Origin of the sequence: Pseudomonas sp. NBRC 111130 (assembly GCF_001320485.1) — a bacterium.
Taxonomy (GTDB): Bacteria; Pseudomonadota; Gammaproteobacteria; order Pseudomonadales; family Pseudomonadaceae; genus Aquipseudomonas; species Aquipseudomonas vlassakiae.
The window spans coordinates 1-112,679 of the sequence record NZ_BCBG01000012.1; the positions used below are offsets into that span (position 1 = coordinate 1).

The following is a 112,679-nucleotide window of genomic DNA, read 5'->3' on the forward strand; positions in this document are numbered from 1 at the left end:
CCCCCAACTTCATCTCAACCACCTAACTCGTTGAATTTCAAGGAGTTTGTCGTTCCGATGTCGCTGGAAGTGGGGCGCATTATAAGGGGATTCGAAAGCGCGTCAACCTTTAATTTCAGGAAACTTCAGGATCGCTGGAAAGCAATGCAGGGAGGCCTGACGGCCTCCCTGCATTTCAACTGCTCCATGTATAGCCTCAAAGCACGCCAGCACTACGCAACCGCCCTACAGCATCGGCATCCAACCCCAGCACATCGCCCAGCACCGCCTCGGTATGCTCACCCAACAGCGGCGGCGCCTGGCGATACTCTACCGGCGTCTCGGACAGCCGAATCGGGCTGGCTACTTGCGGTACGCTTCCCGCCAATACATGGGGCATGGATACTGCCAGTCCGCGCGCCAGTACCTGTGGGTCCTGGAACATCTGCGCGAGATCGTTGATTGGCCCGCACGGCACCCCGGCAGCCTCCAGCTGGCTCACCCATTCGGCAGTGGTCTTGAATACCGTCGCCTGGCGGATCAGAGGAATCAGTTCGGCCCGGTTCGCCACCCGCTGCTTATTGGTCGTGAAGCGCGGGTCATCCGCCCACTGCGGCTGCCCAGCCACTTCGGCAAACTTGCGAAACTGGCCATCGTTACCCACCGTGAGGATGAAGTCGCCATCCGCTGTCGGGAAGTCCTGGTAAGGAACGATGTTGGGGTGCGCATTACCCAACCGCCGCGGCGAATTACCTGTGGTCAGGTAGTTCATCGCCTGGTTGGCCAGGCACGCCACCTGTACATCCAGCAGTGCCATATCGATATGCTGCCCAACGCCATGCTGATCGCGGTAGGCGAGGGCGGCCAGAATCGCCACGGTCGAGTAGAGCCCGGTGAGAATGTCGGTCAGCGCAACACCTACCTTTACTGGCCCAGCACCCTCATCGCCATCCGGGCGCCCGGTAAGGCTCATCAGCCCTCCCAAGCCCTGGATCATGAAGTCATACCCGGCACGCTTGGCATATGGCCCCGTCTGGCCGAAGCCAGTGATCGAGCAATAGATGAGCTTGGGGTTCATCGCCTTCAGGCTAAGGTAGTCCAGCCCATAAGCTGCCAGCCCACCGACCTTGAAGTTCTCGATGACGATATCTGACTTGGCCGCCAGCTCGCGCACCAGGCGTTGACCTTCCGGCTGGGTGAAGTCGATGGTGACCGAGCGCTTGTTGCGGTTTGCCGCCAGGTAATAGGCTGCCTCGCTGGTGTTCTCGCCTTCAGCATCCTTAAGGAAGGGCGGCCCCCAGGAGCGAGTGTCATCGCCGCTGCCAGGGCGTTCGACCTTGATCACGTCTGCACCAAGGTCCGCCAGAATCTGGCCAGACCAAGGCCCCGCCAGCACACGGGAGAGGTCCAGCACCCGCAGATGAGATAGCGCGCCCATGGACTGGCTCCTTATCAGTAGAAAGCCTGAATGCCGGTCTGGGCACGCCCGAGGATAAGCGCATGCACGTCATGGGTACCCTCATAGGTGTTGACCACCTCAAGATTGACCAGATGGCGCGCGACGCCGAACTCGTCGGAGATGCCGTTGCCACCCAGCATGTCGCGGGCCGTGCGGGCAATGTCCAGGGCCTTGCCGCAGGAGTTGCGCTTCATGATCGAGGTGATTTCCACCGCCGCAGTACCTTCGTCCTTCATCCGCCCCAGGCGCAGGCAGCCTTGCAGGGCCAGGGTGATCTCGGTCTGCATATCGGCCAGCTTCTTCTGGATCAGCTGGTTGGCCGCCAGCGGGCGTCCAAACTGCTTACGATCGAGGGTGTACTGGCGAGCGGTGTGCCAGCAGGCTTCGGCCGCACCCAGCGCCCCCCAGGAAATGCCATAACGCGCCGAGTTCAAGCAGGTGAACGGCCCTTTGAGGCCGCGTACATCCGGGAAGATGTTCTCCTCGGGCACGAACACGTTGTCCATGACGATTTCACCGGTGATCGAAGCACGCAGGCCAACCTTACCGTGGATCGCCGGAGCACTGAGGCCTTGCCAGCCTTTTTCCAGGACAAAGCCACGGATATCGCCGGCATCATCCTTGGCCCAGACCACGAACACATCGGCGATCGGGCTGTTGGTGATCCACATCTTGCTGCCGCTCAGGCGATAGCCGCCATCGACCTTCCTGGCACGGGTAATCATCGAGCCTGGGTCGGAGCCATGGTTAGGCTCGGTCAGACCAAAGCAGCCAATCCATTCGCCTGTGGCCAGCTTGGGCAGGTATTTCTGCTTCTGCGCTTCGGTGCCGAACGCATTGATCGGCACCATCACCAGCGAAGACTGCACGCTCATCATGGAACGGTAACCGGAGTCGATGCGTTCCACTTCGCGGGCAATCAGGCCATAACACACATAGTTCAGGCCGCTGCCACCGTACTGCTCGGGGATGGTCGCACCGAGCAAGCCGACTTCACCCATCTCGCGAAAGATCGCCGGGTCGGTCTGCTCATGACGGAACGCCTCCAGTACACGCGGAGCCAGCTTGTCCTGGGCGAACTGATAAGCGCTGTCACGCACCATGCGCTCTTCTTCAGTGAGCTGCTGATCCAGCAGCAGCGGGTCGATCCAGTTGAAGCTTGCTTTACCGGCCATGAGCGAAATCCTCGAAATAGGGGAGCGGTGTCTTGTGCCATTGATCCTAGGCTTGATCCGGGAGCACGACAAACGAGGATTGCGCACGCATAAGTGATATTTTGTCACTCCGTGATACTGCATATCGCCATGTTCATGGCTCCATGAGTGAGGTTGACGTACATGCGCCGCAAGATCCCCAGCACCACCGCACTGGTCTGCTTCGAAGCGGCCGCACGCCACGAAAGCTTTACCAAGGCGGCCCAGGAACTGGCCCTGACCCAAGGCGCCGTCTGTCGCCAGATCGGTGGACTGGAGGCGTTTCTCAACGTCGAGCTGTTCAGGCGCTCACGTCGCGGCGTGAAGCTGACCGAGGCAGGGCTGTCCTATAGCCGGCAGGTCGCCGCACAGCTGGATGCGGTGGAGCGCGACACCTTGTCGGTGATGCGCCAGCAGGGCGCCAACGTGATCGAACTGGCCGTGGTGCCTACCTTCGGCACCCAATGGTTGTTGCCACGCCTAAAGGATTTCCAGCAACGCCACCCCGAGGTCACCGTCAACCTGACCAACCGCACCCGCCCGTTCCTGTTCGCCGACACCCCGTTCGATGCTGCCATCTACTTCGGCGATGCCGACTGGTCCGGCACTCAGTCTCATCGCCTGATGGGCGAGAACCCCGTGCCGGTGTGCAGCCCGTCATTGCTGGGCGGGCAAGGCACGCTGGACGCCCAGCGCATCGCCAGCCTGCCACTGCTGCAGCAGACCACCCGACCTTATGCCTGGCGCCAGTGGTTCAATGGCCTGGGCCTGAATATCGCGGGTGACATGACAGGCCCGCGCTATGAACTATTCTCCATGCTCGCCCAGGCTGCCATGCACGAGATGGGCATCGCACTGATCCCGCCGTTCCTGATCCAGCGCGAGCTGGAGGAGGGCAGGCTGGTGGTCGCGAACAGGTACGCACTGTCCAGCGACAAGGCCTACTATCTGATGATTCCCGACCGCAAGGTGGAATCCGCGTCGCTCCGGGCCTTCCGTGACTGGCTGGTGGGCCAGGCGCAACTCTATACCGCCTCGCACAATGACGAAAACGCCTGACCTACCTCTGTAGTCAATTATTTTAAACACCTACAGATGTACGTTTTTGTCGCATAGAAGAAAACTGTTCAGGTGAATCGAAAAACCCGGTCGAAGCCCCTAAACACGCGGCTTTCAGAGGGTTTTACGACATTCACAAGCCCATCTGCGAAATCATCGCAAAAAATTTCAAATTTTCCCCTAATCTGCCAATAGCCCATGTTGGACGGGCTGCAGCCTATTGCTTGCGACATACGGTCACAGGGTGACTTGTAGTTTTAACTTCGTTTCGCTTCAGAACCGGTTGAAGGCCCCTGGGTTCGTCTGCAAAATGCTTCGCCCGCCTTGGATTCGGCGGGCTCGGCGCTCAACAGCCGCCCCAGCGCACCATCCGTAGTGTGCTGGCTCTTACAAAGACAAAAAGGTCACCGCAGGAGAAATAGTCGTGCACATTGGTGTTCCTCTCGAGACGCAGACCGGTGAGACAAGGGTCGCTGCGACCCCGGAAACCCTCAAGAAACTGATTGGCCAGGGCCATCAGGTCACCGTCCAACGGGGGGCAGGGCTCAACGCCAGCATTCCGGACAGTGCCTATGAGGCCGCGGGGGCTTCCCTGGGAAGCGCAGCCGATGCCTACGGCGCCCAATTGATACTCAAAGTGGTCGCCCCCAACGACCAGGAACTGGCCCTGATCAACAGTGGCAGCCTCCTGGTAGGCATGCTCAACCCCTTCAACAGTGAGCTGATCGGCAAGATGGCTGAACGCGGTATCACCGCTTTCGCGCTGGAAGCCGCGCCACGTACATCACGGGCACAGAGCCTTGATGTGCTGTCTTCGCAGGCCAACATCGCCGGTTACAAGGCCGTGTTGCTGGCAGCCCACCACTATCCTCGCTTCATGCCCATGCTGATGACTGCCGCCGGCACCGTCAAAGCCGCGCGCGTACTGATTCTGGGGGCAGGTGTTGCTGGCCTGCAGGCCATCGCCACAGCCAAGCGCCTGGGCGCAGTGATCGAGGCGTCCGACGTACGCCCCGCGGTGAAGGAGCAGATCGAGTCGCTCGGCGCCAAGTTCATCGACGTGCCCTACGAGACCGACGAGGAGCGTGAATGCGCCGAAGGCGTCGGCGGTTATGCCCGACCGATGCCAGCCAGCTGGATGCAACGTCAGGCCCAGGCAGTACACGAACGTGCCAAGCAGGCAGACATCGTCATCACCACCGCTTTGATCCCCGGCCGCAAGGCACCGACCCTGCTCAGCGCCGAAACCGTGGCACAGATGAAACCCGGCTCGGTGGTCATCGACCTGGCCGCTGCCCAAGGCGGCAACTGCCCGCTGACCGTTGCGGACCAGGTGGTGCAGGCAAACGGTGTGACCATCGTCGGCCCGACCAACCTGCCAGCCCAGGTGGGCGCAGATGCCTCGGCGCTGTATGCCCGCAACCTGCTGGACTTCATGAAGCTGCTGTTCGACAAAGACGGCGCGCTGGTCATCAACCTCGAAGACGACATCGTCGCGGCCTGCCTGATGTGCCACGACGGCCAGGTCGTCCGCAAGAACGGCTAAGGAGCACGACAATGGAAGACATGCTGATTTCCCATGGCATCTACAACCTGATCATCTTCGTGCTGGCCATCTATGTGGGCTACCACGTGGTGTGGAATGTCACCCCGGCGCTGCACACACCGCTGATGGCAGTTACCAACGCCATTTCGGCGATCGTCATCGTCGGCGCCATGCTGGCGGCGGCGCTGACCGTGACCCCGGCCGGCAAGCTGATGGGCACCCTGGCGGTGGCCCTGGCTGCGGTCAACGTGTTCGGTGGCTTCCTGGTCACCCGTCGCATGCTTGAGATGTTCAAGAAGAAAACCAAGAACGAGGCGCAGAAGTAAGCATGAGCATGAATCTGGTAACGCTCCTCTACCTCGTCGCCTCGGTGTGCTTCATCCAGGCGCTCAAGGGCCTGTCGCACCCGACCACTTCGCGGCGCGGCAACCTGTTCGGCATGATCGGCATGGGGATCGCCATCCTCACCACGGTTGGCCTCATCTATAAGCTCGGGGCTGAGCTTGCAACCGCCGGCATCGGCTACGTGATCGTCGGCCTGCTGATCGGCGGTACCGCCGGTTCGATCATGGCCAAGCGCGTCGAGATGACCAAGATGCCGGAACTGGTCGCTTTCATGCACAGCATGATCGGCCTGGCCGCGGTATTCATCGCCATTGCTGCCGTGCTTGAGCCGCAGTCGATGGGCATCGTTGCCGCCATCAGCGACCCGATCCCCACCGGCAACCGCCTGGAGCTGTTCCTGGGTGCAGCCATCGGTGCCATCACCTTCTCCGGTTCGGTGATCGCCTTCGGCAAGCTGTCGGGCAAGTACAAGTTCCGCCTGTTCCAGGGCGCACCGGTACAGTTTGCCGGCCAGCACAAGCTGAACCTGATCCTCGGCCTGACCACCATCGCCCTGGGCCTGCTGTTCACCTTCACCGGCCACTACAGCGCCTTCACCCTGATGCTGGTCCTGGCCTTCATCATGGGCGTGCTGATCATTATTCCGATCGGGGGCGCCGACATGCCGGTGGTGGTGTCGATGCTCAACAGCTATTCGGGTTGGGCCGCGGCCGGTATCGGCTTCTCGCTGAACAACTCGATGCTGATCATCGCCGGCTCCCTGGTCGGTTCGTCCGGTGCCATCCTCTCGTACATCATGTGCAAGGCGATGAACCGTTCGTTCTTCAACGTCATCCTCGGCGGCTTTGGTGGCGATACCGATGCCGGCGCGGCGCAAGGCTCGAAGGAACAGCGCCCGGTGAAGTCCGGCTCTGCCGACGACGCCACCTTCCTGCTGAGCAACGCTGACAGCGTGATCATCGTCCCGGGCTACGGCCTGGCGGTGGCCCGTGCCCAGCACGCATTGAAGGAACTGACCGAGAAGCTGAGCCACAACGGGGTGACCGTGAAGTACGCGATCCACCCGGTGGCAGGGCGCATGCCTGGGCACATGAACGTACTGCTGGCCGAAGCCGAAGTGCCCTACGACCAGGTCTTCGAGATGGAAGACATCAACGCCGAGTTCGGCCAGGCCGACGTGGTGCTGGTGCTGGGCGCCAATGACGTGGTCAACCCCGCGGCGAAGAACGATCCGAAGTCGCCAATCGCCGGCATGCCGATCCTTGAGGCCTTCAAGGCCAAGACCATCATCGTCAACAAGCGCTCGATGGCCAGCGGCTATGCCGGCCTGGACAACGAACTGTTCTACCTGGACAAGACCATGATGGTGTTCGGTGACGCGAAGAAGGTCATCGAGGATATGGTCAAAGCGGTCGAGTAAGTCTTTTCGCTGAAAACCGTGCGTTATATAGAAGGCCCCGGTGAGATTTCTCCTGGGGCCTTTGCTTTTCAATGATCCAGATCAACGGCTCTATTTCAATGCTTCTCATACGACCATGGTCGTGGGACGGCAATGGGCGAAATCTCTAGACTGCGCTTCAGTAGTTTCAGTAGCCCGAGATAACAATCCATGTACCGTGATCGTATCCGCTTGTCCTCCCTGCACAGCAAGGTAATGAGTGCGGCTGATGCCGCTGGCCTGATCGAGGACGGCATGACCGTCGGCATGAGCGGTTTCACCCGCGCCGGCGAAGCCAAGGCTGTGCCGCATGCCCTGGCCGAACGCGCCAAGCAGTCGCCACTGAAAATCAGCCTGATGACCGGCGCCAGCCTGGGCAACGACCTCGACAAGCAGCTGACCGAAGCCGGCGTACTGGCTCGTCGCATGCCGTTCCAGGTCGACAGCACCCTGCGCAAGGCCATCAACGACGGCCAGGTGATGTTCATCGACCAGCACCTGTCGGAAACCGTCGAGCAGCTGCGCAACCAGCAGCTCAAGCTGCCGGATATCGCGGTCATCGAAGCCGTGGCCATCACCGAGCAGGGCCACATCGTGCCAACCACCTCGGTGGGCAACTCGGCCAGCTTCGCGATCTTCGCCAAACACGTGATCGTCGAGATCAACCTGTCGCACAACGCCAACCTCGAAGGCCTACACGACATCTATATCCCGACCTATCGCCCGACCCGCACGCCAATCCCGCTGGTCAAGGTCGACGACCGCATTGGCAGCACCGCAATCCCGATCGACCCGGCCAAGATCGTCGGCATCGTCATCAGCGACCAGCCGGATTCGCCATCCACCGTGCTGCCACCGGATGACGAAACCCAGGGCATCGCCGACCACCTGATCAACTTCCTTAAGCAGGAAGTGGAAGCTGGCCGCATGACCAACAAGCTCGGCCCGCTGCAGGCAGGTATCGGCAGCATCGCCAACGCGGTGATGTGTGGCCTGATTGAGTCGCCGTTCGAAGACCTGACCATGTACTCCGAAGTGCTGCAGGACTCGACTTTCGACCTGATCGACGCCGGCAAGCTGAGCTTTGCCTCGGGCAGCTCGATCACCCTGTCGACCCGTCGCAATGCTGACGTCTTCGGCAACCTGGAGCGCTACAAGGACAAGTTGGTCCTGCGCCCGCAGGAAATTTCCAACCACCCCGAAGTGGTCCGCCGCCTGGGCATCATCGGCATCAACACGGCGCTGGAGTTCGACATCTACGGCAACGTCAACTCGACCCACGTCTGTGGCACCAGGATGATGAACGGCATCGGCGGTTCGGGTGACTTCGCCCGCAACGCCCACCTGGCGGTGTTCGTCACCAAGTCGATCGCCAAGGGCGGTGCGATTTCCAGCGTGGTGCCAATGGTCAGCCACGTTGACCATACCGAGCACGACGTAGACATCCTGGTCACCGAGCAAGGTCTGGCCGACCTGCGTGGCCTGGCACCGCGTGAGCGGGCGCGGGCGATCATCGACAACTGTGTGCACCCTGACTACCGCGCAGCGCTGAACGATTACTTCGATCGCGCCTGCCAGCGTGGTGGCCACACCCCGCACATCCTGCGTGAAGCACTGAGCTGGCACGAAAACCTGGAAGAAACCGGGCGCATGCTCGCCAGCTGATCCAGCTGCCTCAACTGTTTTGGCCCTGTCGTCGCCACGCCGACGACAGGACCACAACAGTCAAACCACCCCGCCTGAACACTTCGCTCAATTTCCTGATTAAAACTGTACTACTGTACTGCTATTTTCACGCCTTCCTACGTTCTAAATCTCACAAGCCAAGAAATAATGCACCACATCAGTGCAGACCGATACAGTTGCGCCTATTTCGAGTGCAACAGTCGGCTTAAACAGTTAACTGGCCCATCGCATTACTGGTGAACTGTATCTACTGTTATGGACAGCAGAGGAGGATCATTGGCATCAGTTAAATCACTACCTAATCCCGCCATAAGCGGAAGGATGAAACATCATGGAACGTACCCTCAGTTCCGGTCTGGTTTTTGAAAGCAACGCCCAGCAGTCCCAGGCTTCCCTGCCACTGCGCGCTATCTCCACCCTGCTGCTGTGGCAGCGTCGCATGGCCAGCCGCCGTCAACTGGCTCGCCTGGATGCCCGCCTGCTGGCCGACGCCGGTATCAGCGAGTCGCAGCGTTACGAAGAGCTGAGCAAGCCATTCTGGCGCTAAGCTCCGGTCCGCCGGCTGCGGCCGGCACCGCGAATTACCCGACCCGTTGCAGGCGACTGCAGCGGGTTTTTTATTGTCCGCAAGGCTCTGCCCAGAGCCATTTCGTGCACGACCAGTACAGTTTTAATGTTTTAAGAATCGAGCGAAACAGTTATCCGCATTCGCTCGCATTAACATCCAGAAACAGCACCGCGTGATACGCTTCGCTCAGCAGTCTGTTAGAACCCGTTGTCGAACACGTAACGCGACCAGCAGTGCAAGCGTCCGATGAAGCAGAACCCTGTCCAGGAGTCCACGAACATGTCCCGTAAATACCTGATTGGTGCCGCCATGCTGCTCGGCCTGGCCAGCACCGCCCAAGCCAGTAGTTTCGTAGTCACCACCGATGCCGTGGTACGTGCTGTTGCCGCCTCGACTGACGCCACCTCCGACCTGACCTCATCGTTCCGCGATGACAAGATCGTGCAGGCCGCCCGTGATGACGCCGCCAGCTTCGTCGGTACTCAGGGCGCCATTCGTGGTTCGCGGCTGGAAAGTGCCTTGCTGCACATCCGTTCGAGCATGCCGCAGCTGCAAGCCAGTGATGCCCAGCTGGCTCAGGCCATCCTCGCGATCTGATCGGGGCTCTGCAAAGCAGGTGCGTTGGCTAGCGGCCGCGCACCTGAGGTAGCCTTCGTCTTTCAATTCCCCTGCCGTCAAGAAAGCTCATGCGTTATCTGTTGCCGTTGCTGTTCAGTGCCACTGCCATGGCCAGTGCCCACGCCATGGACACCACCACACAAGGCCTGGTCATTACGGGCTACGTTACCAGCCAGGTCACCACTGCCCCCTTCGACCGCAAACTGGTCAGGCAGGCTCGCGACGATGCCGCGGCATTCGTAGCCAGCGATGGCATGATCCGGGGTGCACGCCTGGAAGCGGCACTCGACTCACTGCGCCACAACTGCACCCGGCACTCCGTCGGCGACCTTGAACTGGCAGAAGCAATTCTCGTCCAATAACTACACCTGACTCCCTGTATTTTTTCGGAGATGCTCCATGCGTAAACCGCTGATTGCCGCTACCCTCGGCATGTTGCTGCTGGCCGACCTGGCCCATGCACAGACCCTGGTGGCCACCAGCAACATCATCGTGCGCGCCTTTGGCCGCTCGATCGATTTCACCTCTGACACCACCACTTCGATCCGCGACGCCAAAGTCGTGCGCGAAGCCCACGACGACGCCGCCAGCTTTGTCGCCAGTAATGGCGATATCCGCGGAGCCCAGCTTGAGGCCGCACTCAGCACCCTGCGCGAGCGCGTACCTGAAGCACGCGACGCCAGCGACCAAGTACTGGCCGAAGCCATCCTCGCGCTGTGAACCGCGTGCGTGCCTGGCTGCTCGGCTGCGCCCTGTCGCTGCTGGGCACGCCCGCCTTGGCTGACCTGCAGCTTGAGCTGCAGGCGACCAACCTCGACCCGCAACAGACCCAAGCCAGCCAGGCCCTGCTCGACGAAGCCATGGCCAAGCTGCCGCCCCTGTTCAAGCAACGGCTGGACCGGCGGGTATCGGTCAGCTGGAGCGACAACATGCCAGCCGATGCCTACGGCCAAGCTTCGCTGGTATCGACCCTCGAACTCAATCGCCGCCTGCTCCCCAGCCTGACTGACGGCAGTGCCGCCAGCGAGCGTACCAACCGCCCCCACGGCACGGTCCGGGAAGAGTTGCTGGCCACCGTCCTGCATGAGCTGACCCATATTTACGACCGTGCCCGCCTGTGGCCTGGCAGCGAGCGCTCGCTGATCGCCCGCTGCGCGCGCCAGCAAGCCGCGCTGGGCAAGATCGGTCAGCTGGCAGAGTGCCGTAGTCAGGCCGAACGCCGTTTTACCCTCAGCGACGACCCACGCTTTCTCGACCTGGCCGGCTGGCCGCAATACGTCGGCCGTCGTGGCGAACGTGAGCAGCACAACGCGCAGTTCATGCGCAGCCCCGACAGTTATGAGCTGAGCAGTCCCAAGGAATACATCGCGGTCAATATGGAGTATTTCCTCCTCGACCCGAGCTACGGCTGCCGTCGCCCGGCGCTCAACCAGTACCTGCGTGACCACTTCGGCTGGGCACCGCCACAGAACACTTGCGCCAAGGGTCTGCCGTTCATCAACGCTGGCAGCGACTTCGCCCGGCAGCCACTGGGCGAAATCGACCCAGAACGGGTTTACGAGGTCGACTTCCTGCTGGCTGAAGCCAACCAGAACCTGGTGAGCCGCTGGGGCCACAGCATGCTGCGCCTGGTGATCTGCAAACCCGGCCGCCCCCGCGGGCCGGATTGCCGCCTGGACCTCGACCAGAGCCTGGTGCTGTCTTACCGCGCTTTCGTCAACGATGTGCAACTGTCCAGCTGGGACGGGCTGGTAGGTGCCTATCCCTCACGGCTGTTCGTGTTGCCGCTGGGCCAGGTGATCGATGAATACACCAAGACCGAACTGCGCAGCCTGGCCTCGGTACCGCTGAAGCTCAACCGCGACGAAATCGAGAACCTGGTGCGCCAGGCGGCCGAGATGCACTGGAGCTACGACGGCAACTATTGGTTCCTGTCCAACAACTGCGCGGTGGAATCCTTGAAGCTGTTGCGCAGCGGCACCGCCAACTCACGCCTGAATGATCTCGACAGCATCATGCCCAATGGGTTGCTGGCCGTGCTCAAGGGCAGGGGGCTGGCCGATACCCGTGTGCTCGACGACCCGCGAGAAGCCCTGCGCCTGGGCTACCGCTTCGACTCCTACCGCGAGCGCTACCAGGCCATGTTCGATGTGCTGCGCAAGCAGTTGCCGATCAGGCAGACCGAAGTCGAGGACTGGCTGGCCCTGGATGCAGAGCAGAGGCGCCCGTGGTTCGACAAGGCCGACCTGCGCACCAGCGCGGCCTTGCTGTTGCTCGAACAGGCCAGCCTGCGCCGGCAGTTGCTGCTGGCTCAGGACGAAGTGAAACAGCGTTACCTGAACGCTGCAGCGCTGAAGGACGGCAGCATCAACAAAGCCGACGAGACCCTGAAGCAGATGCTCGCCAACAGCGGCTTCCTCAGCCGCCCGGCCGAGTTGCTGGATGCCAAAGGCTATGGCTTGCCGCAGCCGGACGAGCGCGCGCACCTGGAGCAGGTCAGTGCCGAGCGACAGGCCAAGCTGCTGCGCCTGAGTACCGACCTGGACAAAGAGGTGAGGGCACTGCTGGAGCCGTCGCGGGCGAAGGAAATTGCTGCGGTCGAGGCCAATGTGAAGCACATTGGCGAACATTTGCGCGCCCTGCACAAGGCGGCTGGTGGCCTGCAATTGCCTTGATGACCTGCACTGGCCTCTTCGCGGCTAAAGCCGCTCCCACAGGGATCGCCTGCTCCTGGGGGAGCGGCTTTAGCCGCGAAGGGGCCGGTAAAACCAGCACAAGGCTTAGAGTTTTTCCTCTAATTCTTCTGGCAGCCCTTCATCCAGGTGCATCCAGGGCAATCGGCTTGTCGTCCAGATATGCCGCCTGGCCGGCACCTGCTCCGGGTGGTCCAGCGTCGCCACGGTCACATCGATGGTTCCCGGGCTATGCTCGGTCACCAGTGCCACATGCGCCCCACATTCCCCACAGAAATACCGCTTGCAACTGGCCGGTGCCACATAGCACTGAGGCCTTCCTGCCATCCAGCGGAAACCCGAACGGGGCAGGGTGAGCCAGGTCACCACCAGCCCGCCGCTGACCCGCCGGCAGATCGAACAATGGCAATGGGCGACATCCGTCAGGTCACCCTGCAGCCGATAGCGCAAGGCGCCACAATGGCAGCCACCCTCGGTTACATCCTGCATCACCTACCTCCCGTCGCCGTTTTTCCGGCGAAAGCTGGCTGAAAGCTTCCCCCCCTAGGATAGCCGCCACTACCGGCATCAGACCGGTCAGCCAGGGCACCCGGAAATTTCCCGCCCGGCCCATCAACAACAACAATGGTGATTCTGATGTATTCCTGCGCCCGCCTTCATGTAGCCCCCCGACCCATGCTCCCCGTGCAGCGCCAAACGCGCTGATCCGCCCGAATAGCCATCCCTTTCGCCGCGCCACGCCTGGAGTATTGCCATGCTGACCTTCCTCGGCTTTGCCATGGTCATCACCTTCATGTACCTGATCATGACCAAGCGCCTGTCGGCCTTGATCGCGCTGATTCTGGTACCCATCCTGTTCGCCCTGTTCGGCGGCTTTTCCGCCAAGATCGGCCCGATGATGCTCGAGGGCATCAGTAAGCTTGCGCCCACCGGCGTGATGCTGATGTTCGCCATTCTCTACTTCGCCCTGATGATCGACTCCGGCCTGTTCGACCCGGCCGTGCGCAAGATCCTCAAGCTGGTCAAGGGTGACCCGCTGAAAGTCTCGGTCGGTACTGCAGTGCTGGCCCTGGTGGTGTCGCTCGATGGTGACGGCGCCACCACTTACATGATCTGCTGCGCCGCCATGCTGCCGCTGTACAGCCGCTTGGGCATGAGCCCACGGATCATGACCGGCCTGATCATCCTCGCCGGCGGGGTGATGAACATGACCCCCTGGGGCGGCCCGACCGCCCGCGCAGCAAGCGCCCTGCACGTAGACCCGTCGGACATCTTCGTGCCGATGATCCCGGCCATGGCCTTCGGCGTGCTGGCGATCCTTGCCATCGCCTACATGTACGGCAAACGCGAACGTGCCCGCCTGGGTGAACTGCACCTGCCGACCGATGACATCGATCACAGCGAAATCAGCGTGTCGCAGTTCCCTGAAGCGCGCCGCCCCAAACTGATCTACTTCAACGGTGCCCTGACCGCCGGCCTGATGGTCGCACTGATCGCAGGCGTGCTGCCGCTGCCGGTGCTGTTCATGATCGCCTTCAGCATTGCCATGATCGTCAACTACCCGTGCCTGCAGCAGCAGAAAGACCGCATCGCCGCCCACGCTGGCAGTGTGCTGGCCGTGACCGGGTTGATCTTCGCCGCAGGCATCTTCACCGGCATCCTGTCCGGTACCGGCATGGTCGAGGCAATGTCCAAGAGCCTGCTGGCAGTCATCCCTGAGGCCCTGGGCCCGTATTTGGCGGTGATCACCGCGATCGTGAGCATGCCGTTCACCTTCTTCATGTCCAATGACGCCTTCTACTACGGTGTGCTGCCAGTGCTGTCGGAAGCGGCCAGCCATTACGGCATCAGCCCGGTGGAAATGGCCCGCGCCTCGATCGTCGGGCAGCCGGTTCACCTGCTCAGCCCGCTGGTACCTTCGACCTACCTGCTGGTGGCCCTGGCCGGCATCGAGTTCGGCGATCACCAGCGTTTCACGCTGAAGTGGGCAGTGCTGGTATGCCTATGCATAATGCTCGCCGCGCTGCTGATGGGCATTTTCCCGCTGTTCAGTAGTCTTTAATTAACACGCATTACCCATGCGATGCGCCCTGAAAGGGTGCATCGCCTTTATCGTTTGAAGGAATACACATGGAATGGCTGACCAGCCCGGAAATCTGGGTTGCCTTTTTTACCCTCACGGCGCTTGAGATTGTCCTCGGAATCGACAACATCATCATGATCTCGATCCTGGTCAGCCGCATGCCCAAGCACATGCAGCCGCGCACCCGGATCTTCGGCCTGGCCCTGGCCATGGTCACCCGGATCATGCTGCTGCTGTCGATCACCTGGGTGATGCGCCTGACTGCCGACCTGTTCGAGGTGTTCGGCCAAGGCATTTCCGGTCGCGACCTGATCCTGTTCTGCGGCGGCCTGTTCCTGCTGTGGAAAAGCTCGCAGGAGATCTACCACGGCCTGGAAGGCGAGCAAGAGAGCGCCGACGAACCCAAGGGCGCTGGCGGCAAGTTCCTGTACACCATCATTCAGATCGCCATCATCGACATCGTGTTTTCCCTGGACTCGGTGATCACTGCCGTCGGCATGGTTTCGCACGTGCCGGTGATGATCGCCGCCATCGTTGTCGCCGTCCTGGTGATGATGGCCTGCGCCGGCGCCATCAGCGACTTCATCGACAAGCACCCGTCGCTGAAGATGCTTGCCCTTTCCTTCCTGATCGTCGTTGGTACCGTGCTGATCGCCGAATCTTTCGACGTGCACGTGCCGAAGGGTTATGTCTACTTCGCCATGGCCTTCTCGCTGGCCGTCGAGGCGATCAACATCCGCATGCGCACCGCCATGGCGCGCAAGCAGGGCAAGGAGCACGACCCGGTGAAACTGCGCAAGGACATTCCGGGTCAATAAGATCAGGACACGCAGCGTAAAGGGCCCTCCCGGGCCCTTTTTCATGTACAGCCTTTCATGACACAAATATTTCAAATGCTTGCAGAGCGTGCCAAGCTGGCGCGAGGTCCGCAAAACAACTAAAGCTTGAGTAAGCACTGGATCAAAACACCCACCCCCGGGCCAGGCTTACGGCTTCACACATTTTGGCTCCAGCGCCGGAGCCCGAGAACAAAAGGGGGGCTCGACCATGCTGACCCTGCTCAACCTGCTCTCTGCCGTAGCCTTGCTGGTATGGGGCACGCATATCGTTCGTACCGGCATCCTCAGGGTGTTCGGCTCCAACCTGCGCCGCGTGCTCGGCCAGAACATGAACCGGCGGCCACTGGCGTTCATCGCCGGCATCGTGGTCACTGCCGTGGTGCAGAGCAGCAATGCCACCGCCATGCTGGTTACCTCCTTCGTCGGTCAGGGCCTGATGGCCATGACCCCAGCGCTGGCGATCATGCTCGGTGCCGACGTGGGTACCGCGCTGATGGCACGGGTACTGACCCTGGACTTGTCGTGGCTATCGCCGCTGCTGGTGTTCCTCGGGGTGATCTTCTTCCTCTCGCGCAAACAGACCCGTGCAGGCCAGTTGGGCCGCGTGGGGATCGGCCTGGGCCTGATCATCCTGGCCCTGCAGCTGATCGTGCAGGCTGCGACGCCGATCACCCACGCACAAGGGGTGAAGGTGCTGTTCGCATCGTTGACCGGCGACATCATGCTCGACGCCCTGGTAGGTGCGCTGTTCGCCATGGTGTCGTATTCCAGCCTGGCTGCCGTGCTGCTTACCGCGACCCTGGCCGGGGCCGAAGTCATCAGCCTCCCGGTGGCCATCGGCCTGGTCGTTGGCGCCAACATCGGCAGCGGCCTGCTGGCCTTCATCAGCACCAGCATGCAGAACGCCGCAGGGCGCCGCGTGGCCTTGGGCAGCCTGTTGTACAAGCTGATCGGCCTGGTGCTGATCATCCCCGTGCTGCATCCGCTGGTGGAGTGGATGGACAGCCTGAGCTTCAGCCCACAGGAGTTGGTAATCGGCTTCCACCTGCTCTACAACACCCTGCGCTGCCTGATCATGCTGCCGACGGTCAAACCCATGGGCCGCCTGTGCAACGCACTGCTACCCGAACGCGAGGCTGGCAACGGCCAGATACGCCCGCGCCATCTCGATGCCTCGGCGCTGGCCACGCCTAGCCTGGCCTTGGCCAATGCCGCGCGTGAAACCCTGCGTCTGGGGGACATTGTCGACAGCCTGCTGGAGGCCATGCTCGGCGCCTTGCGCGGTACCCATACCGCCATGCCCCAGCAGGTGCGGGCCTTGAGCGAAGATGCCGAAGCGCTGTACAGCGCGATCAAGCTGTACCTGGCGCAGATGCCGCGGGAAGACCTCAGCGACCAGGACAACCGGCGCTGGGCCGAAATCATCGAGCTGGCGATTAACCTGAAGCTAGCCTGCGACCTGATCGAACGCATGCTGCGCAAGGTGCAACAGCAGAAAACCAGCCAGCGCCGGGAGTTCTCCCAGGTCGGCCTGGAGGAACTCACCGGGCTGCAGGAACAATTGCTGGCCAACCTGCGCCTGGGGCTGTCGGTGTTTCTCAGTGCCGACCCGGAAAGCGCACGCCTGCTGCTGCGCGAAAAGCGCCGTTTTCGCGCCCAGGAACGGCGCCTGGCGCATGCCCATGTCAGCCGCTTGCAACGTAAGGTGGTGCAAAGTATCGAGACGAGTTCGCTACACTTGGAGCTGATCGCCGACATGAAGCGGTTGAACTCTTTGTTCTGCAGCAGTGCCTATGTGGTACTGGGTGGCTCGGACACTGGCGGGCTGCTGCTCGACAGCGTTCCGGAAGATGCCCACCTGTCCTGATCTCGCACACCTGGAGACCGTCGCTCGCCCATGCGTTGCCTGATGTTCGTTTGCCTGCTGATCTGCAGCCTGCCCTCATTTGCCCTCGATCGCTCGCGGGTCGAGGGTTACCTGTTGCCCAACGGCCTGCAGGTGATCCTGAAGTCCGGTTACGAGCGCGACCATGTGGCGATCCGCCTGGTGGTAGGGGTTGGCCTGGATGACTTCGACTGCGAGCAGAAAGAGTTGCCGCACCTGCTCGAACACCTGCTGTTCACCGGCATCGACGCAACTGGTGAAGGCGGACTGGAAGAACGACTGCAAAGCCTGGGGGGCGAGTGGAACGCCTACACCAGCAGCGCCGACACGACGTTTGTCATCGAGGCGCCGGCACGCAACCAGCGCAAGGTGCTCGACCTGTTGCTGGCGATCATCCGCGACACGCGTATCGACGCCAAAGCCCTGGCCACGGCCAAGCGCATCATCGAGCGCGAGGATGGCGGCCACTATGGCCACCTGCAGCGCTGGCTCGACCGTCAGGACATCGGCCACCCGGCCAGCGATCAATTGGCCACCGAACTAGGCCTGAAATGCCCCGAGCGCTCCAACGTCGCGGACATGACCCTGGAGCAGGTGAAAACCCTGCGTGACCGCTGGTACGCCGCCAATAACATGACCTTGATCGTCGTCGGCGGCCTGGATCGGCTGCTGCCGGCCTATCTGGAGCGCACCTTCGGCGAACTGCCTGCCACCGAGCCGGAAGAGCGGCGCAACCTTGAAAGCATCAGCGAACAGGCCGAGCAGCGCCGCGACCTGACCCATGGCCTGTTGGGCGATAGCGTCAAGCTGCATTGGCTGTTCATCGAGCCGGTTCTGGACAATGACCATCAACAGACCCTTGACCTGCTGTCGCGCTACCTCGACTGGGCCTTGTACGACCAGCTGCGCCTGCGCAACGGCCTGTCGTATGGGCCGTCGGTACAACGTGAGAGCTTTGGCGACAGCGGTATGCTGAGCCTCAATGCCGACCTTGAGCGCGAGGATATCGACCACGCCGTGAAGGTCATGCAGCAACTGTTCGATCATTTGCGCAAGGAAGGCCTCGACCCGGACACCTTTGCCCGCATCAAGGATGCCGCCGTGGCCAAGGAAAGCTGGAGCACTCAGGGCAACAGTGCGCTGGCCGATTATTACTGGGGGGCGCTGAACGATTACAACAACGGCCGCTTTGCCGACCCGGCACGCAAGCTGCGCCAGGTGACGCTGGAAGAGGCCAATGCGGCCCTGAAGGAATTGCTCAAGGAGCAGGGCTACTTGCGGATCGAAAAGCCGTTCCTGGGGTACGACGAGCTTTATGGCCTGGTTGCCTTGCTGTTGGGGCTGATACTGGCGCTGGGGCTGCTGCGCTGGCGTCGGCACAAGCCGGAACGACCGAGTGGTGCTACACGGCAGCAGTGAATCAGCGGTATCCTTTTGCCAGTACCGGCCTCTTCGCGGGTAAACCCGCTCCCACAGGTAGTGCACAGCTGTTGAATGCCGTGCGACCCCTGTGGGAGCGGGTTTACCCGCGAAAGGGCCGGTACAGCCACTTCATATTCGTGTTGCAGACCCATGCCCCCAATACCCCACTTCGTCCAGCGCGTCATCGAGCTGCTCAAACGCTACCCCGGCGTCATCGCGCTCGGTGGCTTCCTTTCCGGTATCGGCAGCTTCATCCTGGTCGATCGCCAGGCCAGCCTGGCCAGCTGGATCGCCATCCTCATGCTGGTCAGCTGGGTCTGGTTGATGCTGGAAAACACCCTGACCGGCCTGTTCGCGCGCACCTTCAAGCGCGAGATCCCGCAGCCGTTGCTGCGCTACGCAACGCAGATGATTCACCAGGAAAGCCTGTTCTTCGTTCTGCCGTTCTTCTTCATCACCACCACCTGGAACAGCGGCCAGTTGGTGTTTACCGGCCTGCTTGGGGCCGCCGGGCTCATTTCGATCATCGACCCGCTCTACTACAAGTGGCTGGCACCCCGGCGCTGGCTGTTCCTTGCACTGCACACCCTGACCCTGTTCGCCGCACTGCTGACCGCGCTACCGATCATCCTTCACCTGACCACTGCACAGAGTTTCAAGCTGTCATTGATCGCCGCCATGGCGCTGTCGTTCCCAAGCCTGATCAGCAGCTTCCCGGTCAATACCTGGCGCCGCGGCGTGGCACTGGTACTGGTGACCCTGGCGGTGGGCGGCAGTGGCTGGTTGCTGCGTTCGTGGGTGCCGCCCGCAACACTGTGGATGACGGACGTGGCGGTCAGCACCGAAGTACTCAATCGTCAACCGGGCGAATCGCTGGAAGAGGTGGCCGCCAGCCGCATCCGCAGCAATGGCCTGTACGCCTATACCGCAATCAACGCGCCGCGCGGCCTGGACGAACGCATCTACCATGTGTGGCAGAAGGACGGCCAGGAAGTCGATCGCATTGCCCTGGATATCCACGGCGGGCGCAAGGAAGGCTACCGTGCCTGGACCCACAAGCAGAACTTCCCGCCCAACGCGGTGGGCAAGTGGCAGGTCCGAGTGCTGACCGAAGACGGCCAGATGATCGGCGTGCTGCGCTTCAAGGTGGTGGACGACGCGCCTGCGCCGTGACGCTGGGCGCACGACAGCACATTTTCAACAAACCGCTCCATGCCCGCTGCGCTATGATCAGCCTCTAGCCCAGCCGGATGCATGGAGCCTATGACCACCCCCAGCGCCACCCTGGACACCCGTTGCCAACCGGCCTGCCTGCGGATCGCCGGTGACTGGACCTTGGCTCACTACGCCAGCCTCAAGCGCGACAGCGAGCGCCTGCGCACGCAGTATGGTGCCGACACCATCGCCGACCTCAGCCAGCTGGGCCGCCTGGACACCGCCGGGGCCTCGCTGCTGGCCGAACTGCTTGGCTCCGAGCGCCTCTCGCAGTGCACCCACGGCCTGCCCGAAGCCAGTCGTGCCCTGCTCAAGAATGTGTACTGCTCGGTGCAGGACTACTGTATCCCGGTCAAGCAGCCCGAGCGCAACGTGGTGCTGGTGCTGCTGGAGCGTATCGGTTGCGCGGTCGGCACGCTGTGGCAGGACACCCTGCAGCTGCTCGGCTTCCTCGGCCTGATCATCGAAACCCTGCTGCGCCGCCTGCTGCAGCCACACCGCTGGCGTGTCACCCCGGTGATCGCGCACATCGAGCAGACCGGGCTGGATGCAGCCCCCATCGTGGCCTTGCTGACCTTTCTGGTCGGCGCCGTGGTGGCCTTTCTTGGCGCTACGGTGCTGGCCGACTTCGGTGCAACCGTGTTCACCGTCGACTTGGTGGCCTTCTCGTTTCTTCGCGAATTCGCCGTACTGCTGACCGCCATACTCATGGCCGGGCGCACCGCCAGTGCCTTCACCGCACAGATCGGCTCGATGAAGGCCAATGAAGAGATCGATGCCATCCGCACCCTGGGCCTTAACCCCATCGAACTGCTGGTGGTGCCGCGGGTACTGGCGCTGCTGATCTCGCTGCCCTTGCTGACCTTCGTCGCGATGATCTGCGGCATCGTCGGGGGAGCGGTGGTCTGTGCCCTGTCATTGGGGATATCGCCGGCCATGTTCCTGTCGCTGCTGCAATCCGACATCGGCGTGCAGCACTTCCTGGTCGGCCTGGCCAAGGCGCCGATTTTCGCCTTCCTGATCGCCGCCATCGGTTGCCTCGAGGGCTTCAAGGTCAGCGGCAGCGCCGAATCGGTCGGTGCCCACACCACTTCCAGCGTGGTGCAATCGATTTTCGTGGTCATCGTGCTGGATGCGGTGGCAGCGCTGTTCTGCATGGAGATGGGCTGGTGAGTGGCCGGGAAGCGGTGATCGAGGCACGGGGCATCTGCAATCGCTTCGGTAGCCAGGTGGTACACAAGGATCTCGACCTCGACCTGTACCGCGGCGAAATCCTCGCGGTGGTCGGTGGGTCGGGGAGCGGCAAGTCGGTGCTGCTGCGCAGCATCATCGGCCTGCGCCGCCCTGACGAAGGGCAGATCAAGGTATTCGGCGAAGACCTGGCCGGGTTGCGCGAGCAACAGCGTTCACTGGTCGAACGCCGCTTCGGTGTGCTGTTCCAGAAAGGTGCGCTGTTCTCGTCGTTGACCGTGACCGAAAACGTCGCCCTGCCGCTGATCGAGCACGCTGGCCTGTCGCGCGCCGATGCCGAACACCTGGCCGGGGTCAAGCTGGCCTTGGCTGGCCTGCCCATCTCCGCTGCCGACAAATACCCTGCGTCGCTCTCTGGCGGCATGATCAAGCGCGCCGCCCTGGCGCGCGCGCTGGCGCTGGACCCGGACATCCTGTTCCTCGACGAGCCCACCGCCGGCCTCGACCCGATCGGTGCTGCCGCCTTCGATCAGTTGATCCTGACCCTGCGCGATGCCTTGGGCCTGAGCGTATTCCTGATCACCCATGATCTCGACACCCTCTACACCATTACCGATCGGATCGCCGTGTTGTCACAGAAGAAGGTACTGATCGCCGGCCCCCTGGCCGAAGTCGAGCAGACCAACGACCCCTGGATCCACGAGTACTTTCACGGCCCACGCGGGCGCGCAGCGGAACACGCTGCCGCCAGCGCCAGGCAGGAGCACTGAAAAATGGAAACCCGAGCTCATCACGTCCTGATTGGCCTGGTCACGGTGCTGGTGGTAGCTGGCGCCATGCTGTTCGGCCTGTGGCTGACCAAGTCCAGCGTCGACGACGCCTTCAAGGACTACGAGGTGATCTTCAACGAAGCCGTCTCCGGGCTGTCCCGCGGCAGCCCGGTGCAGTACAACGGTATCAAGGTCGGCGATGTCACCAGCCTGCGCCTGGACCCGAAAGACCCACGCCGGGTGCTGGCCCGCGTGCGCCTGAGCGGTGACACCCCGGTCAAGGAAGACACCCAGGCCAAGCTGACCCTGGCCGGGGTCACCGGCAACTCGTTCATCCAGCTCAGCGGCGGCACGCCGCACAGCCCGGAACTCAAGGGCAAGGACGGCAAGCTGCCGGTGATCGTCGCCTCACCTTCGCCGATCTCACGCCTGCTCAATGACAGCAGTGACCTGGTGACCAACATCAACATGCTGCTGCACAACGCCACGCAGATGTTCTCGGACAGCAACATCGAGCACCTGAGCAACACCCTGGCCAACCTCGACCACACCACCGGTGCCTTCGCCAACCAGAACGGCGGTATCAGCGAGGCAATCGCCCAGCTGGCCCAGGTCGGCAAGCAGGCCAATGCCACCCTGGCCGAAACCCAGGCGCTGATGCGCAATGCCAACGGCCTGCTCGGCACCCAGGGCAAGCAAGCCATCGGCAGCGCCGAGCAGGCCATGCAGTCGCTGGCCGCCAGCGCCGCGACCCTCAACAGCCTGCTGCAAGACAATCGCCAGTCCATCGACGACGGCGCCCAGGGGCTCAACCAGCTGACCCCGGCCATCCGCGAGCTGCGCGAAACCCTCAATTCGCTCAAGGGTATTTCCCGGCGCCTGGAAGCTGACCCGAGCGGCTACCTGCTGGGCCGTGACAACAACAAGGAGTTCCAGCCATGACCCCATCGCTGCGCCTGCTGGCCCTGACAGCCGCCTTGAGCCTGGCCAGCGCCTGCTCGATCCTGCCGCAGAGCGAACCGGTGGATGTCTACCGCCTGCCGGTCAACCAGGCTAGCCACAGCAGCACCCCGGTGGCCTGGTCTCTGCGCCTGAACAAGCCACTGGCCAGCGAAGTGCTGGCCGGGCCACGCATCGCAGTGATCCCCCAAGGCGATGTGATCAGCAACTACAAGGGCGCCCGCTGGAGCGACCCGGTCCCGTTGCTGGTGCGCAACCGCTTGCTCGATGGCTTCCAGCGCGACGGCCGGGTGCAGCGGCTGAGCGCCGACGACAGCAACCTGCAGGCCGATTACGAGCTGAGCGGCGAACTGCAAGCGTTCCAGAGCGAGTACCAGCCGGGGGGCAAGGTGGACGTGGTGATCCGCTACGACGCACGCCTGGTGCAAGGCCGCAGCCAGCGTATCCTCAGCAGCAAACGCTTCGAAGTACGCCAGCCGCTGGCGGATACCCAGGTGTCAGCCGTGGTCGCCGGCTTTGGCGCAGCCAGCGATCAGCTGGCCAGGCTGGTGGTGAACTGGACCGTAGCGCAAAGCAGCCAGGCTCAGCATCAGGTTCAGGCAAAGAACCAGTAGCAGACGCAGATGGCTGCAATCACACCGGCCAGCTCGGCCAGCAGGGCACAACCCACGGCGTGGCGCACACGCTGGATGCCGACTGCGCCGAAATATACTGCCACCACGTAGAACGTGGTTTCGGTGCTGCCTTGAATCGTCGCTGCCACCAAGGCCGGGAAGCTGTCGACGCCGTGGGTCTGCATGGTCTCGATCAGCATGGCCCGCGCCGCGCTACCGGAAAACGGCTTGACCAGCGCCGTGGGCAGGCCCTCGACAAAGCGGGTATCCAGGCCCGCCCAGTTGACAGCCTGGCGGATGCCATCCAGGGCCAGCTCGAGTGCGCCCGATGCCCGCAGCACGCCCACCGCGACCAGCATGGCCACGAGGTAAGGCAGCAGGCTCTTTGCCACGTCGAAACCTTCCTTGGCGCCCTCGACGAAGGTTTCGTACACCTGCACCCGCTTCAGCGCGCCGATCAGCAGAAACAGAATGATCACGCCGAACAAGGTCAGGTTACCGAGGATCGACGACAGGCTGGCCAGCGCGGCCGCCGACAGGGTGCCCAGGAAAGCCATGAAGCCGCCCAGCAGCAGCGCACCGGGGATCAGGTAGGCGAGCACCACCGGATCCCACAGGCGCAAGCGCTGCATCACCGCCACCGACAGCAGGCCGACCAGGGTCGAGGCACTGGTGGCCAGCAGGATCGGCAGAAACACCAGGGTAGGGTCGGTGGCGCCTTGCTGGGCGCGATACATGAAGATGGTCACCGGCAGCAGGGTCAGCGACGAGGCGTTGAGTACCAGGAACAGAATCTGCGCGTTGCTCGCCGTCGTACTGCTGGGGTTGAGTTCCTGCAGTGCGCGCATGGCCTTGAGGCCGATCGGCGTGGCGGCGTTGTCCAGGCCCAGGCCGTTGGCAGCGAAGTTCATGGTGATCAGGCCCAGGGCCGGGTGGCCGGGCGGCACTTCCGGCATCAAGCGGGCAAACAGCGGCCCGAGCACCTTCGCCAGCCATTCGACGATGCCGGCCTTTTCAGCGATCTTGAGGAAGCCCAGCCACAGGGTCAGGGTGCCGAACAACAGGACCATGACCTCCACCGACAGCTTGGCCATGGCGAAGATGCTCTCGACCATCGCGGCGAAGATGCCGGCATTGCCACCGACCAGCCATTGGGCCAGGGCGGAGACGGCCGCCACCAGGAAAAAGCCGAGCCAAAGGCCGTTGAGCATCCGTGTGTTCCCCCTGAAAAATGCCCGAATGATAGCGTATCGGCGCCCCTGGCTGGAGCCCTCAGGCCTGATGGACAGCCTTGTGGGAGCGGGCGTCCCCGCGAAGCAGGCACCGCGGTGGATGGCACCGGCTTCGCCGGTGTTCGCGGGCACGCCCGCTCCCACAGTGGTTAGCAACCAGCCTGTACAAACCCACAGACAGCAAAAAGCCCCGACAAGTCGGGGCTTTCTGGTTCAGCAGGTCAGGCTCAGCGCTTGACGGCTTCGCCAACCACGGCAGCTTCCTGCTTGTCTGCCATCAGCGAGGCGTAGTACTGCTCGCCCTTGGCGGCGTCGTACATGCCTTCCCAGCGCGCAATTACCAGCGCTGCCAGGGCGTTGCCGATCACGTTCAGGGCGGTACGTGCCATGTCCATGATGCGGTCGACGCCGGCGATGAAGGCCAGGCCTTCCAACGGGATACCAACGCTGCCGAGTGTTGCCAGCAACACCACGAAGGAAACGCCCGGCACGCCGGCGATGCCTTTGGAGGTGACCATCAGCGTCAGCACCAGCAGCAGCTGCTGGCTCCAGGACAGGTCGATGCCGTACAGCTGGGCAATGAAGATGGCCGCGATGCTCTGATACAGGGTCGAACCGTCGAGGTTGAACGAGTAGCCGGTCGGCACCACGAACGAGCAGATCGACTTCGGCGCGCCGTACTTCTCCATTTTCTCGATCACACGCGGCAGCACGGTCTCGGAGCTGGAAGTGGAATAGGCGAGGATCAGTTCATCTTTCATGATGCGCATGATCTTGATCACCGAGAAGCCGAACAGGCGCGCTACCAGGCCCAGCACCATGAAGGCGAAGAAGGCGATGGCGAAGTACACCAGCAGTACCAGCTTGGCCAACGGCAGCAGCGAGCTGAAGCCAAAGTTGGCAACAGTCACGGCGATCAGGGCGAACACACCGATCGGGGCGTAGTTCATGATCATGTGGGTGACCTTGAACATGGTCTCCGACACAGCCTGGAAGGTGCGCACCAGCGGCTCACGCAGGTCGGCCTGCAGGCTCGACAGGCCGAGGCCGAACATCACCGAGAAGAAGATGATCGGCAGCATTTCGCCACGCATCAGCGCTGCGAAGATGTTCGACGGGATCAGGTTGAGCAGGGTCTCGATGAACGCGTGCTCATGCTGCACCTCGGCTGCAGTGGCCTGGTACTTGGAGATGTCGACGGTACCCAGGGTGCTCATGTCGATGCCGGCGCCCGGGTGGAACAGGTTGGCCAATACCAGGCCGACAACGATGGCGATGGTGGTCACCACCTCGAAGTAGAGGATGGTCTTCAGGCCGATGCTGCCCAGTTTCTTCGCATCGCCAACCCCGGCGATACCCACGATCAGCGACGAAATCACGATCGGGACGACGATCATCTTGATCAGGCGAATGAAGATGTCACCGGCGGGCTGGAGGACGTTGCTGATCCACCAGGCCTTTTCCGCGCTGAAGTGGTTCAGCAGCGCGCCGACTGCAACACCCAGGAGCAGACCGATGACGATCTGCCAGGCGAGGCTCAGTTTTGCCTTCTTCATGTCTTTACCCTTTGTTCTAGTGGTCACGGGTACCGACCGGAAAAGCGCGTAACAGAGCCGTTGGCAACGTCACGGGCAGCTTTGGGCTTCCGTCCGGGGACCTCGTGTAAGGACACCGCGAGCGAGCGACAGGGCGCTCGGGCCAGCGAAAAGGCGGCAACTATTGCGATGGGACAGGCTGAAATCTAATGCCGGAAACGCATACCCCATGCCGAAACAGCATATACCACCAAGTCAAAATGCGTCGCACGTAAGTCATTGATTTATAACGTTCGGGAATCCGAACAAGACCGAACCGCCATATTTAGGCAGTTTTGGCGGGATATGAGGGGAGATGAAAACGGCCTGTTCGACAATCCGAATGGCCGAAATGCCACTTGCGCGGCCCTTCGGCGAACGAAAAAAAGTTGATGTACGGTCAACACAAAATGTGTCCTGGAGCCAGCAACCTGAAAGGAATCCGCACAACGGGGCATGGCGCCTCGGAAGCCAGGCCAGGTTACGATGTTGTCAGACACCCCCGACCTGATGCTTCCGATTCTGCCTTTTCCTGACCCGGCCCAAAGCTGGAGGTACTCCCTGTACCCCTAGGCCACTCCGATCCTGCAACAATCAGAACAGCCCGGCCCCCTGGTCATGCGCGGCCCCTCCTCGGGGCGGCGCATCATAGAAGCAGGAAAGATAAAAAGGTTCCGCTTCTATTGCATGACAGCGCGCGACCGCTGGTCAGTACCAGTTCGGGTCACGCTTGAGTTGCTCTTGCAACAAGGCCTTCATGCCGTCGTCCGGCTTGCCCAGCCAACGATACTGCGCATGGCGGGTCGGCGACTTGTCACCAGGCAAGCCTTCGGGCACCTCGACAAGCATCCCGTAGGCGTCGTCCTTGTCCCAGCTGAACGCTACGATCAAGCGCTTGTAGGTGCAGTTCTGCGGCGACTCGCACAACGGCCCGACCAGGTACTTGTCCCCGTCTTCGGTCACCGCAGACATCTGCTCCTGGCCGCTGCCGCTCAGGTTGATCACCCAATCGGGCAGGCGTTCCTCGCCCTTGATCGTGTCTTGCCAGGTTTCCCGGTATTCAGGGTCCGAGCCGAGCAACTGCTCGACCCGGATCTGGCCATCATTGGCCGCCAGCACGGCTGTACTACCGCCTGTCATCAGGGCGGTGACAGCCAGGGCTGCGCATAGCTTCCTGCTCATCTTCAACCTCGACCACGTCCAAAGAAGAAGGAGGCGACGAACAGGACCAGGAAGACAATGAACAGGATCTTCGCAATACCCGTAGCGGCGCCAGCGATACCACCGAAGCCAAGCACTGCGGCGACAATGGCGATGATGAGGAAAGTGATAGCCCAACTCAGCATGATGCTTCTCCTTTCTTTTTTGAAAACGGTGTGGCCAGCGTTTCAGAACACCCAGCGCTGCTGGGGCACAATGTTGTCGACGGTGGCCGGTGAGGTGTTGGCGGCAGGCCGCTGCCCGACAGGTTCGGCGGCTTTTACCAAGGTGTTGGCGCGACTTGCCTGAATCTGCGTCAGCAGCGCGGTTTGCGCTGCCACCTGGTCGGCCAAGCGCGCGGTCTGCCAGCTGTAATAGAAGAGGCCGGCGGCCAAGGTCAGCAGCAATGCCATCCCAAGGAACAGGAACTGGCGCACGGGGAGTGCGGCATTCAGCGAGCGTTTGACGGATGGGCGGTTCATGCCAGCTTCTCCTACTGTAATTTTTCTGTTCAAACCTGAACAAGTAATTGCAGCCTGCATGCCAGTCCGCCCGATCAAATAAAATCCTTTAAAATCAATAACTTAAAATAGATGGGAAACCCCGCTTAGGACGTATCCTGCACGATGACCCTGCTGAGGTCGTGCGAATTGCACGATTCAACCCTCGACCTTGGTCGCCACCTTGAGCAGATCGGCGTCGACACCCCGCACACCGATGATCTGCCGGGCAATCTCCACGGCAATGGTCTTCTGCTCACTGCTGACCACCTCACCGGTCAGCCGCACTATGCCTTGCTCGCTGGCCACCTTGATATTCAAACCGTCCAGATTGCGGCTGAAACGCAAGCTGGTCTGAATCTTGTCGACCACCCAACTGTCGCTTGGCTGCGGCCCGTTCTGAGCCCCTGCCGGGTTCTCCCTTGCCTTGGCCATGGCCGCGCTATCAAGGCTTACCAGGTTGTTGACCAGGTGCACACCGTCAGTGGTACGCGCCACCACGCCCGCCAGATCCTTGGCCTCGGCACTGTCGACCTTGCCACGCAGGGTCACCACGCCATCGCTGCTTTGCACTTCGATAGGCGCTTTTTCCGTGATCCGGCTCCACAGCAAGCGCGCCCGGATCACCGCCGCCAAGGTCACATCTTCAAGCCGCTGGGCGTAGGCACGCAGCTCCAGCGGGCGCTCGACCAGTTCGGCGTTGACTCGCAACTGGTTGTCGACCTGCTCGATGCCCCGTGTGGCCAGGGCCACATGTTCGGCCAGCTCGCGCTCGACGCTGTTCTCGACTTCGCCAGAAAGGCGGGCCAGCTGGCCATCGACCTCGACCTTGATGCGGAACGGGTTGAGCACCCTGTTGAGGGCCAACGCGGTTTGCAGCGAACCCTCCAGGCGAGCGTCCTGGACAGGATCGGCCGACGCAGGTGTGCAAATGGACAGCATGGCGGCCGCCAGCACGGCCATTCGGATGCTAGGGGACACGGTTGGACCTCCTTTTAGTTGGCAAAAGCAGAAAATCATCGCAACCAATGTGCCAGCGTGCTGCTCTAAGAAAATTACCGGGATATCTGGCGTCACGGTAAGACTCGGCCATTGGCTAGCATGCAAAGGACAGATTCCTTCACAATTGACCGTGCAACTTGCCCGATTTTTCCCACACTAATTGAAGATATATCCGAAGGAGCGCAGTAAATGGAATCAGCCCAGGACAACCAAGGCCGCATTCTGCTGGTGGATGACGAGTCCGCGATCCTGCGCACCTTCCGCTACTGCCTGGAAGACGAAGGCTACAGCGTGGCCACGGCCAACAGCGCCGCACAGGCTGATGCGTTGCTGCAGCGCCAGGTGTTCGACCTGTGCTTCCTCGACCTGCGCCTTGGCGAGGACAACGGCCTCGATGTGCTGGCGCAGATGCGTATTCAGGCACCTTGGATGAGGGTGGTGATCGTCACCGCGCATTCAGCGATCGACACCGCAGTCGATGCCATCCAGGCCGGCGCCGCCGATTACCTGGTCAAACCCTGCAGCCCTGATCAGTTGCGCCTGGCTACCGCCAAGCAGCTGGAGGTCCGTCAACTCTCGGCCCGCCTGGAGGCCCTCGAAGGCGAAGTCCGCAAACCCAAGGACGGCCTCGACTCGCACAGCCCGGCAATGATGGCTGTGCTGGAGACCGCCCGCCAGGTGGCCACCACCGATGCCAATATCCTCATTCTCGGCGAGTCGGGCACCGGCAAGGGCGAGCTGGCTCGCGCCATTCACGGCTGGAGCAAGCGAGCACGCAAGGCTTGCGTGACCATCAACTGCCCATCGCTGAATGCCGAACTGATGGAAAGCGAACTGTTCGGCCATACCCGTGGTGCGTTTACCGGTGCCAGCGAGAGCACCCTGGGTCGGGTCAACCAGGCGGATGGCGGCACACTGTTCCTCGATGAAATCGGTGATTTCCCCCTGACCTTGCAGCCCAAGCTGTTGCGTTTCATCCAGGACAAGGAATATGAGCGCGTGGGCGACCCGGTCACCCGCCGCGCCGACGTGCGCATCCTTGCGGCGACCAACCTCAACCTTGACGACATGGTGCGCGAGAACCGCTTCCGCGAAGATCTGCTCTATCGCCTCAATGTCATCACCCTGCACCTGCCGCCGCTGCGCGAACGCAGCGAGGATGTCCTGACCCTGGCCGACCGCTTCCTGGCCCGCTTCGTCAAGGAATACTCCCGTCCGGCCCGTGGTTTCAGCGACGAAGCGCGAAGCGCGCTGCTCAACTACCGCTGGCCGGGCAACATCCGCGAACTGCGCAATGTGATCGAACGCGCCAGCATCATCTGTCCCCAGGAGCGGGTGGAAGTCATTCACTTGGGGATGGGCGAACAACCGGCAGGCAATGCGCCCCGGGTAGGTGCGGCCATGAGCCTGGATGAGCTGGAACGCGCGCACATCGGTGCCGTGCTGGCCGCCAGCGACACCCTCGACCAGGCCGCCAAGACCCTTGGCATCGACGCCTCCACGCTCTACCGCAAGCGCAAGCAGTACAACCTGTGAAGCTGCCAATGAAGCTGCGCACGCGGCTCTTCCTCAGCATTTCGGCCTTGGTGACCGTGGCGTTGCTGGGCCTGTTGCTAGGGTTGGTGAGCGTGCTGCAGATGGCCACGGTGCAGCAACAGTCGGTGCGCGAAACCACCCATGTGCTGGAAGTGGGCCTGAAGCTGCGGCAGAACCTCGGCGAGCAACTGATGCTGCTGCTGGACGAGGACACCGCACCGGACAGCCTTCGCCCCCTGCAGGACACCTTCCAGGAGCTGCTCAACCATGGCTTGGCCGAAGGGGGTGAACGCACCGGTTTCAGCAAGGCCAGCAGCAACTACCAGGCCTTCCTCCAGGCTTACCGCGACAGCCCGGCACCGGCGCGCAGCATGGGCGTGGATCAACCCTTGGGCGCAGCATTCAACCAGGTGCGTACCGACCTGATCGATTCGCACAAGCAGGTCCTCGACTACATCACCCGCAGCGAAGAGCGCACCCGTGACGGCGCCTTGCTGGTCTGCGGGATACTTGGCCTGATGGGGCTGGTGGTGCTGGTGCTAGGCTTCGTCACCGCGCACAACATCGCCCGACGCTTCGGCCAGCCGATCGAGGCGCTGGCCAAGGCCGCCGACCAGCTCGGTCAAGGGGATTTCGAAATCACCTTGCCGGTCACCCAGGCCGTCGAACTCAACCAGCTGACCCGCCGCTTCGGGCTGATGGCCGACGCCTTGCGCAAGCACCAGGCAACCAATGTCGATGAGCTGTTGGCGGGCCAGCAGCGCCTGCAGGCCGTGCTCGACAGCATCGATGATGGTTTGCTGATCATCGATCGTCAGGGGCATCTGGAGCACCTCAACCCCGTCGCTCAGCGGCAGCTGGGCTGGAACAGCAGCCGGGTCGGCAGTGGCCTGGCCGACGCCCTGCAGCGCCCGGAACTGGAGCAACAGCTGCGCCAGGTCCTGCGCGGCGGCAGCCTGGATCGGCCACCGGAGGACCTGAGCATCGAGGTCGATGAAGAATCACGCCTGCTGACCTACAGCCTGACCCCGGTCAGCCATCCGCAAGGGCCGATCCTGGGTGCAGTGATGGTCTTGCACGATGTCACCGAGCAACGCGCCTTCGAACGTGTGCGCAGCGAGTTCGTGCTGCGTGCCTCGCATGAACTGCGCACCCCGGTCACGGGCATGCACATGGCATTCGGCCTTTTGCGTGAGCGCTTGAAGTTCCCGCCCGAGGCGCGCGAGAGCGATCTGCTGGAGACCATTGGCGAAGAGATGCAGCGCCTGACCCAGTTGATCAACGACCTGCTCAACTTCTCGCGCTACCAGAGCGGCTTGCAGAAGCTCGAACTTGCCCCATGCGCCATCGACGACCTGCTCGACAGGGCGCAGGCACGCTTCAGTGAACAGGCCGCCGCCAAGCAGATCGAGCTGATCAAAGCCCTGGAGCCACCGCTGCCACGCATCCAGGCAGACGTGGCGCAACTCGACCGGGTGCTGGATAACCTCCTGCACAATGCCATCCGCCATACCGCCAGCGGTGGGCGCATCCGCCTGCATGCACGGCGGCACGCAGAGCGCATGATCATCAGCGTCGAGGACAATGGCGAGGGCATCGCCTATGGCCAGCAGGGGCGCATCTTCGAACCGTTCGTACAGGTTGGGCGCAAGAAAGGTGGCGCCGGGTTGGGACTGGCGCTGTGCAAGGAGATCGTGCAACTGCACGGCGGGCGCATGGGTGTGTTTTCCCGGCCCGGGCAGGGCACCCAGTTCTATATGGCCTTGCCAGTCTGACCTGGCACACGTTCAGGGCTCATCATCGATCCGCGCCCGCCTTGGTTGCCGGCCACGGGTCACCAGTTCGGCGAATTGCCGGGCATTGAGCGGATGGGCAAACAACCAGCCCTGCCCGTAATTCACCCCCTCGCTGTTGAGCAGCACGGCCTGCGCCTCGCATTCGATGCCCTCGGCAATCACCCGCAGGTGCAGGTCATGGGCCATGCGAATGATGTGCGGCGCCACGCCGCTGCTGGCAGCATCGTGCCCCAAGGCATCGATGAACGCCTTGTCGATCTTGAGGCAGTCCACCGGCAAGGTCTGCAGGTAGGCCAGGCTGCAATAACCCGTGCCAAAGTCGTCGATCAACACTTGATGCCCGACCGCACGCAGGGCCTGGAGGTTATCACGCGCCACCACCACGTCGATCAGCCCGCGCTCGGTGACTTCAAAGGCAATCTGGCTGGCCGCGACGCGATGCAACGCCAGCAGCCGCGCCGCCACCCGGCCTATGCGAGGCACCATCACATCGCAGGCTGCCAGGTTCACCGAAATATAAAGATTGCGATGCGAGCGCAGCAACTGGCCCAACTGCTCCAGCACACGCTGCAGCACGAAATCGGTGATCTGCCGTATCTGCCCGGTGTTTTCCGCCAGCGGAATGAACAAATCCGGGCTGGTCAGCGAGCCGTCCGGGCGGCGCCAGCGCACCAGGGCCTCGGCACCGACACAGCGACGGCTGTCGAGCTCGATGATGGGTTGATACAGCACCTGCAACTCGCCCCGGCGCAGGGCATTCTGCAGTTCGGAACTCATCGAACGCCGCTGCAGAATCAACTGCAGCACCAGCCAGCCGATACAGCAGGCCGCCAGCACACTGCCAGGGAACAGCAGCCAGAGCATGCCGTTCATGCGTAAAGGCAGGCTGGCCCGCGGCGCGATCAGCACCAGCTGGTAGTCCGGCGACTTGGTCGGCATGCGATAGACCAGCCGATCGCGCAGTTCGAACAAAGACTTCTGGCTGGGGGGTGGCCAGCCACTGGTGGGCGGCCACGCCTGGGGCGGGCCCAGCACCGGGATTGCACGGGTGCCGTTATCCAGCACCACCAGCAGGCTGCCGCCCGGTGGCAGGTCAACCACGTCGGTCAGGTGCCCACGCGAGGTGGAAACCAGGAAATTACCCCGCGCCAGCATCAAGGCAGCGAGGTTTTCGTTGGGCTCAGTGGTGGTGTTGAGCCAGTAGCTGTAGGTCGGCCCCTGGATATCCGGCGCACGCGTTGGCACGAAGGCCCTGGCCCCGCCCCGGTTTGAGCAAGCGACATTGGCATCCACATAAGCGGCTTCATAAATGAAGCGCGAACCCAGACCTACTTGCTGCAACACCGAAACCATCGCCGGGCTACAGCCGCGCAGCGACTGCGCCTGCAGTTCGTCAACGCCCTCGCGCAGTTGGCCGAACACCTGCTCCAGGCGGTCAAGAAAGCGCTCGCCCTGGGCGTTCATCTGCGCGCTCTCGCTTTCCTTCATCTGCTGCAGCGCAATACCGATGCTGGCGGTCAGCAATACGGCGGCGCTGGCCAACGCTGCCAGGGAGGCCAGCATCCAGGGGCGGTAAAAAAATTGGCGCAACACAGAAATCAGGGCAGACATGGGCAGCATCCAGTTGATTAACAAGGTATAGCAACTGGAATGAGAATCGGCTCTGCCGTTTGGCGCCCGAATACGATTCGCCTTAGCGCATGCGATTCAGTACCGAAAGCATGGCAGCGGTCTGAGCGTCCGGCATGCCGTCGAAACGCTGCGGGCGGAAATGCATCTGGAAGGCGGCGATCACATGCCGCGTAGCGACATCCAGCTGCCCGGTCTGCTCGATGGCATAGCCGAAGCGCGCCAGTTCCTGCTGGTACCAGCCGATGGTTGGAGGATTGACGTTGAAGTACGCCTGCTGGCGGGCCACGGCATTGGGCTCGGGCCAGACGCCAAGGCCCGCATCCGCCAGGCGCTTCCAAGGGAACAACGGGCCAGGGTCGAGCTTACGCGATGGCGCAATGTCGCTGTGGCCGATGATGTGCCGCGGCTCGATGTTGTTGCGCTTGACGATATCCTTGAGCAAAGCGATCAGCGACTGGATCTGCGCCTCGCTGTAGGGGTACCAGACGCGGCCATTGGCAGTATCGTCGAACCCGGGGTTGACGATCTCGATGCCGATGGAGCTTGAATTCAACCAGGTGCGCCCTTGCCACTGGCTGTCACCGGCATGCCAGGCGCGACGGTTCTCGTCGACCAGCTGGTAGACCGTCCCTGGGCCGTCGCCGATCAGGTAATGCGCGCTGACTTCGCCATGGGTCAGCAATGCCAGCGAACGCTCCAGCGAGGCGTTGGTGTAGTGCAGGACAACGAACTGGATACGGTTGTCCTGGTTGGCGGAAGGGTGGCTGCGGTCGATGCGCAAGCCGGTCGAGCAACCGGCCAGTACCAGCATCAGTAACGCACAAATCAATGCTTTCATGTGGGAAGCCAAGCTAATCGGGCAGTAACGCAATAGGATAACGTAAGCGCGCACAGGCTACCCGTTCAGCTTTGTTCCACGCGATTACGTCCTTGATCCTTGGCCCGATACAACGCAGCGTCGGCGCGCTTGAGCACCTGGTCGCCACGTTCGCCAGAACGGAAAGCGCTCAAACCGATGGATGTGGTGATGACCACGCGTTCGCCCTTGAAATGGAACGGGCAGGCCTCGATCGCCGCGCGCAGCGTTTCGGCAACATGGGCTGCGGCTGCCGGGGAAGTCTGCGGCAACAACAGCACGAACTCTTCACCGCCGAAGCGGGCAATGAAATCGCGGACGCGCAGGCGCTTGCGCAACTGATCGGCGACGATCTTAAGTACCTTGTCGCCGGCGAGGTGGCCGTAACTGTCATTGATACGCTTGAAGTGGTCCAGATCTAGGATCGCCATGGCCAAGTGACCACCACTTTCCTGCCAGTCGAGCATTTCGCGCTCGACCTGTTCGCTCCAGGCCGCCCGATTGGGGAGCCCTGTCAGCGGGTCGATCAATGCCTTCTGCCGCTGTTCTTCCAGGTGTTCGCGATAGCCAAGGGCTTCCTGTTCCATGCTGGCGACCCGCTCTGCCAGGCCCTGCAGGCGCCCGGCAAGTTCCTGCTCGCGGCGATCGCGCTCGTGCTGGTGCTCGTCCATGGTGCCAAGCAATGTTTCCAGGCGGTTTTCCAGGATGTGCTTGAGGCTGTCCACATCCACCGCGCCCTGAACGCTGCTTTGCAGGCCGCCGACCTGTTCGCGCAGCTGGTTGTCCAGCTCGCGCGCAGCAGAACTGTTGTCGGCATGCCCGGCGCTGGCTTCGTGCAGGTGGCTCTGGAAGCTGTCGAGGCGCTCGTTGAGCTGCTGCAGGTAAGTCTCGAATTCGTGCTGGCCGCTGTCGGTTATCGCCAACATGAGCACGGCCAAGTCGTCGAGAACCGGGATCAGTTCATACCAGTTCAGCCCGCGTGCTACCCGCTCGCGCATTTCCTGGGCCTGAGCCTTGTGGCGCTCCGGCAGGCTGAGGTCGTCCAGCAGGCCGATCAGCGTTTGTTCGATGTGTGCGGCAACCTGGCTGTACGGCGGCTCCAGCGCATCGGGAAGGGCGTAGGGGCCGTCTCCTGCGAACACTTCTTCAAGTGTCGCCGGCACCGGGTCCGCCGGCTGCTCCGGCATTTCGGGAGCCTCTGCGGCCTGCGGCTCAGCTTCAGGCTGGACCACCCGCGGTTGTTCAGCGCGGTGTGCCTCTGCAGGCACTTGCGGCTGGGCAACATGCGCAGTTTCCTCAGGCGCTGGGTCAGGCGCAGCAGCCGTCAGAGGTTGCAGCTCGTCTGCATCACGCGGCGGCAAGTCCACCAGCACGGGCCCATCCGGCTGTGGTTGGGCTTCAGGTGGGGCAATTGCAGGCGCAGGTTGCGCAGGCTGAGCGGCCTCATGCTGAGGCTCCTGGTCGCGGTTGCCGAACAGGCGTTGCAGGAAGCCCGGCCGGGCCTCGTCATCCGGTTTGCTCAACGACGAGAGGGCACGCCCTTGCAAGCCACTGAGTTCACCCAGCAATGGCGGTAACTCGCGTGACTGGGCGACCCCACCATCGAGTTTCTTCGCCAGCTTTTTCAAGGGCCGGGCAACTTCACCCGGCAACGGCAAGCCCTGAAGTTGAGTAACCAGCGCGTTCAGGGCATCGCTGACCTGATTCATGCGGGTTTCACGGCGCTGCTCGGAGTCCAGCACCGCCTTTTCCAGACGCGGAATCAACCCGGCAAGGCCGGCGTCCATGTTGTCGCTGCGAATAACCTCACGCATCTCCTTCATGCACTGGTCGACGACCTTGTCGCTGCCTTCGGCCGCCAGGGTGCTGCGAACCAGGCCACGGCGCAGCAGGTCGAGGCGCGCTTCCCAGCGGCGTTCGAGCTTTTCCTGCTTTTCGATGCTTTTGAGGTATTTTTCTTTCCAGCGCTCGGCTTCTTCGGTCATGCCTGGATCCGCGACGGGTAATGCATCTGTGGGCTGTGTAGTTACACACTGTCGGCGCGCCCGGCAAACACTTGAGGGCTTGCCGCGCTTTTGCTGATCTAGCTCAAGACCGGCAGCGTATCCACAGTCAGTGCATCAGGCAATCGGATCTCTACCGCAACGGGAAGGTGATCGGAAATCGGCTGCGCCAGCACCTCGACCCGCTCCAGGGTCAGGCTCGAACTGAGCAGTATGTGGTCCAGGCAGCGCTGCGGACGCCAGCTGGGAAAAGTGGCTTCGACCTGGGGTGCAATCAGGCCCAGATCGCGCAGGGGCGAATGCTCGAGCAGGTCGGTGGCGTGGGTATTCATGTCCCCCATCAGCACCTGGTGGCGGTAACCGCCAATCAGCTCACGGATGTAGCCCAATTGCAGGGCGCGAGTCTTGGCGCCCAGGGCCAGGTGCATCATGACCACGATCAGCGCATCCTCACCCTCGCCAAAACGCACCAGGATCGCACCACGACCGGCCGGGCCGGGCAGCGGGTGATCTTCGAGGCGTTGCGGCTTGAGGCGGCTGAGCACGCCATTGCTGTGCTGGGCAAAACGCCCGAGGTTGCGGTTGAGCTGCTGGTACCAGTAAGGGAAGGAACCTAGCTGGGCCAGATGCTCCACCTGGTTGACGTAGCCTGAGCGCAGGCTACCGCCATCGGCTTCCTGCAGGGCCACCAGGTCGAAGTCGCTGAGCAACTGACCGATTTTCTGCAGGTTGCCGGCCCGCCCGGTATGCGGCAGCAGGTGCTGCCAGCTGCGGGTCAGGTAGTGCCGGTAGCGCTCGGTGCTGATACCGACCTGGATGTTGAAGCTGAGCAGCCGCAGGCGACCATCCTCGGGCAGGCCCGGGGCCTGCAGGTGATGCTCGTTGACCTGCGGCTGGTGCAGGCCAATGCCACGCGCGGTCCTGAAGCGGCGCATGGGGTTCGCCGCTTACTTAGCGGCGCGCTCCTTGGCGATCAGTTGGTCAGCAACATTCAGCACGCCTTCCGGCCCGCCAGCGGTACCCAGGTCGAAGCGGTACTTGCCGTTGACCACCATGCTCGGTACGCCGGTAATCTCGTACTTCTTCGCCAGTTCCTTGGCCTGGTTGACCTGGCCCTTGATGGCGAACGAGTTGAAGGTGGCGAGGAACTTGTCCTTGTCCACGCCTTGGGTGGCGAGGAAGTCGGCCATGTCGTTCGGGTCGGTCAGGCGCTTGCGCTGGTTCTGGATGGCGTCGAAGACGGCTGCATGAACCTTGTGCTCGACGCCCATGGCTTCGAGGGTCAGGAACATCTGGCCGTGGGCGTCCCACGGGCCGCCGAACATGGCCGGTACGCGCTTGAAGTTGACGTCCTTGGGCAGCTTCTCGACCCATGGGTTGATGGTTGGCTCGAAGTGGTAGCAGTGAGGGCAGCCATACCAGAACAGCTCGACCACTTCGATCTTGCCTGGCTGGGATACCGGAACAGGGTTGCTCAGCTCGATGTATTCCTTGCCGGCAGTGGCAGGCTCTGCGGCCTGGACGGCAGTCATACCGAAGACGCTGGCAGCGACCAGCGCGGCGCTGAGAATCAGTTTACGCATGCTTTACTCCTGAGCATTCATTGGTCGCCTCGACGCGACCTGTGCTGTGACCGGTGGCGAAGGGCCCGAGTTCTGTAGTGTAACGGCTGCGGACAGAAAAAAGGGCGGTCCGCGCCGCCCTTTCATCTTTAGCGTTACAGCATTAACCGAATGTTAATGCAGGCCCTGGATGTAGCTGGCCAAGGCTTCGATCTCATGATTGCTCAGCTTGCCAGCGATGGTGCGCATGGTCATCGCGTCGCCGTCGTTGGTGCGGTTGCCTTCACGGAAGTCGGTGAGCTGCTTGGCCACGTACTGCGAATGCTGGCCGCCCAGGTGCGGGAAGCCGGCGAGGGCGATTCCTGCGCCGTTCGGCGAGTGGCAACCGGTACAGGCAGGCATGCCTTTCTCAAGATTGCCGCCATTGAACAGCGCGCGCCCACGTTCGACCAGCGCGGGATCGGCGGCACCGACGCTGCCCTTCTGGCTGGAGAACCAGGCAGCGATGTCGGCCAGGTCCTGGTCACTGAAGTTGGCCAGCATGCCGGTCATTTCCAGCACGGTACGCTTGCCCGACTTGATGTCGTGCAGTTGTTTTTCCAGATAGCGCTGGCCCTGGCCAGCCAGTTTCGGGAAGTTCGGCGCCAGGCTGTTGCCGTCAGGGTTGTGGCAGGCACCACAGACGGCTGTCTTGGCCTGGCCGGCGGCGGCATCGCCTTTGATGGGTTCCGCAGCAGTGGCCGCACCTGCCACACCCAGGGTCAACAGCAGACTCACGACTAGTTTGTTCATCAGCTAATCCAACACGGCTAAGGGTGAAATGTTATGTATCGGGACTGCCGCTCATCCAAAGGATGACCAAACGGTAGTCCTCGGCACTGCAGTCCATGCACAATCCACGCGGCGGCATAGCCTTGAAACCCTGGGTAACATGCACCACCAGTTGCTCCATGCCTTGCGCCAGCCTTGGCTCCCAAGCTGCCGGGTCACCCTTCCTGGGTGCCTGTGGCAACTGCCCGGCGTGACAGGCCGCACACGTGCGGTTGTACAACGCCTCGGGATCCTGTGTAGCCTGTGCGCTGAAAAACGGCAGGAACATACCGACAGCTAGCAGCCATTTCGCCGAGCGAAACGACCTGACAGGGTTGGGGGACGCGCTGCGTTCTGATGCGCGAGCTATTGTTCGACACCCCATGCCCATTCCCCTTCGCTGGGAGAATGAGCACACAAAAACTGGGGCATTATATACTTCCGCCATCCAAACGGAAACGACACCGCTTGCCGGCCTAGGCTTTGGCAACACCCACATCGGATATCCCATGCAAGTCAAGAACCCCATCCTCGGCCTCTGCCAGAAAGCCAAATTCGCCCTCAGCGCTGCCAAGGTCGAACAATGCCCGGACGACCAGGGTTACGAGGTGGCTTTCGCCGGCCGTTCCAACGCCGGCAAATCCAGCGCCCTCAATACCCTGACTCATGCCAGCCTGGCGCGTACCTCGAAGACTCCAGGGCGCACCCAGCTGTTGAATTTCTTCAGTCTGGACGATGAACGGCGTTTGGTCGACCTGCCGGGCTACGGATATGCAAAAGTCCCGATTCCGCTCAAGCAGCACTGGCAAAAGCACCTGGAGGCCTATCTGGGCAGCCGTGATTGCCTGAAGGGCATCATCTTGATGATGGATGTGCGTCACCCCATGACCGACTTCGACAAGATGATGCTGGACTGGGCCAGAGCCAGCGGCATGCCGATGCATATCCTGCTGACCAAAGCCGACAAACTCACCCACGGCGCAGGCAAGAACACCTTGCTCAAGGTGCAGTCGGAAATCCGCAAAGGCTGGGGCGACACGGCCACCATCCAGCTGTTCTCGGCGCCCAAGCGCCTGGGCCTGGAGGAGGCTTACCGGGTGCTGGCCGACTGGATGGAACTGGAAGACAAGCCAGCTGTTTGATGGCAGTTCACTGATCCTGTGGGAGCGGGCGAGCCCGCGAACCTGGGCGAAGCCCAGGCCAGACAGCGCGCTGGATTTTTCGCGGGCACGCCCGCTCCCACAGTGTTATCCGCCAGCTGCAAGTCAAATTCCGGGCAAAAAAAACCCCGGACTTCGTATGGGGAGGGGGAAGTTCGGGGTTCAAGTCTGGACCGCTAGGGCGGGGTCCAGGTATCTGCCAACACTTAACACAACATAGGAGCATCGAAAGGCTTCACCAGCCATTCAGTTACTCTGAGTTCCGCTTCACTGGTTTAGTTCCGGAGCGCTCAAAACTATTTGCGATAGTTTCATGAAACTGCCGAACTAATGGCATCGAGCCATGCCAGGATCCGCGTCGCTACGTCGCAGATCCTACACACCTTTCCCGACTCAATCAGTGAGCTTCGTCCCAATTCGAACCAACACCTGCCTCGACCACCAGCGGGACATCCAGCTGCGCGGCACTGCTCATGTGCGTGCGAATTTCATCCTTCACCTGCTCGACCAGGTCCTCACGCACCTCCAGCACCAGTTCGTCGTGCACCTGCAGGATCACCCGTGCGTCCAGGCCGCTCTCGCTCAGCCAGTTGTCGACGTTGACCATCGCACGCTTGATGATGTCGGCGGCAGTGCCCTGCATCGGCGCGTTGATCGCCGTGCGCTCGGCGCCCTTGCGCAGGGCCGGGTTCTTGGCGTTGATGTCTGGGAGGTACAGGCGTCGGCCAAACAGGGTTTCAACGAAACCTTGTTCTGCGGCCTGGGCGCGGGTGCGCTCCATGTAGGCCAGCACGCCCGGGTAGCGGGCGAAGTAGCGGTCGATATAGTCCTGCGACTGCTTGCGGTCGACACCAATCTGCTTGGCCAGGCCAAACGCGCTCATGCCGTAGATCAAGCCGAAGTTGATGGCCTTGGCACTGCGCCGCTGGTCGGTGGTGACGTCTTCCAGCGCCACGCCGAACACTTCCGCCGCCGTTGCGCGGTGCACGTCCAGATCGTTGCGGAAGGCATGCAGCAAGCCTTCGTCCTTGGCCAGGTGAGCCATGATGCGCAGTTCGATCTGCGAATAGTCCGCCGCCAGCAGCTTGTAGCCGGGGCTGGCAACGAAGGCCTGACGAATGCGCCGGCCCTCGGCGGTGCGGATCGGGATGTTCTGCAGGTTCGGGTCGCTGGATGACAAGCGTCCGGTGGCGGCAACGGCCTGCTGGTAGGAGGTGTGGATACGCCCGGTGCGCGGGTTGATCTGCCCCGGCAGCTTGTCGGTATAGGTGCTCTTGAGCTTGCTCAGGCTGCGGTACTGCATCAGCACTTCAGGCAGCGGGTAGCCTTGTTCGGCCAGTTCGTCGAGCACCGCTTCGGCGGTGGAGGGCTGGCCCTTGGCGGTCTTGCTCAGTACCGGCATGCCCAGTTTGTCGTAGAGGATCGCGCCCAGCTGCTTGGGCGAGCCAAGGTTGAATTCCTCGCCGGCCAGGGCGTAGGCGCGCTGCTCCAGCTCAGCCATCTTCACGCCCAGCTCGCCGCTCTGAACCTGCAACAGCGCGGCATCGACCAGCGCGCCCTGGCGCTCGATCTTGGCCAGCACCGGCACCAGCGGCATCTCGATGTCCATCAGCACCGGCTGCACGCTCGGCGTCTGCGCCAGGCGCGCCTGCAGTGCATGGTGCAGGCGCAGGGTGATATCGGCATCTTCGGCCGCGTAGGGGCCGGCCTTGTCCAGGTTGATCTGGTTGAAAGTCAGTTGCTTGGCGCCTTTGCCGGCGATGTCTTCGAAGGCAATGGTGGTGTGGTCGAGATACTTCAGTGCCAGGCTGTCCATGTCATGGCGGGTGGCGGTGGAGTTGAGCACGTATGACTCGAGCATGGTGTCGTAGGCCACACCGCGCATCTCGATGGCTGGCGAGCTGTTGGCGAGGATGTTGATGTCGTACTTCGCGTTCTGCCCGACCTTGGCCTTGGCCGGGTCTTCCAGCAGGGGTTTCAACGCCAGCAGCACAGCCTCGCGGTCCAGCTGGGCCGGAGCGCCTTCATAGTCATGGGCCAGCGGCACATAGGCCGCTTCATGAGGCTCGACCGCGAACGACACACCAACCAGCTGGGCCTGCTGGGCGTCCAGGCTGGTGGTTTCGGTATCGAAGGCGAACAACGGTGCCTGGCGCAGCTTCTCCAGCCAGACGTCGAAGCGCGCTTGATCGAGAATAGTCTCGTACTTGGGCTCGACCGTGGCAGCCGGCGCTTCGATCACGGCCACGGGTTCGCCGGTCCTGACCGCATCGCGCTGGACCTCGGCAATCCAGCTCTTGAACTCCATCTCGGTGTAGAGCGCCAGCAGGGCCTCGCGGTCAGGCTCGCCACAGACCAGCGCCTCGACCTCCACCTCCAGCGGCACATCGCACTTGATGGTGGCCAGCTCATAGGACAGGAATGCCGCGTCGCGATGCTCCTCGAGCTTGGCGGGCAAGGTCTTGGCGCCGCGGATGGCCAGCGTCGGGACCTTGTCGAGGTTGGCATACAGGTCGCTGAGGCCACCGCCGATACCGGTCAACAGGCCGACGGCGGTCTTTTCCCCCACGCCTGGCACGCCAGGGATGTTGTCGACCTTGTCACCCATCAGGGCAAGAAAGTCGATGATGTGCTCCGGGCCAACGCCGAACTTTTCGTGCACGCCGGCCACGTCAAGCACACTGCCGGTCATGGTGTTGACCAGGGTCACGTGGCCGTCCACCAGTTGCGCCATGTCCTTGTCGCCGGTCGAGATGATGACCGGGCGGCCTTGGGTCGCGCTGCTGCGGGCGAGTGTGCCGATCACGTCATCGGCCTCGACGCCTTCGACGCACAGCAAGGGGTAGCCCAGTGCCCGGACGCTGGCGTGCAGCGGCTCGACCTGCACCCGCAGGTCGTCGGGCATGCTCGGGCGGTTGGCCTTGTACTCGGCGAACATGGCATCGCGGAAGGTCCCACCTTTGGCGTCGAAAACCACGGCGAACAGGCTGTCAGGGTATTGCTTGCGCAGGCTCTTGAGCATGTTAAGCACACCCTTGACCGCGCCGGTCGGCATGCCCTTGGACGTGGTCAGCGGCGGCAGCGCATGGAAGGCGCGGTAGAGGTAGGAGGAACCGTCCACCAGGACGAGGGGCGCTTGGCTCATGAGCAGAATCAACCTTTTCGGCGGGTCCGGAGCTAGAATAGCCGGATCAATGACGACAAAGGGACTAGGTTATCATGCGTACACTCAATCGCCTGTTACTGCTCGGCCTGTTGGCAACCATGCCGGTCGTCACCCTGGCGGCGGAAGACGCCCCCTCGGCCGATCCCGAGGTGACCATTCGCACGGAAGGCGATAAAACCATCCAGGAATACCGGCAAAACGGCTTCCTGTATGCAATCAAGATCACGCCGAAAAACGGCAAGCCGTATTTCCTGGTACGCGCCGATGGCACCGATGCCAATTTCATTCGTTCCGACCAGCCGGACATGCTGATCCCGTCCTGGAAGATCTTCGAGTGGTAATCTGACGCGCGCACCGTTCACATCAACCCGGCACTTCCCGGCGGAAGTGCCCGTATGGGCTTTTTTTCATCATGTCAGTCTTCACCCCCGTGACCCGGCCTGAGCTGGAAACCTTTCTGGCACCGTACGCGCTGGGCCGTCTGCTCGACTTCCAGGGCATTGCCGCCGGTACCGAGAACAGCAACTTCTTCGTCAGCCTCGAACAGGGTGAGTTCGTCCTGACGCTGGTCGAGCGCGGCCCGGTCGAGGACATGCCGTTCTTCATTGAACTGCTGGACGTGCTGCACGGTGCCGACATGCCGGTGCCCTACGCCCTGCGTGACCATGACGGCAATGCCCTGCGTGAACTGTGCGGCAAGCCGGCCTTGCTGCAACCGCGGCTTTCGGGCAAACACATCAAGGCACCGAACGCCCAGCACTGCGCCCAGGTGGGTGAATTGCTCGCGCACATTCACCTGGCCACCCGCGAACGCATCATCGAGCGCCGCACCGACCGCGGCCTGGACTGGATGCTGGCGTCCGGTGCCGAGCTGCTGCCGCGCCTGAGCGCCGAACAGGCGGCACTGTTGCAGCCTGCACTGGATGAGATCACCGCGCACAAGGCGCAGATCCTGGCCTTGCCACGGGCCAACCTGCATGCTGACCTGTTCCGCGACAACGTGATGTTCGAAGGCACCCACCTGACCGGTGTGATCGACTTCTACAACGCCTGTTCCGGGCCGATGCTGTATGACATCGCCATCACCGTGAACGACTGGTGCCTGGATGAACACGGGGCAATCGATGTGCCGCGCGCCCAGGCACTGCTGGCGGCCTATGCGACGTTGCGGCCGTTTACCGCTGCCGAAGCCGAACTGTGGCCAGAAATGTTGCGGGTAGGCTGCGTGCGCTTCTGGCTGTCGCGCCTGATTGCGGCGGAATCGTTTGCCGGGATGGATGTGATGATCCACGACCCGAGCGAGTTCGAGGTGCGCCTGGCACAGCGCCAGCAAGTAGCTTTACACCTGCCGTTCGCCCTCTAGACCGCATCTGCTTCTTCGCGGGTAAATCCGCTCCCACAGGTTTGGTGCACAGGCTTGAAACCTGTGCTGTCTCTGTGGGAGCGGGCGTGCCCGCGAAGAGGCCATAACAGGCTTACAACTGTTCCAGACACCCAGCCAGGTCTGCGCCCAGCTTTTCGAGCAGTCGCTCGTAGCCCTGGGCATCAACCGGGTCATTGCCACCCAATGCATCCAGCTCCGCCAGGCGCACCGGCAGCCCAGCAGTCAACGTCTCGGCCAGACGCGGCCGCAGCGGTGGCTCACTGAACACACAGGTCTTGCCCACTTGTTGCAGGCGCTTGCGCATCGCGGCTACATGCTGCGCCCCGGGCTGCACCTCGGACGCCACACTGAACACCCCGGTGTGCTGCAGGCCATAAGCGGACTCGAAGTAGTCGAACGCTTCGTGGAACACGAAATAGGGCTTGCTGGCGATCCCGGCTACTCGCGCCTTGATCCGCGCATCCAGTGCATCCAGGCGCTCGTTGAAGGCTTTCAGGTTGCTCTGGTAGCGCGCCGCATTGGCCGGATCGGCCGCAGCCAGGTCAGCCGCCATCTTCGCCGCGATCACCCGGGCGTTGACTGAAGAGAGCCACAGGTGCGCATCCAGGGTACCCGGGCGGTGATCGTGGTCGTGATCGTCCTGGTCCGCCTCTTCGTGGGAATGGCTGTCTTCGCCAAAGTGGCGCAGCTTCATGCCTGCAAGCGACTGCACGGCCACTGCCGGCTTGCTGCGGCTACCCAGCACCCGCGGCAGGAAGTTCTCCATGTCAGGCCCGATCCAGTACAGCAGGTCGGCGTCGCCGACCTTGCGCACGTCAGACGGGCGCAAGGCGTAGTGGTGCGGCGAAGCGCCCGGCGGCAGCAGCACGTCCGGGGAGCCCAGACCATCCTGCACGGCGGCGGCGATCTGCTGCAGGGGTTTGATACTGGTCAGCACTCGCACGTCGGCCTGCGCCGAACAGGCGATGAAAGCGACAAAAAGCACAAGGAATCGGGACACGATGAATACTCGACTCGTCAGAAACAGGTAACATAATAACGTCTCCATCCAGAACCGTCGCTGCCCATGTCCATCACGCCGCTGGCTCACCGTCCTCACGATCATTCCCATTGCGTGCACAGCGCCTTGTCCGAAGCCGATGCCTTGTGCACCCGCCAAGGCCTGCGCCTGACCGCACTGCGTCGGCGTGTGCTTGAGCTGGTGTGGCAGAGCCACAAGCCGCTGGGCGCCTACGACATCCTCGCCGTGCTCAGCGAACAGGACGGCCGCCGCGCCGCACCACCCACCGTGTACCGCGCGCTGGACTTTTTGCTGGAAAATGGCCTGGTACACCGCATCGCCTCGCTCAACGCCTTCATCGGCTGCAGCCACCCGGAGCATGCTCACCAGGGCCAGTTCCTGATCTGCCGTGCGTGCCACGTGGCCATCGAGCTGGAGCAGGACAGCATCAGCGACGCCATCATCCACAGCGCGAAGGCCGTGGGCTTCAGCGTCGAAACCCAGACGGTGGAAATCGTCGGCTTGTGCGCCAACTGCCGGAGCGCAGCATGAGCGACGCCCTGATCCGCCTCGAGCAGGTCGGTGTCAGCTTTGCCGGCGAGGCCGTGCTCGACAGCATCGACCTCTCGGTGGCGCCCGGCCAGATCGTCACCCTGATCGGCCCTAACGGCGCCGGCAAGACCACCCTGGTGCGCGCCGTCCTCGGCCTGCTCAAGCCGCACCGTGGCAAGGTCTGGCGCAAGCCGAAACTGCGCATTGGCTACATGCCGCAAAAGATCCAGGTAGACGCCACGCTGCCGCTGTCGGTGCTGCGTTTCTTGCGCCTGGTGCCTGGGGTTGACCGTGCGGCTGCCTTGTCGGCCCTGCAGGAAGTGGGCGCCGAGCACGTCATCGACAGCCCGATCCAGACGATTTCCGGCGGTGAGATGCAGCGCGTGCTGCTGGCCCGGGCGCTGCTGCGCGAGCCGCAACTGCTGGTGCTCGATGAGCCCGTGCAGGGGGTGGACGTGGTCGGCCAGACCGAGTTGTACAACCTGATCACCCGCCTGCGCGACCGCCACGGCTGCGGCGTATTGATGGTCTCCCATGACCTGCACCTGGTCATGAGCGCCACCGACCAGGTGGTCTGCCTGAACCGCCACGTGTGCTGCTCGGGCCACCCCGAGCAGGTCAGCAACGATCCCGCCTTTGTCGAACTGTTCGGCCAGAACGCCCCGAGCCTGGCTGTCTACCACCACCATCACGACCACAGCCACGACCTGCACGGTTCGGTCGTCACCCCTGGCACCCATGTTCACGGAGAGCACTGCAAGCATGGCTGATTTTCTTCTTTACGCCTTGCTTGCGGGTCTTGCCCTGGCAGTGGTAGCGGGCCCGCTTGGCTCGTTCGTGGTGTGGCGGCGCATGGCCTACTTCGGCGACACCCTGTCCCATGCCGCGCTGCTGGGCGTGGCCATGGGCTTCGTGCTGGATATCAGTCCGGCCCTGGCGGTGACCGTGGGCTGCCTGTTGCTGGCGATCCTGCTGGTGACCCTGCAGCAACGCCAGCCGCTGGCCTCCGACACTCTGCTCGGCATCCTCGCCCCCAGCACCCTGTCGCTGGGCCTGGTGGTGCTGAGTTTCATGCACGACGTGCGCATCGACCTGATGGCCTACCTGTTCGGTGACCTGCTGGCCATCAGCACCACCGACCTCGCCTGGATCCTCGGCGGTAGCGCGTTGGTCCTGCTGCTGCTTGCCGCGCTGTGGCGGCCGTTGCTGGCGATCACTGTCCACGAAGAACTGGCCATGGTCGAAGGCCTGCCAGTGGCCGGCCTGCGCATGGCCCTGATGCTGCTGATCGCCGTGGTGATTGCCGTGGCGATGAAGATTGTCGGCGTACTGCTGATCACCTCGCTGCTGATCATTCCCGCCGCTGCGGCACAGCGTCACGCCCGCTCGCCAGAACAGATGGCGCTGGCCGCAACATTGATCGGCATTACCTCGGTGTGCGGTGGCCTGGCCATGTCCTGGTTCAAGGACACCCCGGCCGGGCCATCGATCGTGGTCTGCGCGGCGGTGCTATTCTTGCTGAGCCTGGCACTGCCAAAACGCTGAAAAACAGGGTGCACGCCGGTTCGCCCTGCAACCTTTTCGCGGGTAAAGGGTCTGTAAGAGTTATTTTCGAGCGTGCGCACCTGGGTGTAGACTTGCTCGCTTTTTGCGCAAATAGAGAGCCGCAGGAATGAAGCCGTTCGCATCCCGTTATCTGCTTGTCGCCGCGTTTTCCCTGTTGTTGGCCGCTTGCTCCAGCACACCGGTGGAGCAGGCCAACGCACCTGCCCAAGCCGATGCCTGGCAGCAGCTGCAACAGAGCATCACCAGCAACGAGCTGGCCACCGCCGAAGACCAGCTGGCTGCCCTGCAGGCGCAGTCACCGGATGACGCTCGCCTGGAGCAGAACCAGCGCCAGCTGGCCGAGGCCTACCTGAAACGCAGCCAGATCGTCCTGCAAAAGGGCGACGTCAATGCCGCTGCCACCGCACTGGCCCGCGCCAGGGCGCTGATGCCGCAGGCACCGGCCTTGACCGGTGGCGATGCCGTGGCCCAGGCCCGCAAGGCCGAGCTGGAGAAAGCCGAAGCCGCCTTGAAGGCTGCCGAGGCCAAGCCCCAGGCGCGGGTGATCGACCCGACGGCGCCGAGCACCGTGATCGCGCTGAAGACCACCGACATCAATGCGATGCGCCGCCAGCTCGACGAAATTGCCAAGGACGTGGTCAATTACCAGTGCGAAGTGGTGTTCCAGGTGCCGCGCACCCAAGATGCGCCCTGGCTCAAGAGTCTGCTTGAGAAGCGCGTTCACAAGATCGACAGCGCGTTCAAGCTGAAACAGAAGCATGAGATTCAGCGGTCGATGCCAGCGCAGGTGGTACTGGTCCCGCATCTGCGCTGAACCTCCAGCACCCTGTCGCCGGCAAGGCGACAGGGCGCAAGGCAACCGCTAGGCCGGCACCGCCTCGGCAGCTGCTTCCCGCTCCCACACCCGATGCCCCTCAACCGCTTTTACAAAGGCATCCACGGCGCTCTGCTCATCCCCCAGCAGCAGCCCCCTGTCTTCCTTGAGCCCCAGGCTGTCCGCCAAGTCCTTGGTCAACACCATCGCCTTCAGATGCTTGTAGCCTTCCAGCAAGAAGTGCTTCGCCAGCCCGCTTGAAGCCAGGGCCTTGTCTACCCCCTTGGGTACGACAACACCGTCGAACATGATCGACGGCATCCCTTCCATCGATGCCCCCACAGCTAGTGCCTTGCCATCCGCCGCTTTCACGGGCGCCGAAGTCGGCCCCAGAAGCATTGGCCTGGCACTCTTGGCTTCCAGCGCCTTGACCAGCTTGTCGACGCTTGAGCCGTCCACGCCGTCGGCGACCAGCACCGCGATCTTGCGCCCCTTGATGCCGACCACACCTGGGTGGTTCATCTGGCTCAAGGCTGGCGACTTCGCCAGTTGGCTACCCTTGACCTGTACCGTACCGGCCTGGGGTGCCGGCAAGCCAAGGTTGGCAGCGACGGCGGCGGCCAGCTTGAGGTCGATGTTGGCCAGGATTTCATTCACCTGGCGCGCGCGAATGTGCTCACGCTCGACCTTGCCCAGCTCAAAGCTGTAGGCCTTGATGATGTGCTGTTGCTCGGTCGGGCTCATGCTCTGGAAGAACAGCCGCGCCTGGGAGAAGTGGTCGCCGAACGACTCGCTGCGCTGACGGATCTTGTGCGCGTCGATGCGCTCCTGATAGCTCTCGAAGCCTCCATCCTGAGGCGCTGGAGGCGTTTCTTTCGGCCAGCCGCCGTCGATCGAGTTGGGCTCATAGGAAGCCCGCCCTTTATGCACCACATGCTGATGCAGCGCATCGCGCTGATTGTTGTGGTTCGGCGCAATGGGCTGGTTGATCGGGATCTGGTGGAAATTGGGTCCGCCAAGACGGCTGAGCTGGGTATCGGTATAGGAAAACAGCCGGCCCTGCAGCAACGGGTCATTGGTGAAGTCGATCCCCGGCACGATGTGGCCCGGGCAGAAAGCAACCTGCTCCACCTCGGCAAAGAAGTTGTCCGGGTTGCGGTTGAGCACCATCTTGCCCAGCGGCGTGACCGGCACCAGCTCTTCGGGAATGATCTTGGTCGGGTCGAGCAGGTCGAAGTCGAACTTGTGTTCATCGGCCTCCGGCACGATCTGCACGCCCAGTTCCCATTCCGGATAATCGCCCGTCTCGATGGCTTCCCACAGGTCCCGGCGCTGGAAGTCGGTGTCTTTGCCTGCGAGTTTCTGAGCCTCGTCCCACAAGAGGGAGTGCACGCCCTGGCGTGGTTTCCAGTGGAACTTGACGAAACTCGCCACACCTTCGGCGTTGATCAGGCGGAAGGTATGCACGCCAAAGCCTTCCATCATCCGCAGGCTGCGCGGGATGGCGCGATCGGACATGGCCCAGATGACCATGTGGGCGGATTCGGGCACCAGCGAAACGAAGTCCCAGAAGGTGTCGTGGGCCGAGCCACCGGTGGGGATTTCATTATGCGGCTCCGGCTTCACCGCGTGGACGAAGTCCGGGAACTTGATGGCGTCCTGGATGAAGAAGACCGGCATGTTGTTACCCACCAGGTCGAAGTTGCCTTCATCCGTATAGAACTTCACGGCGAAACCGCGTACGTCGCGCACCGTGTCGCCGGAACCGCGTGGGCCTTGCACCGTGGAGAAACGCACGAACACCGGAGTGATTTTCTCAGGGTCCTGCAGGAAACCCGCCTTGGTCAGCTCGGCATGGTTGCCATAGCTCTGGAAATAGCCATGGGCGCCCGTGCCCCGGGCGTGCACGATACGCTCCGGAATGCGCTCGTGGTCGAAATGGGTGATCTTCTCGCGCATGATGAAGTCTTCAAGCAGCGAGGGGCCACGCGGCCCGGCCTTGAGCGTGTTCTGGTTATCGGCGATGCGCACGCCCTGGTTGGTGCGCAGTGCCTGGACGGTCGCATCGCTGCGATGCTCTTCCAAGGCCTGCAACTTGCGGTTGGTATTGGCACGATCAGGGGTGTCGGTTCCGGCGAGCTGGCTGTGTTTGGGCGAATCCGGTTTCTTGCTAGGCATCACGGCTCTCCATATCGGTCATCAGGCGCGCCCTGTCGGGCTTGTGCAAGTAGTGACCGGAGGGCTTTGCCGAGCGTTCAATCAGAATTACCGGTTGTCGCGATATGCCCGAAGGATTGGTGCATTACGAAATAAATGCTAAGAACAGCTATGGGAAAAGGCTAAAATGCGCGACCCCAGCTAACCGCTGACCCAAATTCCATGCGCCCCACAAGGTTCGCTACGTGATCGAGTTCCAACAGGTACACAAGACCTACCGCGTCGCCGGTAGGGAAATCCCCGCACTGAATCCGACCAGCCTGACCATCGAAGACGGCCAGGTGTTCGGCCTGATCGGCCATTCCGGCGCAGGCAAGAGCACCATGCTGCGCCTGATCAACCGCCTCGAAGAGCCTTCCGGCGGCACGATCATCGTCGACGGCGAAGACGTCACCGCGTTCAACGCCAGCCAGCTGCGCGGCTTCCGCCAGCAGGTCGGGATGATTTTCCAGCACTTCAACTTGCTGGCGTCCAAGACAGTCGCCGACAACGTCGCGCTGCCGCTGACCCTGGCCGGCGAGCTGTCGCGCAGCGAGATCGACAAGCGTGTCACCGAGCTGCTGGCCCGTGTAGGCCTTGCGGACCACGCGAAGAAATACCCCGCCCAGCTGTCCGGCGGCCAGAAGCAGCGCGTCGGTATCGCCCGCGCCCTGTCGACCAACCCGAAGATCCTGCTGTGCGACGAAGCCACCAGCGCCCTCGACCCTCAGACTACCGCTTCGGTGCTGCAACTACTGGCCGAGATCAACCGTGAGCTGAAGCTGACCATCGTGCTGATCACCCACGAAATGGACGTGATTCGCCGGGTCTGCGACCGCGTGGCAGTGATGGACGCCGGCCAGATCGTCGAGCAAGGCCCGGTAGCCGAGGTGTTCCTGCACCCGCAGCACCCGACCACCAAGCGCTTTGTCCAGGAAGACGAACAGGTCGATGAGAACGAGCAACGCGACGACTTCGCCCACGTGCCGGGGCGCATCGTGCGCCTGACCTTCCAAGGCGACGCCACTTATGCGCCGCTGCTGGGCACCGTGGCCCGCGAGACCGGTGTGGACTACAGCATCCTTGCCGGGCGTATCGACCGCATCAAGGACATTCCCTATGGCCAGCTGACCTTAGCCCTGATGGGTGGCGACATGGAGGCGGCGTTCGCCCGCTTCACCGCAGCTGACGTACATATGGAGGTACTGCGTTGATGGATATCCTGAACTACTTCGCCAATGTCGACTGGGTCGAGATCTGGCAGGCGACCAACGACACTCTGGTCATGATGTTCACCTCGCTGCTGTTCATCGTGCTGCTGGGGCTGCCCCTGGGCGTGGTGCTGTTTCTGTTCAGCCCGCGGCAGATGTTCGAGCACACCAAGTTCTATGCGGTGCTGGCAACTCTCGTGAACATCGTGCGCTCGGTGCCCTTCATCATTCTGCTGATCGTGATGATCCCGCTGACGGTGCTGGTCACCGGCACCTCGCTGGGTGTCGCAGGCGCCATACCGCCGTTGGTGGTGGGGACCACGCCGTTCTTCGCGCGCCTGGTGGAAACCGCCCTGCGTGAAGTGGACCGCGGTATCATCGAGGCCACCCAGTCGATGGGCGCCACCACCCGCCAGATCATCTTCAAGGCCATGCTGCCAGAGGCCATGCCGGGCATCATCGCCGCCATCACCGTGACTGCCATCACCCTGGTTTCCTACACCGCCATGGCTGGCGTGGTCGGTGCCGGTGGCCTGGGCGACCTGTCGATCCGCTTCGGCTACCAACGCTTCCAGACCGACGTGATGATCGTAACCGTCGTGCTGCTGGTGATACTGGTCCAGGCACTACAAATGATCGGCGACAAACTGGTCGTGCATTTTTCCCGTAAGTAACCCCAATGGGGTCGGCACGGCCGACCCGTTCGGGGGCCGTCGCGGCCCTCACAAGGAGTGATTCATGAAGAAGCTGCTTGCTGTTGTCGCCGCGGTCGCGGCCTTCTCGGCCAACGCCGCGGAAACCCTCACCGTCGCCGCCACCCCGGTGCCACACGCCGAGATCCTCAACTTCGTCAAACCTCAGCTGGCGAAAGAGGGCGTGGAGCTGAAGGTCAAGGAATTCACCGACTACATCCAGCCAAACGTGCAGGTCGCCGAAAAGCGCCTGGACGCCAACTTCTTCCAGCACCAGCCGTACCTGGATGAGTTCAACAAGGCCAAGGGCACCCACCTGGTCAGCGTTGCCGGTGTGCACATCGAGCCGCTGGGCGTGTACTCGGCCAAAATCAAGAAGCTCGACGAGCTGTCCTCCGGCGCCACCGTGGTCATCCCCAACGATGCCACCAACGGCGGCCGCGCCCTGCTGCTGCTGGACAAGGCTGGGGTGATCAAGCTGAAGGACAACAGCAACATCCTGTCGACCGTGAAGGACGTTGCCGAAAACCCCAAAAGCGTAAAATTCCGTGAGCTGGAAGCGGCCACCATCCCGCGCGTGCTGACCCAGGTCGATATCGCCCTGATCAACACCAACTATGCGCTGGAAGCCAAGCTGAACCCGGAGAAAGACGCCCTGGCCATCGAAGGCAAGGACTCGCCGTACGTGAACATCCTGGTTGCCCGCCCGGACAACAAGGACTCGGACGCGATGAAGAAGCTGGCTGCTGCACTGCACTCGCCTGAGGTGAAGCAGTTCATCAACGAGAAGTACAAAGGCGCTGTCGTTCCGGCGTTCTGATCTCGCATCCTTGGGGCCGCTTTGCGGCCCTTTCGCGACACAAGGCCGCTCCCACAATGTACGGTGTACGCCGATCCATGTGGGAGCGGCCTTGTGTCGCGAAAGGCCTGCGCAGCAGGCCCAGCAATCTCAATCCCGCTTGACCAGGCCAGGCAACTGCGCCACCAGCTTCTGGTTGTTGAACGGCGCACGAATGAACCCACGCTGACGTCCATCCGGACCAACAACCGCCAGGTTGCCGCTGTGATCCACGGTATACCCCGGCTTGCTGGTATCGGCCGGGATGAACGGAATGCTCAAGGCATTGGCCAGTTTCTGGGTATCTTCGATCGACCCCGCCACGCCGACGAAATCCTTGTCGAAATAGCCCAGGTACTGCTTCAGCTGGTTCGGCGTATCGCGGTTCGGGTCCACGCTCACCAATACCACCTGCAGCCGGTCCACGGCCTCCTTGGGCAGCTCGCTCTTCACCTGGCGCAGCTGGGCCAGGGTGGTCGGGCAGATGTCCGGGCAGTAGGTGTAGCCGAAGAACAGCAGCGACCATTTGCCCTTCAGGTCGTCCAGCTGCACCGGCTGGCCATCCTGGTTGGTCATGGTCACGTCGGCCACCGCGCGGCTCTGCGGCAACAGAATGATGCCGGCGTCGATCAGCTCGGTCGGGTTGAGCTGGCCCCGTTCACTGAGCACCTTGTTGACGGTCAGGCCCATGATCAGGGCGACCAAGGCAACGAGGATGAAGACGGTTTTCTGGGTTCGGGTCATAGATTCAGCAACAGGTAGTGGTCAACGAGCAACGCGATGAACAGCGCGAACAGGTAGCCGATAGAGTACTTGAAGGTACCGATCGCCGCGTGCGGCCGGCTGCCACGGTACAACACCCAGGCCCAATGCAGGAAGCGCAGGCCCAACGCCAAGGCACAGGCCAGGTAAAGCGGCCCACTCATGTGGATGGCAAACGGCAGCAGGCTCACCGCCAGCAAAATCAGGCTGTACAGCAGGATATGCAGCTTGGTGTATCGCTCGCCGTGGGTGACCGGCAGCATCGGGATATCGGCCTTGGCGTACTCTTCCTTGCGGTGAATGGCCAGTGCCCAGAAATGCGGTGGCGTCCAGGCGAAGATGATCAGCACCAGCAGCAGCGGCTCGGCGCTGATATGGCCGCTCACTGCGACCCAGCCCAACAGCGGCGGCGCCGCACCGGCCAGGCCGCCAATGACGATATTCTGCGGTGTGGCACGCTTGAGAAAGCCGGTGTAGAGCACCGCATAGCCTAGCAGCGAAGCCAGGGTCAGCCAGGCGGCGAGGGCATTGGTGAACACCAGCAGCAGGGCCAGGCCGAGCAGGGCCAGGGCCAGGGCGAACAGCAACGCCGGCAACGGCTCGACCCGGCCCTGGGCCAGTGGGCGCTTGTGGGTCCGGGCCATCAGCGCGTCGATGCGCCGGTCCACCACGTGGTTGACCACCGCCGCGCTGCCCGCGCACAGGGCGATACCGAGGTTGCCGAACAGCAACACGCTCCAGCTGACCCCGGCGCGGGTCGCCAGGAACATGCCCGCCAGCGAAGTGATCAGCATCAGCACCACCACCTTGGGCTTGGTCAGCTCCAGGTAATCGCGCCAACTGGCACAACGTCCGCTCAGAAGCGTCGCCACGTATCGCTCCTCATGGGGTGGGTGAGGCTGACCCCGGCCGCAGGCGCCAACCTTGTTTGACGCCGACGCGGACCTTGTCGACCACGCGGATGCGGTAGTTCACCAGCACCATGCTCAACAGCAGCAGCGCGCCGCCAGCGTTATGCGCGACGGCCACGGCCAGCGGCAGGTGGAACAGCACGTTGCTGATGCCCAGGCCGACCTGCAGCGCCAGCACCAGCAATATCCATCGGGCCAGGCCGGTCAGGCCACAACGGTACAGCTTCCAGCTGAGCACCAGCAGCACGCAGGTCACCAGCAGTGCACCCAGGCGGTGGCTGATGTGAATGGCCGTGCGCGCATCGCTGTCCAGTTGCCCGCCGAGGTAATTGGGGCCGACATGCTGGGTGAGGTGGAAACCGTTGCTGAAGTCCGCTGCCGGCCACCACTGGCCATGGCAAGTCGGCAGGTCAATGCAGGCGACCGCCGCGTAATTGGAGCTGACCCAGCCGCCCAGGGCGATCTGGCCAATCACCACCAGCAGGGCCAACGCGGCTATCCGTCGGAGACTGAGTGGCAATTTCGGCAAGGGCGCAAAGGCCCGAGATAGACGCAGCGATAGCAGGAACAGCAGGCTCAGGGTGGTAAAGCCGCCCAGCAGGTGCGCGGTGACCACTTGCGGCCACAACTTGAGGGTGACGGTCCACATGCCGAACGCCGCCTGCGCCAGCACCACGCCCAGCAACAACAATGGCAGGCGATAAGGCTGGCCATCGCGGGCATGCCGGCGCAGCGCTTGCAGGGCAAGCAGCGCGATCACCACGGCGAGCGTGCCGGCAAAGTAGCGATGGACCATCTCGGCCCAGCCCTTGGCCTCTTCGACGGGGTGGTCGGGAAAGTGCAGTTCGGCATGAGCCAGCTGCGCTTCACTGTTGGGCACGCTGATGAAGCCATAGCAGCCAGGCCAGTCGGGGCAGCCGAGGCCGGCGTGGGTCAGACGGGTGTAGGCACCGAGCAGCACGACCAGCAGTGCCAGCAGGGTGGCGAACACAGCGAGGCGGAATCCGGGTCTGGCCATGGCAAGCTCCTAGCCGATATTGGACAGCTTGAGCAGGTGACGCAGGTCGTCGAGCACATGCTTGCCGTTGACCTTGCCGTCGTAGCGCAGCACCAGGTTGCCGTGCGGGTCGACAATCCACAGTTGCGGGCCGGGTTCTCCGACCTTTTGCAGATAGCGCGGGGCATCCAGTGGATAGCGTTGCAGCTGTGGATATTCACGCCCCAGCAGCGCCTGATAGTCGCTGGGCAATGGCTGGGCGGCGGCCAAGGCATGGCTGGCCCGGCCGGCGTCGCGGCCCAGGCCGACCTGGATCTGCCGCACCAGGTACACTAGGCGTTGGCAATCTTCAGCGCAAGCATCGGGCGCAGTCACCAGCAGTTGCCAACGCGGGTCCTCACCGGCAATGCCGATATCGGCGCGGCTCTCGCCATTGCCGATCATCGCGCCGTGGTAGCTGCGGCCTTCCGGCACCCAGAACCGGAGTTTGTACATGCAGGTGGCCAGGATCATTGGCCCGAGCACCACCAGCAGGATCAAGATCAGCTGTAAACGCCCGCGGGCTCTGGGCTTGCTACGTTCAGGCAGGTCCAGTGGAGTGGCGGTGGCCATGCTGTTTCTCCTTGTTGTTGTGCCAGCCGAAATAGAGGTAGAGGAGCACCAGAGCAATGGCCAGCGCGAACCACTGCACGGCGTAACCGAGGTGTTTTTCCGGGCCCATGGCGACAATCGGCCAGTCCAGCCGATACGCAGCCGGGCCGGGTTCCAGGCGTAACTCATGGGCAAAGCCTTCGCGATCGAGCTGCTGCCACACTTGAGCCGCGTCGATTGCATTGAGCAGGTGCGGCCATTGCCCCCCGACGGGGTCGGGGTGGAGCTGGAAACTGCTGCCTGGCGCCACATACACCGACGCGTTCAGCGCCAAGGTCTGCTCGGGGGTGTCGAAATGCACCGGCACGCGACGGTCCGGCCATGGCAACCAGCCACGGTTGACCAGCAGCCACAGACCACTGGCCTGGTCATGGAAAGGTTGCAACAGCTCGACGCCGGCCTGGCCGTCACGCATGCGGTTGTCCAGCAGCACGCTGTGCCCGGCGTCAAAACGGCCGTAGAGGTGGACCCGGCGGTAGGCTGGATCAGGCGTCTGCAACAACTGGGTGGTGGCCAGCGGGGCATCGACCTCACGCTGGGCATAGACCTCCAGCAGGACGCGCTTCTCTTCCGCCCGGCCAAGCTGCCAGCAGCCAAGCGCGATCAACCCCGGCAGCAGCGCGAGCACTACCAAGGTCGGTATCCAGCCTGGGCGGAACCGCCTCATCGCAGCCTCGCCGGGCCAATCGCTATACTTATCCACATCACCGCATCCCCCCGGAGTATCGCCATGCTCAAGGCCGCGATTGTCCTGATGCTGTTGGCCACGGTCGCCAGCCTGTTCAGTGGCCTGGTGTTTCTGGTCAAGGACGATGAAAACTCGACCCGCCTGCTGAAAGCCCTGACCGTGCGTGTCACCCTGGCGGCGCTGACCGTCGGCCTGGTCGCCTGGGGTTTCATCAGTGGTCAGCTGGTTTCCCACGCCCCTTTCTGAAATTTTCATCTGACCCAGTGGGAGCGGGCATGCCCGCGAATGCGATGTTGAATGTGCCGACGCATTCGCGGGCATGCCCGCTCCCACAGGGTTCTGTATTCACAGCACGTATACGAAGATAAATAGCCCCACCCACACCACATCGACGAAGTGCCAGTACCAACTCGCCGCCTCGAAACCGAAGTGTTTCTCGGGGTTGAAGTGCCCGCGCAGAATGCGCACGAACATCACGATCAGGATGATCGTGCCCAAGGTCACGTGGGCCCCGTGGAAACCCGTGAGCATGAAGAACGTCGCGCCATAGATGCCCGAGCCCAGGGTCAGCCCCAGCTTGGTGTAGGCCTCGTGGTACTCGTAGGCCTGCAGCGTGATGAAGCTGACACCCAGCAGGATGGTCAGCCCCATCCAGAATTTCAGCGGCCCACGATGGTCACGGCGCAGGGCGTGGTGAGCGAGGGTAATGGTCACGCTGGAGCTGACCAGCAGGATGGTGTTGATCAGCGGCAGGTGCCACGGGTCGATCACTTCCTTGGGCGGCGGGAACAGTTTCGGGTCCGGTGTGTGCAGCAACGGCCAGGCGAACTCGAAGCTCGGCCACAGCATGTGGGCGATACCCTTGTGCCCCTCACCGCCCAACCAGGGCCCGGCCAGTACACGCACGTAGAACAGCGCGCCGAAGAAGGCCAGGAAAAACATCACTTCCGAGAAGATGAACCAGCTCATGCCCCAGCGGAACGAGCGGTCCAGCTGCGGGCTGTACAGCCCGGCCCGGCTCTCGCGGACCACCGAGCCGAACCAGCCGAACAGCATGTAGGCCAGGAACAGCGCACCGACGAAGAAGATCAGCGGCCCGTGCGACGAGGGATGGCCGGCCTTCATGTCGTTGAACCAGGTGCCAAGCCCGAACACCGTGATGAACATGCCGATGGTGGCGATGATCGGCCACTTGCTCTGCGCCGGAACGTAGTAGTGCTCATGACTTGCCATTGCTGTTCTCCTTCCCTCAGCGGGCGCCCTGGACGTCCTGTACCGCGGCATGGGCGACCGGCGGGTGACGCGCAGTGATGTCGAACAAGGTGTAGGCCAGCGTCAGGTGTTTCACGCTGGCCGGCAGGTCGCGGTCGACGATGAAGCGCACCGGCATCTCGATGCGTTCGCCAGGCTGCAGCACCTGCTGGGTGAAGCAGAAGCACTCGGTCTTGTGGAAATACGCCGCGGCCTCGGCCGGGGTGATGCTGGGTATCGCTTGCGCACTCATCGGCCGGTTGGTCGGGTTGTGCGCGATGAAGATCATCTGGTTCACCGCTCCCGGGTTCACCTCGAGCTCGTCAGCGGTGGAATAGAAGTCCCAGACCATGTCGCTGGCGTTGGTCGACATGAACTGCACCCGCACCGAACGCGTCGGGTCGCTGACCTGGCTGCCCTCGTACTGCCCGCCCGTCTTGCCGTTGATGCCGAAGGCCTTGCACATCACGTCATACATCGGCACCAGGGCAAAGCCGAAGCCGAACATCACCACCGTCAGTAGCAGCAGGCGGGTGACCAGGCGCTTGAGCGACGAGCCCTTCATGGCGGCGCTCCTACTTCACGTCTGGCGGGGTCTGGAAGGTGTGGTATGGCGCTGGCGAGGGGATCGACCATTCCAGGCCCTCGGCGCCATCCCAGGGCTTGGCCGGGGCGGGTGCGCCGCCACGGATGCACTTGATGACGATGAACAGGAACAACAGCTGCGTGGTACCGAACAGGAAGGCGCCGATCGACGACACCATGTTGAAGTCGGCGAACTGCAGGTTGTAGTCGGGGATACGCCGCGGCATGCCGGCCAACCCCACGAAGTGCATGGGGAAGAAGGCCATGTTCATGCCGACGAACGAGAGCCAGAAGTGCAGCTTGCCAAGGGTTTCGTCATACATGTGGCCAGTCCATTTCGGCAGCCAGTAGTAAGCCGAGGCAAAGATGCCGAAGATCGCCCCGGGCACCAGCACATAGTGGAAGTGCGCCACCACGAAATAGGTGTCGTGGTACTGGAAGTCCGCCGGGGCGATGGCCAGCATCAACCCGGAGAAGCCGCCGATGGTGAACAGGATGACGAACGCGATGGCGAACAGCATCGGTGTCTCGAAGCTGAGCGAGCCCTCCCACATGGTGCTGACCCAGTTGAACACCTTCACCCCGGTGGGCACGGCGATGAGCATGGTGGCGTACATGAAAAACAGCTCGCCGACCACCGGGATGCCGACCACGAACATGTGGTGGGCCCAGACGATGAACGACAGGAAGGCAATCGCGCCGGTGGCATAGACCATCGAGGTGTAGCCGAACAGTGGCTTGCGCGAGAACGCCGGGATGATCGAGCTGACCGCACCGAACGCCGGGAGGATCATGATGTACACCTCGGGGTGGCCGAAGAACCAGAACACATGCTGGAACAGCACCGGGTCACCGCCACCGGCGGCGCTGAAGAAGCTGGTGCCGAAATGGATGTCCATCAGCATCATGGTCACTACACCGGCCAGCACCGGCATCACCGCGATCAGCAGGAATGCGGTGATCAGCCAGGTCCAGACGAATAGCGGCATTTTCATCAGGGTCATGCCCGGGGCACGCAGGTTGAGGATGGTGGCGATCACGTTGATCGCGCCCATGATCGAGCTGATACCCATCAGGTGGATGGCAAAGATGAAGAAGGTGACGCTGGCCGGCGCATAAGTGGTCGACAGTGGGGCGTAGAAGGTCCAGCCGAAGTTCGGCCCGCCGCCCGGGCTGAACAGGGTCGAGACCAGCAACAAGAAGGCCGCTGGCAACAGCCAGAAGCTGAAGTTATTCATGCGCGGCAGGGCCATGTCTGGCGCGCCGATCATCAGCGGGATCATCCAGTTGGCCAGGCCGACAAACGCCGGCATCACCGCGCCGAAGACCATGATCAGGCCATGCATGGTAGTCATCTGGTTGAAGAACGCCGGCTCGACGATCTGCAACCCGGGCTGGAACAGCTCGGCGCGAATCACCATGGCGAACGAGCCGCCGAGCAGGAACATCATGAAGGCGAACCACAGGTACATCGTGCCGATGTCTTTGTGGTTGGTGGTCAGCACCCAGCGCATCAGGCCCTTGGCCGGGCCGTGGGCGTGGTCATGGCCGTGGGCGTGGTCGTCGATCACTGCACTCATGTCCTGTCTCCTGCAATCCACTGATTGCCGCGCAAAACCCGGTTCACTTGGCTTCTGCCTGCTTGAGCGTCAGCACGTCCTTCGGCGTGACCATGTCGCCCTTGTTGTTGCCCCAGGCGTTGCGCTCGTAGGTGACCACGGCGGCGATGTCGACTTCCGAGAGCTGCTTGCCGAACGCGGCCATTGCGGTGCCGGGGCGGCCATGGAACACCACGCCCAGATGGTCTTCCTTCGGCCCGGTGGCCACTTTCGATCCCTTGAGCGCCGGGAACATCGGTGGAAGGCCCTGGCCCTCGGCCTGGTGACAGGCCACGCAGGTAGTGTGGTAGACCTTGTCGCCACGCTCGACCAGTTCTTCGAGGGTCCAGTCCTTGCTGGTCAGCTCCTTGAGCTTGGCCGCCTCGGCCTTGCGCTCGCCGAGCCAGGTGTCGTAGTCGGCCTTGGACTTGACCTCGACAACCACCGGCATGAAGCCGTGGTCCTTGCCGCACAGCTCGGTGCACTGGCCGCGATAGATGCCGGGCTTCTCGATACGGGTCCAGGCTTCGTTGACGAAGCCAGGGATGGCGTCGCGCTTGACCGCGAAGGCCGGCACCCACCAGGAGTGGATGACGTCGGCGGCGGTCACCAGGAAGCGCACCTTGGCCCCCACCGGCAGTACCAGCGGCTGGTCGACTTCGAGCAGGTAGTGCTCGTCTTTGGGTGCCGTGTTGTGGATCTGATCAGCCGGCGTGGCCAGGTTGCTGAAGAACTCCACGTCCTGGCCCAGGTATTTGTAATGCCACTTCCACTGGTAGCCGGTGACCTGGATGTCGATGTCCGATTCGCTGGCGTCGTAAATGTCGATCAGGGTCTTGGTGGCCGGAATGGCCATGGCTACCAGAATCAGGAAGGGTACGATGGTCCAGAGGATCTCTACCCAGGTGTGCTCGTGGAAATGCGCTGGCTGCTGGCCGGTGGAGCGGCGGTGGATGACCATCGACCAGAACATCGCGCCGAATACCACGATGCCGATGATCACGCAGATCCAGAAGATCGTCATGTGCAGGTCGAACACGGCGTTGGAGACTTCCGTCGCCCCCGGGTGCATGTTCACGGTCCAGGCGGCGTTGGCCTGACCAAGAACCGACCACAACAGCAGGCCCATCCAGACAGGTGGATGTCGCATCATTGCGGGTTCCCCTTCTCGTTCTTGTAGTCCCGGAGGCATGGCCTGCGGCAAGAGGGAACGGCGGTCAAGACTGCCTGGCTTCGACGACCGAGCCCCTGCAAAAAAGCAGTCGGGCCTCATCAACGAATCACTTTCAACCGGAGTATAGACAGCGACCAATGGCACGCAACGACGCGGGTGAAATCAACCTCAAGAAACACTGAAACCCGAGCAAAAGCCCGGGCTTGAGCGGCTATGGCAAAATAGTGGCTACCGCATATGCCGAACTGCGCACACGTTTGCGGAATTTATAACAAATGCGTCTTAGGTATTCTGTATACCGAGCTAACTTAGTGTCTTCCGTTTGAAACGTCTTGTCCCTGGAGTTGTCATGAACATCGCTGCTGTACGCGAGCAGATTAGCCAAGCCCACGATCATGAAAGCCGCACCGGCCAACTGAAAAAGCGTCTCGAGCTGCAACTGCCTCACCTGCACCCCTCGATCCAACTGCCTGAGCAGGACGCCCAGGGTACTTTGGCGCGCTTCGTCAGCGCGTACATCGATCAGGTCCCGGAACTGCTGGAAGCCGCCCACACTGTGGCGCGCGAAGCCGGGATCGAGTCGCAGATCAAACCTGTGCTGAAAATTGCCGAAGCCTATTTCCTGCAGCCGCCAAGCGTGATGCAGGGGCAGGTCGGCCTCGACTGCCTGCTGGATGAAGCCTACCTGGCGCACCGTCTGGTAGAGGAGGTCAACGACCTGTACATCCGCCACTTCCAGCAACCCCTGATCCCGGTCGATACCACGGTGGCCAACCTCATTGCCCACCAACTGATCGGCGAAACCTTCGCCAACCAGCTGGATGAGGTGGTGCATCATTCGGTGGAGGAGATGCTGGACGACGAAAGCTTCGCCGCAGAGTCGGTGGAAGCCTACCGTGAAACGCTGAGCAGCCCACAAACCGGTGAAGCCTGGAAACGCTGGCCTTGCCTGTCGCGCCAGCTGAACGTGGAGTTCGGTCAGGCCAGCGCCTGATCTGCAGCGCGAGGAAAATGCTCCCGCTGCTGCGCCCCGCCTTCGATCATTACTGTCATCGGGCCGCCTCAGGGCGGCCCTTTTCCATACAGGTGATGACAATGACGATCAAAAGAAACAGGGTTTTTACGGACCTGCTGCGCGGAACCTATCCAACGATATGGGGCAACTGGGGCCTCAATCCGTCCATCAAGCCAGGCGCGGTCGGCATCATCGACGCTGACACCGGCGACTTCAAGCTGGCCGTCGATTGCCTCCCCGGCGTCGAGCTCAGCAAGAGCCAGCAAAGCCGCAAGTGGGATTTCAAATCGTCTGGCGTGACGTGCAACCGCATCAACGCCAATGTCAGCGGGATGATCCTGGACCCGAGCACAGGTACCGAAGTCAAACCCGAGGCCGCGCTGGAATGGACGTTCGACAAGGAGAATTCCATTACCTCGGAATTCGCGATCAGTGGCGAGCACACCATCAGCAACCTTGCCATCCTAGCCGATCAGTACGATTGGCTGCTCAGCCAGGCGCGCAAGTTGAACATGGCGACCAGCACTGGCATCTCCGAAGGTTTCGGCGTGGTGACCTCGGTCATCTACGCCAGCAGTGGCCTGAATGCGGTGGCAAAGAAGGGCAAAGCCAGCTTCACCGTCTCCGGTAGCGCAAGCGGGCTCAACCGCCTGCTTGGTGAAGACGGCATCAACGGCAGTGGCAAGGCGAGCTATGTGTTCACCAGCAACTCCAGTGAAGTCGAGATGCATACATTGCCGGCAAAAAGCGGTGAGGTGGCAACCGAACCAATGCCTGTCGCCTATACCTTTGCCTCGTTCGCAGGCAGCCGAGTATTGATCCCCAGCTGGATCGGCAAGGTCGGTGTGCTGAACTTGCTGGTGGATAGCAAGGCGTCATCCTTTACCACCTACACCACCAAGCTCACACTGTCCTACCAGACCCCCGAAGGCCCGATCGAAGAGTCCAGGACGGTGATCGGCGGAAGCTCGGCCAGCTTCGGGGAAATTCCCCTGACCGCCACCCAGATGGTATTGACGGCGGAGTTCATCAACATCGGCTCCAACACCCGCAAGTCGATGAAGTGGAACACGCCCGCCAGCGAGTGGCTGGGCGGCACCCGCACCGTGAACCTGACAGGTACATGGCCGGGTGCGCCGGAGATGGTCGAGGTCAAGCGCTGACCTCAGGTGCCAACAACGCTGCGCAAGCGGCCCTCCACCCTGCGCTTGAGGCCTCGCTGCTCGATACGCAGGGTAGAACCGCTGGTCTTGCTCCAATCCTCCAGCAGTTCCAGGCATGAATGGTCGATGTAGGTCAGGTTGGCCAGCGGAACATGCAGGGTGGAGCCGGCAGGCACGCTATCAAGTACCTGGGTCAGCGCCGGTACCTTGAGGAACGTAGCCGACCCGCTCAGGCGCAACTCCATATGGCCGCGGGGCTCGAGCTGGACGAGGCAGATTTTCAGGCGCGCGGCCTTGAACGCCAGCTTCAGCAGTGTCAGGGCGAAGCCCAGCAGCACCCCCGTCAACAGGTCGGTGAAAATGATCGCCATGGCAGTCGCCACGTAGGTGAACATCGGCATCCGACCATAGCGGCTCAGGCCTCGCAGTGCCTTGAAATCGACCAGTTTGATGCCGGTGTACACCAGCACACCCGCCAGGCTCGCCACCGGAATCTGCTGCAGCACGCTGCTCAGCACCACCACGAACGCCAGCAACCACAGGCCATGCAGGATCGCCGAGGCACGGGTTTGCGCGCCTGCCTGGACGTTGGCCGAACTACGCACGATCACGCCGGTCATCGGCAGGGCGCCGAGTACACCACAGAGCATGTTGCCGATACCCTGCGCCGACAGTTCACGGTCGAAGTCCGAGCGTTGGCCGCTGTGCATGCGGTCCACAGCGGCTGCCGACAGCAGCGTCTCGGCACTGGCGATGAAGGCCAAGGCGAATGCCGCCACCAGCAAAGTCGGATCAGCAAGCTTCAGCAGGTCGTCCGGACGTATCCAGTCGATGGCTTCGGACAGGTCTGCCGGTACTTGCACCCGATTCACCGGCAGCGCCAGCCACATGGCAATCGCGGTCATCGCCGTCACGCCCAGCAAGGCACCCGGCACGAAGCGCAACTTCTGCGGTCGCAGGCGCTCCCACCCCCACATGATGGCAATCGTGCCCAACCCCAGCGCGCCAGCCATCCAGCCGGAGCCGGTGCTTTCCTCGGGCAGGGCCGCAGCCACGGTGGATGGGAACTCCAGGAGGTTCTGCAGGCCCGACGGCTGTGGCGCCGTGTCGAACATCACGTGCACCTGCGACAATACGATCAATACTCCAATACCGGCGAGCATGCCGTACACCACGGCGGGCGCCGTGACACGGAACCAGCACCCCAGGCGCAAGCGCCCAGCCAGCAATTGCAGAATCCCGGCGAGTAGCAGGATAGGCCCGAGCATCGCCATGCCATGTTGACGCACCAGCTCGAACACCAGCACCGCCAGGCCGGCTGCCGGGCCGCTGACTTGCAGCGGCGAACCCGCCAGGAAGCCGACCACAACGCCGCCGATGATACCGGTGATCAGCCCCTTGGCCGGCGGCATGCCTGAGGCAATCGCAATACCCATGCATAAAGGCAGGGCGACCAGGAAGACCACCACCGACGCCAGCAACTCGCGCGGCAGGGCCGCTTTCAACTGTGTCATGTTCACCATCGTTCTCCTTTCTCTGTCGCACGGCCATTCCCCTGGCCGTGGGCACATGTGGTCCCTGACGAGCGCGCAGGCGCGAGCCGCCAGCGCGTTCGCCGGCAGGGCAGTCAGGGCATTTTCAAGGCAGCCGAAGGCCGCGCCACACCCGCGATGGGTGCAGCCGGCTATTCAAGGTTCAGCTGTGGACGGGTCGCTTAGTAGCGGCCTCTCGGAGTAGCGCAGGGCACGGGCTCGCCTGCGGTCAGTGGCATGAAGCTGTCACTGGCTGCGTCGTAGGCCTCGATCTTGCTGGTCTCGATGTCGTACACCCAGCCATGGATGAACAACTCACCCGCTGCCAGGCGCGAAGCCACCGACGGATGGGTACGCAGGTGATGCAGCTGGGCGATGACGTTTTCCTTGGTCAACACCTGCATGGTTTCGTGCTCGCTACCGCACGAGCAGTTGTTCTCGACCACGGTGCGGGCCACTTCGGCGTGACGCAACCAGGCGGAAACCGTTGGCATCTTGGTCAGCGACTGCGGGTTCAGCACGGCCCGCATGGCGCCGCAGTCGGAGTGGCCGCAGACGATGATGTGGTGCACTTTCAGCGCCAGCACGGCGTACTCGATCGCGCTGGAAACGCCGCCGTTCATCTGGCCGTAAGGCGGCACTACGTTACCGACGTTACGGGTCACGAACAGGTCGCCCGGCGAGCTCTGGGTAATCAGCTCGGGAACGATACGCGAGTCGGCACAGGTGATGAACATGGCGCGCGGGGTTTGCGCGGTGGCGAGCTTCTTGAACAGCTCCTGCTGCTCAGGGAAGACGTCATGGTGAAAGCGCAGGAAGCCGTCGACGATGTGCTTCAGGGCGGCATCGGCGCTCTCCGCTGGAGCTTGCGGAACGACCTTGGATGGGTCCTTTACGGGCATGATTCATCCTCTTGACGGTGTGTAGGTAAATCCATTTTACCGGTGAAAGATTCTGGCTATGCGCAGATTTAGATGACACGCACGAGCGATAGATCACAGTCTTCGTTGACTGGATTCCTACGCTAGCGGGGAAAACTTAACTGAAACTTAATTCGGAGGCTCTAGAACGGGTGTTCCAGATCGAAAAGGCGGGATCTGAATAATAGCAAAAAAGCATCAACTGCCAAGCGCCATTAGCACAATTATTATCTCGGATTAGCTGAGCTGGGGATGGCCCTTGGCATCAGAACAGCGCCATTTGCCCGCCCGGCGGGCAGAACGCCGAGCAGTCAAGGGCCTGTGCCTCGCGCCCGGCAAAGTCCAGGCGCTTCATCGCCTTGGCAAAACGTTGTGCGAGCAATTCGGCAAAGACTCCTTCGCCACGCATCCGTGCACCAAAGCGGCTGTCATACAATTCGCCACCTCGGCTCTGGCGTATCAGGCTCAGCACATGGGCCGCGCGTTGCGGGTAATGGTCCTGCAGCCACTGCTCGAACAATGGCGCCACTTCCAGCGGCAGGCGCAGCATCATGTAGGCGGCGCTCTGTGCACCCGCCTCCTTGGCAGCCTCCAGCAAGTGCTCCAGTTCGCTGTCGTTGATCATCGGAATTATCGGCGAGCACAAGACACCTACCGGCACACCGGCTTCGCGCAAGACGCGGATGGCGCGCAACCTGGCCTTGGGTGAAGCTGCGCGGGGCTCAAGCACCCGCTTGAGGTCGTCGTCCAGGGTAGTGAGGCTGATCATCACCCGTGCCAAGCGTTGCCTGGCCATGTCCGCCAGCAGGTCGAGGTCGCGCAAAACCAGCGCGCCCTTGGTGACGATGGTCACCGGATGGCGAAAACGCAACAGCACTTCCAACACCCTTCGTGTCAGCTGTTGCTCACGCTCGATGGGCTGATAGGGGTCGGTGTTGGAGCCCAGGTTGATCGGCGCACAGACGTAGCCCGGTTTGCTCAACTGCTGTGCAAGCACCTCGGCGGCATTGGTCTTGGCTATCAGCTTGGTCTCGAAATCCAGGCCAGGGGAGAGATCCCAGTAGGCATGCGAAGGGCGGGCATAGCAGTAGATGCAGCCATGCTCGCAACCTCGGTAGGGATTGATGGAACGGTCGAAGGGCAGGTCCGGTGAGGTGTTGCGGCTGATGACCGACTTTGCTGTTTCAATCCGTACCTCGGTACCCTGCGTCTGCGGTACTTCCTGATACCAACCGTCATCCTCGGCCACCGAATGGCTCGGCGCGAACCGGTTGTGCGGATTATGCGCCGTGCCACGGCCCTTCTGCGCTGCTGGAGGAATCATTGCTCACCCCGATACTGTATCCATATACAGTATATTGTGTGCAGCGATCTTTCCAGCACCTCTGGTCAGTGCCTCACACCCCATCCACGGCCAGTACCAGGTCACCCCAGGTGAGCAATAGCTGCTGGTCGGCGATGATCCGCTCGATCCCTTGCGCGTGAGCCTGCAACACATGGTCAAAGGCTTCGTGCATGTTCTGCAGCGTGATCGATGGGTAATCGATTGGAGTTGCGCTGTCTTGCAGCAAAGGATTGTCCATGAAGCACCGCCTTGCTCGAATTGAGGAGCAGGCGAGCTTGCATGGCCAGCGGCAGACGAGTGGCCTGACTATCCACCACCCAAGCATCTGCCCGAGCCACAAAGGCCCGGGCAGCACGGCGGCTTCACTCAGCAGGTTTCTTCAGCTTCGGGTTAGGAAAGAACTGCACGGTCTGAACCTTGGCTGGCGCCGCCTTGGGCGCCAGCTGGTTGACCCGCGTACCGAGTTCCTTGGGCACCGACAGGCCCTGCTCGTTGAGGGTGTCGGTGAAGCCACAGGCCACGCACTCGCGATGCGGCACGTCGTCTTCGCTCCACATCATCAGCTTGTCGGGCTCACTGCAAGCCGGGCATACCGCCCCGGCGATGAAGCGCTTCTTGGTCTTGTTCACAGCTACCTCGCTCATGCCGCCGCAGCCTCGGTAAGGCCGCTGTGGCGCAGCAATGCATCGATGGAAGGTTCACGCCCACGGAAGTCCACGAACAGCTCCATGGGTTCGCGCGAACCGCCGCGGGCCAGGATCGCTTCACGGAACGCCCGGCCGGTCTCGGCATTCAGCACGCCTTCTTCCTCGAAGCGCGAGAAGGCATCGGCCGACAGCACTTCAGCCCACTTGTAGCTGTAGTAGCCCGCCGCATAACCGCCAGCGAAGATGTGCGCGAAGCTATTGGGGAAACGGTTGTAGGCCGGTGGGCGCATCACCGAAACCTCGTCGCGTACGCCTTCAAGTACCTGCAGCACGCTGCGCCCGTCACCGTGGCTGGCGTGCAGCTCGAAATCGAACAGCGAGAACTCCAGCTGGCGCACCATCATCATGCCCGATTGGAAGTTTTTCGCGGCGAGCATCTTGTCCAGCAGGTCCTGAGGCAGGGCCGCGCCGGTTTCGTAGTGGCTGGAGATCAACGCCAGGCCTTCAGGCTCCCAGCACCAGTTCTCCATGAACTGGCTCGGTAGCTCGACCGCGTCCCAGGCCACGCCATTGATGCCGGACACACCGGCATGCTCGATGCGGGTCAGCATATGGTGCAGGCCGTGACCGAACTCGTGGAACAGCGTGGTGACCTCATCATGGGTCAGCAGCGCAGGCTTGCCAGGCGCGGCCGGGGTGAAGTTGCACACCAGGTTGGCTACCGGGCTCTGCAGCTCGCCGCCTGCTGTACGGCGACGGTCACGGGCGCCGTCCATCCAGGCACCGCCACGCTTGTTGGCGCGGGCATAGAGGTCGAAGAAGAAGCGGCCGACGTGCTGGCCGTTTTCCTTGATCTCGAACAGGCGCACGTCCGGGTGCCAGCTGTCGAAGCCTTTGAGTTCGGCGATTTCAATGCCGTACAGGCGCTGGACGATGCTGAAGAGGCCGCTGAGCACCTTGTCGATCGGGAAGTAGGCACGCAGGGTCTCCTGCGACACGCTGTAACGCTGCTCGCGCAGCTTCTCGCCGAAATAACCGGCGTCCCAGCTGGCCAGTTCAGGGCAGCCCTGCTCGGCGGCGTAGGCCTTGAGCTGCTCCAGGTCCTGGGCGGCAAACGGCTTGGAACGCCTGGCCAGGTCGCGCAGGAAACTCAGCACCTGGTCGCTGGACTCGGCCATCTTGGTCGCCAGGCTCAGCTCGGCGTAATTCTTGTAGCCCAGCAGCCCAGCCAGTTCCTGGCGCAGGTCGAGGATCTGCTGCATCACCGGGCCGTTGTCGAACTGGCCGGCGTTCGGGCCTTGGTCGGAGGCACGGGTGCAGTAGGCCGCGTACAGTTCTTCACGCAGGGCGCGGTCGCTGGCGTAGGTCATCACCGCGTAGTAGCTGGGGAACTCCAGGGTGATCAGCCAGCCGTCGAGGCCCTTGGCCTGGGCGGCAGCGGCCATCTGCGCCTTGGCAGAGTCAGTCAGACCGGCCAGTGCGGCTTCATCGGTGACGTGCTTGGTCCAGGCCTGGGTGGCGTCAAGCAGCTGGTTGGAGAAGCGACTGCCCAGCTCGCTCAACTTGCTCTGCACCTCGGCATAACGCTGTTGCTGGTCAGCCGGCAGATCGATACCCGACAGGCGGAAGTCACGCAGAGCGTGGTCGAGGATAGTCTTCTGCGCCACGTCGAAGCCAGCGGCCTCCGGGCTGTTGGCCAGTGCCTGATAGGCTTCGAACAACGCACGGTTCTGGCCCAGTTCGGTAGAGTAGGCGCTCAGCGCTGGCAGGCAGGCCTCATAGGCCTCGCGCAGCTCCTGGCTGTTGCACACCGCATTGAGGTGACTGACCGGGCTCCAGGCGGCAGCCAGACGGTCGTTCAGTTCGTCCATGGCCAGCACCAGGCCGGCCCAGGTCGGTTTGTCGCCCTGCTGTTCGAGGATCTCGGCAATGGCTTTACGGTTGTCGGCCAGGATCGCTTCGATCGCCGGCAACACGTGTTCGGCACGGATTTGCGAGAAGGGCGGCAGATCGTAGGACTGCAGAAGTGGGTTGTTCGCACTCACGGTTTGGATACCTTGGCAGAAGAAACACTGCCCCATCTTAATTACAATCGACGCCGACCGCAGCAGGCAGCCTGCCTATCGGTACAGATGAGAGACGCTATCATGGCCATCCGCAGCTTCCAGCAACACACTCCGAAAGTGGGACCCAGGGCGTTTGTCGACCGTTCGGCGGTGGTCCTCGGCGACGTCGAGATCGGCGAGGACAGCTCTGTCTGGCCGCTGACGGTGATCCGCGGCGACATGCACCGCATCCGCATCGGCGCGCGCACCAGCGTGCAGGACGGCAGCGTGCTGCACATCACCCACGCAGGCCCGTTCAACCCCGACGGCTTCCCGCTGATCATCGGCGACGAGGTGACCATTGGTCACAAGGTCATGCTGCATGGCTGCACCCTGGGCAACCGCATCCTGGTCGGCATGGGCAGCACGATCATGGATGGCGCCATCGTCGAAGACGAAGTGATCATCGGTGCCGGCAGCCTGGTGCCGCCAGGCAAGCGCCTGGTCAGCGGCTACCTGTACATGGGCAGCCCGGTGAAGCAGGTGCGCCCGTTGAACGATCAGGAGCATGCCTTCTTCCCCTACAGTGCCGGCAACTACGTCAAGCTCAAGGACCAGCACCTGGCCGAAGGCTACGACCAACCTGAATGACCGTCTTCGCGGTAGACCCGCGAACACGGCCACGCACGATTTCAAGTGGAACCCATTACATGCACCAGCAGAATATCCTCTTCGACCTCGACGGCACCTTGACCGACCCGCGCCTGGGCATCACCCGCTCGATCCAGTACGCCTTGGCCAAGCTGGGCATCGACGAGCCTGACCTGACCCGCCTGGAACACTTCATCGGCCCGCCACTGCTACAGGCCTTCATGCAGTTCTACAGCTTCGATGAAGCCAAGGCGTGGGAAGCGGTGAACTTCTACCGGGAGCGTTTCCGCGTCACTGGCTTGTACGAGAACCTGGTGTTCGAAGGCGTGCCTGAGCTGCTCGAAGCCCTGAATGGCCAAGGCCGGACGCTGTATATCGCCACTTCCAAACCCTGGGAATTCGCACGGGAAATTGCCCGGCATTTCGCGTTCGATCACCATTTCAAGGTGATCTATGGCAGCGAACTGGATGGCACGCGGACCAACAAGGTCGAGCTGATCCGCCACCTGCTGGATGAGGAAGGGCTGGATCCGGCACAGACGCTGATGATCGGCGACCGTAAACATGACCTGATCGGTGCGCGCAGCAATGGCTTGCAGGCGGTGGCGGTGGGGTATGGGTTTGGTAGCCAGGAAGAGCTGGTGGCCGAGGCGCCGGCCTTCCATTTCGCTACGGTGGCCGAGTTGCATCAAGCCTTCTGCAAGGTTTGAGGGCCATGGGGGCTGCTGCGCAGCCCTTTCGCGACACAAGGCCGCTCCCACAAGGGATCGCATGCTTCCTGTAGCAGCGGCCTTGTGTCGCGAAAGGGCCGCAAAGCGGCTCCAAAATCTCACAGGCTCACATCAACCGCTGCAGCTGCGCCTTCCTCTGCGCAACCTGCAACCGCCCAAGCTGCTCGACCCGCTCATAAAATCGCGCCCAATCCCCACCCACCTCCCGGAACAGGGCCGCAAACGCCGGCACCCACTGGTCATAAAGCCCGAACGGCAGCAGCTTGGCATTGCTCAAGGGCGCATAGATCCAGGCGTCATAGCGCTTGTCTCCGTTCCACTGGCTGTCCCTCAGCTGCTTGTACTCACTGCGCAAGCGCTCGAATTCAGCCTGCTTGGCCGCCCGTTTGTGCGCATCGTCCAAGGGCCCTGCATAAATCGCCTGCAACCGCTCGCGGCTGGCCAGCACCAACCGGGTGAACTGTTCGCTCTGCTGCGACTGATACTCGCCGACCAGCGCAAGCCCACGGGCTGCGCGCCATTGCCGCGTGCCCTCCTGTTCGACGAAGGTGGCAAACGACTCGTTGAATTCGGTGTCGTCCTGCACGTAAAACTGCTGATGAGCCAACTCATGGAAAATCAGCGTGGCCAGCCGCTCATCCCCCCAGCCGACCATCGAAGACAGAATCGGGTCATCGAACCAGCCCAGCGTCGAATAGGCTTCGACACCGCTCACGTAGACGTCCAGGCCTTGCTGGCGCATCAACGCCGCCGCACCACGGGCCGCACCCTGGCGGTAGTAGCCGCGGTAAGCGACGCAGCCGGCAATGGGGAAACAGTGCGTCACTGGCTGCAGCGACAGCTCAGGTGTGGCGAACACATTCCACACTACGTAGGGGCGGTGCAGATCAGCGTAGAGCCGATAGCTTCGGTTATCAGGCAGTTTCAGCTGATCGCTGGCAAAAACCCGCGCTGCCTCGGCATGGGCGAGGCGAGCCCGCAATTGCGGGCTGCTGGCCGGGTCGGCGATCACTTGGTCCACAGGCTGGCGCGCCCGCAGCAGCTGCAATTGGCCTTCGGCCAGTTGGCCGTAATAGCCCACGGTGCTGCAACCGTTCAGCAGAAAGGCACACAGCAGGGGAACCAAACGCCTGAAAACACAGTCGAGTGGCCCAGGGCCTGAGCGCTTGAGAAGAACAAAGAGATCCATCCGGGGCTATCCAACCTGCTCATGGCCAATGCGCTCCAAGACTATCTCGCCGAGGGGGAGTTTCGCCATGCGTGCACTGTTCGTCACCGGCTCACTACTGCTGCTTACTGCCTGTTCAACCCTGCCGGAACCAGACCCGAATCTGGCCTGGGTCGACCTGACCCCCTATGGCGAAGCCTCGCTGGACGCCAAGCAGGTGGACGAGCGCGACTGGGCTGACACTCGCTATTTCGAGGTGCCGCCCGGCAGCCATGAGCTGACCGTGCGCTATCAGTTCCCGGTCGCGCCGAGCAATATCGGCCCGGTCGACGCGCCATTGTGGCGTGATTGCCAGGTCAAGCTGACCTTCAAGGACTTCAGCGCCGGGCAGCGCTACCAGCTGCAAGCCGGCAGCATTGGCTTCCGCCCCTGGATCAAGCTGTACGACCACCAGCAGAAACTGCTCGGGCAGGGCCTGCCAGCGGGTTGCCAACGCACCTGAAACGCACAAACGGCGCTATGCTTGTAACTCGTGTATCGCGAGTGGGAGTTTTGCCATGCGCCAGCCCATGATGCTGATCGCTCTCAGTGCCCTGGGGGCCTGCGCCAGCCCCTTGCCGCCCGTCGACCCCGCCAAGGCCTGGGTCGACCTCTACACCGTGACCCCTGGCCGCATACTCATGGCCGACCGCCTTGACGGCCAGCGCCTGGACGACGGCCGCTACTTCCAGCTGACCCCAGGCAAGCATGAACTGGTGGTGCGGTTCGACTATGAAATCTATGCCGGCGGCATGCTGACCAGCCCCAAGGAACGGACCTGCTACCTGACGGTGCGCTTCGACGACTTCAAGGCCGGTGAGCGTTATCGCCTGGAGGCGCGGGCTCCGGTGATGGACCCACAGGTGCTGCTCTACGACGCCAGCCGCAAGGTGGTGGTGAACGAGCCGAGCGACGTGTTCTGCATCCCGTAAGCATTGGGGCCGCATCGCGGCCCCAATCATTTATCGATCATTCTTCTGGTAAATGATCTTCTTCGTCCCGCCATCACAGGTGCCGACGATCATGTTCTGATCCTTGACCTCACTGTTGGGCACGATTTCCAGCGTGTAGGACGTCACACCCTGGGCCTGGATCTTGGCTTCGATCTCCGCCTTGAGTTCTTCGCACGGTTTTACCGCCGCCAATGCAGAAGTGGCCACAAGCGAAGCCAGCATGGCGATTGCTACGCGGATCATGGAACGGCTCCTGGTATGGCAGCAGCGCTGCCGACGCTGTTTAGACTACAGCAAACCGCCACCGTTGCGCCGCCTAGCCCACCAATGCAGCGTCCAGGCTGATCTTCGCGTTTAGCACCTTCGACACCGGGCAACCCGCCTTGGCCTTGTTGGCGATTTCGAGGAACTGCGCCTCATCGGCACCGGGCACCTTGGCTTTGAGGATCAGGTGCACGGCGGTGATGGCAAAGCCGTCGGGTTGTTTGTCCAGCGTGACTTCGGCGGTGGTGTCGATGCGTTCGGCGGTGAACCCTGCCTCGCCGAGCATCATCGACAGCGCCATCGAGAAGCAACCGGCATGGGCTGCGCCGATCAGCTCTTCCGGATTGGTCCCCGGCGCCCCCTCGAAACGGGTGTTGAAACCATAAGGGTTCTGCTTGAGGGCGCCGCTTTCGGTGGAAAGCAGGCCTTTGCCATCCTTCAGGCCGCCTTGCCAGATCGCCGATGCTGTCTTTTTCATGATGCCTCCGGGTCTAGGGTGATTTACCTAGGTTTTCGAGGCCAGCGTCCTACACCAAGTTCAGTGCAATCGCACCGTGAGCATTGAATCCGGGGAATGTGCCCATACAGAGTCTGAAAGGCCTCCGGGCCAACCACTCTTGCGGAGGCTCCAATGACGCAACTGCGTGACCTGAAGATATCCACCCTCGACCTGGTGCCGGTGCGCGCCGACCAAGGCCCGGCGCAATCGTTGCACAACTCGCTGGACCTGGCCCGGCATGTCGAGCGGTTCGGCTACAACCGCTTCTGGGTGGCCGAACACCACAACATGGACGGCATCGCCAGCTCGGCCACCTCGGTGCTGATCGGCTACCTTGCCGGCGGCACGTCGACCATTCGCGTCGGCTCCGGCGGCATCATGCTGCCCAACCATGCGCCGCTGGTGATCGCCGAGCAGTTCGGCACTTTGGCCAGCCTGTATCCGGGGCGAATTGACCTGGGCCTGGGCCGGGCGCCAGGTTCCGACCAGATGACCGCCTACGCCCTGCGCCGTGACCGCGCCGGCAGCGCCGATGACTTCCCGGATGATGTCGAGGAACTTTCGCGCTACCTTGGCCCGCGCACCGATGATCAAAAAGTGATCGCTGTGCCCGGCCATGACACCGACGTGCCACTGTGGTTGCTCGGTTCGAGCCTGTTCAGCGCCCAACTGGCCGGCATGCGCGGCATGCCGTACGCCTTTGCCTCGCATTTCGCGCCGCGCTACATGCACGAGGCGATCCGCATCTATCGCGACCACTTCAAGCCGTCGACCACGCTGGACAAGCCCTATGTGATGCTGGGGATTCCGATGGTGGTGGCGGAAACCGACGAAAAGGCCGAATACCTGGCTACCTCGGTGTATCAGCGCATCCTGGCGCTGATCCGTGGCCAGAGCCTGATGCAGAAACCGCCTGTACCGAGCATGGACGGGCTATGGCTCCCCCATGAGCGCGATGCCGTGGCAAGTTTCCTCGGCCTGGCGATGATCGGCAGCCCGCAGAAGGTGCGGGCCAAGGTGGAAGTGCTGCTGGAGCAGACCGGGGCGGATGAGCTGATCTTTACCTGTGATTTGTACGAGCATGCCGACCGGATTCGGTCCTATGAGCTCCTGGCGCAGGCCCTCAAGGGCGAGTGAACTTCTTCGCGGCTAAAGCCGCTCCTGCAGGGCAGCATTGCCTTCAAGGTCTGCGCAGTACCTGTGGGAGCGGCTTTAGCCGCGAAGAAGCCAACACCTTACTTGCGGTTGTAGACAATTTTCTTCTTGCCCGCCTCGCAAGTGCCAACGTCTTTCCCTGCCACCTTTTCCTTGTCGACAATTTCCAGCTCGTAATTCTTTACACCCTTGGCATCGAGCTTCGAGGCGATCTCGGCCTTGAGCTCCTCACAGGGTTTGCCAGCGGCCATTGCCCCACCGGCCAGTACCATCAAACCCACCGCCAGCATCAGTTTCTTCATCGATCGCGTTCCTTGTACAGATGAGAAAGACCAGAAGGGCGCCGCCAAGGCGCCCTTCGGTGTTATAACGCCACCACGCCGGGCTATTCCAGCCCAGTAATGTTTCAGCTGTTGGCGATGCGGAAGCCAACCTTCAGCGTGACCTGGAAGTGCGCCGCCTTGTTGTCGCGGATGTGGCCACGGGTATCGACCACTTCGAACCATTCCAGATGCTTGATGCTCTTGCCGGCTTCGGCCAATGCATTGTTGATCGCTTCTTCGATGCTGGTGGGCGACGAACCCACCAGCTCGATCTTCTTGTAAGTGTGATGATCGGTCATGAACGCTCTCCTTGGTGACAGTGATAATGAGCCTAGCAGTGCAAGCCCGGTTTACCTGCGAGCTGCTGCCGTTCGGTAAAGTTCGATCGCACTTTCCAGCCGCTCAGGAGTCGCAAACCTTACAGTCCATACTGCAAAGGAGAGTCAACATGCCCCGCAACTCGCTGCGTAAAACGTCCCTGGAGAGCATGGAAGCGGAGATTGAAAGCCTGCTGAAAAGCCTGGAGAACCTGAAGCACGATGCGTCCGAGGAAACCCAGAAGTCAGTGAAGGCGATGCGCAGCAATGCCGAAAGCGCGCTGCGCCATTCGCGCAGCCTGATCAGCGATGCCTATGAGGAAGTGAAGGAGCGCACCCGCCAGACCGGAATCGCCACCCGCGACTACGCCCAGGAGCACCCGTACACCACTGCAGGCGTTGCCATCGGTGCACTTGGCCTGTTGGCAGCGTACCTGCTGTGCAAGCGCAACTAAGCGCTCTGCCTGGCCAGCTCGGCACGTAGCCACTGCGCCAGTTGCTCGGCGCGCCCATCCGCGGCGCGCCGAGGCACCCACAACGCCAACGCGGCCGGCGTCGGCGAAAAGCCCCAGGGTGCACTCAAACGCCCGGCTCGCAGATCGTCGGCAACCAAGGGTTGTGGGGCGATCGCCACCCCCAAGCCGGCGACAGCCGCCTCCAGCAAGTAATACAGGTGTTCGAACGCCTGACCATACTTCAAAGCGCCAGCCTCGATGCCCTGCTCAGAAGCCCAGGTGGGCCAGGCCTGGGGGCGCGAGGTGGTATGCAGCAGGGCTTCGTCCAGCAAGGCTCTGGCAGGTGCCGCTTGCAAGCGGTCGAAGCCGGCGAAGTGCGGGCTCAGCACCGGGCCGATACGCTCCTGTGCCAGCACGTGGACCTGCATATCCGCTGGCCAAGGCGGTTCGGCATATACCAGCAACGCATCCAGCCCGGGGCGGCGTGGATCGAGGTCACCTTCACCCGCTGACAGATGCAGGCGCAGCTCCGGCAGGTCAGCCTTCAACCGCCCCAGGCGGGGGATGAACCAGCGCGCCAGCAGGCTACCGGAGCAGCCCAGCACGAACGGTGCCTCGCTGACATCCCGGCTCACCTCGGCGCATACGCTGCGCAAGCGGTCGAATGCCTCGCCGCTGGCGTCGCGCAGGCGCATGCCGGCATCTGTGAGTTTGATGCCACGCCCGTCCTTGACGAACAGGGCCACGCCCAGGTGTCCTTCAAGCACCTTGATCTGCCGGCTGACAGCGCCATGGGTAACGTGCAGCGCTTCGGCCGCCTGGCTGACGCTGTTGAGCCTGGCAGTGGCCTCAAAGGCGCGCAGGGCGTTGAGGGGAGGGAGGTCGTGGGCCATTTTACCTGTGAGTTTTTCTGACAAGTTTGCGCAATCTTATCGGTTTTCAGCCGGGCTTGCCGTGGTTACAGTAAAGCCCATCACTCATTGATCACGCCCTGGAGCGACCCATGACCCAGTCCCAATACCGCCCCGGCCCGGATGCCAACGGCCTGTTCGGCTCGTTCGGTGGCCGCTATGTGGCTGAAACGTTGATGCCGCTGGTGCTCGACCTGGCCCGTGAATACGAAGCAGCCAAGGCCGACCCGAAGTTCCTCGAGGAACTGGCCTACTTCCAACGCGACTACATCGGCCGACCGAACCCGCTGTATTTCGCCGAACGCCTGACCGAGCACTGTGGTGGCGCGAAGATCTTCTTCAAGCGTGAAGAACTCAACCACACCGGCGCGCACAAGGTGAACAACTGCATTGGCCAAGTGTTGCTGGCCAAGCGCATGGGCAAGAAGCGCCTGATCGCCGAAACCGGCGCTGGCATGCACGGCGTGGCCACCGCCACCGTAGCGGCGCGCTTCGGCCTGCCTTGCGTGATCTACATGGGCGCCACCGACATCGAGCGCCAGCAGGCCAACGTGTTCCGCATGAAGCTGCTGGGCGCCGAGATCGTCCCGGTCACCGCTGGCACCGGCACCCTGAAAGACGCCATGAACGAAGCCCTGCGCGACTGGGTCACCAACGTCGAAGACACCTTCTACCTGATCGGCACCGTGGCCGGCCCGCATCCGTACCCGGCGATGGTCCGCGACTTCCAATCGATCATCGGCAAGGAAACCCGCGCCCAGCTGCAAGAGAAGGAAGGCCGCCTGCCAGACAGCCTGATCGCCTGCGTCGGCGGTGGCTCCAACGCCATGGGCCTGTTCCATGAATTCCTTGAAGAACCGAGCGTGCAGATAATTGGCGTCGAAGCCGGCGGCCACGGCGTGCACACCGACAAGCACGCTGCCAGCCTGAACGGCGGCGTACCGGGTGTGCTGCACGGCAACCGCACCTACCTGCTGCAGGACGAGGACGGCCAGATCACCGACGCCCACTCGATTTCCGCTGGCCTCGACTACCCGGGCATCGGCCCTGAGCACGCCTACCTGCACGAAGTGAAGCGCGTCGAGTACGTCAGCATCACCGACGACGAAGCACTGGATGCGTTCCATGCCACCTGCCGCCTGGAAGGCATCATTCCGGCTCTGGAAAGCTCCCATGCCTTGGCCGAAGCGATCAAGCGCGCACCGAAACTGCCCAAGGATCACCTGATGGTGATCTGCCTGTCCGGCCGCGGCGACAAAGACATGCAAACCGTGATGAACCACATGGCAGCCCAGGAGAAACAGGCATGAGCCGTCTTGAACAACGCTTCGCCGAACTGAAGGCCGAAGGCCGCTCCGCGCTGGTCACCTTCGTCACGGCTGGCGACCCCGGCTATGAGGCTTCGCTGCAGATCCTCAAGGGCCTGCCGGCAGCGGGTGCCGATGTGATCGAACTGGGCATGCCGTTCACCGACCCGATGGCCGACGGCGTGGCGATCCAGCTTGCTACCCTGCGGGCCCTGGAAGCCGGCCAGACCCTGGCCAAGACCCTGCAGATGGTTCGCGAATTCCGTGTGGATAACCACACCACGCCGATCGTGCTGATGGGTTACTACAACCCGATCCACCGCTTCGGTGTGGACAAGTTCGTCGCCGAAGCCAAGGAAGCCGGGGTAGATGGCCTGATCATCGTCGACCTGCCACCTGAGCACGACGCCGAACTGGCCACCCCGGCCCAAGCCGCAGGTATCGACTTCATCCGCCTGACCACCCCGACCACTGACGATGCACGCCTGCCGCGTGTGCTGGAGCGCAGCTCTGGGTTCGTCTATTACGTGTCGGTGGCAGGTGTGACCGGTGCAGGCTCGGCGACTACCGAACACGTGACCGAGGCGATTGCCCGCCTGCGTCGGCATACCGACCTGCCGATCAGCGTTGGTTTCGGTATTCGTACACCGGAACAGGCCGCTGCGATCGCACGCCTGGCCGATGGTGTGGTGGTGGGTTCGGCATTGGTCGACAAGATTGCCCAGGCCAAGGAGCCCGCTCAGGCAGTTGACGATGTATTGAGCCTTTGCTCGGCACTGGCTGAAGGCGTGCGCGGCGCCCGTCGCTAAACCGCGTCGCCCTCTTCGCGGGCACGCCCGCTCCCACAGGTACAGCGCCGCTCTCCAGGGCTACGCCGTCCTTGTGGCAGCGGGCGTGCCCGCGAAGAGGCCCTTACAGGCGATAGAGTCCTAGCCACCAAAAATCGACAGATCCAGCGGCCGCACGGCCCCCATCCAGATCGCATGATCCCGGTGATCCGCCAACTCATCCCCCGTCAGCGGATGCAGAAACACCACCAGGCCCTTCCGATACAGCGCCAACCACGGCAACACCACCCCCACGAACTCCGGCTCGAAAGCCAGCTGGCAGCTCCAGTCAGGGTGCGGGCCAACCGGTTTCTGGTGCATGCGCCCCACGGTCACGGGAAACAGCCGCGCCGCCTCTTCGCACAGCTCACGGGCCTGCTCGAGGGTGGATGCGTCGTAGTAAACATGGGCGTGGTAACCCTTGATCCTCTGCACGATGACTCCTGCTGTTCGGGCTGAAAGTAGCCTGGGCAACGCCCTGGTGATCGGGTTGCGGGTGGGCGATTCGCTGTGCTGGGCGCCCCGAGGATGTCACAGGCTGCGCTCGTGCTCCAGCCAATCCACAAACCGCTCGATCAATGCACCCCGCCGTTTACGGGGTGGCAGCACGGCATAATAGCCCCGCGAAGACCGCAAGCTCCCTTGCAACGGCTGGCACAGCAACCCTTGCTCTACCAGCCCGTCCACCAGGTGCCTCCAGCCAATTGCTACCCCTTGCCCAGCTATCGCCGCCTGGATCAGCAAGGTGTAGTTATCAAACCGCAACTGCCCAGGCGGCGGCGGGCTGGCCACGCCAAAGCCGCGAAACACCCCTGCCCAGTCAAACCAGCGGCTGGCCTGCTCACCCCGCAAATGGAGCAACGGCAATCGTTGCAAAGCCACGGCTGACAAGGGTTTACCATGAATCAGCCGCGGGCTGCAGACCGGAAAAACCTCTTCATCGAACAACCAGCGGCTCTCGCCCTGATGGAAGCGCCCATCACCAAACAGCACCGCTACATCGATATCCGGGCGCAGCATCCCCTGGCTGCGCTCACCGGTCACCAGGCTCACGTCGACCTGTGGATACGCTTCGTGAAACCGCTGCAGCCGTGGCATGAGCCAAAATGCAGCAAAGGCGAAGTCGGTGGCGACTTGCAGCACTTCCCGCTGGCCGCGCCCACTGGCCAGGGCAATGCCGTCATCCATCGCCTGCAAACCTTGATGCACCTGCTCGAAAAGCAGCTGGCCCGCCTCGGTCAGCTCGATGCCACGGTAGATCCGATCGAACAGGCGTGTGCCCAGCCGCGCTTCCAGGCGCTTTACCTGCTGGCTCACCGCAGGTTGCGTAGTGCCCAGTTCCAGCGCCGCTGCGGTAAAGCCACGCAAGCGCGCCGCGGCCTCGAAAACGCGCAGGGCATCCAGCGACAACTCGGCAAGGTGCTCAAACATAAGCTCGGCTAATCCCAGACATTGCCCCGCATGGGCTTTACCCATGTTATCCACAGTCGCATCTTGGTAGGCAAGCGGTCCGCATAACCCCAAACGATGGAAGCCACCATGACGCGCCCGAATATCCTGTTCATCATGGCCGACCAGATGGCCGCGCCCCTGCTGCCGATCTATGGCCCTTCGCCGATCAAGATGCCGCACCTCAGCCGCCTTGCCGAGCAGGCAGTCGTGTTCGACTCGGCCTACTGCAACAGCCCGCTGTGCGCACCGTCGCGCTTCACCCTGGTCAGCGGCCAATTGCCGAGTCGCATCGGCGCCTACGACAACGCAGCCGATTTCCCCGCCGACGTGCCGACTTATGCACATTACCTGCGCCGCCTGGGCTACCGCACCGCGCTGTCGGGCAAGATGCACTTCTGCGGCCCGGACCAGCTGCACGGCTACGAGGAGCGCCTGACCAGTGACATCTACCCGGCCGACTACGGCTGGGCGGTGAACTGGGATGAACCCGACGTGCGCCCGAGCTGGTACCACAACATGTCCTCGGTGCTGCAGGCGGGGCCGTGCGTGCGGACCAATCAGCTGGATTTCGACGAAGAAGTGCTGTTCAAGGCGCGCCAGTACCTCTACGACCATGTGCGCGAGAACGATGGCCGGCCGTTCTGCCTGACCGTGTCCATGACCCACCCGCACGACCCGTACAGCATCCCCAAACGCTACTGGGATCGCTACGAGGCTGTGGATATCCCCATGCCCCACGCTGAATTCAGTCAGGCCGAACTTGACCCGCACTCACAACGCCTGCTCAAGGTCTATGACCTGTGGAACAAGCCGTTGCCTGTGGACAAGATCCGCGACGCCCGCCGCGCCTATTTCGGCGCCTGCAGCTACATCGATGACAACATCGGCCAGCTGTTGCAGACCTTGGAGGAGTGCAACCTGAGCGACAACACCCTGATCGTGTTCTCCGGCGACCATGGTGACATGCTCGGCGAGCGCGGGCTCTGGTACAAGATGCACTGGTTCGAGATGTCGGCGCGTGTCCCGCTACTGGTTCACGCCCCCAAATGCTTTGCACCGCACCGGGTCGCTGCCTCGGTATCGACCTGCGACCTGCTGCCAACCCTGGTGGAACTGGCCGGTGGCGCTGTGGATAACCGTCTTGAGCTGGATGGCCGTTCGTTGCTTGGTCACCTGCAAGGGCAGGGCGGCCAAGACGAGGTGATCGGCGAGTACATGGCCGAAGGCACCGTCGGCCCACTGATGATGATCCGCCGTGGGCCGCACAAATTCGTGTACAGCGAAGATGACCCCTGCCTACTCTATGACCTGAGCCGCGACCCGCACGAGCGGGAGAACCTCACCGGCAGCCCGGACCACCAGGCGCTGCTGCAGGCATTTGTCGATGAAGCACGCCAGCGCTGGGATATCCCCGGCCTACGCCAGCAAGTGCTGGCCAGCCAACGCCGCCGTCGCCTGGTGGCCGAGGCGCTGGCCATCGGCAAGCTGAACAGCTGGGACCACCAACCTTGGGTGGACGCCAGCCAACAGTACATGCGCAACCATATCGATCTCGACGACCTCGAGCGCAAGGCACGTTATCCACAGCCCGCACCCCTGGATTGAGAAGAGAGTCCGACATGCACAAGTTCTCCACCGTCGTATTCGCCCTGGCTCTGCCGCTGGGCCTGGCCCCCGCCATGGCCCACGCCGCCGACAGCGACGCACAATGCAGCACCGTGAAGATGGCCGACCCCGGCTGGAGCGACATCGCCTCGACCAATGCCGTCGCCCGGCTGCTGCTGGAAAGCCTGGGCTACCAGGTGAAGATCGACAGCCTGGCGGTACCGATCATCTACGGCGGCCTCAAGGAGGGCCGGGTCGATGCGTTCCTCGGCAACTGGATGCCGGCGCAGCAGGGCTTCCATGACAAGTTCATCGCCAATGGCGATGTGCAGCAGCTGTCGCGCAACCTGGAAGGCACCGAATTCACCCTGGCGGTGCCGGATTACGTATGGAATGCCGGGGTGAAGGATTTTGCCGACCTGCAGAAACACGCTGACCAGTTCGACAAGAAGCTGTATGGCATCGGCTCCGGTGCGCCAGCGAACCTGTCGCTGAAAGAGATCATCGACAAGAACGAATTCAACCTCGGCCAGTGGAAGCTGGTGGAGTCCAGCGAGCAGGCGATGCTGGCGCAAGTGGACAGGGCGGTGAAGAAGCAGCAGTTCATCACCTTCCTCGGCTGGACGCCGCACCCGATGAACGTGAAGCTGAAGATGCATTACCTGACGGGCGGGGAAAAGTGGTTCGGCAGCCAAGGCGAGGTGTTCACATTGACCCGCAAGGGTTATCCACAAGCCTGCCCGAATGCGGCGAAGCTGCTGAGCAACCTGAGTTTCACCCTGGACATGGAAAACTCGATCATGGCGCAGGTTGTGGATAAGAAGATCAGCTTCGATGAGGCAGCCAAGGCGTGGGTGAAGCAACATCCAGAGCGGCTGGAAGGGTGGTTGGCGGGGGTGACCACCAAGGCTGATGGCAATGCCCTGGAGGCCGTCAAAGCCAAGCTCTGATTCCCGGCTTGTCCGAGTACTCTGTGGGCTTGCCCGCGAACACCGGCAAAGCCGGTGCCAGGCACCGCGGTGAATTCTTCGCGGGCAAGCCCGCTCCCACAAGGGAGATGGGTAATCCTGAAGGATCAGCCCCGAGCGAGTTGCCGGCGCAATTCAGCCAAAACCGGCGCCGTATCAGGCCGTACCCCACGCCAGATAAAGAAGGCTTCGGCTGCCTGCTCAGCCAGCATCCCCAGCCCATCCAGCACCTTGGCCGCCCCCAGCTTGGCAGCCCACTGACAGAACGGTGTCGGCTCCTTGCCATACATCATGTCGTAGCACACCGTGCGCCCCGCCTCGACCAGGCTGTCGGCAATCGGTGGCAGCTCACCGGCCAGGCTTGCCGAGGTGGCGTTGATGATCACATCTACCGGCTCCTGCAACCAGGCAAACCCACTGGCCACCACCGGCCCCAGTTCATCGAACTCCCGCGCCAGCTGCTCGGCCTTCTCCACGGTACGGTTGGCAATCACCAGCGACTGCGGCTGATGCGCCAGGATCGGCTCGAGCACCCCGCGCACGGCACCGCCCGCCCCAAGGATGAGAATGCGCTTGCCGCCCAGTTCGACCCCGGCGTTCACCGTCAGGTCGCGCACCAGGCCAGCGCCGTCGGTGTTGTCGCCCAGCAGCGTGCCGTCGGCCAGCTTGCTCAGCGTATTCACCGCACCTGCACGTTGGGCCCGCGGAGTCAGGCTGTCGCACAGGCGGTAGGCCTCTTCCTTGAACGGCACGGTGACGTTGCCGCCGCTGCCTTGCTTGAAGAAGCCGCGTGCGCAATCGCTGAACTCGTCCAGCGGCGCCAGCAAAGTGGCATATTCCAGGTCCTGGCCGGTCTGCTCGGCGAACAGGCGGTGGATCAGCGGCGATTTGCTGTGGCCGATGGGGTTACCGAAAACAACGTACTGGTCCATGGCGATTCCTTGTTTATCCACAGGCTTACTGGCCGAGCCAGTCGCGGTCCTGCAGGAAGTATTCGGTCAGGCGAGCTTCCTCGCTGCCGGGCGCGGCCTTCCAGTCGTAGCCCCAGCGCACTTGTGGCGGCAGCGACATGAGGATCGACTCGGTGCGGCCACCGGACTGCAGGCCGAACAGGGTGCCACGGTCATAGACCAGGTTGAACTCCACGTAGCGGCCGCGGCGGTATTCCTGGAATTCGCGCTGCTGCGAGGTGAAAGGGGTGTGCTTGCGGCGCTGGACGATCGGCAAGTAGGCCTCGACGTAGGCATCGCCAATGGCACGCAGGAAGGCAAAGCAGGTGTCGAAGTCCCACTCGTTCAGGTCGTCGAAGAACAGCCCGCCAATGCCACGCGGCTCGCCGCGGTGTTTGATGTGGAAGTAGCGGTCGCACCAGGCCTTGTAGCGCGGGTACACATCAGCGCCGAACGGCGCGCAGGCCTGCTCGGCCACGCGGTGCCAATGGATGCAATCTTCTTCGTTGCCGTAATAGGGGGTCAGGTCGAAGCCACCGCCGAACCACCAGACTGCCTCTTCACCTTCCTTTTCGGCGATGAAGAAACGCACGTTGGCATGGGACGTCGGCACATGCGGGTTGTGCGGGTGGATCACCAGCGACACGCCCAGGGCCTCGAAACCGCGGCCTGCCAGTTCGGGGCGGTGGGCGCTGGCCGATGGCGGCAGGCCGGCGCCGAACACGTGGGAGAAGTTGACCCCGCCTTTCTCGATCAGCTTGCCATCCCCGATCACCCGCGTGCGGCCCCCGCCACCGGCTTCGCGCACCCAGGCGTCCTCGACGAAGCGGGCACCGCCATCTTCGGCTTCGAGGGCAGAGCAGATGCGGTCTTGCAGGTCGAGCAGGTAGGCTTTCACGGCCTCGGTGCGGCTAGTCATCGGGTCACCAGGAACGGGCAGGGAAGAATTCGCCGCGTAGCATACCACCGCCGGCGCGCGCGCCGCAGTTGACGGCGATCAAGCAAAGGCGTCCGATAGAAGGCCTTTTCCCGATCCCGACAACAGGAGTGCGAGATGGCCAAGCGTATCCAGTTCAGCCAGCATGGCGGCCCGGAAGTGCTGCAGCTTGTGGAATTCGACCCTGCCCCACCGGGGCCGCAGCAGGTGCGCGTGCGCAACCATGCGATCGGCCTGAACTTCATCGACACGTACTTCCGCAGCGGGCTGTATGCACCGCCGTCCTTGCCCTCTGGCCTGGGTACCGAGGCGGCGGGCGTGGTCGAGGCGGTGGGCGAGGGCGTGACCCGGCTGAAGGTCGGTGACCGCGTGGCCCATGCCGGCGGACCCCTGGGCGCCTACAGCGAAGTGCATACACTGCCGGAGGCCAACCTGGTCAAGCTGCCGGACAACATCAGCTTCGAGCAGGCGGCAGCGGTGATGCTCAAGGGGCTGACCGTGCAGTACCTGTTGAAGCAGACCTATGAGGTGAAACCGGGCGACGTGATCCTGTTCCACGCCGCAGCGGGTGGCGTCGGTTCGCTGGCTTGCCAGTGGGCCAAGGCCCTGGGCGCCAAGCTGATCGGCACCGTCAGCTCCGCCGAGAAGGCCGAGCGGGCCAAGGCGCTGGGGGCGTGGGCGACCATCGACTACAGCCGCGAGGACGTGGCCAAGCGGGTGCTGGAGCTGACCGATGGCAAGAAGTGCCCGGTGGTGTACGACGGCGTCGGTGCCGACACCTGGTTGACCTCGCTGGACTGCCTGCAGCCGCGTGGGTTGATGGTGAGCTTCGGCAATGCCTCGGGGGCGGTGAGCGGGGTGAACCTGGGGATTTTGTCGCAGAAGGGCTCGCTGTATGTGACCCGGCCGACATTGGCGACCTATGCCAACAATGCCGAGAACACCCAGGCCATGGCGGATGACCTGTTTGCGATGATTGGCAGTGGGAAGCTGGTTGTGGATATCCAGCAGCGGTATCCGTTGAGTGAGGCGGCGAAGGCGCAAGAAGAGTTGTCGGCGCGCAGGACGGTGGGGTCTACGGTTTTGTTGCCTTGAGCCTGGCTGGAGATCGCGTCATGGCGGACAGGTGCCTGCCTTGAGATTTGCAGCGCCTGTGAGATCGAGCGCCGCCCGCGCGGCGCATCGCGGGCAAGCCCGCTCCCACATCTGTTTCGGGCCAGTCACTCCTGTGAAGCCAACAGGGACCGCCTTGGTGCATGACTGGAGACAGGTTGTGTCGCATCAGCGCCCACCGAGATGCATCGCCAGACCCTGTCAGCTTCCACCGAGATGCATCGCCATGCCCTGTCAGCTTCCACCGAGATGGATCGCCAGACTCTGTCAGCTTCCACCGAGATGGATCGCCAGACCCTGTCAGCTTCCTCCGAGATGGATCGCCAGACTCTGTCAGCTTCCACCGAGATGGATCGCCAGACTCTGTCAGCTTCCACCGAGATGCATCGCCATGCCAACAAGGCGGTCCCTGTTGGCGGCACAGGAGTGATTGGCCCGAAACAGATGTGGGAGCGGGCTTGCCCGCGATGCGCCGCGCGGGCGGCGCTCGATCTCATAGGCGCTGAAAATCCAAAGGCAGGCACCTGTCAGCCCTCACACCTTCTTCTGCTTCACAGGCGTCGTCTCGATGCCATCGAGAATCACCTCGATAACGCCTTCCGCCATTTCAATCGCATGCAGGTTCGACCAGAACATGCCGCGGCCTTCTTCGCGCATGTAGTCCAAGGCTTTGTAGCCGGTCTCATAGGCGCAGCGCAGGTACAGCGCTACGTGAACCGGGACATCTTCAGCAGCAATGTTCGGGTTGACGGTAAATAATGCCTCGTGCCCGGCGTCACAGCGGCCGAAGGATCGGCAGGAAGTGCAGGGAAGGGGTGGATCGGGGACGATTTTCTTGATCATAGGGATTCGCCTGTTAAAGGCTGGCCCTCAATTCGTTACCACACGACTTGGGAGGCAGCTGTACGCAGGGTGGTAAACCGGACGAATCCCAAACCCGGCAGGCTCGAAAGCCTCCCGCGCACAGCCGCCATTGGCTGCCATTCAGAATTCGTACTCCGGGTTACCACACCCGATCGCCAAGTTATTCGGCGACGGATGAAGCCTAGAGGCAGAGATTCCCACTGAGAAGGTGATGGCAGGGGACGCGGGTCGTAGGATATTTCCCGAAGCCCAAGCTGGACAGCCATTCCAGAAAAATTCAGAAAAATCTGCGAGGGAACGGGCACTCTGTGGGAGCGGGCTTGCCCGCGAAGCAGGCAACGCCATGGATGGCACCGGCTTCGCCGGTGTTCGCGGGCACGCCCGCTCCCACAGGGTCCCGCGCCAGTCCTGAGGTTATGTATCAGCCCGGCCGAACGACCTCGCCAGTAGCGAGGTTGCGAATCACACTCGGATTCTTCCGCCCGCCCAGTGCCCCACCGAGCACCAGGTCCAGCTGGCCATGAAAATACTGTTCCACCCGCAAGCGGGTCTTGGCCGCCGGGCGCCCGCCCGGATTGCAGGAGGTGGAAATCAACGGCCCGACCAAGGCACACAGCTCGCGCACCACAGGGTGATCACTGACCCGCAGCGCCACGGTGTCGTGCTGCCCGGTCACCCACTCGGGCAACAGGTCCTGGTGCGGTACCAGCCAGGTGTTCGGCCCCGGCCAGGTGCTGCCCATACGGTCGATCCAGTCCTCAGGGAAGTCCTCGAACAGGAAGTCGAACTGGCGGATGTTGTCGGCGATCAGGATCAGCCCTTTATCCACAGGCCGCGACTTCAGCGCCAGCAGGCGATACACCGCGTCCTCGTTCCAGGGGTCGCAGCCCAGGCCCCAGACCGCTTCCGTCGGATAGGCGATCACCGCGCCTGCCCGGATCTCACGTGCGGCTTGTTGCACACGAAAACTGCTCACCATTTACGTCTCTCCGCCCATTAACCTTAGCTTGCGCGCAGTTTACTCAGCCAGCGCGGGCAAACCAACGCCCGGCAACATTGCTGACACGGCCTTCAAGCTCCAGTTCCGTCAGTTGCGCCAGCACTTCGGCCAGCGGCAGGTCGCCGAAATGGGCCAGATTCTCGCTGGTCTGTGGCGCGGCATGCAGCAGGGCAAGCAACGGATGCGTCGGTTTATCCACAGCAGCTGGCGGCAGGTTCTGCCAACCGCGCAGGCTTTCCAGAATCTGCTCTACGCTTTCCACCAGCAGGGCGCCATCGCGGATCAGCTGGTGGCAGCCCCTGGCTGCCGGGTGGTGGATCGATCCGGGAATCGCATACACCTCGCGACCCTGCTCAGCCGCCAGGCGGGCGGTGATCAGCGAGCCGCTGGCAAGGCTGGCCTCGACCACCAGCACGCCGAGCGACAGGCCGCTGATGATGCGATTGCGCCGCGGGAAGTTGCCCGGCAACGGCCCGGCATCGAGCGGATACTCCGACACCAGTGCACCGCCCATGTCGATCATCATCCGCGCAAGGTCGCGGTGGCGCTGTGGATAAAGTTTTTGCAAGCCTGTGCCGAGCACGCCAATGGTGCCCCCTGCGACCTCCAGTGCCGCCCGATGAGCGGCGCCATCGATGCCCAGGGCCAGCCCGCTGGTGATGGTGAAACCGGCCTGCGCCAGGCAGCGGGAAAATGCCCTGGCCGTGTCGAGTGCCGGAGGTGTGGCACGCCTGCTGCCCACAATGGCCAACTGAGGTCGGTCGAGCAATGCCGGATTGCCTGCAACGAAAAGCAGCGGCGGGGCATCATCGATTTCCTTCAGCAATGCCGGGTAATCAGGCCGGTCCCACATCAGTAAATGCTGGCCCGGGCGCTCTAGCCAGGCCATTGCAGCCAGTGCACCGTCGCGTACTTCGGCACTGCGCCGCGCATCGATGGTGGCTTGTGGAATACCCAGCGCGCGCCAGGCCGGGCCGGGTGCGCTGAGCGCTGAAGACGCACTGCCAAAGGCCTCCAGCAGGCTGCGAAAACGTCGCAATCCGGTCTCGGGCAGGCGATGCAGGCGTAATCTGGCCTCCAGTTCGGCAGGTGAACAAGGCGACGAATGGTCATTCAGCATGGAGATCATCCTTGATCGAAACAGGGCCATCTACGTGGCACAACCTGTGGATAAGTTTGTGAGTAACACTTTGAAAAGCTGTCCATGATTTGGCGGCTATCGGGCCTATAGAGACCCTAGCCGAGCTTTCACAGGTGCTGAAATCCCCGTTTCCCTTTATTATGTGTGCTCAGTTTTCAACCGACCGCACAGTGACTGCCTGACCTTATGGCCATCTTGAACATTCTCGAATTCCCGGACCCGCGCCTGCGCACCATTGCCAAACCGGTAACGGTGTTCGACGACGCCCTGCGTCAGCTGATCGACGACATGTTTGAAACCATGTACGAAGCCCCTGGTATCGGCCTGGCCGCCACCCAGGTCAACGTGCACCAGCAGGTCGTGGTCATGGACCTCAGCGAAGACCGCAGCGAGCCGCGCGTGTTCATCAACCCGACTGTCGAAGAACTGACCCACGACATGGGCCAGTACCAGGAAGGCTGCCTGTCGGTTCCTGGCTTCTACGAAAACGTCGACCGCCCCCTGCGCGTGCGGGTCAAAGCCCAGGACCGCGACGGCAAGCCATTCGAGCTGGAATGCGAAGGCCTGCTGGCGGTGTGCGTGCAGCACGAGTTCGACCACCTCAACGGCAAGCTGTTCGTCGACTACCTGTCGCAGCTCAAGCGCGACCGGATCAAGAAGAAACTGGAAAAGCAGCACCGCCAGCAAGCCTGACCCCCACCTCCCAGAAGGCTTGCTCCGGCAAGCCTTTTTCTTTTGCAAGCGAGAACTCCATGCGCATCGTCTTTGCAGGCACTCCAGAGTTTGCCGCCGAACACCTCAAGGCCCTGCTCGACAGCCCGTACGAGATCGTGGCCGTCTATACCCAGCCCGACCGCCCTGCCGGCCGGGGCCAGAAGCTCATGCCGAGCCCGGTCAAGCAATTGGCCGTCGCCCACGACATCCCTGTGTTCCAGCCGCCGACGCTGCGCAATGCCGAAGCACAGGAAGCACTGGCCGCGCTCAAGCCAGACCTGATGGTGGTGGTCGCCTATGGCCTGATCCTGCCGCAAGTGGTCCTCGACATCCCGCGCCTGGGCTGTATCAACAGCCACGCCTCGCTGCTGCCACGCTGGCGCGGAGCTGCGCCGATCCAGCGCGCCGTAGAAGCCGGCGACGCCGAGAGCGGCGTGACGGTGATGCGCATGGAAGCCGGCCTGGACACTGGCCCGATGCTGCTCAAGGTGGTCACCCCGATCAGCGCCGACGACACCGGCGGCAGCCTGCACGACCGCCTCGCCGAAATGGGGCCTCCCGCTGTGGTCCAGGCCATTGCCGGCCTGGTCGACGGTTCGCTGCACGGGGAAGTGCAGGACGACGCCCTGGCCACCTATGCCCACAAGCTGAACAAGGACGAAGCGCGCATCGACTGGAGCCGCCCGGCCGTCGAGCTGGAGCGCCTGATCCGCGCCTTTAACCCGTGGCCGGTGTGCCATAGCACCCTGGATGGCGAAAGCGTGAAGGTGCTGGCTGCCAACTTGTCCACAGGCAAGGGTGCCCCGGGCGAGATCCTCTCCGCCAGCAAGGACGGCCTCGTCGTCGCCTGCGGTGACCAGGCACTGAGCCTGACGCGCCTGCAGCTGCCCGGTGGCAAAGCGCTGAGCTTCAGCGACCTGTTCAACAGCCGCCGCGAGAAGTTCGCCGCCGGCAAGGTGCTGGGCCAATGAATCCACGCCTCGCCGCCGCCCGTGCCCTTGCCGCTGTACTCAGCGGCAAGGCCTCGCTGAACAGCTCGCTGCCAGCGCAGCTGGACAAGGTCGATGAACGCGACCGGGGCCTGACCCAGGACCTCGCGTTCGGTACCGCCCGCTGGCAGCCTCGCCTCGATCTGTTGGCGGCACAACTGCTGCAGAAGCCGTTCAAGGCCGCCGATGCCGATGTGCAGGCGCTGCTGCTGGTCGGCCTGTATCAACTGTTCTACACCCGCATTCCGGCCCACGCCGCCATCGGCGAGACCGTCGGCTGTGCCGACAAGCTGAAGAAGCCTTGGGCCAAAGGCCTGCTCAATGCCGTGCTGCGCCGCGCCCAGCGCGAAGGCGAAGAATTGCTCGCCGGCATGGAGCGCGATCCGGTGGTGCGCACCGCGCACCCGCGCTGGTTGCAGAAGTCGCTGAAGGCCTTCTGGCCGGAGCAGTGGGAGGCCATCTGCGCCGCCAACAATGCCCACCCGCCGATGATCCTGCGGGTCAATCGCCGCCACCACAGCCGTGACGCCTACCTGGCACTGCTGGCCGAAGCTGGCGTCAGCGCCAGCGCCTGCCAGTACAGCCGTGACGGCATCGTGCTGGCCGAAGCCTGCGACGTGCGCGGCCTGCCAGGCTTCGCCGAAGGCTGGGTCAGCGTGCAGGACGAAGCCGCGCAGCTGTCCGCCGACCTGCTCGAACTGGCCCCCGGCCAGCGCGTGCTCGACGCCTGCTGCGCTCCAGGCGGCAAAACCTGCCACCTGCTCGAAGCCGAACCCGGCCTGGCTCACATGACGGCCATCGACCTCGAAGCCAAGCGCCTGACCCGTGTGCGCGAGAACCTCGACCGCTTGCAGCTGGACGCCGAGCTGATCGCCTGCGACGCCCGCGACACCGCCAGCTGGTGGGACGGCAAACCGTTCCAGCGCATCCTGCTCGACGCACCGTGCTCAGCCACTGGTGTGATCCGCCGCCACCCAGACATCAAGCTGACCCGCCAGGCCGAGGACATTCCGGCCCTGGCCACACTGCAAGGCGAGCTGCTCGATGCCCTGTGGCCGACCCTGGAAGTGGGCGGCATGCTGCTGTACGCCACCTGCTCCAGCCTGCCGACCGAGAACACCGAAGTGATCGATGCCTTCCTCGCCCGCACCCCGGGAGCCCGTGAGCTGGACCTGGCCACCGAAGCCGGCCTGCGCCAGCCCCACGGCCGCCAGCTGCTGGCCCAGGAAGGCGGTCACGACGGGTTCTACTATGCCAAGCTGATCAAGATCGCCGCCTCGCGCGGGTAAGTACAAAGGTTAGGGAGTAGCGGATGAAGATCATCATCCTCGGCGCAGGGCAGGTAGGCGGCACGCTGGCGGAACACCTGGCCAGCGAAGCCAACGACATCACCGTGGTCGACACCGATGGCGACCGCTTGCGTGACCTCGGCGACCGTCTGGACATCCGTACCGTGCAGGGCCGCGGTTCGCTGCCGACGGTGCTGCGCCAGGCCGGTGCCGACGACGCCGACATGCTGGTGGCAGTGACCAACAGCGACGAAACCAACATGGTCGCCTGCCAGGTGGCCTACACGCTGTTCCACACCCCGACCAAGATCGCCCGGGTGCGCGAGTCGGCCTACCTGACCCGCGAAGAACTGTTCGACAACGACCATATCCCGGTCGATGTGCTGATCAGCCCCGAGCAGGTAGTGACCAACTACATCAAGCGCCTGATCGAACACCCAGGCTCGCTGCAGGTGATCGACTTCGCCGAAGGCAAGGCCCAGCTGGTGGCGGTGAAGGCCTATTACGGCGGCCCGCTGGTGGGCCAGCAGCTGCGCCAGATCCGCGCGCACATGCCCAACGTCGATACCCGCGTGGCGGCGATCTTCCGTCGCGACCGGCCGATTACCCCAAGGGGCGACACGGTGATCGAAGCCGATGACGAAGTGTTCTTCATCGCCGCGAAGAAGGACATCCGCGCCGTGATGGGCGAGCTGCGCCGCATCGACGAGACCAACAAACGCATTGTCATCGCTGGCGGCGGGCAGATCGGCGAGCGCCTGGCCGAAGCCATCGAGAGCCGCTACCAGGTGAAGATCATCGAGATGAGCGCGGCACGCTGCCGGCACCTCTCCGATACCCTGGAAAGCACCGTGGTGCTGCAAGGCAGCGCCTCGGACAAGGACCTGATGCTCGAAGAGAACATCGCCGACGCCGATATCTTCCTGGCCCTGACCAACGACGACGAGGCCAACATCATGTCGTCGCTGCTGGCCAAGCGCCTTGGCGCGGGCAAGGTCATGACCATCATCAACAACCCGGCCTATGTCGACCTGGTGCAGGGTGGCGAAATCGACATCGCCATCAGCCCGCAGCTGGCCACCATCGGCACCTTGCTGGCGCACGTGCGACGCGGCGATATCGTCAGCGTGCACTCGCTGCGCCGCGGTGCGGCCGAGGCCATCGAGGCGGTGGCGCACGGCGATTCTAAGTCGAGCAAGGTGGTCGGCAAGGCTGTGGAAAACATCACCTTGCCCCCGGGTACTACCATCGGTGCCATCATCCGCGACGAGGAAGTGCTGATCGCCCATGACGACACGGTGATCGAGTCAGGTGACCATGTGATCCTGTTCGTTGTGGATAAAAAGCACATTCGGGATGTAGAGAAGCTGTTCCACGTCGGCTTGAGTTTCTTCTAGGAGAAGACGGCATGCGTGAATCGCTGGAGAAGATGCTGGCCAAGGGTGTGGATAACCCGCTGCTGAGGTTTGGCCTGGGCAAGGCCTGGCTGGATGAGGGCCATGGCGCGGAGGCGGCGCTGCACCTGGCACGGTGTGTGGAGCAGGATCCGAAGTATTCGGCGGCGTGGAAGCTGTTGGGGAAGGCGTATCAGCTGGTCGGTGACCTGGCAGCGGCGCGCAAGGCCTGGGAAGACGGGATCGTGGCGGCTCAGGCCCATGGTGACAAACAGGCCGAGAAAGAGATGACCGTATTCCTGAAGAAATTGAACAAGGTCTGACATTGCCGGGGCTGCTTTGCAGCCCTTTCGCGACGCAAGGCCGCTCCCACAAAGGTCCTGCGTACACCGGTCAATGTGGGAGCGGCCTTGTGTCGCGAAAGGGGCACAAAGTGCCCCCAGGGTCTCAATACCAGCGCGGCTCGCCGGCCGGGCGCTTCTTGAAGCGCTTCATGCTCCACATGTACTGGCTCGGGTACTCGCGCACATAACGCTCGACCACCTTGCTCATGGCCGCCGCCGACACGTTCACGTCGGTGCTGTACATCTCTTCCGGGGCCGCTTCCAGGAACACCTTGAAGCCCGATCCGTCCGGCAGCCGCAGCGCATGCAGGAATACCCCAACCGCCTTGCCACCGGCCAGCATGTTCGGCACGAACTTGCTGGTCAACGCCTGGGTCCCCAGGAACGGCACGAAAACACCAGCCGACTCGGCCGGCTCCGGGTCGGCAGGAATACCCACTTGCCCACCGCGACGCACCTCCTTGATCACGCTGAGGATGCCTTCCTTGGTTGAAGGCGCCACACGGTTGCCCATCTGCACACGCTGCTCGCGCAGCAGATCATCCACCGCCTTGAGCTTCGGTGGCCGGTAGAAGATGATCGGTTTGCACTGGTTGCAGTAGAAGTGGTTGAGCACTTCCCAGTTGCCGAGGTGGCTGGTGATGCCGACCACGCCCTTGCCCGAGGCCAGGGCCTGCTCCAGCACTTCCAGCCCGTGCACTTCCTTGACCAGCTCAAGCGAACGCTGCGGCGGCCAGATCCAGGCGCAGGCACTTTCGACAAAGGATTTACCGATATCCTTCAGCGCACGGCCGACCAACTGCTCGCGCTCGACCGGATCCATCTCCGGGAAGCACTTGGCCAGGTTGATGCGCACTACATTGCGCGAGCCGTTGGGGATTTTCCACATCAGCCAGCCGATACCGGCGCCAACGCGCTGCACAGCGCCCCAGGGCAGCTTGGCAAACAGACGCAGCACCCCGACCATCAGGGCGCCCTTGAACTTTTCCACAGGCAATTCCTTATTTCAGCAAGGCGCGCATTGTAACCCTTCAGCGCGACAAGGCGGCGTAGCGATCGCAATCGGTAGTGTGGTCCATGACCATGCCGGTGGCCTGCATGAAGGCGTAGCAGATGGTCGGGCCGACGAAGGTGAAGCCCGCTTTCTGCAGGGCCTTGCTCATGGCCTTGGCTTCGTCGGTGACCGCTGGCACGTCGCCACGGCCCTGGAAGTGGTTGATCTTCGGCTTGCCGCCAACGAACGACCACAACCACTCGGCAGGGTTATCCACAGCCAGCCAGGCCTGCGCGTTACGCCGCGCAGCCTTGAGCTTGAGACGGTTACGGATGATACCGGCGTCCAGCATCAGTGCTTCGATGCGTTCGTCGCTCATAGCCGCCAGCTTCACCGGATCGAAGCCATGCATCACCTCGCGATAACGCTCGCGTTTACGCAAAACGGTGATCCACGAAAGCCCCGCCTGGAACCCTTCGAGCAAAAGCATCTCGAACAGCAGCGCCGGGTCACGCTGTGGCGTTCCCCACTCCTGGTCGTGGTAGGCCTGGTACAACGGATCGTCGGTACACCAAAAGCAGCGTGGCATAAGGCTCCAATGAGTAGAGGGCGAGGCGAATCAGGTTATACTCCCGCTCTTTACATCCGCATCCCCAGATACAGGTGAATTTCGTGAGCCAGCCTACGCCAGCCGTGCGTACCTTCCAAGACCTGATCCTCGCCCTGCAAAACTACTGGGCGGCTCAAGGTTGTGTGGTGCTTCAGCCCTACGATATGGAAGTAGGCGCCGGCACATTCCACACCGCTACATTCCTGCGCGCCGTGGGTCCAGAAACCTGGAACGCGGCCTATGTGCAGCCTAGCCGTCGCCCTGCCGACGGGCGGTATGGCGAAAACCCCAACCGCCTGCAGCACTACTACCAGTTCCAGGTGGTCCTCAAGCCGAACCCGGCCAACTTCCAGGAGCTGTACCTCGGCTCGCTGAAGGCCATTGGCCTGGACCCGCTGGTCCACGACATTCGCTTCGTCGAAGACAACTGGGAGTCGCCGACCCTGGGCGCCTGGGGCCTGGGCTGGGAAATCTGGCTGAACGGCATGGAAGTCACCCAGTTCACCTACTTCCAGCAGGTAGGTGGCATCGAGTGCTACCCGGTCACCGGTGAAATCACCTACGGCCTCGAGCGCCTGGCCATGTACATCCAGGGCGTCGACTCGGTCTACGACCTGGTGTGGGCCGACGGCCCGTTCGGCAAGGTCACCTACGGCGACGTGTTCCACCAGAACGAGGTGGAGCAGTCGACCTACAACTTCGAACATGCCAACGTCGACAAGCTGTTCGAGCTGTTCGACTTCTATGAAAGCGAAGCCAACCGCCTGATCAAGCTGGAGCTGCCGCTGCCGACCTATGAAATGGTCCTGAAGGCCTCGCACACCTTCAACCTGCTGGACGCCCGCCGCGCCATCTCGGTAACCGAGCGCCAGCGTTACATCCTGCGTGTACGTACCCTGGCCCGGGACGTGGCGCAAAGCTATCTGCAAGCTCGCGCACGCCTGGGCTTCCCGATGGCCACCCCTGAACTGCGTGACGAAGTGTTGGCGAAGCTGGAGGCTGCACAATGAGTGCTCAAGATTTCCTGGTAGAACTGGGCACCGAAGAGCTGCCACCGAAAGCCCTGGCCAGCCTCGGCGACGCCTTCCTGGCCGGCATCGAAAAAGGTCTGCAGGCCGCTGGCCTGAACTACACCGGCAAGCAGGTGTACGCCGCACCACGCCGTCTGGCCGTGCTGATCCGCCAGCTCGACGTGCAGCAGCCTGACCGCAGCATCAACATCGACGGCCCGCCCATGCAGGCGGCCTTCAAAGACGGCGAGCCGACCCAGGCTGCCTTGGGCTTTGCCAAGAAGTGCGGCGTAGAGCTGGCCGAAATCGACCAGAGCGGCGCCAAGCTGCGCTTCTCCCAGCACATCCCAGGCAAGGCCACCGCCAGCCTGCTGCCGACCATCGTCGAGGATTCGCTCAACGACCTGCCGATCCCCAAGCGCATGCGCTGGGCCGCCAGCCGTGAAGAGTTCGTGCGCCCGACCCAGTGGCTGGTGATGCTGCTCGGCGACCAGGTGGTCGACTGCACCATCCTGTCGCAGAAGGCCGGCCGTGAATCCCGTGGCCACCGCTTCCACCACCCACAGAACGTGGTCATCACCACGCCGGCCAACTACGTCGAAGACCTGCGCAAAGCTTATGTGCTGGCCGACTTCGCCGAGCGCCGCGAGCTGATCAGCAAGCGCACCGCCGAGCTTGCCATGCAACAGGAAGGCAGCGCCATCGTGCCGCCAGCGCTGCTGGACGAAGTGACTGCCCTGGTCGAGTGGCCGGTACCGCTGGTGTGCTCGTTCGAGGAGCGTTTCCTCGAAGTGCCGCAAGAAGCCCTGATCACCACCATGCAGGACAACCAGAAGTATTTCTGCCTGCTGGACAGCGAAGGCAAGCTGCTGCCGCGCTTCATCACCGTGGCCAACGTCGAGAGCCGTGACCCCAGGCAGATCGTGCAGGGTAACGAGAAGGTCGTGCGCCCGCGCCTGACCGACGCCGAGTTCTTCTTCAAGCAAGACAAGAAGCAGCCGCTGGAAACCTTCAACGAGCGCCTCAAGAACGTGGTGTTCCAGGCACAACTGGGCACGGTCTACGACAAGGCCGAACGCGTTTCCAGGCTGGCAGCCTTCATCGCCCCGCTGATCGGCGGCAACGCCCAGCGCGCTGGCCGTGCCGGCTTGCTGTCGAAGTGCGACCTGGCCACCGAGATGGTCGGCGAATTCCCTGAAATGCAGGGGGTTGCCGGCTACTACTACGCGCTCAACGACGGTGAGCCGGAAGACGTTGCCCTGGCCCTGAACGAACAGTACATGCCGCGCGGTGCTGGCGCCGAGCTGCCGCAGACCCTCACCGGTGCTGCGGTGGCCATCGCCGACAAGCTCGACACCCTGGTCGGCATCTTCGGCATCGGCATGCTCCCCACCGGCAGCAAGGACCCGTACGCCCTGCGTCGTGCGGCCCTGGGCGTACTGCGCATCCTGATCGAGAAGCAGCTGGACCTGGACCTGACCGCTGCGGTCGAGTTCGCGGTCAAGCAGTTCGGTGCCAAGGTCAAGGCCGCTGGCCTGGCCGACCAGGTACTGGAGTTCATTTTCGATCGCCTGCGTGCACGCTATGAAGACGAAGGCATCGACGTTGCCACCTACCTGTCGGTACGTGCCCTGAAGCCGGCTTCGGCCTTGGACTTCGACCAGCGCGTGCAGGCTGTGCAGGCCTTCCGCAAACTGCCGGAAGCCGAAGCCTTGGCCGCGGTGAACAAGCGCGTGTCGAACCTGCTGAGCAAGGCCGAAGGCGCGATCGCCGACCAGGTCGAGCCGAAATACTTCGACAACGCCAACGAGTTCTCCCTGTACTCGGCCATCCAGCAGGCCGACCAGGCCGTGCAACCAATGGCAGCTGCCCGCCAGTACAGCGAATCGCTGGCCCGTCTGGCGGCCCTGCGTGACCCGGTCGACGCTTTCTTCGAGGCGGTGATGGTGAATGCCGAAGACGCCAAGGTACGTGCCAACCGTTATGCCCTGCTCAGCCGCCTGCGCGGCCTGTTCCTGGGCGTGGCCGACATTTCGCTGCTGGGGTAAGCCTTGAAACTGCTGATTCTCGATCGTGACGGGGTAATAAACTACGACTCCGACGCCTACATCAAGACGCTGGAAGAGTGGATCCCGATCCCTGGCTCGGTCGAGGCCATCGCGCAGTTGAGCAAGGCGGGCTGGACGGTGGCTGTGGCCACCAACCAGTCCGGCATCGCCCGAGGCTACTACCCGCTGGCTACCCTTGAGGCCATGCATGCGCGCTTGCGCGAGCTGGTGGCCGAGCAGGGCGGCGAAGTCGGCCATATCGTGTATTGCCCGCACGGGCCTGACGAAGGCTGCGATTGCCGCAAGCCCAAGCCAGGCATGCTGCGGGCGATCGCCGAGCATTACCAGACGGGCCTTGAAAGCGTCTGGTTCGTCGGCGACAGCAAAGGTGACCTGGAGGCCGCCCTGGCCGTCGGTGCACAACCCGTGCTGGTGAAAACCGGCAAGGGCGAGCGGACCCTGGAAAAAGGCGTCCCGGAAACTACACTGATTTTCGACGATCTGGCAGCCATCGCCAGAGAACTAATTTAAACAGTGCGCCCCCAGGGGCGCATTTTTCCTAGGCGGGCACGCCCCGCAACGGTACTTGCCACTATGTCGATCCTGCAGGCGATCAGAATCGTTCTTTTTTACCTGCTGCTGGGCACCAGTTCGCTGCTGTGGTGCTCGCTGAGCTTTTTCGTCGCGCCGTTCCTGTCGTTCCCCAAGCGCTACACGTTCATCAACGTGTACTGGTGCCGTTGCGCACTGTTCCTGGTGCGCACCATCCTTGGTATCGACTACAAGGTCACAGGTGCCGAGAACGTACCGGATGAGCCCTGCGTGATCCTGTCCAATCACCAGAGCACCTGGGAAACCTTCTTCCTTTCCCAGTACTTTTCCCCGCTGAGCCAGGTGCTCAAGCGCGAGCTGCTGTATGTACCCTTCTTTGGTTGGGCCATGGCCATGCTGCGGCCCATCGCGATCAACCGCGACAACCCCAAGGAGGCACTGCGTCAGGTGGCCAGCAAGGGTGACGAGTTGCTCAAGCAGAAAACCTGGGTGCTGATCTTCCCGGAAGGTACCCGTGTACCGTTCGGTACCGTGGGCAAATTCTCCCGAGGCGGCACCGCGCTGGCGGTGAATGCTGGCTTGCCAGTGCTGCCGATTGCCCATAACGCTGGCAAATTCTGGCCGAAGACTGGCTGGGGCAAGCGCTCAGGCACCATCGAGGTAGTGATCGGCAAGCCGATGTACGCCGAGGGCTCCGGGCCGCGGGCCATTGCCGAGCTCAACGACCGTGCCGCCGCGTGGAACGAAGCTACCCAGCGGGCCATGGGATCGCTGCCGCCAGTGGATGAAAAACCGCAAGAGCAGATGGCTTGACGATCTGTGGATAACTTGTGAGCAATTTTTTGACCGAGTGCCCGGATTCAACGCTAAGTATATGAATTAGCTATTTATTTCGGCGCATGACAATTTTCTGAAAAACGTGCATAAGTTTTTCCATGGCATAAGAAAACCGGCTTTTACAGCCGGTTTTTTTATGGCTCGGTGATAGCGTCAGACTTTGTCGATATCCACGTCCTTGGTTTCTTTCAAGCAGAACATCCCCACTACCAAGCTGATGCCGGTCACCAGCACCGGATACCACAATCCATAGAAGATATCCCCGGTATACACCACCAATGCGAACGACACGGTGGGCAGGAAGCCACCGAACCAGCCGTTGCCGATGTGGTAGGGCAGCGACATCGAGGTGTAGCGGATACGGGTCGGGAACAGCTCGACCATCACCGCCGCCAGCGGACCGTAGGTCATGGTCGCGATCAGGATCATTGCCACGATCAGCACCACCACCATCACCTGGTTGACTTGCCCCGGCTCGGCCTTGGCCGGGTAGCCCGCCTGCGCGATCGCCGTGCGCATGGCCGTTTCGTCGAAGCCGTTGATGGTCTTGTCGCCAATGTTCACCACCACGTCACTGCCGGCCACGTTCACCGAGCTGTATGGCAGGCCCTGCTTGACCAGGAAGGTTTTGACCTTGTCGCAGGGGCTGTCGAAACGTGCTTTGCCAACCGGGTCGAACTGGAAGGTGCAGCCTTGCGGGTCAGCGGTCACCACGATAGGGGCCTGGCGGCTGGCGGCGTCGATCTGTGGGTTGGCGTAGTGGCTCAGGGCCTTGAACAACGGGAAGTACAGCACGGTGGCCAGCAGCAGGCCGAGCATCAGGATCGGTTTGCGCCCGATGCGGTCGGAAAGCCAACCGAAGAACACGAAGAACGGTGCGCCGATCACCACGCTGATGATCAGCAGGGTATTGGCCTGAGCAGGGTCCATCTTGAGCATCTGGGTCATGAAGAACAGCACATAGAACTGCGCCGTGTAGAAGGTCACAGCTTGCCCGGCATTGATGCTGAACAGCGCGGTAAGCACGACTTTCAGGTTGGGCCAGGAGGTGAACGACTCGCGGATCGGTGACTTGCTGACCTTGCCCTGGGCCTTCATTTTCACGAAGGCCGGCGACTCGTGCATGCTCATGCGGATCCAGGTGGATATCCCCAACAGGATGATCGACAGCAGGAACGGCAGGCGCCAGCCCCAGGTTTCGAACTGGTCACCACTGATGTAACGGCTGCCCAGTACCACCAGCAATGACAGCAGCAAGCCAAGGGTCGCGGTCGACTGGATGAAACCGGTATGGAAGCCACGCTTGCCGGGTGGCGCGTGCTCGGCCACGTAAGTGGCGGCACCACCGTATTCACCGCCCAGCGCCAGCCCCTGGAGCATGCGCAGGATCACCAGGATGATCGGTGCCGCGATGCCAATGCTGGCGTAGGTGGGCAACAGGCCAACAGCGAACGTCGACAGGCCCATCAGCACGATGGTCACCAGGAAGGTGTACTTGCGCCCGATCATGTCACCCAGGCGGCCGAACACCAACGCACCAAACGGCCGCACCAGGAAGCCAGCGGCAAACGCCATGAGGGCAAAGATGAAGGCCGTGGTGTCGTTGACCCCAGCAAAGAACTGCTTGCTGATAACGGCGGCCAAGGCCCCATAGAGAAAAAAGTCATACCACTCGAAAACTGTCCCGAGGGATGACGCGAAAATGATCTTGCGTTCTTCACGACGGCTGGAGGTGCTCGCCGTCGCACCCTGCTCTTGGATGTAATCCGACATCGTTGCTGTCCTCGGCCCGCAGGCCACAGTGATTATTCTTGTTGTTCCACTGTCGGCAGCTTGTGACCGCGAGCTGCCGGTGTTGCATGCTCCCGGTCAGGGGGTCGGTATGGCGTCTTCGTTCAGGTAAGTCTGGGTTGCCGCTCCTTTGAGGATCAGTTGCGCCGCCTTCTCGGCGATCATCAGGGTGGGGGAACAGGTATTGCCGGAAGTGATTTGCGGCATGATCGAAGCGTCGGCCACGCGCAAGCCAGGTATGCCGTGCACGCGCAGCTGGTTATCCACGACGTCCAGGTCGCTGTTGCCCATGCGGCAGGTGCCGACGGGGTGGAAGATGGTGGTGCCGATCTTGCCGGCCGCCTCGAACAGTTCTTCCTCGGTTTGCAGCGTCGGGCCTGGCAGATACTCCTGGGGATCGAAAACGGCGAGGGCGGGGGCATGGACGATACGCCGAGTCAGGCGAATGGCATCGACGGCAACGCGCAGGTCCTGGGGGGCGCTCAAGTAGTTGGGGTCGATCCGCGGCGCACTGTTCATGTCTGCACTGCGGATATCTATGCGCCCCCGGCTGGCCGGGCGCAGGTTGCATACCGAAGCGGTGAACGCCGGGAACTGATGCAGAGGCTCGCCGAAACGCTCCAGAGATAGCGGCTGCACGTGATACTGCAGGTTCGGTGTGGCCTGCTCTGGGCTCGAACGTACGAAGGCACCCAGTTGGCTGGGCGCCATGGCCAGCGGACCACTGCGGTCGTAGAGATAGCGCAGGCCCATGCCCAGCTTGCCCCACAGGCTGTTGGCCATCTGGTTGAGGGTGCGCGTATTGCGGATCTGGTAGATCAGCCGCAGCTGCAGATGATCCTGCAGGTTGCCGCCAACGCCGGGCATGTCGTGGCGTACGCCGATGCCCAGGCTTTCGAGCAGCTTGCGCGGGCCAATGCCGGACCGCTGGAGAATACCGGGCGAGCCCACCGCGCCAGCACAGAGGATGATCTCGCGACGCGCAGCAAACTCATGCCAAGTGCCCTGCCACTGCGCCTTGACCGCACGGGCACGGGTGTTGTTCAACAGCACCTGGTCAACCTGCACGCCGGTCAGCACGGTGAGGTTGGGGCGGTCTTTGATCGGCCGCAGAAAAGCCTTGGCGGCGTTCCAGCGCACACCGCTGCGCTGATTGACCTGAAAGTACCCACAACCCTGGTTGTCGCCAGTATTGAAGTCATCGACGTTGCCGATGCCACTCTGCTCGGCTGCATCACGGAAGGCATCCAGGATCGGCCAGTTGTAGCGTTGGCGCTCGACTCGCCATTCACCCTCGGCGCCATGGTGCTCGCTGGCACCGGCAAAGTGGTTCTCACTGGCCTTGAACAACGGCAGTACGTCGTTCCAGGCCCAGCCTTCGTTGCCTTGTGCAGCCCAAAGGTCGTAATCAGCGGCCTGGCCGCGCATGTAGATCATACCGTTGATCGAAGAACAGCCGCCGAGCACCTTGCCCCGTGGATAGCCCAGCGCGCGGCCGCCCAAACCGGGCTGTGCTTCGGTCTTGAAGCACCAGTCGGTACGCGGGTTGCCGATGCAGTAGAGGTAACCGACGGGGATGTGAATCCAGGGATAGTTGTCGCGACCACCGGCTTCGAGCAGCAGCACGCGGCTGGAAGGATCAGCGGACAAACGATTGGCCAGCAGGCAGCCGGCGGGGCCAGCGCCTACGACCACGTAGTCGAAGACAGAATCGGCTGATGGCATGTGCAACCTCGCGCCTGATTTTTATTCTTGTTCCGATCCATCTTAGTGAGTAATTTCGCCATGGAAACACGAGATTTCACGCAGCCGCTGTGCGTTTTAGCACAGCGGTAAGTCTGTACTGGCCTCTTCGCGGCTAAAGCCGCTCCCCCAGGGATAGCGTTGTCTGCGGGAGCGGCTTCAGCCGGGAAGGGGCCGGAACGAACATCCACAAGGATCAGCATGTTCGACTGGAACGATCTGCGGTTTTTCCTCGAGTTGCAGCGCAGTGGCCGCCTGCTCAGCGCGGCCAAGCGCCTCAATACCACCCACAGCACGGTGGCCCGGCATATCGAAAGCATCGAGAAGAGCCTGGGCACGCCACTGTTCGTGCAGCATGCCCAAGGCTATGAACTGACCCCGTCGGGCCAGGCGCTGCTAAAGCACGCCGAAGCCATGGAGAACGTCGCCCTGCTGGCGCAGGAAGAAATCACCCAGGCCATCACCCCGCTGGGCAAGATTCGCCTGGGGGTCACCGAAGGCATCGGCATCATGTTCTTCACCCCGCGCATGAGCGAGCTGTTCGCCCGCTATCCGGGGCTGGAGGTAGAACTGGTGGCGGTACCGCGCTTCGTCAGCATCCTCAACCGCGAAGCGGAGATCAGCATCCATCTGGAGCGCCCCAACGCCGACCTGCTGATCACCCGCAAGCTCACCGACTACCGCTTGGCGCTGTACGCCAGCCAGAGCTACCTGGACCGGGCACCGCCTCTGCGTAACCGCGAGGACCTGGCGCGGCATAGCTGGATCGGCTATGTCGACGACTTGCTGTTCAGCCAGGAACTGCTGTTTCTCAACAGCTTCTGCCGTGCACCGAACGTGGCCTTCCGCAGTACCAGTGTCATCGCCCAGCAAACCGCCGCACGCGCAGGGCTGGGCATCGCTGTGCTGCCCAACTACATGGCTCGCCATGACCCGACGCTGGTTCGCGTGCTGCCCAGCGAGACCATCCAGCGCAGCTACTGGATCTGTACCCGCCGCGAGTTGCACAAGTCGGTGCGCCTGCGGGTGGTGTGGGACTACCTGCTGGCGCTGTGCGCGGCGGAACAGGACGAGCTGCTAGCCCAATAGCGCCTTGCCAGCCAGCAGCACGGCCGCCAGCCAACCGGCGACAGCGAACATCTGTTGCAGGCGAGGCCCGGCGATCCTGGCCGCCAGTGGCCGAGCCAGCAACAGGCCGATCACCGCCCCAATGGCAAAAGGTGCGCCAATCCGCCAATGCATCACACCGGCCAGGCTGGCGCTGACCACGCTCCCCGTGGAAACCAGCGCGATGACGGCCAGGGAGGTCGAGACGATGCTCTTCATGCGCAGGTTGGTGTAGCGGTTCAAGGCGGGGATGATCACAAAGCCGCCGCCTACTCCCAACAGGCCGGACAGCAAGCCGGACATGGCCCCGGTAAATGCCAGGGCGCGTGCGCAAGGTAGCGTCCAGCGCAAGCGCCCCTGCAACGGGTTCAGCACGCAAGGCTCGATGTAGCGATGGGCTTCACTGCCTTCGCCGCGCAGCTCTTTGGCTGCCTTGCGCCAGATGCGCAGGCAGGCATGGATCAGCACGGCAGCGAACACCAGCGCCAAGGGTGCATTGGGCAAGCGGTGGGCCAGCATCAGGCCGAACGGTGCCGCTGCGATACCGATCAAGGCGATGAAGAGGGCGGCGCGATAACGCACCAGCCCTTCGCGCAAGCCGAGTACCGCACCCACCGCCGCCGCAAGCCCCACGGCAAGCAGCCCGATAGGTGCCGCTTCGACCATCGACAGGCCCAGCCCGAACACCAGCAGCGGCACCGCCAGGATGCCACCACCGGCGCCGGTCAGCGCCAGCACCGCTCCGATGATCGCGCCCAGGCCAGCGCCCAGCAGTTGATGTTCGATCACTGTGCGGCCTCGGTGTCCAACGGTTGTGGGCGCGCCAGCCATTCTCGGCCTTTGAGCATGCCCTGCCAATACAGCGGCGGCAGTACGCGTGCCTTGAGCAGCCAGGCCAGGCGTGTCGGCTGGCGCCCATCGAGCAGCCAGCGGGGAAAGCTCGGAGCGACCTTGCCGCCATAGGTGAATTCGGCCAGGACGATCTTGCCGCGCTCGACGGTCAGCGGGCAGGAACCATAGCCGTCGTACTGCGCCAGGGCAGGGAGACGGCCCAGCGCTACCAGCACGTTGTTGGCTACCACTGGCGCCTGCTTGCGCGCCGCTGCGGCAGTCTTGGCATTGCTGGTGTTGGCCACATCGCCCAGTGCGTGGATGTTGGCGAACAGGCGGTGGCGCAAGGTATGCGGATCGACATCGACCCATCCGGCTGGATCGGCCAAGGGGCTCTGGCGGATAAAATCCGGGGCAACCTGTGGCGGTACCACATGCAACAGGTCGAAGGATTCGGCACGGGTTTCAGTGCTACCGTCGGCCAGTGTACGCACGAAGGTGGCACGCTGATTGGGCCCATCCACGGCCACCAGCCGGTGGCTGTAATTGAGGTCCACGCCGTACTTGTCGATGTAGGCCATCAACGCTGGCACATAATCGGGAACGCCGAACAGCACTGCACCGGCATTGAAGAAACTGGCTTTCACGTCGCCCAGCCGTCCACTGCGCAGCCAATGGTCGCACGACAGGTAGAGGGCCTTTTGCGGCGCGCCAGCGCACTTGATCGGCATCGGCGGCTGGGTGAACAGTGCACGGCCTTGCTTGAGCTTTTGCACCAGCTCCCAGGTGTAAGGTGCCAGGTCGTAGCGGTAGTTGGAGGTGACACCGTTGCGGCCAAGGGTTTCGCTGAGCCCGTCGATTGCCTCCCAGTCGAGCTTGAGGCCAGGGCAGACCACCAGCTGTTCATAACTGATGGCGCGGCCTCCCTCCAGGGTGACCAACTGGGCAGATGGGTCGAAGCCCTGGACGCGCGCCTTGATCCAGCGCACGCCGCGCGGGATGGCCGAGGCCATGGTGCGGGCGGTGCTCGGCGCACTGAAGACGCCAGCGCCGACCATAGTCCAGCCTGGCTGGTAGTAGTGCACGTCGGCAGGGTCGATCAGGGCGATGTCCAGTGACGGGTCACGGGCGATCAGGCTGGAAGCAGTGGCGATACCGGCGGCACCGGCACCGACGATGACCACCTTGTGGTGGTCGGCATTGGCAGGCATGGCAGTCAATCCTGGAATTTCTGGTAATGGGGCAGGGCAGTCAAAGCTTGTTCAGCGGGATCTTCAGGTAGCTCACACCGTTTTCCTCAGGCTCCGGGAGCTGGCCGCTGCGCATGTTGACCTGCACCGAAGGCAGGATCAGCACGGGCATGTCGAGGGTCTTGTCGCGGGCTTCGCGCATGGCCACGAAGCTGTCCTCATCAATGCCTTGGTGGATGTGGATATTGCTGGCGCGCTGCTCGGCCACCGTGGTGACGTAGCGCATCTCGCGCCCGCCTGGCAGATAGTCGTGGCACATGAACAGCAGCGTCTGGTCGGGGAACGCCAGCAACCGACGGATCGAGCGGTACAGCGTGCGCGCATCGGCGCCGGGGAAGTCACAGCGGGCCGTGCCGTAGTCAGGCATGAACAGGGTATCGCCGACGAACACCACCGTCTCACCCGCGTCCACGACCATGTAACTGAGGCATGCCGGTGTATGCCCGGGGGTATGCAACGCACGAGCATGCAGGTTGCCGATGCAGAAGCCCTCTTCATCTTCGAAGAGCACATCGAACTGGCTACCATCACGGGCGAAGCCAGGCTCGGCGTTGAACAGCGCGCCAAAGACTTTCTGCACCTGGGTGATGTGCGCACCGATGGCGGTATGGCCGCCAAGCTTGCCCTTGAGGTAAGCCGCCGCCGAGAGGTGGTCGGCATGCACGTGGGTTTCCAGCACCCACTGCACGGTGGCCTTGAGCTCTGTCACCCGGTCGATCAGGCGATCCGCCGAAGCGGTGCAGGTGCGCCCGGACTTGGGGTCGTAGTCCAGCACGCTGTCGATCAGTGCGCACTGGAGGGTTTCACGGTCCATGACCAGGTAGCTGATGGTCGAGGTCGCCTCGTCGTAGAAGGCTTCCACGTGAAGGTTGTTGCCGATGATCATCACGTTCTCCAAATGGTCTGCCTCAGCTTGTACGGGCGCAGGCAGTGGGAGGAGGATTATCAAGATGCATGCCAGGCGCTCTTGCGCATCCGGCCCCATGAACACGGTCCCTTGATCACCGCTGTACGTGCCGGTGGCAGTACCTTTGGCAGTCGACTGTCAGCCAATGGCAGTGTTTGGCAGTCCTTGTTACCCTGCGCCAGGTTATCCAATCGGTGCCGTCATGCCTGAATCTCATCCACTCATCCTAGCCCTGGTTTCCTACCTTGAGCACGATGCCGTGCCTGCCATCGTGCTGGACACCGGCTACAACATCCTTGCGGCCAACGCGGCCTATCGGCGGCAGTTCGGTCGAAACGAGCAGGCCCCGCTGGGTGAGAAATGCCACCGGGTGTCGCATCACTACGCTGTACCGTGTGACCAGGCCGGTGAGCACTGCCCGATGCGCAAGGCGTGGGACAGCAAAGTGCCGGAGCGAGTGCTGCATATTCATCACACGCCGCGTGGCCCTGAGCATGTGGATGTAGAGTTGCGGCCGATCCTCGATGAGCAGGGCAGGGTGGTGGCTTTCGTCGAGCGGCTGACCAGCATCACCCTGGCCTCCGCACAACCTCAGGAACAAGGGCTGGTCGGGCGGGCACCTGCTTTCAAAACCGCGTTGGCCAGCCTTCAGCGTGCGGCTCCTGCGCAGATTCCGGTGCTGCTGCAGGGCGAGTCGGGTACCGGGAAGGAGCTGTTTGCCCGCGCTATTCACATGGGTAGCCCACGGGCTAATGGTCCGCTGGTAGTCGTCGACTGTACCGGCCTGACCGAGTCGCTGTTCGAAAGCGAGCTGTTCGGCTACGAGAAGGGGGCATTCACCGGCGCCAATCAGCGCAAGATCGGCTTGGCCGAGGCCGCCCATGGCGGCACATTGTTCCTCGACGAAATCGGCGAAGTGCCGTTGGCGATGCAGGTCAAACTGCTGCGCCTGATCGAGTCCGGGAGCTTCCGCCCGGTTGGCAGCCTGCGCACCGTGCATTCGGATTTCCGTCTGGTTTCGGCGACCCATAAGCCGCTGAAGAAAATGGTGGCTGAGGGGACGTTCCGAGAAGATCTGTATTATCGCATCAGCGGTTTCCCCATCCGCTTGCCGGCGTTGCGCGAGCGCGTGGAGGATTTACCGCTGCTGGCCGAGAGTCTGCTGCAACGCATGACTGGCAAGCCGACACCGAGCCTGACCGAGGCGGCGCTGAAGCAACTCAAGCTGCATGCCTTCCCTGGAAACATTCGCGAGTTGCGCAACATTCTGGAAAGGGCTCGGTTGTTTGCCGATGACGGGCTGATCCGACCCGAGCACCTACCTGAAGAGGTCGGGCGACAGCAGGCATTGGCCATGCGCAGAGGGCGAAACGATCTAGGTGATCTCGCGCACGCACTGGAGCAGTTCCAGGGATCACGCAGCGAGCTGGCCCGTCACCTTGGCATCAGCGAGCGAACCCTCTATCGCCGCTTGAAAGCGCTTGGTTTGTAGTCCGTAGACCTTTACCGGACCTTTACCTCTGCCCTGACATCAAGCGGAAAAATTTGTGGTCTGATCAGGTAACCGCACCAGGCAGACCGTTTTACCTGCCGGGCGTTAACAGTCAGAGGTTCCGCAAATGAACAAAGCCCTAACCGTACTCTGCGCCGCACTTGTGCTCAGCACACCCTTGGCCAGTTTTGCTCAACCAGGGCCGGACCACCATGACGGTGGTCCATCCCATCAGGGCTCCCCGTCACATGGCCAACCCGAGCGGCATGACCGTCATGACAACGATCACTACCCGGCCTACCACAACCCGAACTTCCGACCTGAAGCCGGCATGCCGATGCCGCATCAGCAATGGCATCGTGGCTATGTGGTGGAACCTCGTTATCGCACAGACCGCTACTGGGTGACCGACTGGCGTGCGCGCCATCTGTACGCGCCACCTCGTGATCACCGCTGGTTGTACGTGAACGGGGACTATGTGCTGGTGGCGATCGCCTCAGGCGTGGTCGTCAGCGTTCTTTCCGGCTACTGAGTCTCACAGAAACAACAAAGCCCGCGTCAGCGGGCTTTGTTGTTTCTGGCGATCTACACCGGTGTAGGTTCACAAAATAGGTGATAGGCCAGACCCCGTGAAATTGGAATCTTCGCCATTTTTTTTGTGAAATGAAGGGGTGCTTTTCACAGAAAAGCCGAGAAATCCCTACTCACCAATCACAAAAGTTGATTGGCCTGGAAAGGGCCGTTTACGACCGACGCGTGACTTTTCGGTAAGGGATGAGGAGTAGTCGCAGCGATCCTTTAGCTCCTAGTCTGGCGACCTTGGGTTCAGAATCCGACTGGCAATGCCCGCCGTCACTACTTCAGAGGAACCAGCTTCCTCTGCTGCCAAAATTGCGGGGGCTCATGCTGGTACCCAGGCCCGACAAATGCGCAGTTGCAGCCCTCAATTGCAAGGCTATCCAAAGCGGCACGCGTGTCAATCAAGATCTGATGCATGACGATGGCCGGCCTCACGGAGGTGAAACCGGAGATTCAGAATGACTAAACCGACCCCGTAGACACCAACCTCCACGAAGGCCGCTATCGACCCAAAGCTGTCCTTCAAGAAAGGCAGCTAACGGCGAGAAGCGGTCATTTTGTATCTACAGGTTTCGGGGCGATTCACTCGTCTGATGCTCAGGAGCACCAGGATGGGCGTCAAGGAGGTGGTCATCTTGAGGTGGACTATGCTGACCAGTTGCTCTCAAATCTAATCGTGAGGTCCTCCATGGCAAACCCCAATCTGCTGGCTCTATTCAGAGATGAAGTCCTTCTGACCGGGCCTGAAAGCTCCCTACCTAGCAACCTATCTCAGTTCTGGCTTGAGGAGCTCCAGAATCATCTGGAGAGGTATTTCGACGGTTTGAACTCGGAGTCAGATGCAGAAGAGAAGGATCTCGACATCTCCCTCCCACTCGCAGCGATCATCCACATCTTGTTCGCAAAAAATGGTGGGGAGGAGATATCCGAGAGCTCTGAAAAGCTGTACGAGTATTTCCAAGACTACCGGCTCGAACTGGCCCTTGAAGAGATCACGCGAAAGACTCATGTGGCTGCCGAGGCTGCAACCATTGAGACCATCTTCACCAACCGAGACGTCCTGGTGGAGCAAAGCCCCCTTCTTCAATAGGTACCTCCACCGATGCCATCGCCGGCGGGCACGCTCCGAGGCATTGATGGAATGCATTTTGACGACTGCCGAGATCAGCGAATGAAAGAAATTGCTGCGCCGATGTTCGATCTAATCGCTTTGTCGCTTCCACGAGGGTTGGGGTTTGGGGACAGCCCGCCAGTAGGGGCATGGCTTAGTGAGGACGGAATTTCTTGTGCCGCTCTAACCCGAAATATCAATTCCGGCAGCTTCGGAATTGTCACCTTGCGGCGTCGTGTCGATAGCGTGTGGGTGCTCCTCAGCCATGGTGAGTGCACCACTGGCGAGTCCGAAGCCCGCGCCTCAATCAGCCATTTTCTCTATACCC

General features: G+C 62.5%; 111 protein-coding genes and 2 pseudogenes (1 of these 113 running past the window's edge). 59 read left to right on the forward strand and 54 right to left on the reverse strand.

Translation table 11 applies throughout. The annotated features are described in order from the left end of the window. Positions 1-196: 196 nt before the first annotated feature. On the reverse strand, positions 197-1,417 hold the full coding sequence (locus tag APH33_RS06285; RefSeq protein ID WP_054884330.1) for a CaiB/BaiF CoA-transferase family protein: 1,221 nt from the start codon (positions 1,415-1,417) through the stop codon (positions 197-199). 14 nt (positions 1,418-1,431) lie between these two features. Next, positions 1,432-2,613, reverse strand: a complete 1,182-nt coding sequence (locus tag APH33_RS06290; RefSeq protein WP_054884331.1) for an acyl-CoA dehydrogenase — start codon at positions 2,611-2,613, stop codon at positions 1,432-1,434. Positions 2,614-2,775: 162 nt separating this feature from the next. On the opposite strand from APH33_RS06290, the gene APH33_RS06295 reads away from it, so the two are divergent. The 10 genes from APH33_RS06295 to APH33_RS06340 all read left to right on the forward strand — a co-directional run bounded on the left by APH33_RS06295 (position 2,776) and on the right by APH33_RS06340 (position 12,566). Next, complete coding sequence (locus APH33_RS06295) at positions 2,776-3,690, forward strand: LysR family transcriptional regulator (RefSeq protein ID WP_054884332.1); 915 nt, start codon at positions 2,776-2,778, stop codon at positions 3,688-3,690. 424 nt (positions 3,691-4,114) lie between these two features. Then, positions 4,115-5,236 (forward strand): Re/Si-specific NAD(P)(+) transhydrogenase subunit alpha, encoded by a 1,122-nt coding sequence (locus APH33_RS06300; protein ID WP_054884333.1) that lies wholly within the window; start codon positions 4,115-4,117, stop codon positions 5,234-5,236. Positions 5,237-5,247: 11 nt separating this feature from the next. Beyond that, entirely contained in the window at positions 5,248-5,562 is a 315-nt protein-coding gene (locus APH33_RS06305) for an NAD(P) transhydrogenase subunit alpha (protein WP_003256966.1), read from the forward strand. 2 nt (positions 5,563-5,564) lie between these two features. Further along, on the forward strand, positions 5,565-7,001 hold the full coding sequence (locus tag APH33_RS06310) for an NAD(P)(+) transhydrogenase (Re/Si-specific) subunit beta (RefSeq protein ID WP_054884334.1): 1,437 nt from the start codon (positions 5,565-5,567) through the stop codon (positions 6,999-7,001). A 189-nt stretch (positions 7,002-7,190) separates the two neighbouring features. After that, a complete protein-coding gene (locus APH33_RS06315) occupies positions 7,191-8,684 on the forward strand; it encodes an acetyl-CoA hydrolase/transferase family protein (RefSeq protein WP_054884335.1) in 1,494 nt (497 codons plus the stop codon). A gap of 352 nt (positions 8,685-9,036) precedes the next feature. Beyond that, a complete protein-coding gene (locus tag APH33_RS06320; RefSeq protein ID WP_054884336.1) occupies positions 9,037-9,252 on the forward strand; it encodes a DUF1127 domain-containing protein in 216 nt (71 codons plus the stop codon). A gap of 300 nt (positions 9,253-9,552) precedes the next feature. Beyond that, on the forward strand, positions 9,553-9,870 hold the full coding sequence (locus APH33_RS06325) for a DUF2388 domain-containing protein (protein ID WP_054884337.1): 318 nt from the start codon (positions 9,553-9,555) through the stop codon (positions 9,868-9,870). 89 nt (positions 9,871-9,959) lie between these two features. Beyond that, the gene (locus tag APH33_RS06330) at positions 9,960-10,253 is read left to right on the forward strand and encodes a DUF2388 domain-containing protein (RefSeq protein ID WP_054884338.1); all 294 of its coding nucleotides are present in this window, start codon (positions 9,960-9,962) and stop codon (positions 10,251-10,253) included. Between the two features lie 37 nt (positions 10,254-10,290). After that, the gene (locus APH33_RS06335; protein ID WP_054884339.1) at positions 10,291-10,611 is read left to right on the forward strand and encodes a DUF2388 domain-containing protein; all 321 of its coding nucleotides are present in this window, start codon (positions 10,291-10,293) and stop codon (positions 10,609-10,611) included. Then, on the forward strand, positions 10,608-12,566 hold the full coding sequence (locus APH33_RS06340) for a DUF4105 domain-containing protein (RefSeq protein WP_054884340.1): 1,959 nt from the start codon (positions 10,608-10,610) through the stop codon (positions 12,564-12,566). The genes APH33_RS06335 and APH33_RS06340 overlap by 4 nt, the downstream gene beginning before the upstream one ends. Positions 12,567-12,671: 105 nt before the next feature. Here the strand turns inward: APH33_RS06340 and APH33_RS06345 are convergent, their stop codons facing one another. Further along, positions 12,672-13,073: a GFA family protein gene (locus APH33_RS06345; RefSeq protein ID WP_054884341.1), complete on the reverse strand. Its 402-nt coding sequence runs from the start codon at positions 13,071-13,073 to the stop codon at positions 12,672-12,674. A gap of 265 nt (positions 13,074-13,338) precedes the next feature. On the opposite strand from APH33_RS06345, the gene APH33_RS06350 reads away from it, so the two are divergent. From APH33_RS06350 to APH33_RS06390, 9 genes are all read left to right on the forward strand, one after another. Beyond that, positions 13,339-14,646, forward strand: a complete 1,308-nt coding sequence (locus tag APH33_RS06350; RefSeq protein WP_054884342.1) for a CitMHS family transporter — start codon at positions 13,339-13,341, stop codon at positions 14,644-14,646. A 68-nt stretch (positions 14,647-14,714) separates the two neighbouring features. Beyond that, complete coding sequence (locus APH33_RS06355; RefSeq protein ID WP_054884343.1) at positions 14,715-15,485, forward strand: TerC family protein; 771 nt, start codon at positions 14,715-14,717, stop codon at positions 15,483-15,485. A 229-nt stretch (positions 15,486-15,714) separates the two neighbouring features. Continuing rightward, positions 15,715-17,373 (forward strand): Na/Pi cotransporter family protein, encoded by a 1,659-nt coding sequence (locus tag APH33_RS06360; RefSeq protein ID WP_054884344.1) that lies wholly within the window; start codon positions 15,715-15,717, stop codon positions 17,371-17,373. A 30-nt stretch (positions 17,374-17,403) separates the two neighbouring features. Further along, positions 17,404-18,810, forward strand: a complete 1,407-nt coding sequence (locus APH33_RS06365; protein WP_054884345.1) for a pitrilysin family protein — start codon at positions 17,404-17,406, stop codon at positions 18,808-18,810. Positions 18,811-18,963: 153 nt separating this feature from the next. Further along, complete coding sequence (locus tag APH33_RS06370) at positions 18,964-19,986, forward strand: DUF5924 family protein (protein WP_054884346.1); 1,023 nt, start codon at positions 18,964-18,966, stop codon at positions 19,984-19,986. An 81-nt stretch (positions 19,987-20,067) separates the two neighbouring features. Then, the gene (locus tag APH33_RS06375) at positions 20,068-21,201 is read left to right on the forward strand and encodes an ABC transporter permease (protein ID WP_054884347.1); all 1,134 of its coding nucleotides are present in this window, start codon (positions 20,068-20,070) and stop codon (positions 21,199-21,201) included. Then, the gene (locus APH33_RS06380; RefSeq protein WP_054884348.1) at positions 21,198-21,989 is read left to right on the forward strand and encodes an ABC transporter ATP-binding protein; all 792 of its coding nucleotides are present in this window, start codon (positions 21,198-21,200) and stop codon (positions 21,987-21,989) included. Before APH33_RS06375 ends, APH33_RS06380 begins: the two co-directional genes overlap by 4 nt. 3 nt (positions 21,990-21,992) lie before the next feature. Further along, positions 21,993-22,931 carry an MlaD family protein gene (locus APH33_RS06385; protein ID WP_054884349.1) on the forward strand — a complete coding sequence of 313 codons (939 nt, stop codon included), beginning with the start codon at positions 21,993-21,995 and terminating at the stop codon, positions 22,929-22,931. Further along, positions 22,928-23,563, forward strand: coding sequence for an ABC-type transport auxiliary lipoprotein family protein (locus tag APH33_RS06390; RefSeq protein WP_054884350.1), 636 nt, complete (start codon positions 22,928-22,930; stop codon positions 23,561-23,563). Before APH33_RS06385 ends, APH33_RS06390 begins: the two co-directional genes overlap by 4 nt. Here the strand turns inward: APH33_RS06390 and APH33_RS06395 are convergent. The 6 genes from APH33_RS06395 to APH33_RS06415 form a co-directional block, all read right to left on the reverse strand. Beyond that, a complete protein-coding gene (locus APH33_RS06395; protein WP_054884351.1) occupies positions 23,545-24,774 on the reverse strand; it encodes a nucleoside recognition domain-containing protein in 1,230 nt (409 codons plus the stop codon). The genes APH33_RS06390 and APH33_RS06395 overlap by 19 nt on opposite strands. A gap of 248 nt (positions 24,775-25,022) precedes the next feature. After that, positions 25,023-26,351: a glutamate/aspartate:proton symporter GltP gene (gltP, locus tag APH33_RS06400; RefSeq protein ID WP_054884352.1), complete on the reverse strand. Its 1,329-nt coding sequence runs from the start codon at positions 26,349-26,351 to the stop codon at positions 25,023-25,025. Positions 26,352-27,077: 726 nt separating this feature from the next. Then, positions 27,078-27,551 carry an inhibitor of vertebrate lysozyme family protein gene (locus APH33_RS06405; protein ID WP_054884353.1) on the reverse strand — a complete coding sequence of 158 codons (474 nt, stop codon included), beginning with the start codon at positions 27,549-27,551 and terminating at the stop codon, positions 27,078-27,080. Between the two features lie 2 nt (positions 27,552-27,553). Then, positions 27,554-27,715: a DUF1328 domain-containing protein gene (locus APH33_RS26390; protein WP_003252966.1), complete on the reverse strand. Its 162-nt coding sequence runs from the start codon at positions 27,713-27,715 to the stop codon at positions 27,554-27,556. Positions 27,716-27,757: 42 nt separating this feature from the next. Continuing rightward, positions 27,758-28,051, reverse strand: coding sequence for a hypothetical protein (locus APH33_RS06410; RefSeq protein WP_054884354.1), 294 nt, complete (start codon positions 28,049-28,051; stop codon positions 27,758-27,760). Between the two features lie 177 nt (positions 28,052-28,228). Beyond that, positions 28,229-29,032 carry a BON domain-containing protein gene (locus APH33_RS06415; protein WP_371263239.1) on the reverse strand — a complete coding sequence of 268 codons (804 nt, stop codon included), beginning with the start codon at positions 29,030-29,032 and terminating at the stop codon, positions 28,229-28,231. Between the two features lie 228 nt (positions 29,033-29,260). Here APH33_RS06415 and algB point away from each other — a divergent pair, with 228 nt between their 5' ends. Beyond that, positions 29,261-30,607 (forward strand): sigma-54-dependent response regulator transcription factor AlgB, encoded by a 1,347-nt coding sequence (gene algB, locus APH33_RS06420; protein ID WP_054884356.1) that lies wholly within the window; start codon positions 29,261-29,263, stop codon positions 30,605-30,607. 8 nt (positions 30,608-30,615) lie between these two features. Beyond that, positions 30,616-32,382, forward strand: a complete 1,767-nt coding sequence (locus APH33_RS06425) for a KinB sensor domain-containing domain (RefSeq protein WP_371263237.1) — start codon at positions 30,616-30,618, stop codon at positions 32,380-32,382. A gap of 12 nt (positions 32,383-32,394) precedes the next feature. Here APH33_RS06425 and APH33_RS06430 read toward each other — a convergent pair whose 3' ends face one another. From APH33_RS06430 to APH33_RS06460, 7 genes are all read right to left on the reverse strand, one after another. Beyond that, positions 32,395-34,014 (reverse strand): EAL domain-containing protein, encoded by a 1,620-nt coding sequence (locus tag APH33_RS06430; RefSeq protein WP_054884358.1) that lies wholly within the window; start codon positions 34,012-34,014, stop codon positions 32,395-32,397. Positions 34,015-34,096: 82 nt separating this feature from the next. After that, positions 34,097-34,873, reverse strand: coding sequence for an N-acetylmuramoyl-L-alanine amidase (locus APH33_RS06435; protein WP_218187124.1), 777 nt, complete (start codon positions 34,871-34,873; stop codon positions 34,097-34,099). Between the two features lie 65 nt (positions 34,874-34,938). Then, the gene (locus APH33_RS06440) at positions 34,939-36,876 is read right to left on the reverse strand and encodes a GGDEF domain-containing protein (protein WP_054884359.1); all 1,938 of its coding nucleotides are present in this window, start codon (positions 36,874-36,876) and stop codon (positions 34,939-34,941) included. Between the two features lie 98 nt (positions 36,877-36,974). After that, the gene (locus APH33_RS06445) at positions 36,975-37,829 is read right to left on the reverse strand and encodes an endonuclease/exonuclease/phosphatase family protein (protein WP_054884360.1); all 855 of its coding nucleotides are present in this window, start codon (positions 37,827-37,829) and stop codon (positions 36,975-36,977) included. A gap of 12 nt (positions 37,830-37,841) precedes the next feature. Further along, positions 37,842-38,477: a thiol:disulfide interchange protein DsbA gene (gene dsbA / locus APH33_RS06450; protein WP_054884361.1), complete on the reverse strand. Its 636-nt coding sequence runs from the start codon at positions 38,475-38,477 to the stop codon at positions 37,842-37,844. Positions 38,478-38,630: 153 nt separating this feature from the next. Continuing rightward, positions 38,631-39,248 (reverse strand): cytochrome c, encoded by a 618-nt coding sequence (locus APH33_RS06455; protein WP_054884362.1) that lies wholly within the window; start codon positions 39,246-39,248, stop codon positions 38,631-38,633. A 31-nt stretch (positions 39,249-39,279) separates the two neighbouring features. Further along, positions 39,280-39,555 carry a cytochrome c5 family protein gene (locus APH33_RS06460; protein WP_054884363.1) on the reverse strand — a complete coding sequence of 92 codons (276 nt, stop codon included), beginning with the start codon at positions 39,553-39,555 and terminating at the stop codon, positions 39,280-39,282. A 220-nt stretch (positions 39,556-39,775) separates the two neighbouring features. Between APH33_RS06460 and yihA the strand changes: the two genes are divergently transcribed. Then, a complete protein-coding gene (yihA, locus tag APH33_RS06465) occupies positions 39,776-40,408 on the forward strand; it encodes a ribosome biogenesis GTP-binding protein YihA/YsxC (RefSeq protein WP_054884364.1) in 633 nt (210 codons plus the stop codon). A gap of 415 nt (positions 40,409-40,823) precedes the next feature. On the opposite strand, the gene polA is transcribed toward yihA, so the two are convergent. Further along, the gene (polA, locus tag APH33_RS06470) at positions 40,824-43,571 is read right to left on the reverse strand and encodes a DNA polymerase I (protein ID WP_054884365.1); all 2,748 of its coding nucleotides are present in this window, start codon (positions 43,569-43,571) and stop codon (positions 40,824-40,826) included. A 74-nt stretch (positions 43,572-43,645) separates the two neighbouring features. On the opposite strand from polA, the gene APH33_RS06475 reads away from it, so the two are divergent. Both APH33_RS06475 and APH33_RS06480 read left to right on the forward strand, forming a co-directional pair. Continuing rightward, entirely contained in the window at positions 43,646-43,933 is a 288-nt protein-coding gene (locus APH33_RS06475) for a DUF2782 domain-containing protein (RefSeq protein WP_027917186.1), read from the forward strand. 71 nt (positions 43,934-44,004) lie between these two features. Further along, positions 44,005-44,955 carry a homoserine kinase gene (locus tag APH33_RS06480; protein WP_054884366.1) on the forward strand — a complete coding sequence of 317 codons (951 nt, stop codon included), beginning with the start codon at positions 44,005-44,007 and terminating at the stop codon, positions 44,953-44,955. A gap of 112 nt (positions 44,956-45,067) precedes the next feature. On the opposite strand, the gene APH33_RS06485 is transcribed toward APH33_RS06480, so the two are convergent. After that, the gene (locus APH33_RS06485; RefSeq protein ID WP_082433464.1) at positions 45,068-46,024 is read right to left on the reverse strand and encodes a zinc ABC transporter substrate-binding protein; all 957 of its coding nucleotides are present in this window, start codon (positions 46,022-46,024) and stop codon (positions 45,068-45,070) included. 18 nt (positions 46,025-46,042) lie between these two features. On the opposite strand from APH33_RS06485, the gene zur reads away from it, so the two are divergent. From zur to APH33_RS06505, 4 genes are all read left to right on the forward strand, one after another. Beyond that, on the forward strand, positions 46,043-46,528 hold the full coding sequence (zur, locus tag APH33_RS06490; protein WP_054884368.1) for a zinc uptake transcriptional repressor Zur: 486 nt from the start codon (positions 46,043-46,045) through the stop codon (positions 46,526-46,528). Beyond that, on the forward strand, positions 46,525-47,298 hold the full coding sequence (znuC, locus tag APH33_RS06495; protein ID WP_054884369.1) for a zinc ABC transporter ATP-binding protein ZnuC: 774 nt from the start codon (positions 46,525-46,527) through the stop codon (positions 47,296-47,298). Before zur ends, znuC begins: the two co-directional genes overlap by 4 nt. Next, positions 47,291-48,073 (forward strand): zinc ABC transporter permease subunit ZnuB, encoded by a 783-nt coding sequence (gene znuB, locus APH33_RS06500; protein WP_054884370.1) that lies wholly within the window; start codon positions 47,291-47,293, stop codon positions 48,071-48,073. Before znuC ends, znuB begins: the two co-directional genes overlap by 8 nt. Before the next feature lie 127 nt (positions 48,074-48,200). Then, the gene (locus tag APH33_RS06505; protein ID WP_054884371.1) at positions 48,201-48,908 is read left to right on the forward strand and encodes a PA5502 family lipoprotein; all 708 of its coding nucleotides are present in this window, start codon (positions 48,201-48,203) and stop codon (positions 48,906-48,908) included. 48 nt (positions 48,909-48,956) lie between these two features. Here the strand turns inward: APH33_RS06505 and katE are convergent, their stop codons facing one another. Next, positions 48,957-51,086: a catalase HPII gene (katE, locus tag APH33_RS06510; protein ID WP_054884372.1), complete on the reverse strand. Its 2,130-nt coding sequence runs from the start codon at positions 51,084-51,086 to the stop codon at positions 48,957-48,959. 224 nt (positions 51,087-51,310) lie between these two features. Here katE and APH33_RS06515 point away from each other — a divergent pair, with 224 nt between their 5' ends. From APH33_RS06515 to APH33_RS06525, 3 genes are all read left to right on the forward strand, one after another. After that, positions 51,311-52,318 (forward strand): methionine ABC transporter ATP-binding protein, encoded by a 1,008-nt coding sequence (locus APH33_RS06515; protein ID WP_054884373.1) that lies wholly within the window; start codon positions 51,311-51,313, stop codon positions 52,316-52,318. Continuing rightward, positions 52,318-52,989: a methionine ABC transporter permease gene (locus tag APH33_RS06520; protein ID WP_054884374.1), complete on the forward strand. Its 672-nt coding sequence runs from the start codon at positions 52,318-52,320 to the stop codon at positions 52,987-52,989. Before APH33_RS06515 ends, APH33_RS06520 begins: the two co-directional genes overlap by 1 nt. 64 nt (positions 52,990-53,053) lie before the next feature. Continuing rightward, positions 53,054-53,827 (forward strand): MetQ/NlpA family ABC transporter substrate-binding protein, encoded by a 774-nt coding sequence (locus APH33_RS06525; protein ID WP_054884375.1) that lies wholly within the window; start codon positions 53,054-53,056, stop codon positions 53,825-53,827. A 129-nt stretch (positions 53,828-53,956) separates the two neighbouring features. Here the strand turns inward: APH33_RS06525 and APH33_RS06530 are convergent, their stop codons facing one another. The 5 genes and pseudogenes from APH33_RS06530 to APH33_RS06550 form a co-directional block, all read right to left on the reverse strand. Beyond that, on the reverse strand, positions 53,957-54,589 hold the full coding sequence (locus tag APH33_RS06530; RefSeq protein WP_054884376.1) for an SCO family protein: 633 nt from the start codon (positions 54,587-54,589) through the stop codon (positions 53,957-53,959). After that, on the reverse strand, positions 54,586-55,479 hold the full coding sequence (gene cyoE / locus APH33_RS06535) for a heme o synthase (RefSeq protein ID WP_054884377.1): 894 nt from the start codon (positions 55,477-55,479) through the stop codon (positions 54,586-54,588). Before cyoE ends, APH33_RS06530 begins: the two co-directional genes overlap by 4 nt. Then, a pseudogene (locus tag APH33_RS06540) lies at positions 55,464-56,536 on the reverse strand (heme A synthase). Before APH33_RS06540 ends, cyoE begins: the two are co-directional and overlap by 16 nt. Before the next feature lie 9 nt (positions 56,537-56,545). Further along, positions 56,546-57,127 (reverse strand): hypothetical protein, encoded by a 582-nt coding sequence (locus APH33_RS06545; protein ID WP_054884379.1) that lies wholly within the window; start codon positions 57,125-57,127, stop codon positions 56,546-56,548. Further along, on the reverse strand, positions 57,096-57,833 hold the full coding sequence (locus tag APH33_RS06550) for an SURF1 family protein (protein ID WP_054884380.1): 738 nt from the start codon (positions 57,831-57,833) through the stop codon (positions 57,096-57,098). The genes APH33_RS06545 and APH33_RS06550 overlap by 32 nt, the downstream gene beginning before the upstream one ends. 63 nt (positions 57,834-57,896) lie before the next feature. Between APH33_RS06550 and APH33_RS06555 the strand changes: the two genes are divergently transcribed. Next, complete coding sequence (locus tag APH33_RS06555; protein ID WP_054884381.1) at positions 57,897-58,100, forward strand: twin transmembrane helix small protein; 204 nt, start codon at positions 57,897-57,899, stop codon at positions 58,098-58,100. A gap of 99 nt (positions 58,101-58,199) precedes the next feature. Here the strand turns inward: APH33_RS06555 and APH33_RS06560 are convergent, their stop codons facing one another. From APH33_RS06560 to coxB, 4 genes are read right to left on the reverse strand one after another with little or no spacing between them, the layout of a single operon-like run. Continuing rightward, complete coding sequence (locus APH33_RS06560) at positions 58,200-59,087, reverse strand: cytochrome c oxidase subunit 3 (RefSeq protein WP_054884382.1); 888 nt, start codon at positions 59,085-59,087, stop codon at positions 58,200-58,202. A 16-nt stretch (positions 59,088-59,103) separates the two neighbouring features. Beyond that, positions 59,104-59,670: a cytochrome c oxidase assembly protein gene (locus APH33_RS06565; RefSeq protein ID WP_054884383.1), complete on the reverse strand. Its 567-nt coding sequence runs from the start codon at positions 59,668-59,670 to the stop codon at positions 59,104-59,106. A gap of 10 nt (positions 59,671-59,680) precedes the next feature. Then, on the reverse strand, positions 59,681-61,270 hold the full coding sequence (ctaD, locus tag APH33_RS06570) for a cytochrome c oxidase subunit I (protein ID WP_054884384.1): 1,590 nt from the start codon (positions 61,268-61,270) through the stop codon (positions 59,681-59,683). A 43-nt stretch (positions 61,271-61,313) separates the two neighbouring features. Then, positions 61,314-62,441: a cytochrome c oxidase subunit II gene (gene coxB, locus APH33_RS06575; protein WP_054884385.1), complete on the reverse strand. Its 1,128-nt coding sequence runs from the start codon at positions 62,439-62,441 to the stop codon at positions 61,314-61,316. Positions 62,442-62,811: 370 nt separating this feature from the next. On the opposite strand from coxB, the gene APH33_RS06580 reads away from it, so the two are divergent. Both APH33_RS06580 and APH33_RS06585 read left to right on the forward strand, forming a co-directional pair. Further along, positions 62,812-63,456 carry a hypothetical protein gene (locus tag APH33_RS06580; protein ID WP_054884386.1) on the forward strand — a complete coding sequence of 215 codons (645 nt, stop codon included), beginning with the start codon at positions 62,812-62,814 and terminating at the stop codon, positions 63,454-63,456. Between the two features lie 17 nt (positions 63,457-63,473). After that, positions 63,474-64,640, forward strand: a complete 1,167-nt coding sequence (locus APH33_RS06585; protein WP_256218596.1) for a hypothetical protein — start codon at positions 63,474-63,476, stop codon at positions 64,638-64,640. Positions 64,641-64,642: 2 nt separating this feature from the next. On the opposite strand, the gene APH33_RS06590 is transcribed toward APH33_RS06585, so the two are convergent. From APH33_RS06590 to prlC, 6 genes and pseudogenes are all read right to left on the reverse strand, one after another. Further along, complete coding sequence (locus tag APH33_RS06590; RefSeq protein WP_371263238.1) at positions 64,643-66,163, reverse strand: SulP family inorganic anion transporter; 1,521 nt, start codon at positions 66,161-66,163, stop codon at positions 64,643-64,645. Positions 66,164-66,354: 191 nt separating this feature from the next. After that, entirely contained in the window at positions 66,355-67,074 is a 720-nt protein-coding gene (locus APH33_RS06595; RefSeq protein WP_054884388.1) for a carbonic anhydrase, read from the reverse strand. Positions 67,075-67,357: 283 nt separating this feature from the next. Continuing rightward, positions 67,358-68,416: a PA0069 family radical SAM protein gene (locus APH33_RS06600; protein WP_054884389.1), complete on the reverse strand. Its 1,059-nt coding sequence runs from the start codon at positions 68,414-68,416 to the stop codon at positions 67,358-67,360. A 76-nt stretch (positions 68,417-68,492) separates the two neighbouring features. Then, positions 68,493-68,675, reverse strand: a pseudogene (locus APH33_RS06605) (hypothetical protein); the annotation flags it as partial. A 124-nt stretch (positions 68,676-68,799) separates the two neighbouring features. Next, positions 68,800-69,081, reverse strand: coding sequence for a YheV family putative zinc ribbon protein (locus tag APH33_RS06610; protein WP_054884391.1), 282 nt, complete (start codon positions 69,079-69,081; stop codon positions 68,800-68,802). Next, a complete protein-coding gene (prlC, locus tag APH33_RS06615) occupies positions 69,078-71,129 on the reverse strand; it encodes an oligopeptidase A (RefSeq protein WP_256218597.1) in 2,052 nt (683 codons plus the stop codon). The genes APH33_RS06610 and prlC overlap by 4 nt, the downstream gene beginning before the upstream one ends. Before the next feature lie 102 nt (positions 71,130-71,231). Between prlC and APH33_RS06620 the strand changes: the two genes are divergently transcribed. Beyond that, complete coding sequence (locus APH33_RS06620; protein WP_054884393.1) at positions 71,232-71,780, forward strand: gamma carbonic anhydrase family protein; 549 nt, start codon at positions 71,232-71,234, stop codon at positions 71,778-71,780. Between the two features lie 59 nt (positions 71,781-71,839). Beyond that, on the forward strand, positions 71,840-72,490 hold the full coding sequence (locus APH33_RS06625; RefSeq protein ID WP_054884394.1) for an HAD family hydrolase: 651 nt from the start codon (positions 71,840-71,842) through the stop codon (positions 72,488-72,490). A gap of 127 nt (positions 72,491-72,617) precedes the next feature. On the opposite strand, the gene APH33_RS06630 is transcribed toward APH33_RS06625, so the two are convergent. Beyond that, positions 72,618-73,700 (reverse strand): aminopeptidase, encoded by a 1,083-nt coding sequence (locus tag APH33_RS06630; RefSeq protein ID WP_054884395.1) that lies wholly within the window; start codon positions 73,698-73,700, stop codon positions 72,618-72,620. A 67-nt stretch (positions 73,701-73,767) separates the two neighbouring features. On the opposite strand from APH33_RS06630, the gene APH33_RS06635 reads away from it, so the two are divergent. Both APH33_RS06635 and APH33_RS06640 read left to right on the forward strand, forming a co-directional pair. Beyond that, positions 73,768-74,181, forward strand: a complete 414-nt coding sequence (locus APH33_RS06635; RefSeq protein WP_054884396.1) for a hypothetical protein — start codon at positions 73,768-73,770, stop codon at positions 74,179-74,181. 55 nt (positions 74,182-74,236) lie between these two features. After that, positions 74,237-74,650, forward strand: a complete 414-nt coding sequence (locus tag APH33_RS06640) for a hypothetical protein (RefSeq protein WP_054884397.1) — start codon at positions 74,237-74,239, stop codon at positions 74,648-74,650. 30 nt (positions 74,651-74,680) lie between these two features. Here APH33_RS06640 and APH33_RS06645 read toward each other — a convergent pair whose 3' ends face one another. Continuing rightward, positions 74,681-74,914, reverse strand: a complete 234-nt coding sequence (locus APH33_RS06645) for a DUF1161 domain-containing protein (RefSeq protein ID WP_054884398.1) — start codon at positions 74,912-74,914, stop codon at positions 74,681-74,683. 73 nt (positions 74,915-74,987) lie between these two features. Beyond that, complete coding sequence (locus APH33_RS06650; RefSeq protein ID WP_054884399.1) at positions 74,988-75,413, reverse strand: OsmC family protein; 426 nt, start codon at positions 75,411-75,413, stop codon at positions 74,988-74,990. 153 nt (positions 75,414-75,566) lie between these two features. On the opposite strand from APH33_RS06650, the gene APH33_RS06655 reads away from it, so the two are divergent. After that, positions 75,567-76,571 (forward strand): LLM class flavin-dependent oxidoreductase, encoded by a 1,005-nt coding sequence (locus tag APH33_RS06655; RefSeq protein WP_054884400.1) that lies wholly within the window; start codon positions 75,567-75,569, stop codon positions 76,569-76,571. 98 nt (positions 76,572-76,669) lie between these two features. Here APH33_RS06655 and APH33_RS06660 read toward each other — a convergent pair whose 3' ends face one another. Further along, the gene (locus tag APH33_RS06660) at positions 76,670-76,891 is read right to left on the reverse strand and encodes a DUF1161 domain-containing protein (protein ID WP_054884401.1); all 222 of its coding nucleotides are present in this window, start codon (positions 76,889-76,891) and stop codon (positions 76,670-76,672) included. A gap of 104 nt (positions 76,892-76,995) precedes the next feature. Next, entirely contained in the window at positions 76,996-77,211 is a 216-nt protein-coding gene (locus APH33_RS06665) for a dodecin (RefSeq protein ID WP_003253076.1), read from the reverse strand. A gap of 149 nt (positions 77,212-77,360) precedes the next feature. Here APH33_RS06665 and APH33_RS06670 point away from each other — a divergent pair, with 149 nt between their 5' ends. Then, positions 77,361-77,684, forward strand: a complete 324-nt coding sequence (locus APH33_RS06670) for a YqjD family protein (RefSeq protein ID WP_054884402.1) — start codon at positions 77,361-77,363, stop codon at positions 77,682-77,684. On the opposite strand, the gene APH33_RS06675 is transcribed toward APH33_RS06670, so the two are convergent. Further along, positions 77,681-78,577: a LysR family transcriptional regulator gene (locus tag APH33_RS06675; protein WP_054884403.1), complete on the reverse strand. Its 897-nt coding sequence runs from the start codon at positions 78,575-78,577 to the stop codon at positions 77,681-77,683. The genes APH33_RS06670 and APH33_RS06675 overlap by 4 nt on opposite strands. Positions 78,578-78,687: 110 nt before the next feature. Here APH33_RS06675 and trpB point away from each other — a divergent pair, with 110 nt between their 5' ends. Together trpB and trpA are read left to right on the forward strand one after the other, a co-directional pair. Continuing rightward, entirely contained in the window at positions 78,688-79,905 is a 1,218-nt protein-coding gene (gene trpB / locus APH33_RS06680) for a tryptophan synthase subunit beta (RefSeq protein WP_054884404.1), read from the forward strand. After that, a complete protein-coding gene (gene trpA / locus APH33_RS06685; protein WP_054884405.1) occupies positions 79,902-80,711 on the forward strand; it encodes a tryptophan synthase subunit alpha in 810 nt (269 codons plus the stop codon). Before trpB ends, trpA begins: the two co-directional genes overlap by 4 nt. A gap of 120 nt (positions 80,712-80,831) precedes the next feature. Here the strand turns inward: trpA and APH33_RS06690 are convergent, their stop codons facing one another. Continuing rightward, positions 80,832-81,164, reverse strand: a complete 333-nt coding sequence (locus tag APH33_RS06690) for a DOPA 4,5-dioxygenase family protein (RefSeq protein WP_054884406.1) — start codon at positions 81,162-81,164, stop codon at positions 80,832-80,834. 96 nt (positions 81,165-81,260) lie between these two features. Then, positions 81,261-82,160: a LysR family transcriptional regulator gene (locus APH33_RS06695; RefSeq protein WP_054884407.1), complete on the reverse strand. Its 900-nt coding sequence runs from the start codon at positions 82,158-82,160 to the stop codon at positions 81,261-81,263. A 108-nt stretch (positions 82,161-82,268) separates the two neighbouring features. Here APH33_RS06695 and betC point away from each other — a divergent pair, with 108 nt between their 5' ends. Both betC and choX read left to right on the forward strand, forming a co-directional pair. Then, positions 82,269-83,786, forward strand: coding sequence for a choline-sulfatase (gene betC / locus APH33_RS06700; RefSeq protein ID WP_054884408.1), 1,518 nt, complete (start codon positions 82,269-82,271; stop codon positions 83,784-83,786). Positions 83,787-83,800: 14 nt separating this feature from the next. Then, positions 83,801-84,736 (forward strand): choline ABC transporter substrate-binding protein, encoded by a 936-nt coding sequence (choX, locus tag APH33_RS06705; RefSeq protein WP_054884409.1) that lies wholly within the window; start codon positions 83,801-83,803, stop codon positions 84,734-84,736. Between the two features lie 125 nt (positions 84,737-84,861). Here the strand turns inward: choX and aroE are convergent, their stop codons facing one another. Together aroE and hemF are read right to left on the reverse strand one after the other, a co-directional pair. Beyond that, entirely contained in the window at positions 84,862-85,686 is an 825-nt protein-coding gene (aroE, locus tag APH33_RS06710) for a shikimate dehydrogenase (protein WP_054884410.1), read from the reverse strand. Between the two features lie 25 nt (positions 85,687-85,711). Next, positions 85,712-86,623: an oxygen-dependent coproporphyrinogen oxidase gene (hemF, locus tag APH33_RS06715; RefSeq protein WP_054884411.1), complete on the reverse strand. Its 912-nt coding sequence runs from the start codon at positions 86,621-86,623 to the stop codon at positions 85,712-85,714. Between the two features lie 135 nt (positions 86,624-86,758). Between hemF and APH33_RS06720 the strand changes: the two genes are divergently transcribed. Then, positions 86,759-87,736: an NADPH:quinone reductase gene (locus APH33_RS06720; RefSeq protein WP_054884412.1), complete on the forward strand. Its 978-nt coding sequence runs from the start codon at positions 86,759-86,761 to the stop codon at positions 87,734-87,736. A gap of 552 nt (positions 87,737-88,288) precedes the next feature. On the opposite strand, the gene APH33_RS06725 is transcribed toward APH33_RS06720, so the two are convergent. The 3 genes from APH33_RS06725 to dprA form a co-directional block, all read right to left on the reverse strand. Next, the gene (locus tag APH33_RS06725; RefSeq protein ID WP_054884413.1) at positions 88,289-88,597 is read right to left on the reverse strand and encodes a hypothetical protein; all 309 of its coding nucleotides are present in this window, start codon (positions 88,595-88,597) and stop codon (positions 88,289-88,291) included. 442 nt (positions 88,598-89,039) lie between these two features. Beyond that, positions 89,040-89,597, reverse strand: a complete 558-nt coding sequence (locus APH33_RS06730; protein ID WP_011953122.1) for an L-threonylcarbamoyladenylate synthase — start codon at positions 89,595-89,597, stop codon at positions 89,040-89,042. A gap of 43 nt (positions 89,598-89,640) precedes the next feature. After that, positions 89,641-90,738, reverse strand: coding sequence for a DNA-processing protein DprA (gene dprA / locus APH33_RS06735; protein ID WP_054884414.1), 1,098 nt, complete (start codon positions 90,736-90,738; stop codon positions 89,641-89,643). A gap of 207 nt (positions 90,739-90,945) precedes the next feature. Between dprA and def the strand changes: the two genes are divergently transcribed. Genes def through APH33_RS06760 form a run of 5 tightly spaced genes read left to right on the forward strand, consistent with a single transcriptional unit; the run spans position 90,946 to position 95,468 of the window. Further along, positions 90,946-91,452, forward strand: a complete 507-nt coding sequence (gene def, locus APH33_RS06740) for a peptide deformylase (RefSeq protein WP_054884415.1) — start codon at positions 90,946-90,948, stop codon at positions 91,450-91,452. Positions 91,453-91,511: 59 nt separating this feature from the next. Next, positions 91,512-92,444 carry a methionyl-tRNA formyltransferase gene (fmt, locus tag APH33_RS06745; protein WP_054884416.1) on the forward strand — a complete coding sequence of 311 codons (933 nt, stop codon included), beginning with the start codon at positions 91,512-91,514 and terminating at the stop codon, positions 92,442-92,444. Continuing rightward, on the forward strand, positions 92,441-93,751 hold the full coding sequence (rsmB, locus tag APH33_RS06750; RefSeq protein ID WP_054884417.1) for a 16S rRNA (cytosine(967)-C(5))-methyltransferase RsmB: 1,311 nt from the start codon (positions 92,441-92,443) through the stop codon (positions 93,749-93,751). The genes fmt and rsmB overlap by 4 nt, the downstream gene beginning before the upstream one ends. A 23-nt stretch (positions 93,752-93,774) precedes the next feature. Further along, positions 93,775-95,148, forward strand: a complete 1,374-nt coding sequence (trkA, locus tag APH33_RS06755) for a Trk system potassium transporter TrkA (protein WP_054884418.1) — start codon at positions 93,775-93,777, stop codon at positions 95,146-95,148. 11 nt (positions 95,149-95,159) lie between these two features. Beyond that, positions 95,160-95,468: a tetratricopeptide repeat protein gene (locus APH33_RS06760; RefSeq protein ID WP_054884419.1), complete on the forward strand. Its 309-nt coding sequence runs from the start codon at positions 95,160-95,162 to the stop codon at positions 95,466-95,468. A gap of 124 nt (positions 95,469-95,592) precedes the next feature. Here the strand turns inward: APH33_RS06760 and APH33_RS06765 are convergent, their stop codons facing one another. Both APH33_RS06765 and APH33_RS06770 read right to left on the reverse strand, forming a co-directional pair. Beyond that, positions 95,593-96,480 carry a lysophospholipid acyltransferase gene (locus APH33_RS06765; RefSeq protein ID WP_054884420.1) on the reverse strand — a complete coding sequence of 296 codons (888 nt, stop codon included), beginning with the start codon at positions 96,478-96,480 and terminating at the stop codon, positions 95,593-95,595. A 40-nt stretch (positions 96,481-96,520) separates the two neighbouring features. After that, complete coding sequence (locus tag APH33_RS06770; protein ID WP_054884421.1) at positions 96,521-97,072, reverse strand: DNA-3-methyladenine glycosylase I; 552 nt, start codon at positions 97,070-97,072, stop codon at positions 96,521-96,523. An 83-nt stretch (positions 97,073-97,155) separates the two neighbouring features. Between APH33_RS06770 and glyQ the strand changes: the two genes are divergently transcribed. From glyQ to APH33_RS06790, 4 genes are all read left to right on the forward strand, one after another. After that, positions 97,156-98,103: a glycine--tRNA ligase subunit alpha gene (gene glyQ / locus APH33_RS06775; RefSeq protein ID WP_003253126.1), complete on the forward strand. Its 948-nt coding sequence runs from the start codon at positions 97,156-97,158 to the stop codon at positions 98,101-98,103. Next, positions 98,100-100,151: a glycine--tRNA ligase subunit beta gene (gene glyS / locus APH33_RS06780; RefSeq protein WP_054884422.1), complete on the forward strand. Its 2,052-nt coding sequence runs from the start codon at positions 98,100-98,102 to the stop codon at positions 100,149-100,151. Before glyQ ends, glyS begins: the two co-directional genes overlap by 4 nt. 3 nt (positions 100,152-100,154) lie before the next feature. Then, positions 100,155-100,682 carry a D-glycero-beta-D-manno-heptose 1,7-bisphosphate 7-phosphatase gene (gmhB, locus tag APH33_RS06785; RefSeq protein WP_054884423.1) on the forward strand — a complete coding sequence of 176 codons (528 nt, stop codon included), beginning with the start codon at positions 100,155-100,157 and terminating at the stop codon, positions 100,680-100,682. Between the two features lie 63 nt (positions 100,683-100,745). Next, a complete protein-coding gene (locus tag APH33_RS06790; RefSeq protein WP_054884424.1) occupies positions 100,746-101,516 on the forward strand; it encodes a 1-acyl-sn-glycerol-3-phosphate acyltransferase in 771 nt (256 codons plus the stop codon). A 177-nt stretch (positions 101,517-101,693) separates the two neighbouring features. Here the strand turns inward: APH33_RS06790 and APH33_RS06795 are convergent, their stop codons facing one another. Both APH33_RS06795 and APH33_RS06800 read right to left on the reverse strand, forming a co-directional pair. Then, on the reverse strand, positions 101,694-103,313 hold the full coding sequence (locus APH33_RS06795; protein ID WP_054884425.1) for an MFS transporter: 1,620 nt from the start codon (positions 103,311-103,313) through the stop codon (positions 101,694-101,696). Between the two features lie 96 nt (positions 103,314-103,409). Next, positions 103,410-105,056 carry a GMC family oxidoreductase gene (locus tag APH33_RS06800; protein ID WP_054884426.1) on the reverse strand — a complete coding sequence of 549 codons (1,647 nt, stop codon included), beginning with the start codon at positions 105,054-105,056 and terminating at the stop codon, positions 103,410-103,412. Between the two features lie 219 nt (positions 105,057-105,275). On the opposite strand from APH33_RS06800, the gene APH33_RS06805 reads away from it, so the two are divergent. Next, complete coding sequence (locus APH33_RS06805) at positions 105,276-106,163, forward strand: LysR family transcriptional regulator (RefSeq protein WP_054884427.1); 888 nt, start codon at positions 105,276-105,278, stop codon at positions 106,161-106,163. Here APH33_RS06805 and APH33_RS06810 read toward each other — a convergent pair. From APH33_RS06810 to APH33_RS06820, 3 genes are read right to left on the reverse strand one after another with little or no spacing between them, the layout of a single operon-like run. Then, the gene (locus tag APH33_RS06810; RefSeq protein ID WP_054884428.1) at positions 106,152-106,970 is read right to left on the reverse strand and encodes a sulfite exporter TauE/SafE family protein; all 819 of its coding nucleotides are present in this window, start codon (positions 106,968-106,970) and stop codon (positions 106,152-106,154) included. The two genes, APH33_RS06805 and APH33_RS06810, sit on opposite strands and share 12 nt — an antisense overlap. Beyond that, positions 106,967-108,223 (reverse strand): FAD/NAD(P)-binding oxidoreductase, encoded by a 1,257-nt coding sequence (locus APH33_RS06815; RefSeq protein ID WP_249342222.1) that lies wholly within the window; start codon positions 108,221-108,223, stop codon positions 106,967-106,969. The genes APH33_RS06810 and APH33_RS06815 overlap by 4 nt, the downstream gene beginning before the upstream one ends. A gap of 40 nt (positions 108,224-108,263) precedes the next feature. Next, on the reverse strand, positions 108,264-109,148 hold the full coding sequence (locus APH33_RS06820) for an MBL fold metallo-hydrolase (protein ID WP_054884430.1): 885 nt from the start codon (positions 109,146-109,148) through the stop codon (positions 108,264-108,266). A 223-nt stretch (positions 109,149-109,371) separates the two neighbouring features. On the opposite strand from APH33_RS06820, the gene APH33_RS06825 reads away from it, so the two are divergent. The 4 genes from APH33_RS06825 to APH33_RS26415 form a co-directional block, all read left to right on the forward strand. Continuing rightward, positions 109,372-110,661 carry a sigma-54-dependent Fis family transcriptional regulator gene (locus tag APH33_RS06825; protein ID WP_054884431.1) on the forward strand — a complete coding sequence of 430 codons (1,290 nt, stop codon included), beginning with the start codon at positions 109,372-109,374 and terminating at the stop codon, positions 110,659-110,661. 127 nt (positions 110,662-110,788) lie between these two features. Continuing rightward, a complete protein-coding gene (locus APH33_RS06830; RefSeq protein WP_054884432.1) occupies positions 110,789-111,193 on the forward strand; it encodes an RcnB family protein in 405 nt (134 codons plus the stop codon). A gap of 735 nt (positions 111,194-111,928) precedes the next feature. Then, positions 111,929-112,330, forward strand: coding sequence for a hypothetical protein (locus APH33_RS06835; protein WP_153428583.1), 402 nt, complete (start codon positions 111,929-111,931; stop codon positions 112,328-112,330). Positions 112,331-112,381: 51 nt separating this feature from the next. Then, on the forward strand, positions 112,382-112,679 hold the start of the coding sequence (locus APH33_RS26415) for a hypothetical protein (protein ID WP_196997244.1). The gene runs 1,130 nt beyond the window's last position; the window shows 298 of its 1,428 coding nt (coding positions 1-298); it begins with the start codon at positions 112,382-112,384; its stop codon lies off the right edge, out of view.

Bases quoted from the DNA above. Each gene is read 5' to 3' on its own strand.
- APH33_RS06285 (WP_054884330.1), bottom strand. From the start codon at position 1,417: ATGGGCGCGCTATCTCATCTGCGGGTGCTGGACCTCTCCCGTGTGCTG.
- APH33_RS06290 (WP_054884331.1), bottom strand. From the start codon at position 2,613: ATGGCCGGTAAAGCAAGCTTCAACTGGATCGACCCGCTGCTGCTGGAT.
- APH33_RS06295 (WP_054884332.1), top strand. From the start codon at position 2,776: ATGCGCCGCAAGATCCCCAGCACCACCGCACTGGTCTGCTTCGAAGCG.
- APH33_RS06305 (WP_003256966.1), top strand. From the start codon at position 5,248: ATGGAAGACATGCTGATTTCCCATGGCATCTACAACCTGATCATCTTC.
- APH33_RS06310 (WP_054884334.1), top strand. From the start codon at position 5,565: ATGAGCATGAATCTGGTAACGCTCCTCTACCTCGTCGCCTCGGTGTGC.
- APH33_RS06315 (WP_054884335.1), top strand. From the start codon at position 7,191: ATGTACCGTGATCGTATCCGCTTGTCCTCCCTGCACAGCAAGGTAATG.
- APH33_RS06320 (WP_054884336.1), top strand. From the start codon at position 9,037: ATGGAACGTACCCTCAGTTCCGGTCTGGTTTTTGAAAGCAACGCCCAG.
- APH33_RS06325 (WP_054884337.1), top strand. From the start codon at position 9,553: ATGTCCCGTAAATACCTGATTGGTGCCGCCATGCTGCTCGGCCTGGCC.
- APH33_RS06330 (WP_054884338.1), top strand. From the start codon at position 9,960: ATGCGTTATCTGTTGCCGTTGCTGTTCAGTGCCACTGCCATGGCCAGT.
- APH33_RS06335 (WP_054884339.1), top strand. From the start codon at position 10,291: ATGCGTAAACCGCTGATTGCCGCTACCCTCGGCATGTTGCTGCTGGCC.
- APH33_RS06345 (WP_054884341.1), bottom strand. From the start codon at position 13,073: ATGCAGGATGTAACCGAGGGTGGCTGCCATTGTGGCGCCTTGCGCTAT.
- APH33_RS06350 (WP_054884342.1), top strand. From the start codon at position 13,339: ATGCTGACCTTCCTCGGCTTTGCCATGGTCATCACCTTCATGTACCTG.
- APH33_RS06355 (WP_054884343.1), top strand. From the start codon at position 14,715: ATGGAATGGCTGACCAGCCCGGAAATCTGGGTTGCCTTTTTTACCCTC.
- APH33_RS06360 (WP_054884344.1), top strand. From the start codon at position 15,715: ATGCTGACCCTGCTCAACCTGCTCTCTGCCGTAGCCTTGCTGGTATGG.
- APH33_RS06365 (WP_054884345.1), top strand. From the start codon at position 17,404: ATGCGTTGCCTGATGTTCGTTTGCCTGCTGATCTGCAGCCTGCCCTCA.
- APH33_RS06370 (WP_054884346.1), top strand. From the start codon at position 18,964: ATGCCCCCAATACCCCACTTCGTCCAGCGCGTCATCGAGCTGCTCAAA.
- APH33_RS06375 (WP_054884347.1), top strand. From the start codon at position 20,068: ATGGAGCCTATGACCACCCCCAGCGCCACCCTGGACACCCGTTGCCAA.
- APH33_RS06385 (WP_054884349.1), top strand. From the start codon at position 21,993: ATGGAAACCCGAGCTCATCACGTCCTGATTGGCCTGGTCACGGTGCTG.
- APH33_RS06390 (WP_054884350.1), top strand. From the start codon at position 22,928: ATGACCCCATCGCTGCGCCTGCTGGCCCTGACAGCCGCCTTGAGCCTG.
- APH33_RS06395 (WP_054884351.1), bottom strand. From the start codon at position 24,774: ATGCTCAACGGCCTTTGGCTCGGCTTTTTCCTGGTGGCGGCCGTCTCC.
- gltP (WP_054884352.1), bottom strand. From the start codon at position 26,351: ATGAAGAAGGCAAAACTGAGCCTCGCCTGGCAGATCGTCATCGGTCTG.
- APH33_RS06405 (WP_054884353.1), bottom strand. From the start codon at position 27,551: ATGAGCAGGAAGCTATGCGCAGCCCTGGCTGTCACCGCCCTGATGACA.
- APH33_RS26390 (WP_003252966.1), bottom strand. From the start codon at position 27,715: ATGCTGAGTTGGGCTATCACTTTCCTCATCATCGCCATTGTCGCCGCA.
- APH33_RS06410 (WP_054884354.1), bottom strand. From the start codon at position 28,051: ATGAACCGCCCATCCGTCAAACGCTCGCTGAATGCCGCACTCCCCGTG.
- APH33_RS06415 (WP_371263239.1), bottom strand. From the start codon at position 29,032: ATGGCCGTGCTGGCGGCCGCCATGCTGTCCATTTGCACACCTGCGTCG.
- algB (WP_054884356.1), top strand. From the start codon at position 29,261: ATGGAATCAGCCCAGGACAACCAAGGCCGCATTCTGCTGGTGGATGAC.
- APH33_RS06425 (WP_371263237.1), top strand. From the start codon at position 30,616: ATGAAGCTGCGCACGCGGCTCTTCCTCAGCATTTCGGCCTTGGTGACC.
- APH33_RS06430 (WP_054884358.1), bottom strand. From the start codon at position 34,014: ATGTCTGCCCTGATTTCTGTGTTGCGCCAATTTTTTTACCGCCCCTGG.
- APH33_RS06435 (WP_218187124.1), bottom strand. From the start codon at position 34,873: ATGAAAGCATTGATTTGTGCGTTACTGATGCTGGTACTGGCCGGTTGC.
- APH33_RS06440 (WP_054884359.1), bottom strand. From the start codon at position 36,876: ATGACCGAAGAAGCCGAGCGCTGGAAAGAAAAATACCTCAAAAGCATC.
- APH33_RS06445 (WP_054884360.1), bottom strand. From the start codon at position 37,829: ATGCGCCGCTTCAGGACCGCGCGTGGCATTGGCCTGCACCAGCCGCAG.
- dsbA (WP_054884361.1), bottom strand. From the start codon at position 38,477: ATGCGTAAACTGATTCTCAGCGCCGCGCTGGTCGCTGCCAGCGTCTTC.
- APH33_RS06455 (WP_054884362.1), bottom strand. From the start codon at position 39,248: ATGAACAAACTAGTCGTGAGTCTGCTGTTGACCCTGGGTGTGGCAGGT.
- APH33_RS06460 (WP_054884363.1), bottom strand. From the start codon at position 39,555: ATGTTCCTGCCGTTTTTCAGCGCACAGGCTACACAGGATCCCGAGGCG.
- yihA (WP_054884364.1), top strand. From the start codon at position 39,776: ATGCAAGTCAAGAACCCCATCCTCGGCCTCTGCCAGAAAGCCAAATTC.
- polA (WP_054884365.1), bottom strand. From the start codon at position 43,571: ATGAGCCAAGCGCCCCTCGTCCTGGTGGACGGTTCCTCCTACCTCTAC.
- APH33_RS06475 (WP_027917186.1), top strand. From the start codon at position 43,646: ATGCGTACACTCAATCGCCTGTTACTGCTCGGCCTGTTGGCAACCATG.
- APH33_RS06480 (WP_054884366.1), top strand. From the start codon at position 44,005: ATGTCAGTCTTCACCCCCGTGACCCGGCCTGAGCTGGAAACCTTTCTG.
- APH33_RS06485 (WP_082433464.1), bottom strand. From the start codon at position 46,024: ATGGAGACGTTATTATGTTACCTGTTTCTGACGAGTCGAGTATTCATC.
- zur (WP_054884368.1), top strand. From the start codon at position 46,043: ATGTCCATCACGCCGCTGGCTCACCGTCCTCACGATCATTCCCATTGC.
- znuC (WP_054884369.1), top strand. From the start codon at position 46,525: ATGAGCGACGCCCTGATCCGCCTCGAGCAGGTCGGTGTCAGCTTTGCC.
- znuB (WP_054884370.1), top strand. From the start codon at position 47,291: ATGGCTGATTTTCTTCTTTACGCCTTGCTTGCGGGTCTTGCCCTGGCA.
- APH33_RS06505 (WP_054884371.1), top strand. From the start codon at position 48,201: ATGAAGCCGTTCGCATCCCGTTATCTGCTTGTCGCCGCGTTTTCCCTG.
- katE (WP_054884372.1), bottom strand. From the start codon at position 51,086: ATGCCTAGCAAGAAACCGGATTCGCCCAAACACAGCCAGCTCGCCGGA.
- APH33_RS06520 (WP_054884374.1), top strand. From the start codon at position 52,318: ATGGATATCCTGAACTACTTCGCCAATGTCGACTGGGTCGAGATCTGG.
- APH33_RS06525 (WP_054884375.1), top strand. From the start codon at position 53,054: ATGAAGAAGCTGCTTGCTGTTGTCGCCGCGGTCGCGGCCTTCTCGGCC.
- APH33_RS06530 (WP_054884376.1), bottom strand. From the start codon at position 54,589: ATGACCCGAACCCAGAAAACCGTCTTCATCCTCGTTGCCTTGGTCGCC.
- APH33_RS06545 (WP_054884379.1), bottom strand. From the start codon at position 57,127: ATGGCCACCGCCACTCCACTGGACCTGCCTGAACGTAGCAAGCCCAGA.
- APH33_RS06550 (WP_054884380.1), bottom strand. From the start codon at position 57,833: ATGAGGCGGTTCCGCCCAGGCTGGATACCGACCTTGGTAGTGCTCGCG.
- APH33_RS06555 (WP_054884381.1), top strand. From the start codon at position 57,897: ATGCTCAAGGCCGCGATTGTCCTGATGCTGTTGGCCACGGTCGCCAGC.
- APH33_RS06560 (WP_054884382.1), bottom strand. From the start codon at position 59,087: ATGGCAAGTCATGAGCACTACTACGTTCCGGCGCAGAGCAAGTGGCCG.
- APH33_RS06565 (WP_054884383.1), bottom strand. From the start codon at position 59,670: ATGAAGGGCTCGTCGCTCAAGCGCCTGGTCACCCGCCTGCTGCTACTG.
- ctaD (WP_054884384.1), bottom strand. From the start codon at position 61,270: ATGAGTGCAGTGATCGACGACCACGCCCACGGCCATGACCACGCCCAC.
- coxB (WP_054884385.1), bottom strand. From the start codon at position 62,441: ATGATGCGACATCCACCTGTCTGGATGGGCCTGCTGTTGTGGTCGGTT.
- APH33_RS06580 (WP_054884386.1), top strand. From the start codon at position 62,812: ATGAACATCGCTGCTGTACGCGAGCAGATTAGCCAAGCCCACGATCAT.
- APH33_RS06585 (WP_256218596.1), top strand. From the start codon at position 63,474: ATGCTCCCGCTGCTGCGCCCCGCCTTCGATCATTACTGTCATCGGGCC.
- APH33_RS06590 (WP_371263238.1), bottom strand. From the start codon at position 66,163: ATGGTGAACATGACACAGTTGAAAGCGGCCCTGCCGCGCGAGTTGCTG.
- APH33_RS06595 (WP_054884388.1), bottom strand. From the start codon at position 67,074: ATGCCCGTAAAGGACCCATCCAAGGTCGTTCCGCAAGCTCCAGCGGAG.
- APH33_RS06600 (WP_054884389.1), bottom strand. From the start codon at position 68,416: ATGATTCCTCCAGCAGCGCAGAAGGGCCGTGGCACGGCGCATAATCCG.
- APH33_RS06610 (WP_054884391.1), bottom strand. From the start codon at position 69,081: ATGAGCGAGGTAGCTGTGAACAAGACCAAGAAGCGCTTCATCGCCGGG.
- APH33_RS06620 (WP_054884393.1), top strand. From the start codon at position 71,232: ATGGCCATCCGCAGCTTCCAGCAACACACTCCGAAAGTGGGACCCAGG.
- APH33_RS06625 (WP_054884394.1), top strand. From the start codon at position 71,840: ATGCACCAGCAGAATATCCTCTTCGACCTCGACGGCACCTTGACCGAC.
- APH33_RS06630 (WP_054884395.1), bottom strand. From the start codon at position 73,700: ATGGATCTCTTTGTTCTTCTCAAGCGCTCAGGCCCTGGGCCACTCGAC.
- APH33_RS06635 (WP_054884396.1), top strand. From the start codon at position 73,768: ATGCGTGCACTGTTCGTCACCGGCTCACTACTGCTGCTTACTGCCTGT.
- APH33_RS06640 (WP_054884397.1), top strand. From the start codon at position 74,237: ATGCGCCAGCCCATGATGCTGATCGCTCTCAGTGCCCTGGGGGCCTGC.
- APH33_RS06645 (WP_054884398.1), bottom strand. From the start codon at position 74,914: ATGATCCGCGTAGCAATCGCCATGCTGGCTTCGCTTGTGGCCACTTCT.
- APH33_RS06650 (WP_054884399.1), bottom strand. From the start codon at position 75,413: ATGAAAAAGACAGCATCGGCGATCTGGCAAGGCGGCCTGAAGGATGGC.
- APH33_RS06655 (WP_054884400.1), top strand. From the start codon at position 75,567: ATGACGCAACTGCGTGACCTGAAGATATCCACCCTCGACCTGGTGCCG.
- APH33_RS06660 (WP_054884401.1), bottom strand. From the start codon at position 76,891: ATGAAGAAACTGATGCTGGCGGTGGGTTTGATGGTACTGGCCGGTGGG.
- APH33_RS06665 (WP_003253076.1), bottom strand. From the start codon at position 77,211: ATGACCGATCATCACACTTACAAGAAGATCGAGCTGGTGGGTTCGTCG.
- APH33_RS06670 (WP_054884402.1), top strand. From the start codon at position 77,361: ATGCCCCGCAACTCGCTGCGTAAAACGTCCCTGGAGAGCATGGAAGCG.
- APH33_RS06675 (WP_054884403.1), bottom strand. From the start codon at position 78,577: ATGGCCCACGACCTCCCTCCCCTCAACGCCCTGCGCGCCTTTGAGGCC.
- trpB (WP_054884404.1), top strand. From the start codon at position 78,688: ATGACCCAGTCCCAATACCGCCCCGGCCCGGATGCCAACGGCCTGTTC.
- trpA (WP_054884405.1), top strand. From the start codon at position 79,902: ATGAGCCGTCTTGAACAACGCTTCGCCGAACTGAAGGCCGAAGGCCGC.
- APH33_RS06695 (WP_054884407.1), bottom strand. From the start codon at position 82,160: ATGTTTGAGCACCTTGCCGAGTTGTCGCTGGATGCCCTGCGCGTTTTC.
- betC (WP_054884408.1), top strand. From the start codon at position 82,269: ATGACGCGCCCGAATATCCTGTTCATCATGGCCGACCAGATGGCCGCG.
- choX (WP_054884409.1), top strand. From the start codon at position 83,801: ATGCACAAGTTCTCCACCGTCGTATTCGCCCTGGCTCTGCCGCTGGGC.
- aroE (WP_054884410.1), bottom strand. From the start codon at position 85,686: ATGGACCAGTACGTTGTTTTCGGTAACCCCATCGGCCACAGCAAATCG.
- hemF (WP_054884411.1), bottom strand. From the start codon at position 86,623: ATGACTAGCCGCACCGAGGCCGTGAAAGCCTACCTGCTCGACCTGCAA.
- APH33_RS06720 (WP_054884412.1), top strand. From the start codon at position 86,759: ATGGCCAAGCGTATCCAGTTCAGCCAGCATGGCGGCCCGGAAGTGCTG.
- APH33_RS06725 (WP_054884413.1), bottom strand. From the start codon at position 88,597: ATGATCAAGAAAATCGTCCCCGATCCACCCCTTCCCTGCACTTCCTGC.
- APH33_RS06730 (WP_011953122.1), bottom strand. From the start codon at position 89,597: ATGGTGAGCAGTTTTCGTGTGCAACAAGCCGCACGTGAGATCCGGGCA.
- dprA (WP_054884414.1), bottom strand. From the start codon at position 90,738: ATGCTGAATGACCATTCGTCGCCTTGTTCACCTGCCGAACTGGAGGCC.
- def (WP_054884415.1), top strand. From the start codon at position 90,946: ATGGCCATCTTGAACATTCTCGAATTCCCGGACCCGCGCCTGCGCACC.
- fmt (WP_054884416.1), top strand. From the start codon at position 91,512: ATGCGCATCGTCTTTGCAGGCACTCCAGAGTTTGCCGCCGAACACCTC.
- rsmB (WP_054884417.1), top strand. From the start codon at position 92,441: ATGAATCCACGCCTCGCCGCCGCCCGTGCCCTTGCCGCTGTACTCAGC.
- trkA (WP_054884418.1), top strand. From the start codon at position 93,775: ATGAAGATCATCATCCTCGGCGCAGGGCAGGTAGGCGGCACGCTGGCG.
- APH33_RS06760 (WP_054884419.1), top strand. From the start codon at position 95,160: ATGCGTGAATCGCTGGAGAAGATGCTGGCCAAGGGTGTGGATAACCCG.
- APH33_RS06770 (WP_054884421.1), bottom strand. From the start codon at position 97,072: ATGCCACGCTGCTTTTGGTGTACCGACGATCCGTTGTACCAGGCCTAC.
- glyS (WP_054884422.1), top strand. From the start codon at position 98,100: ATGAGTGCTCAAGATTTCCTGGTAGAACTGGGCACCGAAGAGCTGCCA.
- APH33_RS06790 (WP_054884424.1), top strand. From the start codon at position 100,746: ATGTCGATCCTGCAGGCGATCAGAATCGTTCTTTTTTACCTGCTGCTG.
- APH33_RS06795 (WP_054884425.1), bottom strand. From the start codon at position 103,313: ATGTCGGATTACATCCAAGAGCAGGGTGCGACGGCGAGCACCTCCAGC.
- APH33_RS06800 (WP_054884426.1), bottom strand. From the start codon at position 105,056: ATGCCATCAGCCGATTCTGTCTTCGACTACGTGGTCGTAGGCGCTGGC.
- APH33_RS06805 (WP_054884427.1), top strand. From the start codon at position 105,276: ATGTTCGACTGGAACGATCTGCGGTTTTTCCTCGAGTTGCAGCGCAGT.
- APH33_RS06815 (WP_249342222.1), bottom strand. From the start codon at position 108,223: ATGCCTGCCAATGCCGACCACCACAAGGTGGTCATCGTCGGTGCCGGT.
- APH33_RS06820 (WP_054884430.1), bottom strand. From the start codon at position 109,148: ATGATCATCGGCAACAACCTTCACGTGGAAGCCTTCTACGACGAGGCG.
- APH33_RS06825 (WP_054884431.1), top strand. From the start codon at position 109,372: ATGCCTGAATCTCATCCACTCATCCTAGCCCTGGTTTCCTACCTTGAG.
- APH33_RS06830 (WP_054884432.1), top strand. From the start codon at position 110,789: ATGAACAAAGCCCTAACCGTACTCTGCGCCGCACTTGTGCTCAGCACA.
- APH33_RS06835 (WP_153428583.1), top strand. From the start codon at position 111,929: ATGGCAAACCCCAATCTGCTGGCTCTATTCAGAGATGAAGTCCTTCTG.